Below are 113,211 nucleotides of genomic sequence, written 5' to 3'. Positions count from 1 at the left end.
ATCGACCAGATGGCTCTTGCCACCGTAAAAAGCGATCTGTGCGATTTTCTCTTTGGAGGTGGTCGCCGGCATGACCGCAATAAATGGCAGGCCCAGCAAACGGGCGAAGTACGCCTCGGAAATCGCCGTCGAACCGCTGGACGCTTCGATCACCGGCGCACCGGGTTTGAGCCAGCCGTTACACAGCGCATACAGGAACAACGAGCGGGCCAGGCGATGTTTCAGGCTGCCGGTGGGATGGCTCGACTCATCCTTGAAATACAACTCGATGCCCGGCAAACCCGGCAGGGGTAACGGGATGAGGTGGGTGTCGGCGCTGCGCTGGAAGTCGGCTTCGATGATGCGGATGGCTTCTCGAGCCCACTGTCGGTTGTCGCTCATGGTGGTTTTCTCGTTGAGTCGGCCTTGTCGCAAGGCTCAGCCCTGAAGCTTAGGAAAAATCCGACATCCCGCACAGATACAGCTGAGCTTCAATACGTCCGGCAACTGCTAGGCTCAGGTCCGTGTCGACCTTTCGGCTGTAACGGCATATAACAAAAAAGAATATAACTTTTGTTTTAACAACTAACGGTACGGGTTAGGGTGTGCCACCTTTTTGATAATTCGATGGAGAGCGACCTTGCCTCTGCGTAGCACTTTCACGCGTTTCTTTCAGTTGGAAGCTGCCAGCGGTCTGTTGTTGATCGCCGCTGCAGCCCTGGCTTTGATCATTAACAACTCATCGTTGTCATGGCTCTACAACGGTCTCCTGGACACCCCCGTGGTCGCCCAGATCGGCGCGCTTAAAATCGCCAAGCCGCTGCTGCTGTGGATCAACGACGGGCTGATGGCGCTGTTCTTCCTGCTGATCGGCCTGGAAGTGAAGCGCGAAGTCCTCGATGGTCAGCTGTCGAAACCTTCGCAGATCGTGCTGCCGGGCGCGGCCGCGATTGGCGGCATGGTCGTGCCGGCGCTGCTCTACTGGTTCCTGAACCGCGATAACCCGGCAGCCCTGGCTGGCTGGGCCATCCCGATGGCCACCGACATCGCCTTCGCCCTCGGCGTCCTCGCCCTGCTGGGCAAACGGGTGCCGGTGTCGCTGAAGCTGTTCCTGATGACCCTGGCGATCATCGATGACCTCGGCGCCATCATCGTCATCGCGATCTTCTATTCCGGCACTCTGTCGACCCTGTCCCTGGCGCTCGCAGCAGCCTGCATCGTGGCGCTGATTGCGATGAACCGGCTCGGCGTGGTCAAGCTCGGGCCGTACATGATCATCGGTTTGATCCTCTGGGTGTGCGTGCTCAAGAGCGGTGTCCATGCGACGCTGGCCGGCGTCACCCTGGCGTTCTGCATCCCGCTGCGCACAAAAAACGCCGAGCCTTCGCCGCTGCTGACCCTGGAACATGCCCTGCACCCGTGGGTGGCCTACGGCATCCTGCCGCTGTTCGCCTTCGCCAACGCCGGCCTGTCCCTGAGCGGCGTGACCGTCGAAAGCTTCACCCACCACGTGCCGATGGGCATCGCAGTCGGCCTGCTGTTGGGCAAGACCCTCGGCGTGTTCGGCCTGACCTGGCTGGCGGTGAAAATCGGCATCGCCGCCCTTCCCCAAGGCGCCAATTGGGGTCAGGTGTTGGGCGTGGCAATCCTCTGTGGGATTGGTTTCACCATGAGTTTGTTTGTCGGCTCCCTGGCGTTCATGCCGGGTGCCAGTGAGTACGCCGGGATGGACCGGATGGGGATTTTGACCGGTTCGATATTGGCGGCGTTGATTGGTTATGCGGTGACGGCGGCGGCGAGTCGCAAGAACGCCGCACTGCAATCCTGATCGACAGAGACAACTCCTAGCGTCATTCAAGACGCGTCCTACAGCCACGATCCGCCTCGTTCGTTAACGTCGCATAACCCCTTTTTAGAGGGTTGTCGACGGACGAACGCAAGGATGATCAGTGGCTGGCAACAAGGACATTCCCCGGGTTCAAAACCCACCCTCAGGTGACGGGCATCACGTTACCCATCGCTTCATGACAGCCACCGAGCTGGCTGCGCGAGACACCCGCCAAAACGCTTACGACGCCATGCTCGCGAGGCAACAGGCCTTTGAAGAAAGCCTTGAGATCCTTGCGAAAACGGACAACGCCGTACACGCGGGTTGCGTTTTCGCCAAGTCGTGCAAGCTACCCAATGCCATCATCGATTACTCCAACCCTTCCGGCGTTGTCCCGACCGGCAGCCTGAAAGATTACGGCGAGCTGATTCTGCTGGGTGCTCGCGAAGCGGATGAATCAGGCGCTGTGCCACTGAAGAAGATCAGCGGCACAGCGATTCCCGCCGGTCTGGGCAGCCTCGCCCTGGCCGGTTCGGCATTCGCCGCTATTCCTTTAGCCGCCGCAGCCACCGTCGCTGCAACAATGGTTGGCCTTGTCGCGCTGGTCACACCCTCGAGCCTTGGCGACAGCTCGCTCTACACCGAAGACCAGCTCCGAGCTCTGAAACAGGCACGCACTCGCGTGCGTCTGCGAGTTGAGCAACAGGCTGATGGCAGTCTCAAGGGCTACGGCTTCTACACCGGCAAGAATCGCGATTGGGAAATGGTGGATGTCGCGCAGTTCACATTGCGCGGCAGTCAGCAGGTTGCGGATCTGGGGGATGGCGTTGAGCTGATCTGGACACCGGCGGTGGATGGTTCAGACATCCTCGGCATTCCCGCACTGGAGGCTGCTCCGCAAGCACCGCACATCTGGGTTTATCCGCCGACTAAACAGGCTGACAGCATCATTGTCGATCCGGTTTATCCGCCTGATTACAAGGATTTCATTCTTGTTTTTCCCGCGGACTCCGGAGTAAAGCCGGTTTACATCGTGGTTAGTGTTCGCCGCAACGGTACTGCCGAAGCAGGCCACACCTACCACCCGGCTCCCGAAACCGCGGACATCACCGCATTTCCTGACCTAAGGAGAGTAAAAAAGAAAACCCCTTACAAGGGAGGCCTCCGGGATCGCTGGATGGACGCAAAAGGCAGAATAATCTACGAGTGGGACTTTCTGCATGGTGAGCTTGAGGCGTATCGCTCAAGTGATGGCAGTCACCTGGGTTCATTCGACTATAAAACGGGTGAACAACTAGATCCCCCCAAGAAGAATCGCAGCATCAAAAAATACTTGTGAGGATGTTATGGGATTAAAAATAAGACTTGAATGGTATGACAAACAAACCGAGATGGGCCAAGGGGAGGAATTATCGATTGATTTTGGTGATGATGGCTGCGTGATTGAAGCGTTGGGTCTGCCAATCGAAAACAACATTAACAATGGTGGATTTAACGTTACTCCCAACTGGGTCGGTACGCTTCAACCTCATTTCCAACATGTCATTCACTTGTCCTCCTACGACTACCAAGTAGCGTTTGTCTATCGTGACAATTGGTAACTTAAGGTATCGGATTCATCCTACCGTCACGGGTGAAAAGGGACTTGATGTACTGCATGAAGCTGCGTAGCAATGACTAACGAAGCTTGGGAATCATTAGAAATAACGTATGGATAACGCGTTCATTCAGGCAGCACGCGTAATCGTTAACGTCCATCGCTGGGAAGCCAGCTCCCACAGGGGAATGCGTACGATCAAAGAACCAGGCCGGCCGGTAGGCCGCCTCGCGGTGCTGTGGCGGTGGTCGCCCCCTCACGCCCTGAGCCTGTCCGTCAACCTGTGACTACCTCCATCGGCGCCTCTACCAACGTTGATCTGCGCCGCGTTAAAGCCTGCAAGTAAGCCATCTCGTCATAGACAGTGCTGGTTTTCCAGCACTGATAGACGATTCTGATCCACTTAAAAGCAAGTGCTCTCAGCGCCGCTTGGTATGAGCATCCTTTTGCCCGCTGCGGCCGATAGTAAGCCTCGGCCCACGTTGATTGAGTGATGCTGTGAGCGGCCCATTCGACAAAAGTCTGGCGCAAGAACGTTGAGCATTGGTAGCGCCAATGCACCACTTTTTTCTTCCCACTGCGCTGTGTAACCGGTGCGATCCCGGCATATCGCTGCATCGCATTGGCGTCGCTAAATCGATCACGTTGTTCACCAAAAGCCACCATCAGGCGCGGCGCAAGATGCTGGCCGGCGCCAGGGAGCGCCTTAAAGATCGGGTAATCGGCCAAGGTGTTGGCCGTTTCTTCGATCTCGCGATCAAAATCCTTGATGGTGGAAATGAGCCCTTTGAGTTGCGACGCCAAGGCTGTCGCGTACAGCTGCGAAGGACGTATCACCCCCGGATCCTGCGTCAAAGGCATCGCTTTGGTGATGATTTCCCAGCGCGTTTGATTGAGTTGAGCATGACGAGCGTTGTGCTCATTAAAGAACTTGAGAAAAGTACTCTGGCGAGAACGCTTGATGTGCTCAAGCGTGGGCCAGCGCATTAGAAAGTCACAGAACACCACGGTGTCATGATTGCCAAACAGCTCCAGGGCCAATGGATAATACTGTTTGAGCGTGCAGATCAAGCGGTTGCTGACCTTCACTCGCTCATCAACCAGTGCACGTCGATGTTCTGTCAGGCTGGCCAAAATACGCATGGCTGGACTTTGCGGCATCAACTGGGGAAATCGTAGGGGATGAGTGAGCAACAGCTCAAGCGCCCATTGAGCATCGCTCGGATCATCCTTGGCACCGCTGCCGACAAAGGTTTTACGGTGTCTGGCCAAGGTGCTCGGATTAATCGGAAACAGGCAGAAGAACTCGTATTTTTGCAGGGCTGCCACCAACGGACCCTTGTTGAGTTCAAGAGCAATCGCAATCGGAGCGCCGTAGCGCTCAAACATCGATTTTGCCCAACGATCAATCGATTGGGGCGTGTGATCGATGACAGAGAAGTGCCGCTGGGTTTCCCCACCGACCTGCAAACACACGTCGTGCTTGGTATCTGCCCAATCTATTCCGATATAAGCAGTAAATTTCTGAGACAGGAGCGTTTCCATCAACAACCTCCACAGGCGCTAAAGTACATGCAGGGACATGCATGCTTACGTCCAGCGAAAGCGATATAGAGAGCCGTGTCGGGCTTTCCCTGAGGATTCGTTAGAGGGCGCAAGCACACCTGTGGGCTCGAAGGTGAGGAGGTAATCATCGCGTGCTTGAGAGGCATATTCGTAGCCCACAGGTGCATGTTCCTTCCTTGATTAAAACTGACTTCCAGACACCGAAGGATGGAAGAGGAAAGGAACGGACAACCTATATCGAGAGGCCGAGTGGAGGTTCTGCGCAGTGGGCAACCCGGCATGGATGCCGGGTTAGCCGCCCCCGGCCATGGATGGCCGATGGCGGCGGGCCCACGGAGCAGGACCGGAAGGAGGGCATGCCGAGCATTAGCGAGGCACCGAACGAAAGGGGCAAAAGCGCTTGGTTACTTGGCGCTTCTCCAAGTAACCCGCTGTAAGAGCGGAACCGCCAGTGGCCGCAACCGCAGCAACGGATATGCACCCGATCAAATCGGCACTTCTGTATTCCCCCCCGAGAGTCCATGAAGAACCAAATAAAAACCCCGACCAGTCACCTGATCGGGGTTTTCTTTTACCTTCGTTCCCGCTTAGTGCGAAACGCGGCTAGTACCATCAACAGTAGCAATCCGCACCCGCTCACCGACACGGAACACTTCATTCTCCTGAACCTGCTGCACATAGGCACGCATGCTGCCATCGTCTTCGCGAACGGTGATTTCAACGCCCTGGGCGCGGGTCAGGCCTTCTTCAGTGGCCGAACCGATCAGGCCGCCCGCAACGGCGCCGATGACCGCCGCAACGATACTGCCGCGACCGCCGCCGATAGCGCTGCCACCAACACCACCCACTGCTGCACCGGCGAGGCCGCCGATCGGGGTCTTGGTGCCTTCGATTTTCACCGGACGCAAGGATTCGATGGTACCCATGCGAACGGTCTGCACACGACGCGCTTCGTCACGGGAATAGGAGTCACCGGTCAAGCTCGATTGGCAGCCAGTGAGCAACATCGCCATCGTGGAAAAGGAAGCAACCAGCAGAACAGACTTACGCATAGCATCAACTCCAAAGGACAGGTATTCATTAAACTCCGCAGCTTGACGCCTGTCACGACGTGGCCCGGATAAAATTGGTTTGATTCAGGCCAGGTACAGGCGCCTCCACGAACTCAGCAAACAGTAGCGGCAAATGGCGCAAGCTGCGCCGCTGAACCAGGGATTGTCATGGATTACTTCATCATTGTCGTCACCACTGTCGCCGGTCTGTACTTCCATGGGTGGTTGTACGTACGGATCAAACGCTGGATGGACCGCGACCTGGCGTTAGCCTTGGCTGGAGACGACGAGCATAAGAAAGTCTTCATGCTCCAGCAACTGGCGAACGCTCAAGCGCAGAAGATCAAGCGTCGGGACCTGCCTCAGTGGCTGGAGGCCGCTGCGGCAGGCTATCCCGGTCGGTAGACTGCTTAGGGTGCCAGACGTTCAAGAATCCAGTCGGCGCCCTGCGAGCGGTAGTTGAGGCGATCGTGCAGACGGCTCGAACGGCCCTGCCAGAATTCGATGCGCTCAGGCAGCAGGCGATAACCGCCCCAGTGCTCGGGGCAATGAGGCTGTGTATCGCTGAAACGTTGCTCGGTGTTCTTGAGCAGCGCTTCCAGTTCGGCGCGATCGGCGATCACGCGGCTTTGCGGTGAAGCCCAGGCGCCGAGACGGCTGCCCAGCGGCCGGACCTGAAAATAGGCATCGGACTCTTCAGGCGTGACCTTTACCACCCGACCTTCGATGCGCACCTGACGTTCCAGGGCCGGCCAGAAAAAGGTCATGGCCGCGAACGGATTCGCGGCCAGGTGCTGGCCCTTGGCGCTGTCGTAGTTGGTGAAGAACGTGAAGCCGTGTTCGTCCAGGCCCTTGAGCAGCAAAATGCGGCAATGCGGCCGACCGTCCTGGTCGACGGTGGCCAGGGTCATGGCGTTGGCTTCCACCGGCACCTGCTCGGTTTTCACCGCATCAGCAAACCACTGATGGAACAGCGCGAACGGCTCGGCCGGGGCTTGTGCCTCGGTCAGGCCATCTCGGGTGTAGTCGCGACGCATATCAGCCAGGCCCTGGGTCATGGCGCATTCCTTTTGGTTAACGAATCACTTTTTCACAGCATCGGCGGCAACGACTTTCTTGTCAGTTGCTGCGGCTTTGGCCGGCGCGGTCTTTTTAGCCGGCGTCGCAGTCTTGGCCGGTGCCTTCTTGGCGGCGGCTTTCTTGGCCGGGGCTTTTTTCGCAGCAGGCACTGCGGCTTTCTTCGCGGCAGGTGCAGGCGTGACGGGCTTGACCACTGGCTTGACGTCCTGGGCTGCGACCATTTTGACCGGCGCCGGGGCAGGCATGTTGTATTTGCTCAGCAGCGCGACCATGGTGTTTTGCGGAGTCACCAACAGTTCAACGCGACGGTTCAAGGCACGGCCTTCATTGCTGTCGTTCGCTGCACGCGGGGCTTCGCCGCCCATGCCACGCAGCATCAGACGATCACGTTGCAAGCCGCTGAGACGGAAGATTGCCGCCACGGCTTGTGCCCGTTCCTGGCTCAGTTTCACGTTGGCCGGTGCGGCACCCGAGGTATCGCTGTGACCGAGTACCAGCACGGCCGTCTTCGGATCGACTTCGAGGATTTTCGCCACGCGAGTGAACGGACCCAAGGTAACCGGCAGCAACATGGCCGGACGGTCAGGGTTGAACGAGCCTTCTACCGGCGCGATCACCACCAGCACGTTTTCACGACGCTCGAGTTGCAGGTTGCTGTCCTTGATCGCCTCGCGCAGGCGCGGTTCGTAGTCATCGAGCCAGGCCTGGGTCACTTTCGGATCAGGCAAAGGCACAACTTTGGCGGTGCTTTGCTCTTTGCCGCCGAACGGCCACCACCATTTGCCACCCGCGTCGGCCTCAGCCTTGGCCACTTCGACCGGCTTGGCTTCAGATTTTACCTCTGGTTTTTTATCGAGCACTTCATCGGAACCGAACGGCCAGTACCAATGGCTGGAGCTTTCAGCCTTGGCAACCGGGGCCGCAGCGACTGGTTTCACAGGTGCCGGGGCCGGAGCCGGCTCTTTTGCCGCGACTTTGTCCGAGGACCCGAACGGCCACCAGCTGCTGCCATCCGAATCATTTTGTGGAGTCTGCGCACAACCGGTAACAGCGACACACAGGGCCAAAGCGAGGGTGGTTTTATTGAGTGACATTGGATATCCACAAAAATGAAATCATAAAAAATCAGGCCGGCATGACCCGGATAAACAGACGCTTGGAAAACATAAAGGCCTTCGGGTTCCGGCCCTGGAACCCGTGAGCGCGTTTTACAGACAAGTGGCCAGTACCCGCGCAAGGTTTTGCGCGCGCGGATCCATCAAGACGTAAGGCCCCAGTGTATTTGTCACAAAACCGAAGGCGACATCGTGCTCAGGGTCAGCAAAACCGATGGAACCACCAGCGCCCGGATGGCCGAACGCTCGTGGGCCGAGGCAATAAGTGGCGTTGGGGACGTCCGGTTGATCGAGCATGCAACCCAGGCCGAAGCGGGTGCGGGTCAGTAAAGTCTTGTCTTCGCCGAGGCTGTGTTCGCGGGTCAGCTCGTCGAGCATCTCGCTTTCCAGCAGGCTGCCGTCGAGCAGACCGGCGTAGAACCCGGCCAGGCTGCGGGCATTGCCGTGGCCATTGGCCGCCGGTTGCTGCATGCGCCGCCACTCGGGCTTGTTGGTGCTGGTCAGGACCGACGGCGGGTTGGTGAAGGCCCGCGTGGTCATGGCCGTCGGTTCGCGCATCGTCACTTGCAGCAGGCGCTGCGCGGCAGCATCGCCGACGTTGCCCTTGCCGCGGGCGATGTGCGCCACGCGATGGAATTCTTCATCCGCCAGACCGACGTGGAAATCCAGCCCCAACGGTTTGGCGACGCGGGCCACGATCGACTCGCCCGGCCCACGTCCGTCGGCCCGACGCAGCAACTCGCCGACCAGCCAGCCATAGGTGATCGCGGCATAACCGTGAGCGGTGCCCGGCGTCCACCACGGCGATTCGGCCGCCAGGGCGTCGACCATGGTGTGCCAGTCGTAAAGCGCCTCTGGAGCCAGCAACTCGCGCAGCGCCGGCAGACCGGCCTGATGGCAGAGCAATTGACGCAGGGTGACGGATTCCTTGCCGGCGGCAGCGAATTCGGGCCAGTAGCGGGCAACCGGGGCGTCCAGTTGCAGCTTGCCTTCGGCCACCAGTTGCAGGGCCGTGACGGCGGTGAAGGTCTTGGTGCAGGAGAACAGGTTGGCAATGGTGTCGCTGTGCCAGGCCTCATGGCCATCCTTGTCGGCGGTGCCGGACCAGAGGTCGACGACAGTTTCGCCACCGACCTGGATGCACAGCGCTGCGCCACGTTCCTGGGGATCGTCGAACAACGCGGCGAACGCCTCACGCACCGCTTCGAACCTGAGTTCGTAATGACCCTGAATCTGCACCCGCTACTCCCTCGGACAAAGCTCTACAAAGTGGCCCGCATTGTTCCAGCCATTGATGGTTTTGGGAACAGGGGCGGGCTGGGCGGTGTATCCGTCCATAGAATTAAACAGAACCCTTATGTGGCGAGGAGCTTGCTCCCGCTGGGCTGCGAAGCGGCCCCAAAAAGGGCCTGCTGCGCAGTCCAGCGGGAGCAAGCTCCCTCGCCACAGGGATATCAGCGATTAATGGCCATTCCCGGAATGCCCACCCGCCTGCCCGGTGCCCTTCCCCGGGCCTTTGCCGGCTTCAGCTTTTCGCCCACCCACGGCATCGTGACTGGCTTTATCCGCTTCAGCCTTGGCCTTCTCGGCCTCTTTACCCAACTGATCAACGGCCGCCAGGTTGCTCTTGCGCACACTGTCGACAAAGCCCTGAAACGGCAGGTCGGTAATGCCCACCAGACCAAAGTGCCCGTTTTCACCGTCCAGCAGACGGCCGGTCACTGGTTGATCGAGGTACTGGAACCAGTGCACGCCAACAATCGACGGCTCACTGAGCGCCTGTTTCAGGAAGTTGGCGTACGCCGGGCCGCGGTCTTCTTCCTTGGCCAGTTGCGTCACGCCGCCCCAGAACGGGCCACGATCGGCCGAGCCGAAGTTGAATTCGGTAATCAGCACCGGCTTATCCAGGCTGCGCAATTTCGCGAAATCGTAACCGTCCTGCGGTTGCAGGGTGTACATGTTGAAGCTCAACACATCGCAATACTGCGCGCAGGAATCCACGGCTTCCGGGGTGCTGATGGCAAAGCGACCGCCCAGCAACAGCTGGTTCGGTGCGTGCCACTTGAGCGAGTCGGAAATGGTTTTGAAGTACGTGTCGGCAAAGACCTTCTGGAAGTATTTGAAGTCGGCCTCGATTTCCGGGTGCTCGGCGCTTGGCAGCGGTGGCACGAAGCCCGGATCTTCCATCAATTCCCAGGCCGGCAGGTCGATGCCCCAGGCTTTGGAAAGGCCCGCCTGATTGCGGTATTTGTCGCGTAATTGCTTGAGGAACGCGCGTTTGGCCGGCACGTCGGTGGTCATTTTCAAGGTGCCGTAGGCCAGCGCGTAGCGGGCTTTCGGGTCGTCACCGGGACCGGCCCAGGCCAGTTCGTTGTCGGCGAAATAACCGATCAGCCACGGGTCGTCACGATGATCACGGGCGGCGATGGCCACGGCACGCTCGGTGGCCATGGCGAAACGCGGGTCGAACGGGTCGGGCATGCCGCCCCACCAGTCGGTGCCCGTGCTGATGCTGGCGTAATCGCCGACGATCGACAGCGGCAAGGTGTAGGGCACGCGATCAGCGTTGGCCAGTGCCGGGGCGCTCCAGTTGCCGACGGTGTTGAAACCCCAGGCTTGCAGGCGATCCAGGGTGTGACTGGCCCAGCGTTGTTCATCAATCACCGCTGTGCAGGGCTCGGCGGGTTTCTGCTCAGCCGCTTTCGCGACCGTTGCTTCCTCTGCGCCGGCCTTGGCGGCTTCGGCAACACCGGATTCGGCCGTGGCAGGCAGGACGGGTTGCTCAGCGGCTTTTTCGACCGTCGCCTCAACCGCGTCGGCCTTGGCCGCTTCGGCGACACCGGCCTTGGTGTCGCTGCCCAGCGCGCAAGGAGCGCCATACAAACGCTGCAGGTTGGCGCCATAGAAGTCGTACCAGCGACCGGCGTTATAGGCACGGCCCTGATCGACGCCATTGCCGCCACGGTTGTCGCCTTCGCCAAAGTGACTGGCCAGCGGCTCGTCGGGTTTCGGCAGTGACTCAAACATCCATTCGCGGCCGGCGATGTAGGTCTGGTTGACGTCCGGGGTAATGGTGTTGACCCCGAGCGAATAAAACGGATGCCCTTCCGGCGTCACGAGGTACCAGCGACCGTCACGTTTCTCGGTGCGGAAAAAGCCACTGGCCTTGAACGACGGGCCTTTTATCCAGCCACCGAATTTGTCCAGCGACGACTTCTCGCGCTCGGCCAACCAGGTTTTGGTTTGTTGCTGTTCCTTGGCGGCGGCGCTTTTGAGTTGCTCGTCGCTGCTGACCTTTTCCGGCCATTTGGCTCGAGTCGATTGCCCGAAAGCGTCCACCAGCCCGCCATAAACGGCTTGGGTCACACCCTCGCCGTCCTGTACGCCAAAGCGCTCCAGCAGAATACTTTGGGCGACTTTCGGCTGATCCATCGACAAGGTCACCGACACCACCTGGCTGCGATCCAGTTCACCGGCGCTGCTGGCCAACAGGATGCGTTGTCCGTCGACTGTCATCGGCATCGGCGGCCCGGCCTTCATGCCCAGGCTCAGCGGCGAAGTGGCAACCAATGGCACCAGCAGGGTTTGTGCAGGACCCGCCGGCAGGTCAACGCGACTGATCAGCGTCTTGCCATCGTTGCTCTGGATTTTCACGTAGAGGGTCACGGCCCAGTTCATCGCGCTCTGGATCCGCAGGCTCATTACGCCGGACTGCGACCAGTCCCAGGCGCCGGTCTGCGGGGTCAAACGCAGGGCTGGCTGTGCCACCGGGTTGAACGTCACCCGACGCAGCACTTCGCCTTCGGCCGTTTGCTCCGCATTGGATTGCGGCAGGCTGGCGTCCTGAGTCGCCACCTGGACCACGTCGGCGGGGCGCACAAAGTTGAACAGCGTCTGCTGGCCTGCGGGAGCGGCCAACAAGGGCGTTGCGAACAACAGGGCAAATACGGCGGGCAAGGAACGGCGAATCATGAGAACGAAATTCTCCCTAACGACCTCAATGGGCCAGTGGAAAAGCGATGGCAGAGAGATAGACAACGCGGCGGGCAGATTTGCCCACCGCTGTATCAGGAAATTTCTCGACGAAATGGCGGCAACGCATTGAGGATCGCTTTGCCGTAACGCTGGGTGACCAGACGTCGATCGAGCAAGGTGATGGTGCCGCGGTCTTCTTCGGTACGCAGCAAGCGACCGCAGGCCTGGACCAGTTTCAGCGAAGCGTCCGGCACGGAGATTTCCATGAATGGATTGCCGCCACGGGCTTCGATCCATTCGGCCAGTGCCGCTTCGACCGGATCATCGGGCACCGAGAACGGAATCTTCGCGATGACCACGTGCTCGCAATAGGCGCCGGGCAAGTCGACTCCTTCAGCAAAACTCGCCAGGCCGAACAGCACGCTGGAATCACCGCCATCGACGCGCGCCTTGTGCTTGTTCAGGGTTTCCTGTTTCGACAGGTTGCCTTGAATGAACACTTGTTTGCGCCAGTCGCGGTCGAGACCGTCGAACACGTCCTGCATCTGTTTGCGCGAGGAGAACAGCACCAGCGTGCCGCGCGAACCTTCGACCAGTTGCGGCAGGTCTCGGATGATCGCTGCCGTGTGGGCCGGCGCATCACGCGGGTCGGCTTTCAGGTCCGGTACGCGCAGCACACCGGCGTCGGCGTGATGGAACGGGCTCGGGACCACGGCAGTCACGGCTTTTTTCGGCAGGCCGGCGCGCATGCGGAAGCGGTCGAAGGTGCCGAGCGCAGTCAGGGTCGCCGAGGTTACCAGTGCGCCATAAGCCACGTTCCACAGGTTGCGACGGAGCATTTCCGCCGCGAGGATCGGGCTGGCGTTGACCTCGATGTCGAACAGCGAACCGCTTTCGGCCAGAGTCAGCCAACGCGCCATGGGCGGGTTGTCTTCCGGGTCTTCGGCGGTGAATGCGACCCACAATTCCCAGTTGCCCGAAGAGCGCGACAACAGGCTGCCGAACAGCGGATACCACTCTTCGGCCTGGTTGCTGGCGATGCCGATGTTGACCTCGCCGTCCATGCCTTCCTTGAGCAATTCGGTGAGCCGGGTGAACAGATCGGTGAGACGGGCAAAGCCTTTCTTCAACTCGACGCCCATCTCACGCATGTGCTCGGGAATCACCCCGCCGACGAAGCGGTGACGCGGCCGTTCACGGCCCTCGACGTCTTCGCCGGGTTTGAAATCGGCGACCTGTTCGCAGGCAGTGAACATAAACTGTTGCTGGGTCTTGATCTCACGGGCCAGTTCCGGCACCTGCTCGATCAACTTGCCCAGATCGCCCGGCAGCGGGTGCTGGGCGAGCAATTTGGTGAGGTTCTTGGCGGTGGTTTCCAGCCAGTCGGCGGTGGAACGCAGGCGAGTGTAGTGAGCGAAGTGGCCGATGGCCTTGTCCGGCAGGTGGTGACCTTCGTCGAACACGTAGATGGTGTCGCGCGGGTCCGGCAGAACCGCACCGCCGCCCAATGCCAGGTCGGCCAGGACCATGTCGTGGTTGGTGACGATCACGTCGACCTTGCCCATGCCTTCGCGGGCCTTGTAGAAGGCGCACTGGCCGAAGTTAGGGCAATGGCGGTTGGTGCACTGGCTGTGATCGGTGGTCAGGCGCGCCCAGTCGGCGTCTTCCAGGGCCGTGGACCAACTGTCGCGGTCGCCGTCCCATTTATTGCCGGCGAGCTTCTCGATCATGCTAGTGAACAGCTTCTGGCTGGCCTCATCGACCTCGATCTTGAAGCCTTCTTCTTCGAACAGCTGCGCGGTGGCGGTTTGTGCGTGACCTTCCTGAAGCAGCATATCGAGCTTGGACAGGCACATGTAGCGCCCACGGCCCTTGGCCAGGGCGAAGCTGAAATTCAGCCCGCTGTTGCGCATCAGGTCGGGCAGATCCTTGTAGACGATCTGTTCTTGCAGCGCCACGGTGGCGGTGGCGATCACCAGGCGTTTGCCGGCGGCCTTCGCGGTCGGGATCGCCGCCAGGCTGTAGGCCACGGTCTTGCCGGTACCAGTGCCGGCTTCCACCGCGACAATCGCGGGGTCGCCACTGCGCCGGCCTTCGTCGTCGGTGTCGATGTCACCGAGGACCTTGGCAATTTCGGCGATCATCAGGCGTTGGCCGTAGCGCGGTTTGAGGCTCTTGGCTTCAAGAAAACGCGTGTAGGCGCCCTGGATCGTGGTTTTGAGTTCAGTGCTGATCATGGTTGTCGGGCGCAAAAAACGCTGGATAAATTTTCAGTGGTTCGGATCGGCGGCTATCATACCGCGCTAATTAATCCCGCGCAGAACGGAGTACCCCAATGACACCTTTTGGCATCGTTTACCCCCTGCATGTCCTGTCCGCCCTGGTGTGGGTCGGCGGCATGTTTTTCGCCTGGATGGTCTTGCGGCCCGCGGCGATGAAGGCGCTGGAGGGCCCTGCCCGCTTGAAGCTGTGGGTGGAAGTGTTTCAGGGTTTTTTCCGCTGGGTCTGGGTCGCGGTGGTGCTGTTGCCGATCAGCGGCGTGGGCATGATTCATCTGCAATACGAAAGTTTTGAAACCGCGCCGCGTTATGTGCAGGTGATGATGGGGTTGTACGTGGTGATGACGGCGCTATTTATCCGGATTCAGGCGTTGCTGTTGCCGGAATTGCGCACGGCGGTGGCGGCGCAGGACTGGCCGACGGGGGCTGCGGTGCTGGGGAGGATTCGCAAGTTGGTGGGGGTTAATTTGATCGTTGGGCTGGTGTTGGTGGCGATTGCCGCGGCCAGGCCGATGTTCTGAGTAATACACGGTCCTTGCTCCCGCTCGGCTGCGAAGCAGTCGTAAACCGGTTACCGCGTACATTCTGAATAAACGCGGTCACCGGTTTTGGGGCCGCTTCGCGACCCAGCGGGAGCAAGCTCCCTCGCCACAGGGGTTCTCGGTGGTTCTTACAAGCGCTGAACAGTCACAGAACCCGCCGCACCCGCAGGCCCCGGCTGGCCGTCAGTGCCAGGTTTGCCGCTCTTGCCGCCATCGGCCTTGTAAACCAGGCAACCCTTGGCCTTGCCGCCCGCCCCCGGCTTACCGCCAGGACCGGCCAGGCCACCCGTGCCGCCCGCCACTTGAACCTTGATCTGCTCCGCCGGGTAATCGCGCGGCACTTCCAGCCTGACCAGCGCACCCGGCGCACCCGGCTGACCATCGCTGCCATTGCTGCCATCGGCCCCGCGGCCAGCCTGGCCCCAGGTGCATCCCGGTGCCTGGCCGTTGGCGCCGTCGAGACCGACAAAACCCGGTGCCCCTGCGCCACCGCGTGCATCAACCAACAACTGCGGTGCGTTCAGTGCCTTTATCTGCACATTCAGATTGCGCCCCGAGCGGGCCGCCTTGAGGTAAGTGCCCGGCGCGCCGCGAGCGGTGATCTGGCTGCCTTCGGAAAGCTCGGCACGGTTGATCTTCAACTCCAGGGCATTTTCGCTCGGCACGATGGCGATCCGCGCTTCGCGCCCCAGGTGCAATTCGCCCACGGTGACTTCGGTCACGTTCGAGGGAATCAGCAACGTGCCGTAATCGGCCACTTCCAGGCGTTCCAGCTGCAAGGTGCTGGCGGTATTGGGCAGGCGCATCAGCGAGTTGGTTTCGACGCTGACCACTTGGGCGCAGGCGAGCGGGCTGATGAGAGCGGCGAGCAGACAGAGTTTACGCATGGGATGCCTTTGGTACGGCGGGAGCCGGAATGGTTTGCAGGTGGAAAACACCGAAAAAGACAATCTTCAAGCGATCACGCCAAGGGTGGGCGCGACCTCTGAGGCTGCGGAAACAGAACACCGCCTCAAGCAGATGAAGGCACGCCAACAGACCGCCGGCCAGATTGACCAACAGGTGCAGCGGATTGACAAACGGCGTCATCAGATTGACCAGCACCACCAGCCAGAACAGCAGGGTCAACAGCTTCCCCAGCCCCCAAAACACCTTCATACGCTCCCCCGTTGAGAATTATTCTTTGCGCGCACAGTAACGGCTTCCACGCGGGATAAGCCAGAGGGCAACGGAAAATTCTTCATGAAGGCCGCCGAATGGCCGTCGAAACCACCGCAATGGTTGCCCGACGGCTCTATCACACGGCTCAGCGATTGATGTGCAACTCCACGCGACGGTTTTTCGCGCGTCCTTCATCTGTTTCGTTATCAGCCACAGGCTGACTTTCGCCCCGGCCTTCGCTGGTGAGTTTGTTCGGCGCCAGGCCCATACCCAACAGATAAGCCGCCACGCTGCTGGCGCGTCGTTCCGAGAGCGCCTGGTTATAGGTGTCCGAGCCCACGCTGTCGGTATGGCCGATCACTTTGATGCTCACCACGTCGGCACTTTGCAGTGTGGGCATCAGTGCATCCAGGTGACTTTGCATCGAGGGCGTCAGGTCGGATTTATTGAAGGCAAACAACACGTCGCCCGTATCGCTCAGGGTGATGACTTCGGTTTGCACAGGTTTCACGCTGGCCGGGTACTGCGGCAGCGGACAACCATGGTGTTCGACCGGGGTATTGGCCGGTGTGTCAGGGCAGCGATCGCGTCGATCGAATACACCATCGCCGTCTTCATCGCCGTCCTGGGCGTAACAGATCAAGCCCCCAGTTAAGATACCCAGTGCCGCTCCGCCCGCCGCCCAACCGCTACTCTCCAGAGCGCCCAGGCCTCCACCGACCAGACCGCCGATGACGCTGCAGATCGGCCAGGTTCGTTGATTGAGGGGGGCAGTGCCATCGCTGTGAGTCGTGCAGCCGGTCAACAGGCTGCCAAGCAGCAGAACCGGCAAGAGGGTCCTTGGGAGTAGGCTCATGGTTGAAAGCTCCTGTGTTACCGGCAGATGCCGGTCACACAGGAGTAAAGACCCGCATCCGCGACTGCACAAGCCGCGGAGCGGAAGGGACTCAACGCTCGATTTTAATTTCGGTACGACGGTTCAACGAACGGCCGTCAGCGGTTTTGTTATCGGCAACAGGCTGGCTTTCACCGGCACCGGTCACAGACACGAAGCTGCTGCGTGGCACACCATCCTTGACGAGGTAATCAACGACCGAGTGCGCGCGACGATCAGACAGCTTCTGGTTGTAGGCATCGCTGCCCACGCTGTCGGTATGGCCAGTGACGGTCAGGCGTGCGGTGGACGATTCCTGTTTCAGGCGAGTGGCGACTTTGTCGAGTACCAGCTTGTCGGAAGGGGTAAGTGTGGCTTTGTCGAACTGGAAGTGAACATCGCGGATGACGATGGTTTCTTCCTTGACCACAACCGCCTCTTCAACCACTGGTGCAGGAACTGGTGGTGGGCAACCATCGGCATCGACCTGCACGCCTCTAGGCGTACCCGGGCACTTGTCGCGGCTGTCCGGTACGCCATCGCCGTCTTCGTCGCCATCACCGTGAACCCAGCAATAGGCTGCGGCCGTACCGCCGACCAGCAGCGCGCCGTACCCTGCCCATGCCGAGCTCTCGGTCGCGCCGAGACCCGCACCTACGACACCACCGACTGCCGCACAGGTCGGCCAGTCGGTTTTCTGCAAACCTGCGCAACCAGTCAACACACTGGTTAGCAGAACCAAGGGTAATGCTGTCCGAACTATGCTCATCTAGTTTTCTCCTGAGGGATCGGCTTAGAACCGATTCAGGGAGTAAAGACCCGAGTTTTAATCTCCGCCAGCAATAGGCCATGCCTGTTTTGTCCCGTGTTCACGGGTGATCGGCACTTTTGGCGCTAAGCCGCTCTATATCTGGGCGTTTGGGCAGGCTAGTCTTGGCGCTCTGATTGAGGATCTTCGATGATTGCAGGTATTTCTTCGCGCACGCCACAGCAGGCGCTGGCCGCTTTGCTGGATCGTTACGCCCCGCCGCGCCTGTTGCTGATCGGCGCCAGTGAATTCCCCGCGCTTGAGGCGTTCAAGCTCGCGCACCCTGACACCTGCGTCGCCCATGCGGCGCCCGGGCCGTTGCCGGCCGAGTTGGCGGCGCGCCGCTTTGATCTGGCGCTGGTGGTCGATTGCCTCGAACACTTGCCCAAACGCGATGGCCTGAATTTGCTCGGCGGGATTCGCAACCTCAATGCCAGTCGCATTGCGGTGCTCGCGGACTTGCCGGCCAGCGGCTGGCAGGAGACGGATTTTTTCTCCCTGGCCCTGCAAGCCAGCGAACGTTTCCAGCGCGACGATCAGGTACTGACCCTGTTCACCTATGATCTGCTTGACTACAAACAAGTCCCCGACTGGCTCAACTCACGGTTCTGGGCCAATCCGGAAAACTTCGGGAAATATTGGTGGTAACGCGATGAGTACATCCATTTGCCCTTGCGGCAGCGGCACCCTGCTCGACGCCTGCTGCGGTCATTACCATGCCGGTCACCCGGCCCCCTGCGCCGAGGCCTTGATGCGGTCCCGCTACAGCGCTTATGTGATGGGCCTGATCGATTATCTGGTGGCGACCACCCTGCCCGCGCAACAAGCGGGCCTGGATCGGCAGTCCATCAGCGACTGGAGCGCCCAAAGCACCTGGCTGGGTCTTGAGGTGGAAAGCGCCGAGGTGTTCGGCGGTCAGCCGGAACACGCGTTCGTGACGTTCACCGCACGCTGGCACGACGGCGGCGGCGAACACAGCCACCGCGAGCGCTCGTCGTTCGTGCAGAACGCCGGCCACTGGTACTTCATCGACCCCACCGTGCCACTCAAGGCCGGACGCAACGATGCCTGCCCTTGCGCCAGCGGGCAGAAATTCAAGAAGTGTTGCGCGGGGTATTTCGGCGCGTGAGATGACGCAAAAGATCGTCCGATCGCGGCCCGAGCCTTCGGCAGTTCCTACGGTGTGTACGCCATTCCAATGTAGGAGCTGCCGAACGCTCGGGCTGCGATCGGACGATCTTTTGGGGCTAGACTGGTGCTCAAGGGAGAAACATCACCATGACCACCCGACGGCGCGTCTTATATACATTCACCCTGCTCCTGTTTCTCGGGCTCGGCGGCTGCGCGTCCTGGTTCAGCGAGGATGAGCCCGAACCCGCCGTGCATCTGGTCAAGGTCGAAGTCGTCGAGGCCAAACTGATGCAGCAGCGTTTCATGCTGTACTTTCGTGTCGACAATCCCCGAGACAGTGACCTGACCGTGCGCGGCCTCGAGTACCGGATTCATCTGGGTGACATGCTGCTGACCGAGGGTGAGCACGAGCACTGGTTTACGATCAGCCCCAAACGCAGCGGGTATTTCAAGGTACCGGTCCGCACCAACCTGTGGCCGAAGGTGCGGGACCTGGTGAAGATGCTGAAAAAAGCCGATCAACCCGTCCCCTATCGGCTGGAAGGTGAGCTGGAAACCGGTGTGTTCATCGCGCACTACGTGCACCTGGCGCGCAAAGGCGTGATAATCCCCGCCGATTTAATTCCGGAGCACACCCGATGACCCAGCAACCCCACGTCCATGGCCCTGATTGCAACCACGACCATGACCATCACGACCACCATGATCACGACCATGGCCATGTTCACGGCCCGAACTGCGGTCACGCGCACCAGGAACCGGTACGCAACGCCCTGAAGGACGTCGGCCGCAACGATCCTTGCCCGTGCGGCAACGGCAAGAAATTCAAGAAGTGCCACGGCGCTTGATGCTTCGGGCGAAGAAATTCTTCGCCTGTTGAATCGCTATCGCGGGCAAGCCCGCTCCCACACTGGACCTGTGATCGACACAGTTCCCCTGTAGGAGCAAGGCTTGCCCGCGAAGAACGATTACGCGGTTTACCTGAATTAACGCGGTGCCTTCTTCGCGGGCAAGCCTTGCTCCTACAGGTTTACAGCTGTCATCAGGATCTGCGCACAGCGGACAACCGTCGCATACTCCCCCTGCAGATTCCCCAGCGACATGGCATGCACGTCCTCGGCAGAATGGGCATTACCAAAATAATCCGCCTTGTCGAACGTGAAACACGCATCCTCCGCCACCCACGTGTCAAACCCCAGATTACCGGCCGTTCGTGCCGTGGACTCCACCGAATTGTGGGTCGCAACGCCAACGATGACCAACTGATCGATCCCCGCCTCGCGCAACCTCGCCTCCAGGCCCGTCGCACAAAACGCATCCGGCACCTGTTTCTGAATCAGCTGCTCGCCGGCCAATGGCTGGAACCGCTCCTGAAACTCCACGCCCGATTGCTGCGGCCAGAACACCGACTCCGGTGAACGGGAAAGGTGCTGCACATGAATCACCGGTCGCCCGGTTCGACGCCAAAGATCCAGCAGTTCCAGAATCCGCGCCTCGGCCTGAGGATTATTTCGCCGGCCGAGCCGGGGCTCCAGGATGCCTTTTTGTTGATCGATGATGATCAGTGCCGCGTTGGTCTTGAGCTCCATGCCGACTTTTCTCACGCAAGGTCATTGAATTTCACGCACTTCAGCATCACCTCCTCCTACAGGCAAGCCTTCGATCGCAAACAGGACGACCTGATGCCCGCGGTTGCTGTCCATCCCTTACGACGTCTCTTGATGTGGAGTACTTCATGATCGACCTGTATTACTGGACCACCCCCAACGGCCACAAAATCTCGATTTTCCTGGAAGAAGCCGGCCTGCCTTACAACGTGCACCCGATCAACATCAGCCAGAACGAACAGTTCCAGCCGCACTTCCTGAAAATCTCTCCAAACAACAGAATCCCGGCCATCGTCGATCATGAGCCAGCCGATGGCGGAGAACCTTTGTCACTGTTCGAGTCCGGGGCGATTCTGCTGTACCTGGCGGAAAAGACCGGCAAGTTCCTGCCCAAAGACCTGCGCGGTCGTCAGCAGGCGCTGCAATGGTTGTTCTGGCAGATGGGCGGGCTGGGGCCGATGGCCGGGCAGAATCATCACTTCAGCCAGTTCGCGCCGGAGAAAATCCCTTACGCGATCAAGCGCTACATCGATGAGACGGCGCGCCTTTACGGCGTACTCGACAAGCAACTGGCGATCAACGAATTTGTCGCCGGCAACGAATACAGCATTGCCGACATGGCGATCTATCCGTGGATCGTTTCCCACAAGTGGCAGAGCCAGAATCTGGAAGACTTCCCGAATGTGCTGCGCTGGTTCAATCACATCCAGAATCGGCCGGCGACGGTGAAGGCGTATGCCCTCGCGGCCAAAATCAACCCACCAAAATCCTAAGAACGACCATGACCTGTGGCGAGGGAGCTTGCTCCCGCTGGAGTGCGCAGCACTCCCAATCCAGGCCCCGCTTTTCAACTGATGGAATGCGGTGTCTGGATTGCGACCGCTTCGCAGCCGAGCGGGAGCAAGCTCCCTCGCCACAGGGAGATCACTGACCTTCGCGTAGTGGTTTATCAGACAAATCCTGAAATAACCCCATACCCCGCTTGCGCGGCCTCCTCCTGCTCTCTAACGTAGCGCCTTTATTGCGCCTCTACCCCCGCAGGAGCTTTGCCATGGCCTCGCCAGCCCTTACACATTTTCTTCCCCGGTTCGGCGTTGCCGCAGCAGTGGCCGGTGTTTTGAGCCTGACCGGTTGTCAGACCTGGAACACCCAGGACACCCTCCCGCCGACCACCGGCGTGCAGCCGCTCAAGGGTCTGGCGCAGAACGTTTCGGTGCGCCGCAATGCCATGGGCATGCCGTTGATCGAAAGCAGCACGTTCCACGACGCACTGTTCACCCTCGGTTACGTGCACGCGAGCGACCGCATCACGCAAATGGTCACCCTGCGCCTGCTGGCCCAAGGCCGGTTGTCGGAGATGTCCGGCTCGGACCTGCTGGACGCCGACCGCTACATGCGCGCCGTCAACCTGAAGAAAAGCGCCGGCGAGCTGTACAAGGCCTCGTCGCCGCGCCTTAAACGCTTCTTCGAAGTCTATGCCCGCGGGGTCAACGCCTACCTGTTCCGTTACCGCGACAAGCTGCCGGCAGACCTCACGGCCACCGGCTACAAGCCCGAGTACTGGAAACCGGAAGATTCAGCGCTGATTTTCTGCCTGCTGAACTTCAGCCAATCGGCGAACCTGCCCGAGGAAATTTCCTCGCTGGTGCTGGCCCAAACGGTCACCACCGACAAACTCGCCTGGCTGACACCGTCCGCTCCCGACGAGAAACTGCCGGTAGCTGAAGCCGAAAAACTTCAGGGCCTCAAGCTGAACGGGGCGATTCCGGGGCTCGCCGAAATCAGCAAGGCCACCGGTCAACTGTCCGATCTGAATCTGCTGGGTGCCACGTCATCGAACAACTGGGCGATCGCCCCGCAACGCAGCCGCAGCGGCAAAAGCCTGCTGGCCAGCGACAGCCACGGCCCGCTGGGCGTGCCGTCGTTGTTCAGCTACGTGCAGATTCGTACGACGAAATATCAGGCATCCGGCGTGACCATCGCCGGTTTGCCGATGGTGCTGAGCGGCTTCAACGGCAAAGTGGCGTGGAGCATGACCTCAGTCATGGGCGACAACCAGGACCTGTTCCTGGAAAAGATCAAACGCCAGGGCAGCGGGCTTTCCTACGAAGTCGGCGGCAAATGGCAGCCGGCTATCGTTCGCAACGAAACCTATTTCGTCAAAGGCCAGCGGCCGATTCGCGAAGCGGTGTACGAAACCCGCCACGGACCGCTGCTCAACAGCGCCAAAGGCACAGCGTTGGATAACGGCCTGGGTTTGGCATTGCAGACGCCGAACTTCACCGATGACAAATCCCTGGACGCATTTTTTGACCTGTCCCGTGCGCAGAACGTCGAGAAAGCCTCGGACGCCAGCCGCGAAATCCGCGCGATCACGCTGAACCTGGTCTTCGCCGACGCCAGCAACATCGGCTGGCAAGTCACCGGCCGTTACCCGAACCGCCGCGAAGGCGAAGGCCTGCTGCCGTCGCCGGGCTGGGAGGGTCGTTACGACTGGGACGGTTACGCCGACCCGATGCTGCACCCGTACGATCAGGACCCGGCGCAAGGCTGGCTCGGCACCGCCAACCAGCGGGTCATTCCCCATGGCTACGGCATGCAGCTGTCCAATTCCTGGTCGGCACCGGAGCGTGGCGAACGCATGGCCGAACTGGCCGGTGTTGGCAAACACGACACGCGCAGTGCGATCGCGATGCAATACGATCAGACCACTACGTTCGCCGCCAAACTGAAAAAGATGTTTGAAGCACCGGGCATGGCCCAGCCGCTGAAGCAGGCTATCGAGGCACTGCCGGTCGCTGATCGCAGCAAGGCTCAAGAAGCGTTGACCCGCCTGAAGGCGTTCGACGGCAAACTCGCCCCGACCTCCGCCGATGCGGCGATTTACGAGTTGTTCCTGCAGGAAAGCACGAAGCAAATCTTCCTCGACGAACTGGGCCCGGAAAGCAGCCCGGCGTGGAAAGCCTTTATCGCCAACGGTAAGTTGTCCTACGCGGCCCAGGCCGATCACCTGCTGGGCCGTGAAGACAGCCCGTTCTGGGATGACACGCGCACGCCGCAGAAAGAAGACAAACCGGCGATTCTTGCCCGCAGCCTTGCAGCCGCCATTTCCGCCGGCGACAGCCAGTTGGGCGGCGATCACAAAGCCTGGCAGTGGGGCAAACTGCACCGTTATGAGTGGAAGAATGCCAGTGGCCAGACCGTGCGCGGCCCGCTCGCGGCCGGTGGCGATCACACCACGCTGAACACCGCAGCGTTCGCCTGGGGCCAGGACTTCAATACCACGCTGGCGCCGGCCATGCGTTTCATCGTCGACTTCGGCCAGGCCGAACCGCTGATGGGCCAGACCGGCACCGGTCAGTCCGGTAATCCGGCCAGCCCGAATTACCTCGACAGCGTGGAGCCGTGGCTCAAGGGGCAATATGTGAGTTTGCCGATGCAGCCGCAGAACTTTGACAAGGTGTACGGGACCAAGCGGTTGACGCTGACACCCGGAAAATAAAGGTCACCACGTCCAAATGTGGGAGCGGGCCTGTGTGGCGAGGGGATTTATCCCCGTTGGGTCGCGAAGCGGCCCTGAACCTGTGATTGCGGTATCTCATAAAAACCGCATTTATCAGGTTTGCGACTGCTTCGCAGCCGAACGGGGATAAATCCCCTCGCCACACAGGCCCGCTCCCACATTGGAATGTCATTTTCCTGTGAAATATCGATAGAACTTCTGGCCTCGCCCAAACCTCATAGCTAACAAGTCCCTCCATTTTGGTAACAACATGGATCTTGTTATCGCGCGTCCCGAAGGTTTGTACTGCCCCGCCGGCGATTTCTATATCGACCCGTGGCGGCCGGTAGAGCGTTCGGTCATCACCCACGCCCACGGCGACCATGCCCGAGGCGGCAACCAGCACTATCTCGCGGCCGCGCCCGGCGAAGGGATTTTGCGCGCGCGACTGGGTCAGGACATCAACCTGCAAACGCTGGCGTATGGCGAACGGCTGGTGCACCACGGCGTCACCTTGAGTTTTCACCCCGCCGGTCATGTGCTCGGTTCGGCACAGGTGCGCCTGGAATACGGCGGCGAAGTCTGGGTCGCCTCGGGGGATTACAAGATCGAGCCCGACGGCACCTGCGCGCCCTTTGAGCCGGTGCGCTGCCACACCTTCATCACCGAATCGACGTTTGGCCTGCCGATCTACCGCTGGCAGCCCCAGGCGCAGGTGTTTGCCGAGATCAATCAGTGGTGGCAAGCCAACGCCGCCGAAGACAAGGCCAGCGTGCTGTTTTGCTATTCCTTTGGCAAAGCGCAGCGAATTCTCCACGGCATCGACGCCGGCCTCGGCCCCATTCTGGTGCATGGCGCCATAGAACCACTGAACCGGGTGTATCGCGAGAGCGGCGTTTATTTGCCGCCGACGATCTACGCCGGCGACGTAAACAAGAGCGACACGATGATGCGCAAGGCGCTCATCCTGGCCCCGCCTTCCGCTGGCGGCAGCACCTGGATGCGCCGTTTCGGTGACTACAGCGACGGCTTTGCCAGCGGATGGATGCGTTTGCGCGGCACGCGGCGCCGTCGCGGTGTCGACCGTGGCTTCGTGTTATCCGACCACGCTGACTGGCCGGGCCTGCTTTGGGCCATCGAGCAGACCGGCGCCGAGCGCGTCATGGTCACCCACGGTTCGGTGGCGGTCCTGGTGCGCCATTTGCGCGAACAAGGTCTCGACGCCCAAGGGTTCAGCACCGAGTACGGCGACGATGAAGAAGACATCGCTACCCCCGAACCCGAGAGCGCCGAGGTGCTGCCATGAAGGCTTTCGCCGAGTTGTATGCGGAACTGGATGCCACGACCTCGAGCAACGCCAAACTCGCGGCGATGCAGCATTATTTCGCCCAGGCCGCGCCGGAAGACGCCGCATGGGCGGTGTACTTTCTGTCCGGCGGACGACCTCGCCAACTGGTGCCAGTGCGCATTCTGCGTGAACTCGCCGTGGCGTATTCCGGCCTGTCGCCGTGGCTGTTCGAGGAGAGTTATCAGGCGGTCGGCGATCTGGCGGAAACCATCTCGCTGGTACTGCCCGAAACGCCCCACAGCTCCACCGACGGATTGGCGGTGTGGATCGAAGAAAAACTGCTGCCGTTGCGCGGCGAATCTCCCGAAGTGCTCGCCGAACAGCTGCCCAGACTCTGGTCGCAACTGGACCGCCCCAGCCTGATGCTTTGCATCAAACTGATCACCGGCAGTTTCCGCGTCGGCGTTTCAAAGCTGTTGGTGACCCGCGCCCTGGCGGCCATGGCGCAGCTCGACAGCAAACGCGTGGCCCAGCGGCTGGTGGGTTACACCGACCTGTCCAATCGCCCGAACGCAGCCAGTTACCTGAAACTGATCGCCGCCGAATCGTCGGACGAACATGCTCAGCGCGGCGGCCAGCCGTATCCGTTTTTTCTGGCTCATGCACTGTCGCAACCGGTCGAACAGTTCGAAGGGTTGCTCGGCCCGGCCAACCACTGGCAAGTGGAATGGAAGTGGGATGGCATCCGCGCCCAAGTGGTCAAGCGCGACGGCCGACTGTGGATCTGGTCGCGCGGTGAAGAGCTGGTCACCGAACGCTTTCCCGAACTCGACAGCCTGGTCCACGGCCTGCCCGACGGCACGGTGATCGACGGTGAAATCGTGGCCTGGAAAACCGCGCCACCAACCGAAGATGCCTTCGATCCATTGGCGCCAACGCCGCCCGCGGTGCAACCGTTCGCCCTGCTGCAACAGCGGATCGGCCGTAAAACCCTGGGCAAGAAAATCCTCGATGAAGTGCCGGTGGTTGTCCTCGCCTATGACTTGCTGGAATGGGCGGGCGAAGACTGGCGCAACCAGCCTCAAGCCAGGCGGCGCACCCAACTGGAGCAGGTCATCGCTCACTGCAACAACCCGGTGCTACTACCCTCCCCCGTGCTCACCGGGGAAGACTGGTTCGACCTCGCCCGCCAACGCGAAGCCTCCCGCAGCCTCGGCGTCGAAGGCATGATGCTCAAGGCCCGCGACGCGTTGTATGGCGTCGGCCGCACCAAGGACATGGGCGTCTGGTGGAAATGGAAAGTCGACCCGTTCAGCGTCGACGCGGTGCTGATCTACGCGCAACGCGGGCATGGCCGCCGGGCCAGTCTCTACAGCGATTACACCTTCGCCGTGTGGGACGGCCCGCCCGATGCCAGCGAACGCACGTTGGTGCCGTTCGCCAAGGCGTACTCGGGGCTCACCGATGAAGAAATGCGCCAGGTCGACAGCATCGTGCGCAAGACCACGGTGGAGAAATTTGGACCGGTCAGCAGCGTGAAACCGAGCCTGGTGTTTGAATTGGGGTTTGAGGGGATTGCTCTGTCGAAGCGGCACAAGAGCGGTATCGCGGTGCGATTTCCTCGGATGCTGCGGTGGCGGCAGGATAAGTCGGTGGAAGAGGCTGACAATCTTGGAACCCTGCAGGATTTATTGGGCTGAAAGGGACCTTTGTGGCGAGGGAGCTTGCTCCCGCTGGACCGCGAAGCGGTCCCGCTTTAGAAATTTGCGACTGCTGCGCAGTCGAGCGGGAGCAAGCTCCCTCGCCACAGGATTGCGTTCGCTCGACCTCATTTGGTGCAGCCATTTACCGGCGCCCGTTTTCGTGCATAAATCCCGCCCAGCCATTTCCTGAATCACCTTTTAAAACGCTTGTTCGGCACTCTGGTTCGGAAATTGCTACTTTCATTAGGTCTTACGCTTTCCAGTAACAATAATTCTGCGCCACAAGCGCTCATATTGGTTCTTAGGGATTGAATAATGAAAAAAGCATTGCTGACCCTTTCTGCACTGGCGTTGTGCATGGCTGCCGGCTCCGCGCTGGCCAAGGAATACAAAGAACTGCGTTTTGGCGTTGACCCTTCCTATGCACCGTTCGAGTCGAAAGCGGCCGACGGTAGCCTGGTTGGCTTCGACATCGATCTGGGGAACGCAATCTGCGCCGAGCTGAAGGTCAAGTGCAAATGGGTCGAAAGCGATTTCGACGGCATGATTCCGGGCCTGAAGGCCAATAAATTCGACGGTGTGATCTCTTCGATGACCGTCACCCCGGCCCGCGAAAAAGTCATCGACTTCTCCAGCGAGCTGTTCTCCGGCCCAACCGCTTATGTATTCAAGAAGGGTTCTGGCGTCACCGCAGACGTCGCGTCCCTCAAGGGCAAAACCGTCGGCTACGAACAAGGCACCATCCAGGAAGCCTATGCCAAAGCCGTTCTGGACAAGGCGGGCGTGAAAACCCAGGCCTATCAGAACCAGGACCAGGTGTATTCCGACCTGACTTCCGGTCGTCTCGACGCCGGTATCCAGGACATGCTGCAGGCCGAATTGGGCTTCCTGAAGTCGCCCCAAGGTGCCGATTACGACGTCAGCAAGCCGGTTGACAGCGAATTGCTGCCGGCCAAAACGGCTGTCGGTATCTCGAAAGGTAACAAAGACCTCAAGGCACTTTTGGATAAAGGTATCAAAGCGTTACACGACGATGGCACCTACGCCACCATTCAGAAGAAACACTTTGGCGATCTGAATCTGTACAGCGGCAAATAATGCCCGGCGCCCATCTCGCGATGGGCGCTTTTTTCATCCGATCAGGTTGCTGATTTATGTTCGAAACTCTCTTACAAAATCTGGGGCTCTCAGCCTTCAGCCTCAAGGGCTTCGGTCCGTTGCTGATGGAAGGCACCTGGATGACCATCAAATTATCGGCGTTGTCGCTGCTGGTGGCCGTGTTGCTCGGCCTGCTCGGCGCCAGTGCCAAACTGTCTAAAGTCAAACTGGTGCGCGTTCCGGCGCAGGTCTACACCACGCTGATTCGCGGCGTGCCGGACCTGGTGCTGATGCTGCTGATCTTCTATAGCCTGCAGACCTGGTTGACGTCGTTCACCGATTTCATGGAATGGGAATACATCGAGATCAACCCGTTCAGCGCCGGGGTCATCACCCTGGGCTTCATTTATGGCGCGTACTTCACCGAAACCTTCCGCGGCGCGATTCTCGCGGTGCCGCGTGGCCAGGTCGAAGCCGCCACCGCGTATGGCCTCAAACGTGGCCAGCGCTTCTGGATCGTGGTGTTTCCGCAAATGATGCGCTTCGCCCTGCCGGGCATCGGCAATAACTGGATGGTGATGCTCAAGGCCACCGCGCTGGTGTCGATCATCGGCCTCGCCGACCTGGTCAAGGCGGCGCAGGACGCCGGCAAAAGCACCTATCAGCTGTTCTATTTCCTGGTGCTGGCGGCGGTGATTTACCTGCTGATCACCAGTGCTTCCAACTTCATCCTGCGCTGGCTTGAACGTCGCTACGCCGCCGGTTCCCGGGAGGCCGTACGATGATCGAACTCCTTCAGGAATACTGGAAACCCTTCCTTTATAGCGACGGCAACAACATCACCGGCCTGGCCATGACCCTGTGGCTGCTGACCGCCTCCATCGTCATCGGTTTTCTGGTGTCGATCCCGCTGTCCATCGCCCGGGTGTCGCCGCATTTCTACATTCGCTGGCCGGTGCAGTTCTACACTTACCTGTTCCGCGGGACGCCGCTGTATATCCAGCTGCTGATTTGCTACACCGGGATCTACAGCCTGGCCGCCGTGCGGGAGCAGCCGATACTCGATGCGTTCTTTCGCGACGCGATGAACTGCACCATCCTCGCCTTCGCTCTGAACACCTGCGCCTACACCACGGAGATTTTCGCCGGGGCGATTCGCAGCATGGCCCATGGTGAAGTCGAAGCGGCGAAGGCCTACGGTCTGACCGGCTGGAAGCTGTATGCCTACGTGATCATGCCGTCGGCGCTGCGTCGCTCATTGCCTTATTACAGCAACGAAGTGATTCTGATGCTGCACTCGACCACCGTGGCGTTCACCGCGACCATTCCGGACATCCTGAAAGTCGCGCGGGACGCCAACTCGGCGACCTTCCTGACCTTCCAGTCGTTCGGCATCGCCGCGCTGATCTACCTAACCGTTACCTTTGCGCTGGTCGGCCTGTTCCGCCTCGCCGAACGCCGATGGCTGGCGTTCCTCGGGCCGACCCACTAGGACTTCTTGCAAATGCGCCACCAGATACATGACCTGCTGGCCCCGCTGCCAGGGACCGCGCGACAGATCCACAGTTTCCACTTCGGCCCGACGGCGGCCCAAGGCAAGATCTATATCCAGGCGTCCCTGCACGCCGATGAAATGCCCGGCATGCTGGTCGCCTGGCACCTCAAGCAGCGCCTGGCGGAGCTCGAAGCCGCCGGCCGCCTGCGCAGCGAAATCGTGCTGGTGCCGGTGGCCAACCCGGTCGGCCTCGAACAAGTGCTGATGGATGTGCCGCTGGGCCGCTACGAGCTCGAAAGCGGCCAGAACTTTAACCGCTGGTTCGTCGACCTGAGCGAAGAAGTCGGCAATGAGATCGAAGGTCAGCTCGGCGACGATCCGCAGCGCAACCTCGACCTGATCCGCAGCAGCCTGCGTCAGGCACTGGCGCGACAGACCGCCAGCACCCAACTGCAGTCCCAGCGCCTGATCCTGCAACGACTGGCCTGTGATGCGGACATGGTGCTGGACCTGCATTGCGATTTCGAAGCCGTCGCGCACCTCTACACCACGCCGGAGGCCTGGCCGCAGGTCGAGCCGTTGGCCCGCTACATCGGTGCCGAAGCCAGTCTGCTGGCCACCGATTCCGGCGGCCAGTCGTTCGACGAATGCTTCACCCTGCTCTGGTGGCAGCTGAAAGAGCGCTTCGGCGAACACTTCGACATTCCGCCGGGCAGCTACTCGGTCACTGTCGAATTGCGCGGCCAGGGCGACGTCAATCATCCATTGGCCAGCCTCGATTGCCAGGCGCTGATCGACTACCTGATTCACTTCGGCGCGATTGCCGGCGAACCGGCGCCACTGCCGGAGCTGCCGTATCCCGCCACGCCGCTGGCCGCCGTCGAACCGGTGGCCACGCCCGTCGGCGGTTTGCTGGTGTTCACCGCGCTACCGGGGGAATACCTCGAAGCCGGGCAACTGGTCGCCGAAATCATCGACCCGGTCAATGATCGCGTCACCCCCATTCACTGCACCGTCGCCGGGCTGATGTACGCCCGCTCGCTGCGGCGCATGGCCACTGCCGGCATGGTGATCGCCCACGTCGCGGGCACCGAAGCCTATCGCAGCGGCTACCTACTTTCGCCTTGAGGATGCATGCCCCATGTACAAACTGACCATCGAAGGCCTGCATAAAAGCTATGGCGATCATCATGTGCTCAAAGGCGTTTCACTCAAGGCCAACACCGGCGACGTCATCAGCCTGATCGGCGCCAGCGGCTCGGGTAAAAGTACCTTTCTGCGCTGCATCAACTTTCTCGAACAACCCAACGATGGCGCCATGACCCTGGACGGTCAGGACATACGCATGATCAAGGATCGCCACGGCATGCACGTGGCCAACCCCGATGAACTGCAAAAGATCCGCACGCGCCTGGCCATGGTGTTCCAGCACTTCAACCTGTGGAGCCACATGACCGTGCTGGAAAACATCACCATGGCGCCGCGCCGGGTGCTGGGTTGCAGCAAGCAGGAAGCCGAAGACCGCGCCCGTCGTTATCTCGACAAGGTCGGCCTGGCCGCTCGCGTGGCGGACCAGTACCCGGCGTTTCTTTCGGGGGGGCAGCAACAACGGGTCGCCATTGCCCGCGCGCTGGCCATGGAACCGGAAGTCATGCTGTTCGACGAACCGACCTCGGCACTCGACCCCGAACTGGTGGGTGAAGTGCTCAGGGTGATCCAGGGCCTGGCCGAAGAAGGCCGGACCATGATCATGGTCACCCACGAAATGAGCTTCGCCCGCAAGGTGTCGAGCCAGGTGTTGTTTCTGCATCAGGGACTGGTCGAGGAAGAAGGCGCGCCGGAAGACGTGCTGGGTAATCCGAAGAGTGAGCGGTTGAAGCAGTTTCTCAGCGGTAATCTCAAGTAAGCCCCCGCCCCCTGTAGGAGCAGAGCTTGCTCGCGAAGGCGGTGTGTCAGAAAAGGATGATATGGACTGACACACCGCCTTCGCGAGCAAGCTCTGCTCCTACAGGGGGCGGTGTCGATCAAGCGCAAAATTAAACTTGTTCACTCGCGCCGCGGTCACTGAAAGAACACTTTCAGAGCACACACCGCCGGCATGGGAACCTCCCCCGACTTCACAAAACACTGGTTCACCGCCCGCGGCTGGAAACCGTTCGCCTTTCAGAAACAGGTGTGGGCCGCCGTCAAAAAAGGGCAATCCGGGTTGCTGCATGCGAGCACCGGTGCCGGTAAAACCTATGCGGTCTGGTTTGCCGCCCTCAACCGCTTCGCCTCTGCCGTCTCTCCCGCTGAAAAACCTGGCAAACGAAAACTGCTAGCCCAACCGCTGACAGTGCTGTGGATAACCCCAATGCGCGCCTTGGCCGCCGACACCGCTCGCGCACTCGAAGAGCCGCTGCGCGACTTGCAGATCCCGTGGAGCGTAGGCCTGCGCACTGGCGACACCAGCAGCAGCGAACGCGCGCGGCAAACTCGGCGGTTGCCCTCCGCGCTGATCACCACGCCGGAAAGTCTCACCCTGATGCTCGCCCGTGCCGACGCGCAAACCGCGCTGTCGACCTTGCGTATGGTGGTGGTGGACGAATGGCACGAATTACTCGGCAACAAACGCGGCGTGCAACTGCAACTCGCCCTCGCCCGCCTGCGTCGGTGGAATCCCGAGCTGATCGTGTGGGGCGTTTCCGCAACGTTGGGTAATCAGGCTCACGCCGAACAGGTATTAATCCCACAGGGTGGTGGCATCAGCGTTCAGGGCCAGACCCGCAAGGCGCTGCAAGTCGACACGCTGTTGCCGCCCGCCATCGAGCGTTTTCCATGGGCCGGGCATATCGGGTTGAAGATGTTGCCGCAAGTGGTTGCCGAAGTTGCGTCGAGCCCCAGCAGCCTGCTGTTCACCAACACCCGCGCCCAATCGGAGATCTGGTATCAGGCGTTGCTGGAAGCCCGCCCGGATTGGGCCGGGCTGATTGCGCTGCATCACAGCTCACTGTCACGCGACACCCGCGACTGGGTCGAACGCGCCCTCAAGGACGGCCAGCTCAAAGCGGTGGTCTGCACCTCCAGCCTGGACCTCGGCGTGGACTTCCTGCCAGTGGAGCGGGTGCTGCAGATCGGCTCGGCCAAAGGCGTGGCGCGACTGATGCAACGTGCCGGTCGTTCCGGTCACGCGCCGGGCCGCGTGTCGCGGGTGACGCTGGTGCCGACTCACAGCCTGGAGTTGATCGAAGCCGCCGCGGCACAGGACGCCGTGGCGCGGCACCGGATCGAACCCCGTGAATCGCCCCATAAACCCCTGGATGTGCTGGTTCAGCATCTGGTCAGCATGGCGTTGGGCGGTGGTTTTTTGCCCGATGAGTTGTATGAAGAAGTCCGCGGAGCGTGGGCCTACCGTGATCTCACGGTGGAAGACTGGACCTGGGCGCTGGCTTTCGTACGCCACGGTGGGCTTTCCCTGACGGCGTATCCGGATTATCGCCGCGTTGAACCGGATGAACAGGGTGTCTGGCGAGTGCCGGATGCGCGGTTGGCCCGCCGCCATCGCATGAGCATCGGCACGATTGTCAGCGACGCAAGCATCCAGCTGAAGTTCTGGAGCAAGGGCGGCGGAGGCAAACAGCTGGGCAGCGTCGAGGAGGGTTTCATCGCACGGCTCAAACCGGGCGACGGTTTTCTGTTTGCCGGCCGGCTGCTGGAGTTGGTGCGTGTGGAAAACATGACCGCTTACGTTAAACGCAGCACAGTGAAGAAAGCCGCGGTGCCGCGCTGGAATGGCGGGCGGATGCCACTTTCCAACGAGCTGGCCCAAGCGGTGGTTGCCCGCTTCAGCGCTGCGGCGCAGGGCGAGTTCGTCGGTCCGGAAATGGAAGCGCTGCGTCCGTTATTAGAGGTGCAACAGCGCTGGTCCGGATTGCCAACCGAGAACAGCCTGCTGGCTGAAACGCTGAAATCCCGCGAGGGTTGGCACCTTTTCCTCTTCCCCTTCGCCGGGCGTCAGGTGCATTTGGGGCTGGCGAGTCTGCTGGCATGGCGCGTCAGTCAGCAACAGGCGGTGACGTTTTCCATTGCGGTCAACGATTACGGACTGGAGTTGCTCAGCGCCACCAGTGTGGAGTGGTCCAGTGTCTTGAACCCCGGCCTGCTGAGTCCTGAGCAGTTATTGAACGATGTACTCGCCAGCCTGAACGCTGGCGAACTGGCGCTGCGGCGCTTTCGGGAAATCGCACGGATTGCCGGGCTGGTGTTCGCCGGCTACCCCGGCGCACCGAAAAGTACGCGCCAGGTTCAGGCCTCCAGCGGTTTGTTCTTCGAAGTGTTCAAGCAATACGACGCCGGGAATTTGTTGCTGGCCCAGGCCGGGGAAGAAGTCCTACGCAACGAGCTGGATATTCATCGCCTGGAACAGACGCTGGAGCGCATCAGTCGACTCAGGCTCGACGTGCATCCCGTCAAACGTCCTACGCCCCTCGGGTTTCCGCTGCTGGTGGAACGCATGCGCGAAAGCATGAGTTCGGAAAAACTCGCCGACCGTATCAGACGCATGGTCAGCGACCTTGAGAAAACTGCCGAAACCGGAAAAGCCTGATGAGTACGCCCTATCCCATACGCCTGGCCGGCGAAGAACTATGGCTACTGCCGGAAAAAGCCCTGTACTGGCCTGCGCAACACGCCCTGCTGATCGCGGACGTGCATTTCGGCAAGGCCGCCGCTTACCGAAGTCTCGGCCAGCCGGTGCCTCGGGGCACCACCTCCAACAATATCGCCGTGCTCGACGGATTGCTGGCGGCTCTGCCCTGCCGCCAGCTGATTTTCCTCGGCGACTTTCTTCACGGCCCCGGCTCCCATGCACCCACCACACTGAACGCATTGGCTGACTGGAGAGCGCGACACCGCGAGCTGCCCATGACCCTGATTCGCGGTAACCACGACAAACGTGCCGGGGATCCGCCGGCGTCGCTGAATATTCTTGTGGTGCCTGAGCCGTTGTTGTTGGGGCCGTTCGCGTTGCAGCACGAACCTCAACCGCATCCGAATCGGCATGTGCTTGCAGGGCATGTGCATCCGGTCTATCGGTTGAACGGTCGAGGCCGGCAAAGCCTGCGGCTGGCGTGCTTCAGATTTGGCGGGGAAGTCAGCCTGCTACCGGCCTTTGGTGCGTTTACCGGTGGGTATCAGGTCGAAAGAGACGACAACTGTAGGATTTTTGTCATCGGGGACAACGAAATATGGCCCGTGTAGGAGCAAAGCTTGCTCGCGAAGGCGGTGTGTCAGGCAAAGATGGTATCGACTGATACACCGCCTTCGCGAGCAAGCTTTGCTCCTACAAGGCGTTCAATCAGGCAACCGGCGCGGGAGGCGGCTCATCCGGCAGGGTCGGCTCACCGGGTTCGGTGGGTTGTTCGTTGGGGGTATCGGGATCAGGCTGGCCGGGGATGCCCCCCGCCATGCTGATTGGCGGATGTGCCAACAAGGACCAGGCCAAAACGCCAACCTGATTGGGCTCAAGCCTTGCCAGTTCGGCACTTATTCGCGGATCGATCTTCATAGAGCACTCCTGAGCGATGGCCCGATCCGCTGTGCGCGAACCGGGCAGTACACCCCAATAGAGTGTAAACCTGCTCAAGTGTTCCCATGACCTGCCGGATGAACTGATCAGGTGCGTGGCAAGGTGACGCCGCGCTGGCCCTGGTACTTGCCGCCACGGTCCTTGTAGGACACTTCGCACTCTTCGTCGGATTCAAGGAACAGCATCTGCGCCACGCCTTCGTTGGCGTAGATTTTCGCCGGCAGGTTAGTTGTGTTCGAGAACTCCAGGGTCACGTGACCCTCCCACTCAGGCTCAAGCGGGGTGACGTTGACGATGATGCCGCAGCGGGCGTAGGTGCTTTTGCCCAGGCAGATGGTCAGTACGTTGCGCGGAATACGGAAGTATTCGACGGTGCTGGCCAGGGCGAAAGAGTTCGGCGGGATGATGCAGACGTCGCTGTGGATGTCGACGAAGCTGCCTGCATCGAAATTTTTCGGGTCGACGATGGCCGAATTAATGTTGGTGAACACCTTGAAATGATTAGTGCAACGAACGTCGTAGCCGTAACTCGACACGCCGTAGGAGATCACACGGCTATCATCGCTGCCGCGCACCTGGCGCTCGACGAACGGTTCGATCATGCCGTGCTCTTGCGCCATGCGGCGAATCCACTTGTCCGATTTGATGCTCATGGCGGGTGTCCTGAATAGCGAGGTGGAAAAAATCTGTCCGGCATCTTACCGGGCGCGCGCTTCGGGTTCAAAGACCGTGGCGCAATTCTCGCCGATCCCCCGTAAATTCCGGAGCTTCGCCGCCATACGATGCACCGTCAGTCATGAAAACAGAGAAACCTTTGCAGGAAGCATTGGCACGTCCCGGAAAAAGGGTTAAGGTGGCGCCACTGTGCTGCTTGTGTCACTGAGAATCTCTACACGATATGTTGAATTTCGATCCAACCATCTACAAGAATTTTTCCTGCTCTTTGCACTCAGTCTCGGCCAGGGTTCTTCCTGCGTCGCAGTTATCTTTGTTCAAGGAGTTACACCATGTCTAATCGCCAAACTGGTACCGTTAAGTGGTTCAACGATGAAAAAGGCTTCGGCTTCATCACTCCACAATCCGGTGACGACCTGTTCGTTCACTTCAAAGCTATCCAATCCGACGGCTTCAAAAGCCTGAAAGAAGGCCAACAGGTTTCTTTCATCGCTACCCGCGGTCAGAAAGGCATGCAAGCTGAAGAAGTTCAAGTTATCTAACTTGTACTTGCTTTAGTAAAAAGCCCCGCCCTTAAAAGCGGGGCTTTTTTGTGCCTGAATGTTTTGCATCGCCCTAGCCCAGCTTCGCCTCTATATGATTCGCGCCCTGGAAAATCAAATGGAAGAAGCAGGATGCAATTCATCCCTTGGAAGACATTCAGTACCGCGCTTGTAATCCTCACGCAGGCACTCCCAGCCCACGCAGAAACGTCCACTGACCACCCAACAGTGATCGTCGACATGAACCCTCGAGCAACCTATTTGGCGAAGGGGGCCGAAGTAAATGGCCATGCACCTATTCAGCTAAGAGCAGCAGCGCTTTTGACGCTTTCAACTCCTCATGCTTGCGGGAGCAATGAGGTTTACATGACCCCCGAGTCTGCGGGCATCCCTATTGATTCCTTTCGCCGAGCCCTCGACGAAGTCCAGCAACTGATCGATCAGAAAATCCCTCTTCTGCTCACACATTCAGTCTGCGAACGCAAACGAGCGTTTCTTGAGAAGGTACGCCCCTGTACGCCTGAAGAATGCGGCGAACTCATGGCGACTCTTATAGATGGAAAACAGTACCTGGATCGCGACTTTTCACCCATAGGTCAAGGGCAAGCGTCTTACTACCTGAAGATGCCTATGGACTACGACAGTAAGCGCAAGGCATGGGCAGCGCAGATTTTCTATGTCGAAACCCAGACTCCGAGTCATGAATATTTCGTCGATGCCGAGGATTTTGTTTCAGGTAAACCAGTCGATGCCTACAGAAGCTATTACCGAAGCGGCAAGCTCCGCAGAAGCTATCAACACGATGCCAATGGCCTGCGCCAAGGGCAGGCGCTGACGTACTCAGAGAATCTCACAGTTATCAAGCGCGACAACTATCTAAACAACGAGCCGGAAGGCTGGCAGACCGTTTACCACGACAATGGCAAGATCTCGGAGTCGTACAACTGGCACCAAGGCAAGCGGGTAGATGGTGAATATCTGGAATACGACGAAGCCGGCGCGCTAATCGGCCGCATCAGTTATCAAAATGATGTATTGCATGGACCTATTTTGGGCTACTACCCCGATGGACGGATCAAGCATCGCGGACAATACGTCGAGGGTAAAATGGTTGGCCCAAACACGCACTATCATCCAGATGGCTCACTCGAACACAGCGGGGAGTACGTTGATAGCAAACCATTGGGCTGGCACACCCAGTATCACCCCAACGGAAAAGTACGACAGAAGGTCTTCAACGACGAACAAAACGTCCAGCGCAGCTACGCCACCTGGAATGACCAAGGCATTCAAACCGTGCAATGGCAGTGGGATGAGCAGGGACGCGAACAAGGCGATTTCAAGGAGTGGCACAAAAATGGCCAGCTGAAGGAACAAAAGACCTACAAGGACGGCAAACTTGAAGGAGCCCTTCGCACTTGGTACGACGACGGCCAGATGAACACCTCAGTGGAATATAAGGACAACCTTACGCAAGGTCCCGGTCGTTTCTGGGCACAGGACGGAAGCTTGACTCTTGAGTGCCAATACGAAGCAGGTGAACGTCGAGGCGAATGCGTGCGAATGAAATAACTCAGGACAGGGAACATGCTCTCAACGAACCCCGCAATCGAAGTAATTGCGGGGCTTCTCCGCCACCTTACCAGGCCACACCGAATCCTGCGGTGTAACGGGTCTTGTCCAGATCGGCATCGTCATCAGTACCGCTGATGATGTCTCGTTCGGCCTTCAGGTTAAGCGACGCCCACTCGGTCACTTTGTAGCGCAAGCCCACTTCCGCATCGAGCGCATAATCCGCCACGCCCGACAATGGCTTGCCCACTTCGCCATTGGTGAAGAACTCCACCTTCTTGCCGATCAGGTAGCGGTTGTAATCCCACTTCATCGCCAGGGAATAGAAGTTTTCCTTCCTGCCGTCGTCGAACTGGTAGTCCGTGCGGTTGATCAGCGAGCCCAGCGAGAATGCGCCCAGCTCGTCATCCCAGAACTGGTAACCCGGACCGGTACCGACGGTGCGCTGACGGGAGAGTTCTTCAACCTTGTCGCGCTTATAGACCGCGCGGCCCTGCCAGAACCATTTCTCGGTCAGGAAGCGGTCGAGGGAGTATTCGCCCCGCCAGTTGTCAGTGGTGACCACGTCATCCTGGAACTCACGGTTGTACTCGCCTTCCGCGATATGCCGCCATCTGCCATGACGCGCCGTGGTCTTGAAGTCGATGTCGTAATCGTCGGTGTCCTTTTCCGCCCGCTGGTAATCCAGCGCCGCATCGATATTGCCTTTCCAGACCAGATCTTCGACGACCGGCTTGGGCTTGAGAATCTGCTGGATACTCGCCAGCTCGACCGTCTTTGGTGCCTCGCCGTTTTCCAGCGTCACCTTGCCGTCGTCTGCCGCGTGCAGCGACTTGGCCTTCTCGCCTTTGTAGGTATCCTGCTTGACCAGCAGCTCCTGATCGCTTTCCAGGGTTTTGACCTGCTTCCAGTCGATAGGCACCGCGCCGGCGTACTCGGTCTGAATCACCAGTTTGCCGCCGTCGAACAGCGTGATCTTGCCGCTCAGTTTGTCACCGTTCTTCAACCAGACGGTATCGGCGAGCAAGGGCGTGGAAGCGCTCAAGACAGCGAGGCACAGCAGGGTTCTGGACACCATAAGCAAATACAGGCTCAAGTTTGCGAAAAAAGTCGGCATTATCCGAAGGAATAAGACCCTAGCATGGAGTGACACGACTATTTCCATTGAGTTCATTTCTCAGTGGGCGATCAAGGAATTACTCTACAGACGGTAATGCGAACCTCTTCAGGAAACCCGGACGTGACCGACCCAACCACCGAAACAGAGAGTGCCGCGCAAATCCGACGCACGGCGCTCTATCTGACCCTGGCGCAGGTGCCCGAGGGCAAAGTCGTGAGTTATGGTCAGCTTGCCGAGCTGGCGGGACTCGGCCGCGCGGCGCGCTGGGTCGGTCGTACCCTGAGCCAGTTGCCCGGCGACACCAAATTGCCCTGGCACCGCGTGCTCGGCGCCGGCGGCCGGATCAGCCTGCCCGTGGGCAGTCCTTCAGGTGATGAGCAGCGCGCGCGACTGCGCTCCGAAGGCATCAGTGTCCTGAACAATCGTGTTGATATTCGGCGCCATGGCTGGCGCCCGGTAGAGCACAGCGGTTAGAGTGCGCGCTTTGTTTCCGTAATCTTGAGGCAGACTTCAGCCCATGCCCCGTAAAACCTGGCGCGCCGCGCTCGCCGCCTATGCCAGCCCTTCAACACTTGTGCTGTTGTTGCTTGGTTTCGCCGCCGGCCTGCCCTACATGCTGGTGTTTTCGACACTGTCGGTCTGGTTGCGTGAAGCCGGTGTGGCTCGCGAAACCATCGGCTACGCAAGCCTGATCGGCCTGGCCTACGCCTTTAAATGGGTCTGGTCGCCGCTGCTCGACCAATGGCGCCTGCCATTTCTCGGCAAGCTCGGTCGCCGACGCTCGTGGCTGGTGCTTTCCCAGGCACTGGTAATCCTCGGCCTGATCGGGATGGGTTTCTGCGACCCGCAAAAACATCTGTCCTGGCTGATCGCCATCGCCGTGGTCGTTGCCTTCGCCTCGGCGACGCAAGACATCGCGGTCGACGCCTATCGCCTGGAAATCGCCGACGACACCCGTCAGGCCGCCCTCGCCGCCAGTTACATGTCCGGCTACCGGATCGCGGCGCTGCTGGCCACTGCCGGGGCCCTGTTCTTCGCCGAAGGCTTCGGCTCCACCGGTTTCAACTACAAGCATTCGGCATGGGCCGGCACTTACCTGCTGTTCGGCGTCTTGATGGTTCCGGCGTTGCTCACCTCGTTTTTCATGCGCGAACCGCCGGTACCGTTGCGCACGCAACTGCAGGCCGGGCGCTACAGTTTTGTGCATCAACTGGCCTCAGTGTTCGTGCTGATCGTGTTGCTGGTTTCCGTGCCGGCCATGTTCACCCAGCTCTACAACACCGACTTCGCCAGCGTGCTGTTCGAAGGCGAGAGCCTGCTCGACCTGCTGCTCGAAGACCGCGCGTTCCTGCGGGCGATTCTCTACACCACGCTCACCGCGTTGTGCCTTTCGGCCATAGGCCGCCGTGGCCTCGCGCCGGTGCTGACCCCGATCAACGACTTCATTCTGCGTTACCGCTGGCAGGCGCTATTGCTACTCGGACTGATCGCCACGTATCGGATGTCGGATACGGTGATGGGCGTGATGGCCAACGTGTTCTATATCGACCAGGGCTTCACCAAGGATCAGATTGCCAGCGTCAGCAAAATCTTCGGCCTGATCATGACCCTGGTCGGCGCCGGCATGGGCGGACTGCTGATCGTGCGTTTCGGCATCCTGCCGATCCTGTTCATCGGCGGCGTGGCGTCAGCGGGCACCAATTTGCTGTTCCTGATGCTCGCCGACATGGGCGCCAACCTGAACATGCTGATCCTGACCATTTCCCTGGACAATTTCAGCTCGGGCCTGGCGACCTCGGCGTTCGTCGCCTATCTGTCGAGCCTGACCAACCTCAAGTTCTCGGCCACCCAATACGCCCTGCTCAGTTCGATCATGCTCTTGCTTCCACGCCTGATCGGCGGCTATTCCGGGGTCATGGTGGAAAAGTTCGGCTATCACAACTTCTTCCTGATCACCGCGTTGCTGGGTGTTCCGACGCTGCTGTTGATCGCTTTGCACTGGTTCCAGGAGAACCGCCGCGAAGGCCCGACACCCACACCTGAGCCGGTCCCGAGCCAGGTCGCGGAAGAATCGTAGGCTCCCTTATCCAAATGCATGCAAAGGGCGTGGAGATTCCCGCCCTCCTGCCACACCACCGACCGCGCGCCTGTACGTCAGCAGATCTCGCCCGTACAATGCTCCGTCATTTCTCGTCATCAGCAACCGACAACGGCCAACCATGCGCACCAGTCAATTTTTGCTCGCCACACAGAAAGAAACGCCTTCCGACGCGGTCGTGATCAGCCACCAGCTGATGCTGCGCGCCGGCATGATCCGCAAACTCGCCTCGGGCCTGTACACCTGGCTGCCGATGGGCTTGCGAGTGATGCGCAAGGTCGAAGCCGTCGTTCGTGAAGAAATGAACGCCGCGGGCTCTCTCGAAGTGTTGATGCCGAGTACTCAACCGGCTGAGCTGTGGCAGGAATCCGGTCGCTGGGAAGAATACGGCCCTGAATTGCTGCGCTTCAAGGATCGCCACGGTCGCGACTTCTGCGCCGGCCCGACCCACGAAGAAGTGATCACCGACCTGATGCGCAACGAGCTGAGCAGCTACAAACAGCTGCCGATCAACCTGTATCAGATCCAGACCAAATTCCGTGACGAAATCCGCCCACGCTTCGGCTTGATGCGCGGCCGCGAATTCATCATGAAGGACGCCTATTCGTTCCACGCTGACCAGCCTTCGCTGCAGGTCACCTACGACCGCATGCACCAGGCGTACTGCAACGTGTTCACCCGTCTGGGCCTGAAATTCCGCCCTGTTGAAGCCGACAACGGCTCCATCGGCGGCGCTGGCTCCCACGAGTTCCACGTACTGGCCGAATCCGGCGAAGACGACATCGTCTTCAGCAACGGTTCCGACTACGCCGCGAACATCGAGAAGGCCGAAGCCGTGCCACGGGAAACCTCCCGTCCGGCACCGGCTGAAGAGCTGCGCCTGGTCGACACGCCAGAGACCAAAACCATCGCCGCGCTGGTGGAAAAATTCAATCTGCCGATTGAAAAGACCATCAAGACCCTCGTGGTTCACGCTGAAGAGAAAGGCAAGCTGATTGCCCTGATCATCCGTGGCGACCACGAACTGAACGAAATCAAGGCCGCCAACCAGCCAGGCGTTGCCAGCCCGCTGGTCATGGCTTCCGAAAGCGAATTGCGTGACGCGATTGGCGCCGGCGCCGGTTCCCTCGGCCCGTTGAACCTGCCGCTGCCAATCATCATCGACCGTTCCGTCGAGCTGATGAGCGACTTCGGCATCGGTGCGAACATCGACGACAAGCATTACTTCGGCGTGAACTGGGAGCGTGACCTGCCGGTTCCTACCGTGGCTGACCTGCGTAACGTCGTGGCGGGCGACCCTAGCCCGGACGGCAAAGGCACCCTGGAAATCAAGCGCGGCATCGAAGTCGGGCACATCTTCCAGCTGGGCAACAAGTACAGCAAAGCGATGAAGTGCGAAGTGCTGGGCGAGAACGGCAAGCCGGTCACCCTGGAAATGGGTTGCTACGGTATCGGCGTTTCCCGCGTGGTGGCTGCGGCCATCGAGCAGAACAACGACGCCAACGGGATCATCTGGAGCGACACACTGGCTCCATTCCAGATCGCGCTGGTGCCGCTGCGCTATGAAACCGAGCAGGTTCGCGAAGCCACCGACAAGCTGTATGCAGAACTGACTGCGGCCGGTTTCGAAGTGCTGCTGGACGATCGCGACAAGAAAACCAGCCCGGGCATCAAGTTCGCGGACATGGAGCTGATCGGCATTCCTCACCGGATCGTGGTCAGTGACCGCGGCCTCGCCGAAGGCAATCTGGAATACAAGAGCCGCACCGAGCCCGAGGCGCAAGCGCTGCCGGTCGCTGACGTGCTGTCCTTCCTCCAGGCCCGTATCCGCCGCTGACACCAGATAGAGAAGTCATGTTCAAGCGAAACACCTTAGGCCTCGGTGGTGCCGCCCTGTGCGGCACCCTGCTGGTCAGCGGCTGTGCCAATCACATGTCGCAACGCAGCGAGCACGAGGAACGTGTTGAGCGCAAATTGCTCGACCACAGCCTGCAGATCGATGTCGGTGAGCCCAAGGTGCTTGAGCTGCCGCAACGTCGGGTGAAAATCCACGAGCAGAAGACTTTCGAAGTCACCGAGTTCGAAGTCACGCGCCACTACGATCGCTACACGCCTTACCAACCCTGGCGGGAGATCTACGAGATCCCGCTGGGCGCGGTAGCCGTGGTGGCCGGTGTCGGCGCGAACGTGGTCAACGTGTTCACCCTCGGCAACTTGCCGGATAGCGTGACCAAGGACTGGTTCAGTTACGGTTTCGCCGGCCTCAACCCGTTCATGAACGCGCCGTCTCACGGTCGTGCGCAGCAGAACCTCGCGGGTATCGACGAAGTCCAGCTCGACAAACGTACGGAATACTCGAGCCTGCCGTGGAGCGAGCGCCCGGTGGAGGTCAAGGCCGGCAAGGAAACGTTCGAGCTGAGCACTGACAAAAACGGTGTGTTGCGCCTGAACCTGCTGGACAGCCCGTTCGCCGAACATGACATCAATCACCTCAGCCGGCTGCTGATCAAGGTCGAAGACGGTCAGGACGATGTGCACACCGACTCGTCCCTGGCGGTCAGCAGCTCATTGCGCGGCAAACTGCTCGAAGCCCACGGGCTGATTTACGACGACCTTGAAGACGACGAAGTGAGCCAGTGGGTACACCGGGTCAAACGTCTCTCGGAGCTGGGTCTGGAAGAAGAAGCCAGCGAGCTGGAACAGAGCCTGATCGAGCTGACTCGCAACGATCCAGAGCTGCAGACCGAATTCCTCAAGTCGTTGACCAAGGATGCCGGGCGACTGGTGGCGGATCCGGGACCGAATTGAAGTCAAAAGCTTCGCGGGCAAGCCTCGCTCCTAAAGACAGCGTGAACCTGTAGGAGCGAGGCTTGCCCGCGAAGGCGGCCCGACATTCACCGCCCCATCCAAAACTGCAACTACCGCTCAAACAACTCCATCTGCTCAAACCCGCCCCGCAAATCCTCCAGCCGCACCCCAATCCCCAACAACCGCACCGGCTTCCCGCCGCGATTGAACGCCTGGGTCAGCAACAGCTTATAACTCTGAAGATCCCGCCCTGCCCCGGCCTGTTCAAGCGTGGTCTGGGTGAAATCATGGAATTTCACTTTGACGAACGGCTTGCCCGGCCGATAGCTGCTGTCGATCCGCGCCATGCGGCCCGCCAAGGTTTCCAGCAATTCGGGTAATTTATCCAGGCAGCTCACCAGATCCGGCAGATCCACGTCATACGTGTTTTCGACACTGATCGACTGCCGCCGACTGTCGTTGTGCACCAGCCGCTCATCGATCCCACGGGCCAGACTCCACAGTCGTTCGCCAAAGCTGCCAAATTCACGCACCAGCGCCAACTTGTCCCATTCGCGCAAATGGGAGCAATCGACAATGCCGAGCCTGCCCAGTTTGTCGGCAGTCACTTTGCCCACGCCGTGCAGCTTGCTCACGGGCAAGCCACTGACAAAGTCCTCGACCTGATCCGGTGTAATGACAAACAAACCATTGGGCTTCTTCCAGTCGCTGGCAATCTTGGCCAGGAACTTGTTCGGCGCCACGCCGGCCGAGACCGTGATATGCAACTGATTGGACACCCGTCGGCGGATGTCCTGGGCAATGCGCGTGGCGCTGCCGCCGAAGTGCGCGCTGTCCGACACATCGAGGTAGGCCTCATCGAGGGAAAGCGGTTCGATCAAGTCGGTGTAATCGCGAAAGATCGTGTGAATTTCCTTCGACGCTTCTCGATAGGCGTCCATGCGCGGCTTGACGATGGTCAGGTCCGGACACAACTTCAAGGCATGCCCGGAAGACATCGCCGAACGCACGCCATAGGCCCGCGCTTCATAGTTGCAGGTGGCAATCACTCCGCGCCGATCCGCCGACCCGCCCACAGCCAGGGGTTTTCCGGCCAGGCGCGGGTCGTCACGCATCTCAATGGCAGCGTAGAAGCAGTCACAATCGACATGGATGATTTTTCGCTGGGTCATATGAAAGCGGTGTTCATGGCGAAGAAAAAGAGACTTGGCAGGCCGGATCGGCAGTATCTCACTGACACCTGTATATAGCACCAGTAGTCTGAATGTTCTTTCCCGCTCGTAGGAAAACTCGCGGATGAATTTATTTTCTCAATCGAAAGACCACCTACGATAGAGCTGAAAGCCTTGCCACGCCTGACTCGCAGCCGATTGCACCGTCTTGCTTTTAAGCTAAGCGATTGAACCAGAACAGGTTTTATCCGGATTGAAGGTTGACAGCCCGGCGATCCTCTGTAGAATGCCGACACACAGACGCGGGATGGAGCAGTCTGGTAGCTCGTCGGGCTCATAACCCGAAGGTCGTCGGTTCAAATCCGGCTCCCGCAACCAAACATCAAAAAAGGCTACTCGAAAGAGTGGCCTTTTTTGTGCGCGTCGAAAACACTCACTACTCACTGTAGGAGCGAGCTTGCTCGCGATGGTCGTGAACGAAAACGCGTAAAACCAGATGCCCCGTGGTGGCCTTGAGTTTTTCGCGAGCAAGCTCGCTCCTACAAGTGGCTGTTTTTGCCAGAAGCGAGAAATCGTTCTGATTCCGAAACTTAGGTCTCCCCTGCGACCGTTCGCCGCTTATTCACGCTTATTTGACCGGGTTCCGGATTAACGGTTGACACACAGGCGTATCTCTATAGAATGCCGCCACACAGACGCGGGATGGAGCAGTCTGGTAGCTCGTCGGGCTCATAACCCGAAGGTCGTCGGTTCAAATCCGGCTCCCGCAACCAAACATCAAAAAAGGCTACTCGAAAGAGTGGCCTTTTTTGTATCTGTTGAAAAAGTCCTTTCGCAACAATGACCTGTCACTCTGTGGGGAAGCGTTCGGAGTCACTGAAACTCTGAGATCAGACTATGCTGAATCGCAGACAGAACCCTCCACGACGGATGACCTGCCATCGCCGACAACCGGCGAGAGGCGTTAATATTTGTGATTATTTTTTTCTACAGGGATTGGTAACTTGGCTGGATACCCCCATCCTGTCGCGCACAATCCAAGAGGTGATTGATGCGCGCCAACTCGTCTGATCCACAAGAGACCGTCACAGCGACACAACCCATCAAGCCCGAGCGTTTGCGCTTGCTTGATCGGATCAGCAAGTACCGCCAACCCATTGGTCTGGCGGTCACTTTGCTGTTGTTCGCGATCGCGCTGATTGCCTGTCGCCATCTGCTGAGCGAACTCGATCTGTACGCTCTGCACGACTCGATTCTTGAAGTACCGAAACCGGCACTGTTGGGCGCACTGGCGGCGACCGTCCTCGGCTTCATTATCTTGCTCGGCTATGAATGGTCGGCCAGCCGCTATGCTGGCGTGACGCTGGCGCCGCGTATTCTTGCCCTGGGCGGGTTCACCGCTTTCGCCATCGGCAATGCCATCGGTCTGTCGATGCTCTCGGGGGGCTCGGTTCGCTATCGTTTATATGCACGTCATGGTCTGGGGGCTTCAGAAGTCGCTCACATGACGCTGTTCGCCAGCCTCTCGCTCGGCTGCGCCCTGCCCCCCCTGGCTGCCCTCGCAACGCTGAGCAACCTGCCGGCCGCTTCCACCGCCCTAGGTCTCTCCGAGATGTTGCTGGCTGCGATTGCCGCTGCGGTGTTGCTGTTGTTTACCGTATTGGCCGTCGGCATCTATCGCCGGCGCCTGCCGGAGCAGCCTTATCCGGACAACCTGCTGGTCAAGGTCGGTCGTCGCACCTTGCGCCTCCCGGGCCGTCGCCTGACGTTCCTGCAACTGATCATTACTGCCCTCGACGTGGCCGCCGCTGCAACCGTGCTTTATCTGTTGCTGCCGGAAGCACCGCCGTTCGGTGCGTTCCTGCTGGTGTACCTGCTGGCCCTGGCCGCCGGCGTGCTCAGTCATGTTCCCGGCGGTGTCGGGGTGTTCGAAGCGATTCTGCTGGCCGCCTTTGCCGACAAACTTGGCGCCGCGCCACTGGCTGCCGCGCTGTTGCTCTATCGCCTGATCTACGTGGTGCTGCCGCTACTCGTTGCTTGCGTGCTGTTGCTGATCAACGAAGGCCAGCGCCTGTTCCAGACCCGTCAGTCTTTGCGCGCCGCGTCCGGTCTGGCCGCGCCGATTCTGGCGGTGCTGGTGTTTCTGTCCGGCGTGGTGCTGCTGTTCTCCGGCGTAACCCCGGAAATCGATACGCGCCTGGAACACATCGGCTTTCTGATTCCCCATCGGCTGGTCGACGCTTCGCACTTCGGCGCCAGCCTGGTCGGCGTGCTCTGCCTGCTGCTGGCTCAAGGCCTGCGCCGTAGACTGTCGGCCGCCTGGATGCTGACCACCATTCTGTTGCTGGTTGGCGCGGTGCTCTCGCTGCTCAAAGGCTTCGACTGGGAAGAAGCCTGCCTGATGACTCTGACCGCCAGCCTGCTGGGGGTTTTCCGGCGTTCGTTCTATCGCCCGAGCCGTTTGACCGAACTGCCGTTCTCGCCGCTGTATCTGGTGTCGAGCCTGTGCGTGCTCGGTGCGTCGATCTGGCTGCTGCTGTTCGCTTATCAGGACGTTCCGTACAGCCATCAACTCTGGTGGCAGTTCACCCTCGACGCAGACGCCCCGCGTGGCTTGCGCTCGCTGCTCGGCGCCGCCGTGCTGCTGGTGGTGGTGTCCCTGACCTGGCTGCTGCGTACCGCGCGCCCGGTGATCCACGTGCCGACGCCGGATGAGCTGGACCGTGCAGTAAAAATCCTGATGGCCTCCGCGCAACCGGATGGCGGCCTGGCCCTGACCGGTGACAAGGCGCTGCTGTTCCATCCCAACGACGAGGCGTTTTTGATGTACGCCCGCCGTGGACGCAGCCTCGTGGCCTTGTACGACCCGATCGGTCCGACCCAGCAACGGGCCGAGATGATCTGGCAGTTCCGCGACCTCTGCGACATCCACCACGCCCGCCCCGTGTTCTATCAAGTCCGCGCGGAAAACCTGCCGTACTACATGGACATCGGCCTCACTGCGATCAAGCTCGGCGAAGAAGCCCGGGTCGATCTGCAGCGCTTTGATCTCGAAGCCAAGGGCAAAGAGATGAAAGACCTGCGCTACACCTGGAACCGTGGCACCCGCGATGGCCTGTCGCTGGAGATCCATGAGCCGGGACACGCGCCGATGGATGAGCTCAAGGTGATTTCCGATGCCTGGCTGACCGGCAAGAACGTGCGCGAGAAAGGCTTCTCGCTCGGCCGTTTCAGCGATGACTACCTCAAGCATTTCCGCGTCGCGGTGATTCGTTTCGAAGGACGCCCGGTGGCGTTTGCCAATTTGCTCGAGACTTACGGCCACGACCTGGCCAGCCTCGACCTGATGCGCGCACACCCGGAGGCCCCCAAGCTGACCATGGAATTCATGATGGTCGGCCTGATTCAACATTATAAAAATCATGGGTACGCGCGTTTCAGCCTGGGCATGGTGCCGTTGTCGGGGTTGCAACCCCGTCGTGGCGCACCACTGACCCAGCGCCTGGGCTCGATGGTATTCCGCCGTGGTGAGCAGCTGTACAACTTCCAAGGTTTGCGCCGCTTCAAAGACAAGTTCCAGCCTGACTGGGAACCCCGTTATATGGCCGTGCCCGCCGGACTTGATCCGCTGGTTGCCCTGGCCGACACTGCTGCCCTGATTGCGGGCGGCTTGACTGGATTGGTGAAACGCTGATGATTCAACGCTCCTTGCGGTACGTACTGGCCACACTGGTAGTGCTGGCCCTGATTCTTGGCGGCGGTTACTGGTACCTCAAACGTCCGGCGCCAGAACCGACCCTCGAACGGCTGACACCCGCCGACGGCGCCGCGATGACCCGCGTCATTCCCGGCAACACGCCACGCGCCCAGGTGCTGGTGGCGGTCAATGAAGACCAGAAGCTCAGCGACAAACAATTGATGACCCTCAGCCGCAGCGGCTCGGCGCAGATCGTTCAGGTGATCCTGCCCAAGGAATGCCTGCTGCAAAGCCGCGCCCTGCAAGCGGGCCTGAGAGAACTCAAAGGCCCGGCGACCCTGGTCAGCGGCATCGGCCCCGGCGCCGTGCTGGCGTGGCGCTGGTTGTCCGAGCAGAAGGACGACAAGTCCCAGGCTGTTTCGGTGGACCTGGCCCTGGAAAAACCCGGCTGCACCCACCTGCTGCCAAAAAGCGCCGCTCACGGTCACTGGCTGGTGGCGTGGAACGATAACCCGGACGACACCAGCGCCGGCTTCGTGCGCGACCAACCCAACGCCGAAACCAGCATCAGCGACTACGACATCAACCTGCCGCAAGTGCTGAACAACGAACTGCGCAAGCTCCTCGTCGGTGGCGACAAAGCCGCTGGCGGCCTGCAGATTCCAGTGGTTGAAGTGCCGGCCGGTCAGGCCAAGGACACCGTTACCCTGTTCCTCTCCGGTGACGGTGGCTGGCGCGACCTCGACCGCGATGTGGCGGGCGAAATGGCCAAGATCGGCTACCCGGTGGTCGGCATCGACACCCTGCGCTACTACTGGCAGCACAAGAGCCCGGAGCAAAGCGCCCTGGACCTCGCCGAGCTGATGCAGCACTACCGGCAGAAATGGGGCACCAAGCGCTTCATCCTGACCGGCTACTCGTTCGGCGCCGACGTGTTGCCGGCGATCTACAACCGCTTGGCAGAGTCGGAGCAGCAACGCGTCGACGCAATCATCCTGCTGGCCTTCGCCCGCACCGGCAGCTTCGAAATCGAAGTCGAAGGCTGGCTCGGCAACGCCGGCAAAGAAGCCGCCACCGGCCCGGAAATGGCCAAGCTGCCACCGGAAAAAGTGGTGTGCATCTTCGGTGAAGAAGAAATCGACGAAAGCGGCTGCACCGACAAGACCGCCGTGGGCGAAGCGATCAAATTGCCCGGCGGCCACCACTTCGACGAGAACTACCCGAAACTGGCCCAGCGGTTGGTGGATGTGATCGAGAAGCGTCAGGCGAAGGAGACGGCAGCTCAGGAGTGACCTGAACCCGCCCACAAAAAAGCCCTCGCTGCCTTACGGTAGCGGGGGCTTTTCTGCATGTACAAACCACTAGCCAAATTTTATGTCGATGGCCTGTCTTCAAAGACTAAAACTGAACATCAATCCACGTTACGTCATCTTCAACGGCGATAAAGTCGCTATCCGGTGCCGCCAGCAAGCTGCTTTGCTGCGACTCCGTTAACTCCGCCCAAAAGCCATCAGTTACGAACACCATTCGCTCACCCACAGCTAATGGGTGAAAAACAAAGTCAGGGTCTGGCGCACGGTTAACTTTCAAGCATCGGGTTATCCAGTTTCGAGCAGGATCTGGCGCCAGCTCACGGTGCGAACGGTCGCGCCGCCAATTGGCTTTGCAGTGGGGCGGTGTAATCCACTCAATCGTGCCTGCGGGTGTCACCACTCCGCACGAACAGTCACCCTCATAAGCAAGCGTCAGCTTTCCATGGGCAGCGACACCGATCAGGTAACACGTGCTCCCTGTCTGGTCCGCAAACAAAGTGGGGTGAAGTTCGGCCAGCACTGAACGAAGGGCCTGCTCGACTGCTCCGTATTCAGTGATATCGCCTCCCCGATCCATGTGTTTCGGGTACGCCGCTAAAACACCTTTTACGAAGTACTCGGCCAGTTGGCCACTGCCCGGCTTCGACGTACCGTCCGTGATGACGAACAGCCCTCGTTCGCCGTCGCAGAAAGCTCCAGCACAGTCATGATTGGCATTCCTGGCCCGCCCGATTACTGATCGGGTTTCGTATCTCATGCGTTGCCGAGGTCCTTCATGCGCGCGTGAATAATTCGACCTCTACCTGGATTGGCTTGCACCGAGCCCGAGCTTTCGATCACGTAGTCGATGCCATCGAGCTTCCTGAGTTCTCGAATTCCAGCCGTGATGAACTCCTTGAGCTCCGAGCCAGCCTGGCTAACTTCCTCCAGAAGCTCTGGACGACCATCAATCAATATGATGATGTCTTCGACATCCTTGTGGTAAGGATCGCCCTTACCGCGACCGCTAAAGGCCTCCAGTTTGGTGGCAAGAAAGTAGGTCGGTTTGAATATCCGAATAACGAGACCGCTGGGCAACGTAAAGTTATCCGCCTTCGCAAGCCCTTCAACGAACCAATGATTGGCATAACCGAGCACCGCTGGATCAGAAGGCATCACGTCGACCACGACATCGTTAAAGCGAAATCGGCAGTTGACCTCATCCTCGCCGGTAATCTTGAAGTTCTTGATCGCCAGGCGTTCTGTGAGGCGTTGCCATTCGCTGATGCCTGCCAGCTCAATCACCAAGTCGACATCTTCGGTGAAACGAATGTCGTCGAGCACGACAGCATCGGTGACCAGCATAGCCGTGGTGCAGCCACCGACAAAAGCAACCTCAGCGAGAAACGCCTCCCCCAGGCCGTCTGCAACAAATTCTATGAGCTCATAGTTGTGATCAGCGTTTGACGGCATGCTATTTCAGCCCCATCCCTGCCCGTAGAATGTCAATCGCCACGCCACACTCTCGCGGGCCGCCAAGACGGATCGCATCAGCAAGCGCTAGAAAGTGATAAAGGGTTCTATCTTTCTTCACGGCTTCCGGCACGGTCTTGTAGAGCGGCTCTATCGCCTGACCACGCTCAGTTCCCAACGCGTCCGGCCAAACCGGAATCAGCTCGCCAGCGCTACTGATGCTTTTGGACAACGCTGGCGCTGCAAAGCCCGTCGGAATACCGCGAACCATTGCACCCGGTTTCACCGGGAAGAAATATTTCAAAGCATGTTCGGTGATTTTCAGCAGCTCTCGCCGATTAACTTTCGGCAGCCCGGTGTCGTAATCGCTGATAAGCAGTCCAGATTCGCGACATCGGGATATGGCGTTTGAAATCTCACTTTTGCTTATTCCAAGAGATGCAGACAGCGCACGCAACGAATAGCCTTCACTCCAGCTCGCCAGCGGCGGAGAGGGTGCTGGGTCCGACCACCCTTCCCAACCATCCTCATCGCTCAGGGGCGAGTCGAACGCCTGGCGGCGGAAAACAGTTGCTTCACTATCATTTGGGTAGGTCGCTAGCGGCTCACTTACTCGCGCGCCTGCCGTCATTCGATTTACTTGCTGAGGCTTCAATAATCCCTCAACCGCGTTCGAATTCGACTCAGATTCCATCGCCCCGTAAAGATTTTCTTCCTGGGCGTGCAGACTGGCCAGCTTGAACAAAAGCAAAATGTCTTGACTCTTCACAATGCTAAAAACCCCAAGTGTCCACATTCCATAAAACGTGGACACTTGTCTCATTGAAAATATTGAGTCGTCAAGACCCAATCGATACATCAGATGCTGTTGAGAGACGCGCCATGCCCAGCTCCGTCGGCCTTTCCTGGCGTACCGAGCCCGCATATCGTCGTCGCTAATTGCGTCGACCTCATCAAAACCGGTCAGGCGTTCCAGAGCGGCTACTTCAATCAGAAGGTCATTCAGCTCGTCGAGCATTCCCTGGATATACATCAACATTGATAATTACCGCCGCCAGTTGATTGCGCTCGTGGCGTTTAGTTTTTGTTTGTTTCAGACGGCGCGATATCAGATGACGCCCGCAGACCTTGTAGGCAAACTCCGAATCGTGTTTTTTGGGCACTTTGATGCCTTGTTGCGCTTTTCTTCGACGGGATAGTCTCCGGACGTCGCTGACCATTCAGCGATCGGGTGTGGTAACCCGGTTAGGCAAAGTGCAACACCGCTCCCATCACGGTTCGTGCGTTTTTACGTCTGTAATCCCGTGTTAAGGCGGCTGTGCGTGGGAGACCTTCGGGTCTGCCGGTTCCTTTGCTCCACCGGTTTACCACCCTGCGTACAGCTGCCACCCATTCGTGTGGTAACGAATGCGGCAGCTCCTCGTTTTAAGGAGCGAAACAATGAGCAAAACAAATCCGTACCTTCAGAGCTGAAAACCATCGGCCTCACCCCCTTCATCTACTGCTCAAACCAGGCGCTGTTCCATTGTCAGTCGAGACGTTCCCCTCGGTGATGCGTTAGCCATGGCCTCTGACTTCCTGTTCCTCGCCAAGGAACTCACCCGAGATGCTGCCTTCAACCGCGATACCGACCGACACATCTGGGCCGCGCATTACCTGACGGCGATGAGCAAGGCCGTGGTTGATGATGCGGTGAAGGTGCTGGAGCGACCGGCTGCGACGAATACCGAATCTAAAATATGATGGCCTGAGCGCAATTCAGCAGGCGCCACAGATTCCTTGTGGGAGCGAGCCTGCTCGCGATGACAGCGGCACATCTACCATAGATGTGACTGACACAACGTCTTCGCGAGCAGGCTCGCTCCCACAGGAGTTCCCGCCAATTCAGTCGTAAGCGCCAGACAATAAAAAGCCCCCGCTGCCGGCAAGGCAACGGGGGCTTTTTGATGTCGCGGGCCTTACATCTCGACCTGCGTACCCAACTCAATCACCCGGTTCAGCGGCAAATTGAAGAACCGCAAATTGCCGTTGGCGTTCTTCAACATGAACGCAAACAACGCCTCGCGCCAGCGGGCCATGCCTTCAAGCTTGGAGGCGATGACCGTCTCGCGGCTGAGGAAGTAGGTGGTGCGCATCGGGCTGAAGTCCAGGTCATCGAGGTGACACAACTTCAGCGCTTGCGGAACATCCGGCTCGTCGATGAAGCCAAAGTGCAGGATCACCCGGAAGAACCCTTCGCCGTAGGAATCGACCTCGAAGCGTCGTTGTGGCGGCACCCGCGGGATGTCTTCGTACACCACTGTCAGCAGCACCACTTGCTCGTGCAGCACCTGGTTATGCAACAGGTTGTGCAACAACGCGTGGGGCACGGCGTCCGGACGGGCAGTGAGGAACACTGCGGTGCCCTGGACGCGATGCGGCGGTTGTACCGCAATACTGCTGATGAAAATCGGCAGTGGAAGCCCGCCTTCGTCCATACGCTCCACCAGCAACTGCTTGCCGCGTTTCCAGGTGGTCATCAGCACAAACAGCACAATACCGGCGATCACCGGGAATGCCCCGCCCTGAACAATTTTCGGCACGTTGGCAGCAAAGTACAGACCGTCCACCAACAGGAAACCGATCAACAGCGGAACCGCGAGGACCGGCGGCCATTTCCACAGCAGCAGTATCACCGCCGACACCAGGATGGTGGTCATCAGCATCGTGCCAGTCACCGCCACACCGTAGGCCGAGGCCAGAGCGCCCGAGGATTCGAAACCCAGCACCAACAGGATCACACCGACCATCAGCGCCCAGTTCACCGCGCCGATGTAGATCTGGCCTTGTTCGGCGCTGGAGGTGTGCTGGATGTGCATGCGCGGAATGTAACCAAGCTGGATCGCCTGCCGGGTCAGGGAGAACGCGCCGGAGATCACCGCTTGCGAGGCGATCACCGTGGCCAGGGTCGACAGGCCGACCAGCGGAATCAACGCCCAGCTTGGCGCCAACAGATAGAACGGGTTGCGCGCCGCTTCCGGATCACCGAGCAGCAAGGCGCCCTGGCCGAAGTAGTTCAGCACCAGTGCCGGCAGCACGAGGATGAACCAGGCGCGGGCAATCGGCTTGCGCCCGAAGTGGCCCATGTCGGCGTACAGCGCCTCGGCGCCAGTCAACGCCAGCACCACCGCACCGAGAATCGTCACGCCCATGCCCGGGTGATCCATGAAGAAGCGCACGCCCCACGCTGGGTTCATCGCTTGCAACACTTCCGGGTGCTGCAGGATGCCGTAGACACCCAGCGCGCCCAGCACCAGGAACCAGGTGACCATGATCGGCCCGAACAGAATGCCGATCCGCGCGGTGCCATGACTCTGAATCAGGAACAACGCCACCAGTACGATCAACGACAGCGGCACGACCCAATGGTCGATGCCCTCGAAGGCCAGCCCGAGGCCTTCAATCGCCGAGAGCACGGAAATCGCCGGGGTGATCATGCTGTCGCCATAGAACAGCGCCGCACCGATCAGCCCGCAGACCACCAGCAACCCCTCAACTTGGGATGCCCCCGCCGCCCGCCGGGCCAGCGCGGTCAAGGCCATGATCCCGCCTTCGCCCTGGTTGTCGGCACGCAGGACAAACATCATGTACTTGATCGACACGACCCAGATCAACGACCAGAAGATCAGCGCCAGAATCCCCAGCACCCCGTCATGGTTGACGGGCACGCCATAGGCACTGGAAAACACTTCTTTGAGGGTGTACAGCGGGCTCGTGCCGATATCGCCATAAACCACCCCGACCGCCGCGACCAGCATGCCGATCGGTTTTGCCGCCGAATGCTCCGCGCCCGCCGCCTGACTACTTGCCTGCCCCATCCAAAACTCCTACTACTCAGACCCGGACTTCTTATAAGAAGCACTATGCTTGTCGTGCAGCATGCGCTGTTTTACTTCACGTTACAGACGTTTTGTTGATTGTAAAAAATCGGTAAAGCGTAACGGCGCGAAGCATAGCGCAGCACTCGTCGTATTTCCCTCCATAAAGCTGGTCAAGTGAACGTCTCATCGCTAGAATTGCGCACTTTTTGATCAGAGGCACACCAAGTGCCCGTTTGTCGCCTTGCCGTCTTCGGCTGGAGGCGTCACAAATACCGAGGTTAGACATGTCCACCACTCCTGCGCCGGCCAATCCAAAGGTTGGCTTCGTATCCCTGGGTTGCCCCAAAGCACTGGTCGACTCCGAGCGCATCCTTACCCAGCTGCGCATGGAAGGTTATGACGTTGTGTCCACCTACCAGGACGCCGATGTCGTGGTGGTCAACACCTGCGGCTTCATCGACTCGGCCAAGGCTGAATCGCTGGAAGTGATCGGCGAAGCCATCAAGGAAAACGGCAAGGTCATCGTGACCGGCTGCATGGGCGTCGAAGAAGGCAACATCCGCAACGTGCACCCGAGCGTACTGGCCGTGACCGGTCCGCAGCAGTACGAGCAAGTGGTCAACGCCGTGCACGACGTCGTGCCACCGCGCAAGGATCACAACCCGCTGATCGACCTGGTACCGCCGCAAGGCATCAAGCTGACCCCGCGCCACTACGCGTACCTGAAGATTTCCGAAGGCTGCAACCACAGTTGCAGCTTCTGCATCATCCCGTCGATGCGCGGCAAGCTGGTCAGCCGCCCGGTCGGTGACGTGCTCGACGAGGCACAGCGCCTGGTCAAGGCCGGCGTCAAAGAGCTGCTGGTGATTTCGCAAGACACCAGCGCCTACGGCGTCGACGTGAAATATCGCACCGGTTTCTGGAACGGTATGCCGGTGAAAACCCGCATGACCGAACTCTGCGAAGCCCTGAGCACCCTCGGCGTCTGGGTTCGCTTGCACTACGTTTACCCGTACCCGCACGTCGACGAGCTGATCCCGCTGATGGCCGCCGGCAAGATCCTGCCGTACCTGGACATCCCGTTCCAGCACGCCAGCCCGAAAGTCCTGAAGTCGATGAAACGCCCGGCCTTCGAAGACAAGACCCTGGCGCGCATCAAGAACTGGCGCGAGATCTGCCCGGACCTGATCATTCGTTCGACCTTCATCGTCGGCTTCCCCGGCGAAACCGAAGAAGACTTCCAGTACCTGCTGAACTGGCTGACCGAAGCCCAGCTCGACCGCGTCGGCTGCTTCCAGTACTCGCCAGTCGAAGGCGCACCGGCCAACGACCTCGACCTGGACATCGTGCCGGACGACGTCAAGCAAGACCGTTGGGACCGCTTCATGGCGCACCAGCAAGCCATCAGCTCGGCGCGTCTGCAAATGCGCGTCGGCCGTGAAATCGAAGTGCTGGTCGATGAAGTCGACGAGCAAGGCGCAGTGGGTCGTTGCTTCTTCGACGCCCCGGAAATCGACGGCAACGTGTTCATCGACAACGGCAGCAACCTGAAGCCGGGCGACAAAGTCTGGTGCAAAGTGACCGACGCCGACGAATACGACTTGTGGGCTGAACAGATCTAAACGCAAAAAATACGAAAAGCCCTGCTCTCTTGACGAGATGCGGGGCTTTTTTACGGCTATCGTTTCAGGTGAGAAAGGACTCGCACATTCCATTGCAAAAGGGGCTGCCGGCCATGCGCCAACATTCGGTCATCCACACGCCGAAACAGAGCGACTATCAAGAACTGACGCAAGTCTGGGAAGCCTCGGTGCGCGCTACCCACGACTTTCTGCCCGAGAGCTACATCGAACTGCTGAAGAATCTGGTGCTGACGCGGTACCTCGACGCGGTGATGCTGATCTGCACCAAAGACTCGCGCCAGCGCATCACCGGGTTCGCCGGCGTCGCGGCGGGCAAGATTGAAATGCTCTTCATCGACCCCGCTCATCGCGGCCAGGGCCTTGGAAAGCAGTTGCTGCGTTATGCCCTGGAACACCTGAACGCCGATGAACTGGACGTCAACGAGCAAAACCCGCAGGCCTTGGGCTTCTACTTCAAACAGGGTTTCGAGGTGATCGGCCGCACCGAGCATGACGGCATGGGCCAGCCTTATCCGCTGCTGCACATGCGGCTGCGCCAAAACCAGCAGCGCTCAAAACATGCCTGACACACTATAGAACCCCTGTGGGGGCTGGCCTGCCAGCGATGCAGACGCTACGGTTTGTCAGGTACACCGAGGTGATGCAATCGCTGGAAGGCCAGCTCCCACAGGAAATGCAACTGCATTGAAATGGAGCCGGGATTAACCGGCGCCCAGCAGGTACAATGCCCACCCCTTTTTTGTTACGGCCCTGTCATGACTGACCCGATTCGTCTCTCCAAACGCCTCATCGAACTCGTCGGCTGTTCCCGTCGGGAGGCTGAGCTGTTCATCGAGGGCGGCTGGGTCACCGTGGACGGCGAAGTCATCGACGAGCCGCAGTTCAAGGTCGACATCCAGAAAGTCGAGCTCGACCCGCAGGCCCAGGCCACCGCGCCGGAGCCGGTAACCATCCTGTTCAACGTGGCGGCAGGCATGGACGCGGAAACGGCCATGGCGACCATCAGCGCTGAAACCCTGAGCGAAGAGCACCGTTTCAGCAAACGTCCGCTCAAGGGTCATTTCCTGCGCCTGACCGCCAGTACCGACCTGCAGGCCAACGCCAGCGGTCTGCTGGTGTTCACCCAGGACTGGAAGATTCTGCGCAAGCTCACCGCCGATTCCGCGAAAATCGAGCAAGAGTATGTGGTCGAGGTTGAAGGCGACATGGTGGCTCACGGCCTCAATCGCCTGAACCACGGTCTGACCTACAAGGGTAAGGAACTGCCGCCGGTCAAAGCCAGCTGGCAGAACGAAAACCGCCTGCGTTTTGCGATGAAGAACCCACAACCGGGCGTGATCGCCCTGTTCTGCCAGGCCGTCGGCCTGAAGGTCGTCGCCATCCGCCGCATCCGCATCGGCGGCGTGTCCATCGGCAAAGTGCCGTTGGGCCAATGGCGCTACCTGTCCGGCAAAGAGAAGTTCTAAGACTTTTCACGCCGCCACACATTTCGGCGCCGCTGTTTATGCGGCGCCCACTGCTGAATATCAGGATTGCACACCATGATTCATAACGACGTACTGCGCAGCGTGCGCTACATGCTCGACATCAGCGACAAGAAAGTCATCGAGATCATCAAGCTCGGCGGCATGGACGTGTCCCTGGAAGACCTGCTGACCTACCTCGACAAGAAAGAAGAAGACGAGGAAGGTTTCGTACGCTGCCCGGACGAAGTCATGGCGCATTTCCTCGACGGCCTGGTGATCTTCAAGCGTGGCAAGGACGAAAGCCGTCCGCCACAGCCGATCGAAGTGCCGGTCACCAACAACATCATCCTGAAAAAGCTGCGTGTGGCCTTCGAACTGAAGGAAGACGACATGCACGCGATCCTCAAGGCCGCGGAGTTCCCGGTGTCCAAGCCTGAGCTGAGCGCGCTGTTCCGCAAGTTCGGCCACACCAACTACCGTCCGTGCGGCGACCAGTTGCTGCGCAATTTCCTCAAGGGCCTGACCCTGCGCGTTCGCCCGCAATAATCCGCGCCGCGCACCCTGTAGGAGCACAGCTTGCTGGCGAAGGCGATCTTCAAAACGCCTTCGCCAGCAAGCTGTGCTCCTACAGAGGCCGCGGCAGGTCCGGCTGTATGAACGCTCATTCCGCGCAAAAATAGTGGCTCCGCTTCCGGCGGCTGACGACTAGGGTGTATTGACCCTCAGCTCTCAGGATTCGCCATGCACCCGTACTTTTCCCTGCAAGGCCGCACCGCTCTGGTGACCGGCGGCACCCGTGGTATCGGCAAAATGATCGCCAAGGCCTATGTCGAGGCCGGCGCTGCGGTGTACGTCTGCGCGCGGGATGCCGAAGCCTGTCAGCAAACCGCTGACGAGTTGAGCGCATTCGGTGTTTGTCACGGGGTGGCGGCCAATCTGGCCACCGAAGAAGGTGTGCTGCAACTGGCCTCGCGGCTGGGTGAACAGATCAGCCATCTGGATATTCTGGTGAACAACGCCGGCACCACCTGGGGCGCGCCGCTTGAGAGTTACCCGGTCAAGGGCTGGGAAAAGGTCATGCAGCTCAACGTGACGTCGGTGTTCAACTGCATCCAGCAGTTCTTGCCGCTGCTGCGCAAGGCCGGGTCCGAAGCGAGTCCGGCGCGGATCATCAACATCGGCTCGGTGGCGGGGATTTCTTCCTTCGGCGAACAGGCTTATGCCTATGGGCCGAGTAAAGCGGCTCTGCATCAACTGTCGCGGATTCTGGCGCGGGAACTGGTGAGCCAGCACATCAACGTTAACGTGATCGCGCCGGGGCGCTTTCCGAGCAAAATGACTCAGCACATCGGCAATGATGAGCAGGCGTTGGCGGAGGATACCGCGCTGATTCCGATGAAGCGCTGGGGCCGGGAAGAAGAGATGGCGGCGTTGGCGATCAGTCTGGCGAGTACGGCTGGGGCGTATATGACCGGGAATATTATTCCGCTGGATGGAGGGTTCAGTCTCTAGATCGGCGGTGCGGCCATCGCGGGCAAGCCTTGCTCCTACAGGGTTCTTTGGCGAACACAGAGTTTGTGTACGCCAAAGAACCCTGTAGGAGCAAGGCTTGCCCGCGAAGAGGCCGCCCCAGCCACCACCAGACTTGAGGCCCGCCGGGTTATCATGCCCGCCCAAATTCCTGCCTCGATCTCAAACCATGACCTACAGCGTTTCCCCCATCGGCTTCGTGCGCTCCTGCTTCAAGGAGAAGTTCGCCATCCCGCGCCAGCCGCAACTGGCGCCAGCCGCTCGCGGCGTGCTGGAACTGGTGGCGCCGTTCGATCAGGGCGATGCGGTGCAAGGTCTGGAGCAAGTGAGTCACGTCTGGCTTCTGTTTCTGTTTCACCAGGCCCTGGAAGAAAAACCACGCCTGAAAGTCCGCCCGCCTCGTCTTGGCGGCAACAAGTCCATGGGCGTGTTCGCCACCCGCGCGACGCACCGGCCCAATGGCATAGGTCAATCGGTGGTGAAGCTGGATAAAGTCGAAGCCAATCGCCTGTGGATATCCGGCATCGACCTACTCGACGGCACACCGATTCTCGACATCAAACCCTACGTGCCTTACGCCGACATCATCGATAAGGCCTCCAACAGCATCGCCAGCGCTGCACCACAGTTGATTCCCGTGCAGTGGGCGGATTCGGCGTTGCAGCAAGCGCACGGGCATGCTCAGCGCCTTGAAGAGCCACTGGTTGAGCTCATTGAGCAATGTCTGGCGCAGGATCCGCGCCCTGCATACCAAACTCCTGCGCCTGAGCGGGAGTATGGGGCGCAGTTTTGGGATGTGGATGTGCGGTGGCATTATCCGACACCGGAGCTGATCCGCGTTCTTGAAGTCATTCTTGCCCCTGATTTGTAGGAGCAGAGCTTGCTCGCGATGGCGATTTCAAGGACGCCATCGCCGGCAAGCCGTGCTCCTACAGGGATTGTGCCGGACATAAAAAAGCCCCCAATTGCCGGCACAGGCAATGGGGGCTTTTCAATGATGCGGTGTTCTTACTTCTCGACGAACGCACGCTCGATCAGGTAATCACCCGGCTCGCGCATCCGCGGCGAAACTTTCAGGCCAAAGCTGTTCAACACTTCGCTGGTTTCATCGAGCATGCTCGGGCTGCCGCACAGCATGGCGCGGTCGTCCTGCGGGTTGATCGGTGGCAGACCGATGTCGCTGAACAGCTTGCCGCTGCGCATCAGGTCGGTCAGGCGACCTTCGTTCTCGAACGGCTCACGGGTCACGGTCGGGTAGTAGATCAACTTGTCACGCAGCGCCTCGCCGAAGAACTCGTTCTGCGGCAGATGCTCGGTGATGAATTCGCGGTAAGCGACTTCGTTGACGTAACGTACGCCGTGGCACAGGATCACTTTTTCGAAACGCTCGTAGGTTTCCGGGTCCTGGATGACGCTCATGAACGGCGCCAGACCGGTACCGGTGCTGAGCAGGTACAAATGTTTGCCAGGCTTCAAGTCATCCAGTACCAGCGTGCCCGTAGGCTTTTTGCTGATGATGATCTCGTCGCCTTCCTTCAGATGCTGCAACTGGGAGGTCAGTGGGCCATCCGGCACCTTGATGCTGAAGAACTCGAGATGCTCTTCCCAGTTCGGGCTGGCAATCGAGTAAGCGCGCATAAGCGGGCGGCCGTTGGGCTGTTGCAGGCCGATCATCACGAACTGACCGTTCTCGAAGCGCAGGCCCGGATCGCGGGTGCACTTGAAGCTGAACAGAGTGTCGTTCCAGTGGTGAACACTGAGGACACGCTCGTGGTTCATGTTGCTCATGTACGTGGGACTCCTGGAGATTTTGCCTGCGCCGATGATGTGCGCAATTGCATCGCATTCTAATGGCAGCGACAATATCTGTTAAATGGATTATTAAGATAAGGGTTATCGGTTATATAGATATGCGATTTACTCTCCGTCAACTGCAAGTATTCGTCGCCGTCGCCCAGCAGGAAAGCGTATCCCGTGCTGCGGGTCTGCTCAACCTGTCGCAATCGGCGGCGAGCACCTCGATCACCGAGCTAGAGCGTCAGTGCAGCTGTCAGCTGTTCGACCGCGCCGGCAAACGGCTGAGCCTCAACGCCCTCGGCAAACAGCTGTTGCCGCAAGCGGTGGCGCTGCTCGACCAGGCCAAGGAAATCGAAGACTTGCTCAACGGCAAGTCCGGTTTCGGCTCTTTGGCCGTCGGCGCGACACTGACCATCGGCAACTACCTCGCCACCCTGCTGATCGGCAGCTTCATGCAGCGCCACCCGGAAAGCCAAGTGAAGCTGCACGTGCAGAACACTGCCAACATCGTGCAACAAGTCGCTCACTATGAAATTGATCTGGGTCTGATCGAAGGTGACTGCAGCCATCCGGACATTGAAGTGCAGAGCTGGGTCGAGGATGAGCTGGTGGTGTTTTGCGCGCCGCAGCATCCGCTGGCCATTCGCGGCACCGCGACCATGGAGGAGCTGAGCCACGAGGCGTGGATCCTGCGGGAACAAGGCTCTGGTACGCGGCTGACCTTCGATCAGGCCATGCGTCACCATCGCAGCGCGTTGAATATCCGGCTGGAGCTGGAGCACACCGAAGCCATCAAGCGCGCGGTGGAGTCAGGATTGGGGATTGGCTGCATTTCGCGGCTGGCCCTGCGCGATGCGTTCCGCCGCGGCAGCCTGGTGCCGGTAGAGACGCCGGACCTGGACCTGGCCCGGCAATTCTATTTCATCTGGCACAAACAGAAATATCAGACGTCAGCGATGCGCGAATTCCTCGACCTGTGCCGCGCCTTCACCGCCGGGGTTCAGCGCAGCGACGAGATCGTGTTGCCCACTATCGCTTAAAGCAGAATCACCGCCCACACCAGCCCGATCATGGTCAATGCCACGAGCTGTGCGGCGCTGCCCATGTCCTTGGCGTTCTTGGACAGCGGGTGCAGTTCAAGGGAGATGCGGTCAATGGCCGCTTCCACCGCCGAATTGAGCAACTCGACGATCAAGGCCAACAAACAGACGGCAATCAACAGCGCCTGCTCGACGCGGCTGACGTTCAAAAAGAACGAAATCGGGATCAGGATGACATTGAGCAACACCAGTTGCCGAAAAGCTGCTTCGCCAGTGAAGGCTGCGCGCAGGCCGTCCAGCGAATAACCGGAAGCGTTGAGGATGCGTTTCAGGCCGGTCTGGCCTTTGAAAGGGGACATAAAAGTGGCAACTGACCAAAAAGGAGTGGGAAAGCTAGATCAACCAAAGTCAAAAAAGCGTGAAGACGCCAATCCTTAGTGGCTTGAAATTGACTCAAGTTGTTGCAGGAGCAAAGCCGCCTGGGTCCGGGTCCGCACATTCAGCTTACGGAAAATCGCCGTGACGTGCGCCTTGATTGTTGCTTCGGACACGCTCAGTTCGTAGGCAATCTGCTTGTTCAGCAACCCTTCACAGACCATGGTCAACACCCGGAACTGCTGAGGTGTCAGGCTGGCAAGGCCTTCGCTGGCGGCCTTGGCTTCGTCGGAAACGCTGACCGCTTCAAACGCCTGGGGCGGCCAGAATACATCGCCATCCAGCACCGCACGTACGGCTTTCTGGATAACGCTCAGGTCACTCGATTTAGGAATGAAACCGCTGGCACCGAACTCACGGGACTTGACCATGATCGAGGCCTCTTCCTGGGCCGACACCATCACCACCGGAATTTGCGGGTACTGACCGCGCAACAGTACCAGCCCGGAAAAGCCGTAGGCACCGGGCATGTTCAGGTCCAGCAGCACCAGATCCCAGTCGGACTTTTCGTCCAGGCGGGTTTCCAGCTCGGCAATGCTCGCCACTTCCACCAGACGGACATCCGGGCCAAGGCCCAGGGTCAACGCCTGATGCAGGGCGCTACGAAAAAGAGGGTGGTCATCGGCAATCAGGATTTCGTATGTGGCCATTTTTCAAATGATCCTGTTCTTCTAACAACTCAAGGCACAGCCACGGAGCTGCACCAACAGGGCACGTTCAACGCCAATCACGTGGCAATCCACGTAGCTTTTCACGTAAAGAAGCGGCGAATCAAACTGCGGCCGCGCCCTAATCGGCGCCAAGCATGCCCAGCGAAGCCGGGGTGGTCAAGGTGCTTGGCCGGGACAGTTCTTTGCAGTATGGGCGACAATCAGGCCGTTACGGCGGCGGAGTTCTGCACGAAAGGCATCAGCTCGGCGTGTGCCGGTGTTTCAACATTCATTTCCAGTTGGTGTTTGGCATCGAGGTAATGCTGGCTGAACACGTCGAAATAAGCGTCCAGTGCCGATGCGGCCTCCACATCGCCCGCCAGATCGAGGCACAGCGCCGCTACTTCGGCCGTGCACAAATGCTCGCTGCGGGTCGACCGGCGCAGCCGATAGCGTGAAAGCTTTTCCGGCAGCAGGCTGAGGATCGGCAGCGCATCGAAATAAGGACTTTTGCGGAATATCTTCCGGGCTTCGGTCCAGGTCGCGTCCAGCAGAATGAACAGCGGTCGCTTGGTGCCATCGACTTCGACCGTGTTCGTTACTCGCTCCGGCTCGACGTACTCGCCGGGAAAGACCAGATACGGTTGCCATTGCGGGTCGGCGAGCAATGCCAGCAACTGCGGATCGGTTTCCGTACGCGACCAGATGAACGCATGGTTGTCGCGCACCACGTCAGCGATCAGCCACCCGGTGTTGCTCGGTTTGAACACTTCCTTGTTGGTCATGATCAGACACACGCCAGAGCGGGTCTCGACCTGCGGACGCCACGCGCACAGGCAGTGGCTCTCGATCACGCGGCAGGCACGGCAACGGGGTGCCCGCCAACCACGGGCCTGAATCGGCTTGATGCCCTCCTCTTCGCGCTGATCACGCAAGCGAGCTACGGCGTTGGGGGCGTGGTTCATCGTGGGCAACACCGGCAGACAGGAAAACTCGACACGAGTAGCACTCAGGGCAATAAAGGCCGGCAGTTTACCAGAGCGGCCGGCGCAAGCCTGTACCGTCCAGACGGGCTCCCCTATAATTCGTCACCACTGAACGCACAGTCATGTGACGGGTCGAACCACCAGTCACTGAACCAGGAGAGTTTCATGTTGCGCCTTATCGTTCCCACCGCTGCCATTCTGCTGGCGTCGTCCTTCAACGCTCAGGCTGCGTCCTTGAGTGAGCAGAATCTCAACAGAGAGCTGCGAAACGTCGCCGCACAAAGCAGCGTCGGCACGCCACGGGCGATCAACGAAGATATTCTCGATCAGGGCTACACCGCCGAAGGCAATGTTTTGATCAACCACTTGAGCGTGCAAAGCAGCCATGCCAACAAGATGCGGGCCGACCCGAAAGCCGTGTATTTCCAGCTTGGCGCCTCTGTGTGCAACAACCCATCGTTCCGCAAACTGATGGCCAAGGGCGCGGTCATGCGTTACGACTTCACTGAGGTGAAGACCAACCGCTCAGTCGGCTCCGCCAGCTATCAGGAATCGGATTGCCCGAAAGCCACACCGGCGAAGAAAAAGTAATTCAACGGGAATGGGAATTGGCGCGCCGCTGTTCATCCTCGGCGCGCAGTTCTGCCAACAGCGCCTGTAAATAGCGCGAGCGCCGGTCGGCTCCCTCCAGACGCCGGCAGCACTCCTCTTCAAGACTCAAATGATTGGTCTCGGCCGATGACTTCAATAATCGATACAGTTGCGTATCGATCTCCAGAATGACTCTGGCCATAGCATCCCGCCTCCTTGCACTTCGCCCTTGCTTGAGCGACAAAGTCCTTGAACCGCTTGTGCCGTGCGCCCTGCCATTGACGCAAAGTTGTCGTGTTACACCTGTCATTCAGTAAATCAGAGTGTCGGGCACTCGGCGCGCGTTCAGACGAGCGGTGAAATCACCTTGCAAATCGTCAATAAGCGGTTGCCAGGAAAGACTTTGCAGCGCAATGATCAAGTCAGCGAAAATCACTGTGAGGGTCTAGATTCATAGTGTTCCCGTTCACTTTTCAGGGCAGAAAAGGGGCTGCCTGGTTTGCGATTTTTGATGCGAATGTTTCCTTCATCCAAAGGAACAACAGAGCCTGTATGGAAGGAGAAGTTGATGCCTTACCAACCGAATGACCTCCTGAGCCGTCATTTCGAAGAAAGCGGCCACGACCTCATCAGCAAGGTCGAAGAACAACTCAACCTGGTTTCACCCAATAGCCCGAACATCCCGATCTACCGCGACATGATCCTGACCGTGCTGCGCATGGCCCAGGAAGACCACAACCGCTGGAATGCCAAGATCACCCTGCAAGCCCTGCGCGAACTGGAGCATGCCTTCCGTGTGCTCGAACAGTTCCGGGGACGGCGCAAAGTCACGGTGTTCGGTTCGGCCCGCACACCGATAGAACACCCGCTGTACGGCTTGGCCCGAGAACTCGGCGCCGCGTTGGCGCGCTCGGACCTGATGGTGATCACCGGTGCCGGCGGCGGCATCATGGCCGCCGCCCACGAAGGTGCTGGCCTGGAACACAGCCTGGGCTTCAACATCACCCTGCCCTTTGAGCAGCATGCCAATCCCACCGTGAACGGCACCACCAACTTGCTGCCGTTCCACTTCTTCTTTACCCGCAAGCTGTTCTTCGTCAAGGAAGCCGATGCGCTGGTCTTGTGCCCTGGTGGTTTCGGTACGCTGGACGAGGCGCTTGAAGTGCTGACGCTGATCCAGACCGGTAAAAGCCCGCTGGTGCCGGTGGTACTGCTGGACGCTCCGGGAGGCAAGTTCTGGCAAGGCGCCCTGGACTTCATCCGCAATCAACTGGAGGAAAATCGCTACATCCTGCCCACCGACATGAAGCTGGTGAGCCTGGTCTATAGCGCCGAAGAGGCGGTGGAGCAGATCAATCAGTTCTACAGCAACTTCCACTCCAGTCGCTGGCTCAAGCATCAGTTCGTGATCCGCATGAATCACCAGCTCAGCGACAATGCGCTGGAGCACATGCAACAAGCGTTCGCCGACCTGTGCCTGAGCGATCACTTCCATCAGCATGTCTACAGCGGTGAGGAGCACGACGAGCCGCAGTTCAGCCACCTTGCACGCCTGGCCTTCACCTTTAACGCCCGTGACCATGGACGCCTGCGGGAACTGGTGGACTACATCAACCTGCCGGAAAACTGGGCGCAGCCCAAGCCCCAGGCGCAACAACGCGCGCGGGAACCCTCGAAGGTTACGTGAGGCAAAAAAACGGCCCGCTATCAAAATAGCGAGCCGTTTCAGTCAATCGTCCATCCCTCGGCCGCTGAACAAGCGGCTGATCATTTCCATGGAATAGCCCCGATAACTCAGGAACCGCCCTTGTTTGGCGCGTTCCCGGGTGTCTATCGGTAAATGCCCGGAGAACTTGCGCCGCCAGGTGTCTTCCAGTTGTTCCTGCCAGTTGATACCGCTCTCGCGTAACGCGAGTTCGATGTCGTTGCGTTGCAGGCCACGCTGGCTCAACTCTTCACGAATACGCAAAGGGCCGTAACCGGATCGGGCACGGTAGGAAACGAAGCTTTCGAGGTAACGGGATTCGGACAGCAGGCCTTCTTCCGTCAAGCGGTCGAGGGCTGTGTCGATCATTTCAGGGAGGGCGCCGCGCTGACGCAGTTTACGCGTCAGCTCGACTCGACCGTGCTCGCGTCGTGCGAGCAGGTCCATTGCGGTTCGCCGCACTGCGACGAGTGTATCGAGTACGGCGGTCATCGGATCAATCAGATATCAGCGTCAGCCAGGTCATCTTCAGTCTCTTTGACTGGCGATGCTTTGACGTCCGGCGCTGGAGTCAGCAGTTTGTCGCGCAGCTGCTTCTCAAGTTTCGCGGCGATTTCCGGGTTGTCCGCCAGGAACTTGGCCGAGTTGGCCTTGCCCTGACCGATCTTGGTGCCTTCGTAGGCATACCAGGCACCGGACTTCTCGACGAAACCGTGCAGAACACCCAGGTCGATCATCTCACCATTGAGGTAGATGCCCTTGCCGTAGAGAATCTGGAACTCGGCCTGGCGGAACGGCGAAGCGACCTTGTTCTTCACAACCTTGACGCGGGTTTCGCTACCGACGACTTCATCACCTTCTTTCACCGCGCCGGTACGGCGGATGTCCAGACGAACCGACGCATAGAACTTCAGCGCGTTACCACCGGTGGTGGTTTCCGGGCTGCCGAACATCACGCCGATTTTCATACGGATCTGGTTGATGAAGATCACCAGGCAGTTGGCGTTCTTGATGTTACCGGTGATTTTACGCAGCGCCTGGGACATCAGACGGGCTTGCAGGCCCACGTGCATGTCACCCATTTCGCCTTCGATTTCAGCCTTTGGAACCAGTGCGGCCACGGAGTCGACGATGATCACGTCAACCGCGTTGGAACGCACCAGCATGTCGGTGATTTCCAGGGCTTGCTCGCCGGTGTCCGGCTGGGAAACCAGCAGGTCGTCGACGTTGACGCCGAGTTTGCCGGCGTACTCAGGGTCAAGAGCGTGTTCGGCGTCGACGAATGCGCAGGTCGCGCCGGCTTTCTGAGCCTGGGCGATCACCGACAGTGTCAGCGTGGTTTTACCGGAGGATTCAGGACCGTAGATTTCAACGATACGGCCTTTTGGCAGACCGCCAATGCCGAGCGCGATGTCCAGACCCAGAGAGCCAGTGGAGATAGCCGGGATCGCCTGACGGTCCTGATCGCCCATACGCATTACGGCACCCTTGCCGAATTGACGTTCGATCTGACCCAGGGCCGCAGCCAAGGCTTTCTTCTTGTTGTCGTCCATTAAAGTCCTCACGTAATCAATAAGGCCTGACGGCCAACACCTGTATAAGTAGCCAGTATTATTCCACAGCGATTCAGGATCGCCTACCCCTGATTTGAGATTTCTCCAGAGGCATGGCGCAGCAGCCCCTCTAGCGCGGCCTTCACCGTTTGTCGGCGGACCTCGTCGCGGTTACCGGTGAAGTGCTGCACCTCGCTGAACACCTTATCCCCCACGCCCCAGGCCAGCCAGACCGTGCCCACCGGCTTGCTCGGCGAACCGCCATCCGGCCCTGCTACACCGCTGACCGCCACGGCAAAAGACGCCCGGCTTTTTTCCTGCGCGCCTCGCACCATGGCCTCGACCACCTCGCGACTGACCGCCCCCACCGTCGTAAACAACTCGACCGGAACATTCAATTGCTCGGTTTTCTGACGGTTGGAGTACGTGACATAACCGGCCTCGAACCATGCCGAACTCCCCGGAATGCGGGTGATAGCCTCGGAAATTCCACCGCCGGTACAGGACTCGGCCGCCGTGACGTGAGCATTGAGAACCTGCAGGCGCCTGCCAAGTTCAGCGGCCAGTTGGGTGATTTCTTTCACGGTCATCTCCTGAGCGGGCGGAATGGGAACTACCGTACACGAGCGGATCGCGCTTGCAAGTTACAGGATCGATCAAAATGTTAGCGACCAAGCGCCCGGATGTAAGCCTGACAAGCCTGCAAGGCAATCAGCGCACGGTCGCCGGTGTCGGTGATGGCGATAATTCGTTGAGCATGCGCCGGGTCAAGTCGGGCTCGTAGGGTGCCATGAGCCACGCCGCTGGCACCGGGGGCGGTTGGCACTGCGCAGCCGGTGGAAGTGTCGCTGGCATCGAGGAGGACTGACAGCCGCACATCAGCAGTGGCAAGACGATCGCGCAAGCGACCTTGATCACGTTGGGCATCGCTAAGCGCTCGATAATGGGTTTGTTCGCTGACCGACAGCTGCTGCTCCAGCGCCAGCCGCTTGTCCTGCTCGGCCTGTTGTCGGGCGGCGGTCGCCAGGGTTAGCTGGTTGAGCGTCTCGGCGTGCGCCCTGTCCTGTTCCGCCAGTTGTCGCCCGTAACGCCCCTCCTGAAATCGCCAGGCCACCGCCGCCGAGCCACCGGCCAACACAGCCAGTAACACAACAACTCCAGCAACCCGCCACGATAAAGGGATCAAACCGAAGGCTGGCATAACACCGCCCTCGCCCGCGCCCAGAGCTGCAAACGATCCTGCAACCCGTTCAACCCCCCGTTGATCCGGCGGGTAATGCTGTTGAACTGATCGCGATCGGCCAGTTCGTTGAGGCCGTTTTGCGCCCAGAACCAGGCGGCGGATTCAGCAGCCCATTGGGGTTGCTCCAGTAGTTCCGGCAATTCCAGCAGACGCTCGTCGCCGAACAATCCGAGGCTGCACTGTTGATAGTTGTGGCGGCCGGTGATCTGAATCAAACCACGACCGCGGTACTTTTGACCGTCACCGTCGATTGCCAAGGTATTACCCAAACGAGCGGCCAACAGGCCCGTGTCGTATTTGCTCAGATACTGGTCACTGCCGAGTTCGCGCACGTAGTGCAACTGCCCGGATTCGTGCCCCACTTGCGCAAGGAAAGCGGCGATGCGTTTGGGCGTGTTTATAGAATGGACATCCATGGCGCCATTGAGGGCAGAAATGAAAACGCCCGCTTGGCTGCGGGCGTTGGGCATGATTTTTTGCAGTTGTGATTGTGTAATCGTCATCGTATCCCTTGAGCGAGGCAAACATCGGGCCCCGAGGTTTCGGATTGAATTCGGGCCGCAGGCTATGACCGGGCGTCCAGGCAAGTCGCGTCGATCGAGCAGCGGTAGCTGTTCTGGCGACTGCCGCTGGTCGTGACCTTGTCTATCGACCAGCGACCGCGCATAAAGTCAGGCCAGGTGGTATCCAGCAATACCAGTCCTTCTGCAGCCAACCCCGGATGACCAGGGCACTCGATCTTCACTTTCAACGCCTCACGCATCATCCGGCGCACCTCACCCTCACCGGCGGCCCGCGCTTCTTCTGCGCTGTGATAGCGCTGACGGACTGTCTTGAACGGTGCAATGCCGCTCTCCTCGACACGCACTTTACCGGCGGCCGCATCCCACCAACTGGTCTTGCACCCCTGATATTTGGCTCGGCTGCTTTCATCCAGAGTCGCGGAAATGAAGGCATGATCGCCGGGTCGATTATTGGTCGTCACCGACAACTGTATGTCTGGCAGCACCTTGCCCGACAACGATTTCGCCTGACCGCGCCGCGCCAGCACATACAGTTCGTTGATCGGTTTGGCGACGGCGTCGTGAAGGTAGGCCAGCCGCGTCAGAAACCCCATGTCGGTTTCGTTCGACTGATCTATGTGTTCAATCTTGATAAGGGCCAGATCGGGGGCAACGCGAGGGGAAAAACCGTGCCTGGACGTTAGCTGGCGAAACAGTGCGCCGAGGGTCGTCGGACCGTGGCTGACCGAGCGACGCTGTTTAAATCCGGTTTGATCCGCCGCACTGAATGGCGCCGCCGTCGCCACCAGCGTCAGACGCAAGGGAAACAACGTCGGCGTGCGCCGACTGATAACGAATTGGCCTTTGTCGATCAGACCCGACTCCAGGTATCCAATTCTCAGGCCGATTTTTCCGCCGAGGCTTGGTAGCCCGTCGAGCCCCTCCAGATCGATCGTGAGCGTCAATTGATCGGACTCGATCCCGGCCGCGTCGATGTGCTGCCACGAGATCAATCGCTCGTTGAGCAGTGCAGCGTTCGCGCCGTAGATTTCCACCGAGGGTGTGAAACCCAGTGACATGGTGCCTCCTTAATCCCAGGCCGAAACCGGTGTGGGTGCGATGGGTTTCGAGTCCAGTTCCGGCAGGGTCACCCACACCCCCACCGGCAACACCGCACCCTGTTCGGCCAGCAACGGGTTGAGACGCCACAGCGCTTCCTCGGCGACATCGTCACAACGCTCGAGCTCGCGGTACAACAACAGATTCACCGAATCACCGGCAACACTTCGAACTCTACGCATTGGCGAACTCCGTCAATTCGATCACCCAGCCGATCACCATCGCGGTGCCGTCATCAATGATGCTTTCCTGGTTTTCCGAGATCTTGTTGATCTGCCACAGCCCCCAGTTGCGCCCGATACCATCTACCAGCGGCACAGGGACGCGCTGCGCCTGCAAGGCACGCAGCTCATCGAGCCGATCCATGGCCGTCGCGTACATCGATCTCCCCGTAATCGTCAGCCCTTGCAGGCCTTGGCCGGTCTGGCTGGACTTGGGTTTACTGGTGAGGATGTCGATGTTCTTCCAGCCGCCGTCCGAGGTGCGCGCCAACGTGCTGTAGGCGAAGTTCCTGGACAGGCCGAAAATGAAATTGCCCAACGCCATTTGCTGACGCATTACATACCTCCATCGGTCAGGGCCGCGTCACTTCGTACGGCAAGCGGATTGGTCATCATCAACGGCACGAACTCGCCGTTAAAATGCAGGCGCAGATTCGCCATGATCTTTTCAATCAGGCGCTCGGAGTCCGTCGGATCGGCACCGCTGATCTGGATCACCGGCGAATAGTTGACCTGCCTGTTGTCTGTCGGAACGCCGGTCAGATCTTTGCTGACCTGGTCGGGTGACTGAAGTCGATCGGCTGCGGTGTAAAGGGTTTCACCTGCCTCTTCTCCCAGGCTACTGCCGAAGTAGCTGCCCACAAGGCCGCCGATGAGGCCGCCCACAGCAGTCCCCAGAACGGGGACAGGGATGAAACTGCCGATCATGGCACCGGTTGCAGCACCGGCATAACCACCGGCCAGTGCGCCAACGCCCGATCCGGCAGCACCGGCAGCCGCTTTGAAATCGCCGGCCATCAACGCTTTGATCCCGTCGTAAGCCACGGTGGCAATCGTCAGAGGAACACCCAGCCTGCCGGTGAAAGACTTGGCTCTGGCCGCAGAGGTGACCAGCCGATTGCGCATCGTTGGACGAGAGGTGCCGGTGTTATTCGAATGCAGTTGCGGCTGGATGGCAGCGTCCGGTTTCAGTAGTTCTGCGGTGGTGGAGGACGCAACGGCTACCAGTTTGTTCAAGATGGCTCCGCGTAACGGAGTCGAGAGTGCAGCACCGAGCAACGTCAATGCGGCAGTGACTTTAGGTAACGTTTCAACCACTGCACCAAAGCCGCTGACCGCTTTATCGGCTCCCAGCATTGCCAGGTCGGTAAGCGGAGACACCGCGCTGGCGATCGCCGTATCGAGACGGGTCAAACTCGCATCCAGCGCATTCCAGCGAGCTTGCGAGGTGTTACCTCGGGCTTCGGCGGTCTGCGCCATCGAGCCCTCGCCGGAGGCCACCGTGAACGCCGTTTTCAGATCCTGAGGCGCTCTCACCAACTTGCTGATGCCGGCATCGCCCTCAAACAGCGTCTTGATCAATGAGGCCTGTTGTTCAGCAGGTTGGTTCTTCAGCGCCGCCAGCACATCCTTGATCGCCCCCGACGCAACCATGCGCATTCTGCTGGCCAGTGCGCCCGGTTCTATATCAAGTTGAGCCCAGGCGGTTCGCTGCTCTGCCGTAGCATTGCTGCCCTTGCCAAAAGCAGCACCCAGGGTTTTCAACGAGGCGCCGGCTTCGTCCTTGCCCACCGATGCGCTCAACAGTGCCGCCGCGATCGCCGCCACGTGCTCAGGGGTCATGCCCGCCGCCAAACCCGCCTCGCCACCGCGCTGGACGACCGAGCCGATGTCTGCCGCGGAAGCATTCAAATTGATACTGGCGCCAAGGCGGGTGGCGGCGTTGCCCAAGTCGAGAGTTTTCGCTCGATCAAGGCCCAACGTAGTGCGCCAGCCGGTGATGATCGCGCCGGCCTCTTTGATGTCGATCTTGTACGCCGAGGCCATGACGGCACTGTCGCGGGCAAAATCGGTCAGCGCTTGCCGCAGGTCTTCCGGCTTGACGTCCTTGACCAGCCCCCCGTTGACCGCCGCCAATTGGGCCTGCGCCAGTTGCACTCCCGTCGCGCCGCTGGAGGCAGTTTGTTTGTCGCCGGCCAGCTTCAGATTGTCTTCGGACAGCGCTTGAAGTTGATCCGGGTCCAGCTTCAATTTCTGATTGAGATCGACCATCACTGTCTGCATCGCCATCGCCGACTTCAAGTCGTCGGGAGGCGAGCGCTGCGCAACCTCAGCCTTGAGCGCTGACTTTGCCTCGCTGCCCGATGCAGGCACCGAGGCGTTTGCCTTGAGCAGCGACTGCTGTGACGACAGTGCAACGTTCAACGACATCAGGGTTTCCCGGAGCTTTATCTGCTCCGCTACCAACAAACGGATGTCGAGACTGGCCGTGGCCAAGTCCAGACTCAGCTGGGAGAAAGGCTCCTTGAGACCACCCAACCCGACCACTTCATTCGTGCTGCCGGATTGCGGCAGCACGATGCTGTTCATCGCTGCTCCGGCCAGCGAATATTGACTGTCTGCCATCCCGCTCTACTCCTGTTTCACGCCAAGGCGAGTGATCGCGATGTCGTAGCGGCGCAAGGCCTTGCCGACGTCCCACTCCAGAATGTCCGCTTCACTTACCGGGTAAATGAGCGGCACCACATCGAGGATTACTTCGATGTCGCGCTCCGAAAGTAGGCCGCCGGTTTGTTTAAAAAATCGTCGATGCGTACCTGAAGCTGTGTCCAGTCGGGCACGGTCAGCAGGGCCAGATCGGGAATCATCAGACCGGTGCAATGGGCGGTGATGAACTCGGCGCGTTCCTTGGGCGTCTTGAGTTTTTTCATCGCCTTGGTCGCGCGCAGCACCGGCATTTCGAGGCTCAGTGATGTCAGGGTGCGACCTGCTACGTGGAGCGGTTGCAGCAGCTGAACCTGATCGGGCTCGCTCGGTTCTTCTTCGCTCTGCTCCAGAAAATACGAAGCCGGCCGCGTCGACATCTCGTGCACGTACTGCGCGATGCTCACGTAGTCCGGGCGTTTGAGTTGGTCGAGTTCCTTGACGGACAGCCCAGTGGCCAGCAGCGCCAGTTCGAAAAATTGATCGTCCTCATCATCGCCGGCACGGGCCAGGGCCTCTTTCTGTGCGGCGTAGTACAACGGTTTGAGCTGAATCTGCTCGATCTCCGACTGATCGTCGGCGGTGATCGGCGACAGCAAGGCGTGAACAGGAGGTGTCCAGGACATGAAATGAATTCCTTGGTGAATCATGGGAAGGTGTTGGGCAACGCACCTTGTGGGAGCGCGCCCGTGTGGCGAGGGATTCATCCCCGTTCGGCTGCGAAGCAGTCGTTAAACCATTGCGTGCGGGGAGCCTGATACACCACGGTTTTCAGTTTCGGGGCTGCTTCGCAGCCCAACGGGGATAAATCCCCTCGCCACAGGTTCAATCCCACAGGTTTATGGGATCAACACCGCGCGGCGGGCGTCGCCGAGAATGTCGACGCCGTTGAGTACGAACTTCTGGGTGCGCACGTCGATGTCGATCACCGGGATGCCGTTTTCCAGACGGTTGTAGGTGCGGCAGGACAGTTCAAGCGTGGTGGTCGGTTTGTCATTCATCTTCAGCGTGGTTTCCACGAGGGATTTCAACTTGCCGCCGACGGTGTGGTAGGTGAACCAGGTGTTGCCATCCTGGTCCTGACCAGCCTCGCGAACATTCAACAAGATGTCATCGCCCAGTTTCACGCCCAACGCCAACATGAGCTCCGGCCCCATGCCTTGCAGCTTCAGCTTGGCGGAGATGGCCTTGCTTCCCTTGGCCATTTCCTCGGCAATAAAGCGACCGCCACGCATTTCTTCCATTTCGAACTCGATCTTTGGCGGCTCGAATTCTTCCACGGTCGCCGACAACGGCAGGCCTTGCAGGGTGGCCGCGATGGCCTGTCTTACGCGGTTGGTAAACATTAGAGAACGTCCTCCAGGAACTGCTCGATGATTTCATCGCGGGCATTGAGTTGATAAACCATGTGTTCGTTCGGCGCGTAGCGGCCGTAGTCGATGACCACGTACCAGGTGCCGTTCTTGTACTTCTCGACGCTGTTCAATTCCGGGTGCAGGTACACGCTGCCGCCGGGAATGGTTTCGTCGGCGACCAGGGTTTGCAGCCAGTCGTTGATGCGCTTGACCTCCTGGTCCATGAACGACTTGGTCAGGTTCTTGGCCATGGCTTTCTGGCCGGCCTTGACCAGCTTGCGGCTGATCGCATCTTCGAGGCCGACGTAGCTGATGAACTTGCCGGTGATGGAGCGGTTACCCAGCAGCGAGAAACCGCCAAGGATGGTGCGGGCGTAGTAGCTGATGCCGTAGCGGTTGAGCAGATCGCCCTCGGTAGAGGTGTCGAGGATGTTGTATTCCACGACCCGCGAAACGTCCTCGGCGAAGGTCACCTGGTTGCCCGGGCTCTCCCATTGCTTGACCTTGGCCAGGGCTGCGATGGCCAGGCTCGACGGCGACAGGAACACGTTTTTCTTCGCCGCCTTGGAGTACACCGACGGCATGTTGTGCACCAGCAGGCAGCGGTCGAAACCCAGTTCCGCGCCGCCCAGTTCCTGGCTGTAGGTCACCTGATCGGCGACCGCGGCATCCTTGCCGTCGAGCACCACACGGGCCTTGATGCGCTTGCCGAACGAGGCGAACTCACCGGCCACGGCTTTGGTGCTGGTGAAGCCCGGCGCGCCGATGATGGTCAGGTCTTCAGGCACGCTGCCCAACGCCGCGAGGCCGAGCTTGCGGCCGGTCAGCGGATCGATGCCGCCGATCACATTGTTCAGGGTGTCGGCCGGGGTCGCGCCTTCTTCGACGATGACCACGTAGACCGGCACCTTGACCACTTTCAGGATCTGGAAGACCGCGTGGTACAGCGTGCCCGCCTCGGTGCCGGTCGGATCGAGCAGCGCCTGGGTGGTGAAACTGTTTATGCGGAACGGTGCATTGCGTGGAATCAACGGGTCCGCCTTCGGCGCGGTGCCGATCAGACCGATGACGTTGTCACCCAGGCCACCCATGGCCTCGGGGGATTCGGTGGCATTGACGGTAATGCCGTTGTGCTCGAAGTTCAAAACCTCAGCCATGGTTATTCAGCCTTCTTGGCAGCGGCTTTTTTTGCCGCGGTGGATGTAGAGGCTGTCTCGGCAGCCTCGGTTTTTTTCAGCTCCAGACGACCAGCGCTGCGCAACGCGTTGGCCTCCACATCGAGCAGGTGCAGCTCCTGGCCGATGCTCGACCAGTGACCACCCCCGGTAGGGAATGGGAGGAGCACGGTGTACGTTTGGCGTTCTGCCATTTCTGTTTCTCCTTGAACGAAAAAGCCCCTTGGGTAAGGGGCTGTCGGGTGTTGTGTGTGTTGTATTGCGGATAAGAAAACGCCCCGGCGGTGCGGGGCGTTTATTGGGTTTGTTCGGCGATCCAGGGCGGTGTGATCGGGCGATGTTGGCCGTCAGGGAAATCCGATGATTGAGGCCAGTCGCGCAGGACTTGTATGTACACGAGCAACTCACTGAACTGCTCACCGGTGAGCGTGGTAGACCCTCCGATTTCAAGCTGATCGCGATGACGCTCGCGCAACCACATCACCGAAATCAGCTTGGCGTCGCGCCACTTACGTTCATCGTCCGCTTTCGTGGTCGTAGGCGCTGTTGCGCTGTGGATGTACGCCTGAACCTCCGCCTCGGACAAAGGCACCAACCCGGCAGAGATAAAGTGCGCGGGAGCGTCATCTTCGTAAGCATTGACCTCATCGGTCTGTGGATTGTGGAAGTACTTCATGTGCGCAGCTCCGACCAGACGGCATTGACAGGGCTTGAGAGGGTTACGGAATAGGTTGCTCCGGCCGGGACAACAAAGGCCGTGTGAAAGCCCGTAGTCGCGAGGGTTACACCACCGCAGGTGGCTGTGATTGAGCCGGTCTGGATCGACACTTGAACCTGAATCGGTCGGCCGGTGGTGTTGGTGTAGATGGTGCCACTCACGCGACTGGCGGTGACGTTCTGCCAGGTCTGGCCATCCCCCACGCCGCGTGGCCTGGCTTCCAGAGCCCCGACTTGTGCCGCCAGGCCCGCCACGTCAATGGTTCCCTGATTGACCGGGGCGTTCCAGGCCTTGATGCACCACATCACGGCCAAGTTGCGTGGGCGGGTTTCGTCCGTGCCGGTATTGCCGGTTCGATAATCACTGGTCGTTCCAGTGACCCACGCTGCAACCGCACCGCCACCAGTAGGATTAACGCTGGCGTAATTACCACCCGACCACATGGCGTGATCGTGCTTTTGGATAGATTGGGCTTGAACGCTGCCAATTGCGCGGCCGACATCGATACCACGCCCATGATCCCAACCACGCAAGAACTCGCCGCGAGTCTCAGGCAGTCGAGTAGATCCGACGGGATCCCCTGCCACGTTATATTTTTTGTCCAGATACGCAGCCAGCTCGGGATAAACGGAATCCACAAAAAGGCTGTTATCCGCCTCAAGGTAGCCGGGAGGAACTGTGCCTGATGGGAACGGTACAAGTGCGCCCACTGGAACGGCTGCTTTCAGCTTTTGCACTTCCTTGACCAATTCAGCGACGTCAATCTGCCCCTGATTAATCGGCGCATTCCAGGCCTTGATGCACCACATCACCGCCAAGTTGCGCGGGCGGGTTTCGCTAGCGGTGCGCGGAGTTCCATTAACTCCGTCCGTCACCGCATCACGAATACGAGCGTAAGTAGGCCCACGAACATCCTTTTTGTTGGCCGGAACATCATATCCATCTTGAAACGTGGTGCCTGATCTCCCGCCGTCGGCATACCAATAGTCATGCCAGTGACCTTGGAAAGCGTCTAGCTGATAACTACCGACTGCTCGCCCCGTGTCCACTCCACGCCCATGATCCCAGCCACGCAGAAATTCGCCACGCGACTCAGGCAAACGGAAGTTACCGGCACCCTCGCCGCCCGTATTGAAGGTAGTGCCCAGATACGCGAACAAATCCGGGTAAGTCGCGATGCTCTGTACACTGCCATTAATTTCAAGGAAGCCCGGTGGCACCGCGGTCTTTGGAAAGGCGACCACAGCCCCGACCGGCAACGCCGAGGCCTGTGCAATCAGCGCCTCGATTTCGGGTTTCGTGTAAGTGTCCTTGATCCCAAAACCGGCCAGCGTTTCCGGATTGGCGCCAGCAGTGGCACGGCCATATTTATCGACGGTCAGACTTTTATAAGTCCCCGCCTGAACCCCCGTTCTGCCGGCAAGCATTTCGAAAGCCAACGCAGTCGTCCCCAGCGTGATCGGACCATTCGTAACCAGGTGCCAAAGCGAATCACCGTTCGCCGCGCCCTCCTCGATCATCACAGTCAGGCCCGGCGTCACCTTGGCGCTGGTGTTCGAATCAACCGAACGCACCCAGTCACCATTGGCGGCAACGTAAATGCCGTTATCTTTCGCCGTCGTTTGGCCCGCCACCAGCACCCGCTGACCAGACACCACCGCGACACCATCAATCTGCTGCGCACCACTTAATACGATGTTCCCAGTGGCAGCCACGCGCACCGACTGCTTGCCATCCAGCTTCGCCAACTCATCGGCGAGATAACCCATCACCCACGCCCGCGTCGCCTTGACCACGGTGTCGTCGATCAGCAGCGTGACGTTCGACGCATTGCTGGTCTCGAAAATCGAGCGAATGTAAAACTCTTTCCCCGAACCCGACGTCGCCAGAACCGGCTTGAACGACTCCGGGTATTTGACGATGGCGTACAAAATCCCGGTGTCAGTCCAGAGCCCCGCTTCGCGCACATACCAACCGCCCTCTTCCGGCGGGATGGTCACTTCGGCGAGCAGCCAGCTAGGGTTCTTCTCATCCTGGAACAGCGCATTCAGTGGCCCGCGCCACACTTCGCGTTTGAGCGCGGTGGCGGTCGCCGCCGGGTTGTAAACCGCGCCGCCGCCGTCACCGACCGAAATCTGCGACAACTTGATCGGCACGCCCGCCGCCTTGCAGGCGGTTTCGTAGGCAATCCCTGCATTCGTGAGCAGGGTGTAATAGTCAGCCATTCAGGCCCCCTGAGGATAAATAGTGGATGTTTCAACGGCGTAGAGCCCGGCAGCCATAAAGGCCTGACCCGAGGCTTCGAGCCCTTCGATGACAATCGGATAAACCGTGGTGAGTTCGCCGCACACCGTCGCCGCGCCGATGACGTGACTGCCAAACGCGCTCAAACCAACGGATACCGACAGGATGTCGCGTTCGCTTTTGGCATCCGCCAGGCGTCGATCGAGACGTGCGTCGATTTCTTCGCTGTAGGGCTGCTCGGTAAACGCCCTGACGGAAAAGCTGTAGGGCTGACCCGGTGGTGTCTGTTCGTACCAGGCCCGGATTTCGGGCATCAAGCGCAATCCCTTGGCTGCGTTTTCCAGCGCCTGTCGCGTCCCGGCCTGTCGCGCCGTGGGCCAGGCGAGCTCAACCGTTAAGCGTTTTTCCGCTTCGGCCGCCTCGGAGCTCCATTCGCTGACACCGCGATCGGCGGCGAGATACGGAAGAAACGCCAAGGGCGTCGCGGTCGGGTTCATCAGCTCGGGAAACGGCGGCGTGATGCGATCAAGCAACCTGCCGAAACCGAGATCCAAAGCCTTTTCCAGCGGTGAGCTGTTGGAAGGCAACAGGCTCGAATGAGGTTTCTGGTCACTCATAGCGTGAGCACCTCGACCTCGACACCGGTGCACCAAGGCGCTTCGAAGGCGGTCGTCACAATCGGCTCGACCGGTTCAAGGATTTCGAGCTGAACCGCGCCGGCGTTATGCAGCGTGAAGTCGATCCAGCTCGGGTCGACCCGCCCTTCCAGCCGATGACAACTCTGGGCATACGCTTGCAGTTGCTGTTGTGCGGCCACTTTGGTCAGCCCCGAATCAGGGCCGGCGTTGATCCTCGCGACGACGCGGATTTTGTAGTTTTTGATGTGGGCGCCCTGCACCGTGACCCGATCCGTTTCCGGTCGTACGTCAGGCCGGGCGAAGTGCTGGCGCACACCGTCGAGCAACTCTTCGGACGCGCTGCCATCGCCTTCCCTTGCAAGCACCGTGACCATCACCTCACCGGGCGCCGTGCGACGTCCGTTGCCATCCTTGACCTGTGCTGCATGGCCGTCCGGATCGAAGGTGTACGTGACCGTCACCTCGCCCGGCGCCGCTGTATCCACCTTTACCGCAGGACGCTCACCGAGGGTGAACACCTCGCGGCGATACTGCATGCGCGAACCGGCGGCCGGTGCATGCGGCGCCAGGTAGTAACGCAACCGGGCGTCATCGTCGCTTTCGTACACAGGCGCAATCGGCGGGAACGCTGCCGGATCGCCCGGATCGAGCAGCTGACGCTCAAGACCCATGTCGGCAAGACGGGCATCCAGATTGCTGCCGGTCGCCCACCAGGCCAGCATCTGCTTGATGCGGGCGTTGTATTTTCGTTCGTGAATTTGCAGGCGTACACAAAACGCCTCAAGCGCCAGCGTCAGCAACTCGCTTTCGTTTTCAAGACTGGCCTTGAGCTTCGCCGCCGTCTCGGGAGACCGGGCGCCGACGTACTCGACGACAAAGGTCTTGAACTCGGCGAGCAAATCCTCGAACGCTTCGACGGTGACGATCGACGGTTCGGCCAACTGGTTCTGGCCAGGGATCAACATGCTCATGTCACCACCTCGAAGGTCTGATTGCGGTTTTTCCAGGTGCCGGCAAATCGCAGTACAAGCCCGGCACCTTGCCGGCCGGCGACAATGACCTGCGGCTGGAAATCACTGATGCCGTTCTGTTCGTTGTAAAACGCCTGCGCCGCATGGCTCTGGGCAAGGATCAGCAGGTCGTCGCCGAGGTTGCGGCCTAGCAGGTCCGGGATCATCGAGCCGTACAAAGGACGCTTCTGACGGGTTCCCAACGGCGTGGTCAGCGCCCGGGTTGCGCGCTGCACGAATTGCGGCCAGTCGTCGACCGCCGCCCCGGTGTTTCTATCGATTCCGATCATGGGAAACTCTTTATGCGGTACTGATGACGCGTCCCTGGTGATCCACCAGCGGGCCGCTCAGGTGCACACCGGAAGCGTCGAGTCGCAAGCCGACCGCGCCCAGTTGCAGTTCGATGGCTTCAGGCGTGATCGCAAGGCTCGCCGGGCCGAGATTCAACTCGAGCGCTTCGCGAGAGCCGTTGAACGCCGCCGGGCCGTTCTTCCAGTGCAAGGCGTGACGGGCGTCGTCGTAGCCACTTTCCGTACCGTCCAGATAGAGGCGACGCGTCAGCGAAGCCTGTGTCGAGGCGGGTGGAAACTGATTGCCGTTAAGCCCGAACAACGCTACGGATTGAGCGCTGCCCTCGCCGCCGCCATGGTTGAGCAACAGGCATTGCTCGCCGACGGAGGGGATCCGCGACTCGCTTTGCGCCCCGGCGCTGGGGTTGAAAAAGCGGATGGCCGGGGTCAGTAATTCACCGTGTCTGACCCGGCACGTGTTACTGGCCGCATCGACTTCCTGGCACACGCCGATGCGACACAAGCTGTCGGTTCGTCGGTGCAGGTCTTCAAGTTCGGCCTCCATCTCGGCCAGGCGTTCGATGATCGGGCCGAGTTGCTGGCGTAACAGCGCATCGAACATGGCTCAGCCCTCCAGTTCGGTGTATTGGTCCGGGTCGTCGATGTTCGAGACTTCCCAGGTGCGGGCGAATTTCGGGATGCCCAGCGGGTCGTCCAGCAGCAATGCGCCGAGATAAATCGTCTGGGTGAAGGAAAGGGTCCAGGCGAGGTACTCCTGCGAACCGCTGATGAGCGTCGACGGCAAGGCATCGATGTTCATGGGCAGGTCGCATTGGCTACCCGACAAGCCCCATCGGTTATCCGTCACCCATCCCTTGAGTACGGCGGCCAGATCGCAAGCGGCCAACCCGGGGTTATCCAGCGTCGGCGACACAATGACTTGCAGCGAGAGCGTCAGGACATGGGCGATGCGCCCGTCATTGGCGCGCTCGCCGGGTGCATTGCGTTCGATGGCGATCAGAATCCACGCCTGATCGAACGTGCCGTCGAAGTCCTGACGACCTCCGACTTTCAAACCCAGGCCAGCCGAACGCAGCGCTTCGGCAATGGCAAACAACAGCCGCGACGGCTTATCGATGTCGAGGGACATAAGGGGCTTCCAGTTCAAATATTGAAGCGTTCGGCTGCGCGGGGTTGCAGCGTGTCGGCATTGCCAGAACGGCAAAGGAGTTGGCTTTATTGATCCGGGCGGGAATCACGCGGCGGTACTTCGCACACGCCGATCCGCTTGGCCGCCCAGCGTTCGTAAAGGCCGATGGCGACGTCGGCGCCGGCCATGGCCGTGAGGCAACCGAACGCGCCGGCCGCCCAGATCGACATGCCGGCGGCGTACAGCAGCATGATGGCCGAGACCCCGCAGATCATGCAGGCCCCGGAACGCAAGGCCAGACGCCGCAGCAATGACCAGCCGCGGGCTCCCTCCTTGTCGGCGCGCCACATTTCGCCAGACACCCCGCCCATCAAGGCGAGCACGATGACCAGCCAGATCGGCATGTCCAGCAACGCTTGTTGCTCGTTTGTCATGTCACGCCTCCTGCGGGGTGAATTGCGTAACGAAAAGGTCCCGCGAATACGAGGCCATAAATAGGGGCACGTGTCTTTCCACGCTGTCTGTCGAAGAACATCGTTCTGATTTTGCTTCGGATAGCAGGCCTGCCCATCGACAAGCCTGCCCTTCAACCGCATTACCGGGCGCAGAACTCAGGCAATGCCGATGAGTTGCCCCCATCGCATACCTGCGATCAAATGTTTTCGTTACGGCGCATAGCCTGCAGCAACGCATAACCCTTCCACGTCAGTTGATAAAGCTGCGTGCCCTTCGGGCCGATGCCTTCGTTGGAGAAATAACCTCCGTCCATCAGCAATTTGAATTGAAACATCTCCTCTGCCTGCGCTGGACGATTGAAGGCTTTCTTGACGAGATCCTCCATCTCCAAACCAGCAACGGGTGCGATCGCTTCGCACGCAGTCATGAACGATTGGGCTACACCAGTAAAACGTTGCATATGTTTCTCCTGAACGATTAACCCAACAGCTCTATGCCAATTGGGAAGTTGCGGCATGTGCCACTTCTTTGTCGCTCAACGGCGATCGCTCAAGGCTCGTGGCCTTCACGTGATTCAATGTTCCGCATCGGGAGCATTTGATCTGGAGCTCGGTGTACTCACCCACTCGGGCGAGAAGTCTTTTGCACTGCCCACATCTGCAATCTTTCAACATCGCGATGCCTCCTGGCTTCTGCCGAATCCTTGTCGTCGTTGAGGTTGATAGACCTCGGTCGAGGTAGGCATTCCAAAAAGCCCGGCGCTTGCCGGGCTTTTCAGTAATGCGATCCTTCGCGTTGACCTTTCGGCGCTACTGGCGCGGTACGGGTCCATTCATATTGTTTTTCCGACCGCGGTCCCTGCCCGCCGGATAACTGCTTCTGGTGCTTTACGCTGCACACCCGGGTCAGTTGCCAACCCTCTGAACCGTTGAGGCCGGTTCATCGCTGCCTTTGTGGTGGAACTAAAGAGCTTCGTTTCGAGCCGCTTTGTTGAGCGGCTTGAGACAAAGAATATGCATGGATGCATATACAGTCAATGCATTAATGCATTTATTTATGCATTACAAATGCACTGACGCATGAAAGCCCCACAGACAAAGGCGTTGGCGGTTTTCAGCAGGCGAAAAAAAACCCGCGCAGTGGCGGGTTTTATCTGACAGCGCCGAGGTTAACGGGCGTACATGCCCCACCAGAAGACGTGACCAAGGATGACGATCTGCTCTTCCTGGATCTCCTGGAAGGTGTAGTCCTCGTCCGGATGCTCATCGCGATTGAAGCTGCGCAGGCGAATCCCCGTCGGCAGGCGATAAAGCTGTTTAACCCGCAGCTGACCGTTGTGGTTAATGGCATACAGGTCGCCATCGACGATATCGCCAATCCCGCATTTGCCGGCATTGACCCCCACGGTCGCGCCGTCACGCAGGACCGGCAGCATGCTGTTACCACGCACCGTCACGCATTTGGCCTGGTCGAACTGCACACCGTTGTGGCGCAAGCTGCGCTTGCCGAAGCGCAGGCTAGAGCGCTCGCTTTCTTCGATGACGAATCTTCCTGATCCAGCAGCCAATTCAACCTCGCGAAGAAAGGGGACCGACACCTCGTCGTCATCGACAGGCGTATCGTCGTCCCACAGGCTTATGTCCTTGAGTTCGGAATGCAATTCATCGCGACCGGAATTGGCGGCGGGCGCGACATCCGCGCGGCCCCGCAACTGGTCGGTGCTCACGGCGAAGTACTCGGCGATCTTCGAGATGTGTTTGTCCGAAGGATCGACGATCTTCCCGCTGAGGATTCGCGAGAGAGTGGATTGAGGCACGCCGGTGCGACGGTGAAGCTCCGTGGGGGAGATCCCGTGCTGATCGAGCAGCGCTCTTAAGACGGTAGAAACATTGCGTTTTTGCATAACGCGCATAGTGCTTGATCTTTTTTCCGAAGACAAATGCTGATTCGCATATTGAGTGCATAGACAGCAGAAATGTATCCCGCGGCTTTCATGCCTGCGTCGGGTGGACCGCCCATGTTAACCTTGCGCCCATCGCGGAAAAGCCGGGCCGATGTCCCTCCTTTGCCCTACACCTTTCAACGAATTTGCCTGATTATCCGATGAATAAAGCACTCTCCGATCTGTCCTCTCACACGCCGATGATGCAGCAATACTGGCGCCTGAAGAACCAGCACCCCGACCAGCTGATGTTCTACCGCATGGGTGACTTCTACGAGATCTTCTATGAAGACGCGAAGAAGGCCGCCAAGTTGCTGGACATCACCCTGACCGCCCGTGGGCAGTCGGCCGGTCAGGCGATTCCGATGTGCGGGATTCCTTACCACGCCGCGGAAGGTTACCTGGCGAAATTGGTCAAGCTCGGCGAATCGGTGGTGATCTGTGAGCAGGTCGGCGATCCGGCGACCAGCAAGGGGCCGGTGGATCGTCAGGTGGTGCGGATCATCACACCGGGCACGGTCAGTGATGAAGCGCTGCTGGATGAGCGTCGGGATAACCTGATCGCAGCGGTGCTGGGTGACGAGCGTCTGTTCGGGTTGGCGGTGCTGGACATCACCAGCGGTAACTTCACCGTGCTGGAGATCAAGGGCTGGGAAAACCTGCTGGCGGAACTGGAGCGGGTCAATCCGGTGGAGCTGATGATCCCGGATGACTGGCCGAAGGATTTGCCGGCGGAGAAACGCCGTGGGGTACGTCGTCGTGCGCCGTGGGATTTCGAGCGCGACTCAGCGCTGAAAAGTCTCTGCCAGCAATTCTCGACCCAGGACCTGAAAGGGTTCGGTTGCGAGAACCTGACCCTGGCCATCGGCGCTGCCGGCTGCCTGCTCAGCTACGCCAAGGAAACCCAGCGCACCGCCCTGCCCCATTTGCGCAGCCTGCGCCATGAGCGTCTGGACGACACCGTGGTGCTGGACGGCGCGAGCCGGCGCAACCTGGAACTGGACACCAACCTGGCCGGCGGTCGCGACAACACGTTGCAATCGGTGGTCGATCGCTGCCAGACCGCGATGGGCAGTCGTCTGCTGACCCGCTGGTTGAACCGGCCGTTGCGGGATCTGAAGGTTTTGCTGTCACGCCAAACCTCGATCACTTGCCTGCTCGACGGCTACCGTTTCGAAAAGCTGCAACCGCAGCTCAAGGAAATCGGTGACATCGAGCGGATTCTGGCGCGGATCGGTTTGCGTAATGCCCGTCCTCGTGACCTGGCGCGCCTGCGCGATGCCCTCGGTGCACTGCCTGAGCTGCAAGTGGCGATGACCGAACTGGAAGCGCCGCACATTATTCAACTGGCGAAAACCACCAGCACCTACCCGGAACTGGCGGCACTGCTGGAAAAAGCCATCATCGACAACCCGCCTGCGGTGATCCGCGATGGCGGCGTGTTGAAAACCGGTTACGACAGCGAACTCGATGATCTGCAATCGCTGAGCGAAAACGCCGGGCAGTTCCTGATCGATCTGGAAGCACGCGAGAAGGCCCGCACCGGGCTGTCGCACTTGAAAGTCGGGTACAACCGAATTCACGGTTACTTCATCGAGCTGCCGAGCAAGCAGGCCGAATCGGCGCCGGCCGACTACATTCGTCGCCAGACGCTGAAAGGCGCCGAGCGTTTCATCACGCCGGAACTCAAGGCATTCGAGGACAAGGCACTGTCGGCCAAGAGCCGCGCCCTGGCTCGCGAAAAGATGCTTTACGAAGCGCTGCTCGAAGACCTGATCGCTCAGTTGCCACCCCTACAAGACACCGCCGCAGCCCTGGCCGAACTGGACGTGCTGAGCAACCTCGCCGAACGCGCATTGAATCTCGACCTGAATTGCCCGCGCTTCGTCGACGAGCCATGCATGCGCATCAGCCAAGGCCGCCACCCGGTGGTCGAGCAAGTGCTGACCACGCCGTTCGTGGCCAATGACCTGAGCCTCGACGACAGTACCCGCATGCTGGTGATCACCGGTCCGAACATGGGCGGTAAATCCACCTACATGCGTCAGACCGCATTGATCGTGTTGCTGGCGCACATCGGCAGTTTCGTGCCGGCGACCAGTTGCGAATTGTCGCTGGTGGACCGGATCTTCACCCGGATAGGTTCCAGCGATGACCTGGCCGGTGGACGCTCGACCTTCATGGTCGAAATGAGCGAAACCGCCAACATTTTGCACAACGCCACCGAGCGCAGCCTGGTGCTGATGGACGAAGTCGGTCGAGGCACCAGCACCTTCGACGGCCTGTCCCTGGCGTGGGCCGCAGCCGAACGCCTGGCGCACTTGCGGGCTTACACGCTGTTCGCCACCCACTACTTCGAGCTGACGGTGCTACCGGAAGCGCAACCGCTGGTGGCCAACGTGCACCTCAATGCCACCGAGCACAACGAGCGCATCGTGTTCCTGCACCACGTGCTGCCCGGGCCGGCCAGCCAGAGCTATGGCCTGGCCGTTGCGCAGCTGGCCGGCGTGCCGAGCGAAGTGATCGTGCGCGCTCGCGAGCACCTGGGTCGACTGGAAGCCACCGCACTGCCCCATGAAGTGCCCAAGACTGCCAAAGGCAAACCGGCCGCGCCGCAGCAGAGCGACATGTTCGCCAGCCTGCCGCATCCGGTGCTCGATGAACTGGCCAAACTGGATCTGGATGACCTGACGCCGCGTCGCGCGCTAGAAATGCTCTATACACTAAAGACACGGATCTAACGCACTTGCCTGCAAGCTGTTAGAATCTCGCGCGGTTTGGGATGCTGCAGGCTAATAGCCTGGTCTGCAGACTATCGCTCCCAAACCTGGCGACCCCAACGTGAAGGGGCTCCGCTGCCGCCGCCTGAGGAGAAAATTAGAAATGACCTTCGTCGTCACCGACAACTGCATCAAGTGCAAGTACACCGACTGCGTAGAAGTCTGTCCGGTGGACTGCTTTTACGAAGGCCCGAACTTCCTGGTGATTCACCCGGATGAGTGCATCGACTGCGCCCTGTGCGAACCAGAATGCCCTGCCGTGGCCATCTTCTCTGAAGATGAAGTCCCGGAAGAGATGCAGGAATTCATTCAACTGAACGTTGAGTTGGCCGAAATCTGGCCCAACATCACCGAGAAGAAAGAATCGATGCCTGATGCCGAAGAGTGGGATGGCGTCAAAGGCAAGATCAAAGACCTCGAACGCTGATTTCCCCCGCGTTCCCGAAAAGGCCCCTTGCGGGCCTTTTTGCTTTTCTGCAGGCAAAAAAAGGGGCGGTTTGACCCGCCCACATTTTTTCCCTATTCCCTGTGTTCCTTTTCATCGTCCTGATGAATCGCGTCCTGCAATGTCCTTTCCCCTCATCCTTGAAGGGCGTGTCTGTCCGTCGACACAACCTGAATACTAGAGAGTTCCCGGGCTAGCGCAATCGGTGTCAAAGACAAAAACACGCAGTCATATGCCGTTAACTTTTATAAATATCCATACTATTCAATCAGATAGAACTAGCGCAAAGCGGCAATAGACGTCTGCCAGGGTGTAAAAATAACGAACACTTACGAGAGAGTAAGCAAAGACTTACAACGCAAGACTACAAACCTGAGGTGATATACGACGCTTCTGGCAGACAACAAAAAGCCCCGAACCAGTCGGAGCTTTTTGCTTGCTGCTCAAGCGATTTGCTTACTGAAACAGCGACTCGCTGGACAGACCATTCTTCTCCAGAATCTCCCGCAGACGCTTCAGGCCTTCAACCTGGATCTGTCTGACACGTTCACGGGTCAGGCCAATTTCCAGGCCTACATCTTCCAGCGTGCTGCTCTCATGACCGCGCAGACCGAAGCGGCGTATCACCACCTCGCGCTGCTTGTCGGTCAGTTCCGAGAGCCATTGATCGATGCTCTGAGACAGGTCGTCATCCTGCAGCAGTTCACACGGATCGGTTGGGCGGTCATCGGTAAGGGTGTCCAGCAGGGTTTTATCCGAATCCGGACCCAGCGAGACGTCGACCGAAGAAACCCGCTCGTTCAAACCAAGCATGCGCTTGACCTCTCCCACCGGTTTTTCCAGCAGGTTGGCGATTTCTTCGGGTGAGGGTTCGTGATCGAGTTTTTGCGTCAGCTCCCGTGCGGCCCTCAGGTACACGTTGAGCTCTTTGACCACATGGATCGGCAACCGGATGGTCCGGGTCTGATTCATGATCGCGCGCTCGATGGTCTGACGAATCCACCAGGTTGCGTAAGTCGAAAAGCGGAAGCCACGTTCGGGGTCGAACTTCTCTACCGCCCGGATCAGCCCGAGGTTGCCCTCTTCGATCAGGTCCAGCAGCGACAAGCCACGATTGACATAGCGTCGGGCGATTTTCACCACCAGCCGCAGGTTGCTTTCAATCATGCGTTTGCGCCCGGCCGGATCGCCACTTTGCGACAAGCGTGCAAAGTGAACTTCTTCTTCGGGGGACAGCAGAGGGGAAAAACCAATCTCATTGAGGTACAACTGCGTCGCATCGAGTGCACGCGTGTAGTCAATGTACTTGTGTTGCTTTAACGAAGCGGAGTGTTTGGATTTGGCACGAACGGAAGGTGGAGCAGCCCCTTCATCATTCGACATCGAATCCGTACCGATGCCGGTCTCCATCAGGAGAACCTCATCGTCGATGTCAAACTCCGGCACTTCTTTACTGAGAGCCATTGTTATAGTCCTTTGGTGAGTTCGACCTCAGGCTCAAGCGGCGCCTTTATCCTTGGCAACGCTGGAGCCTGTTCCCTCTACGTGACGGAACAGGCTGGTAACAAATCAACGACGCGGCAGGAACTGCAGCGGATCTACAGGTTTACCTTGTCGGCGAATCTCAAAATGCAGTTTCACCCGGTCTGTACCCGTTGACCCCATTTCGGCAATTGTCTGTCCGACCTTGACCTGCTGCCCCTCCCGAACCAACAGCCTGCGGTTGTGACCGTAGGCACTGACGTAGGTATCGCTGTGTTTGATGATGACTAATTCGCCGTAGCCCCTTAAGCCACTCCCGGCGTATACCACCGTCCCATCAGACGCAGCTAAAACAGGCTGTCCCAAATCCCCGGCGATATCAATTCCTTTATTCAAACTACCGTTTGAAGAGAATTTTCCAATAAGAATGCCATTAGAAGGCCACCCCCAGCCGGTCGGGGCCGGGCCTGCAGGAGGCATCGGAGCGGGTGCTGGCTTGTTGGCGACGGACGGTGCAACCACCGTTGTCGTCGTAGTTGCGCCATTTGGCTGGCGCCGGATTACAGTGGTTTTACTCGACGATGAAGGCGCCGAATCGGCCGGGCTGACCACCGCCGTCGGCGTTGAACCGGTACGACCGTCAAAGCGAATCGTCTGACCCGGATGAATCGTGTATGGCGTAGGAATGTTGTTGCGCGCCGCGAGGGCTTTGTAGTCCCAGCCGTAGCGAAAGGCGATCGAGAACAGCGTGTCTTTAGGTCGAACCACGTACTGACCCGTGGTCACTGCCGGACGCTGGGCGACGGCGTTGTTGCGATCGACGACGCGCACATCGCTCGATTTGGTGCTGGAACAACCGACCAGCAAGGTACTCAAGACAAGGCCAGTCACCAGGCGCTGAAAGCTCGTTATACCCATTCGCTGCGCAATGACTGTGAGACTCACCCGCCGCTCCCTTTGTGGTGGCTGAAATGTTGAATTGCCGTGCTCCCGGCATGAAGTGTCACCAGTATAACGGGCGGTGCAGGCTTTACCTTTAATGAAGCGAAGCACACGTTTGCTACCTGACGATGAATCCCGTTTAACTGATCGACGCCGCTGTAAGACAGGGGCAATCGAAGAGAATTCACCGGGACGAAACAAATGCTCAGGCCAGTGGCCCGTTGAGCAATGGAACGAAACGCACCGCCCCCAGAACACGCCTGGAAAACCCGTGTTCTTCGCGGATAATCAGCATCAACTGTTGAACCTCACCCGACCCGACCGGTATCACCAGTCGCCCTCCGGGCGCCAACTGGTCGAGCAATGCCTGGGGCACATCGGTCGCCACCGCCGTCACGATGATGCCGTTGTACGGTGCCAGCGCCGGCCAGCCTTCCCAACCATCGCCCCAGCGGAAGACCACGTTGCGCAGGTTGAGGTCGACCAGACGTTCCTTGGCCCGGTCCTGCAAAACCTTGATGCGCTCGACGGAAAATACCCGCTCGACCAGTTGCGACAGGATCGCGGTCTGATAACCCGACCCCGTGCCGATTTCCATCACCTTGTCCAGAGGACCCGCTTCCAGCAGCAGCTCGCTCATGCGGGCCACCATGTAAGGCTGGGAGATCGTCTGGTTGTTGCCGATCGGCAACGCCGTGTCTTCGTAGGCACGGTGCGCCAGCGCCTCGTCGACGAACAGGTGACGCGGCGTACGGCGGATCACTTCCAGCACCTTGGCGTTGGAAATGCCCTCCTCATACAACCGTTGAATCAGACGCTCGCGGGTGCGTTGCGAGGTCATCCCGATGCCGCGATGCATGGGGTCTTGTTCACGAGCCATTAGCGCAATCCCTCCAGCCAGCCATCGAGGCTTCGGAAGGCATCATTGAAGGTGCGATCCAGTTGCAGTGGCGTGATGGACACATAGCCTTGCATCACCGCATGGAAATCGGTGCCCGGACCGCCGTCTTCGGCATCGCCCGCCGCAGCGATCCAGTAACCGGACTTGCCACGCGGGTCGACCACTTTCATCGGCGCCGCCGCGCGAGCGCGATGACCGAGGCGAGTCAGCTGGATTCCGCGAATGTGGTCCAGCGGCAAATTGGGAATGTTCACGTTCAGTACCGTGCGCGGTGGCAGCTCAAGGTCGGCGTGGGCTTCCACCAGTTTGCGCGCGTAGTAAGCGGCTGTGGGAAGGTTCTCGACCTGCCGTGAGACCAACGAAAAGGCAAATGAAGGACGCTCCAGGAAACGCCCTTCAAGGGCCGCGGCCACGGTGCCGGAATACAACACATCGTCCCCCAGGTTGGCACCCAAGTTGATGCCGGAAACCACCATGTCCGGTTCGCGTTCCAGCAAGCCGTTGAGGCCCAGGTGCACGCAATCGGTCGGTGTGCCATTGAGGCTGATAAAGCCGTTGGCCAAGGTCTGCGGGTGCAACGGACGGTCGAGCGTCAGCGAACTGCTGGCGCCGCTTTTGTCCTGGTCCGGGGCGATAACCACGCATTCGGTGTAATCCGCCAGCGCAGCATAAAGCGCGGCGAGACCGGGTGCGGTTACCCCATCGTCGTTAGAAATCAGAATACGCATGGGCTGTCCGTCTGCCCCACCGGCACCAGATCGACGAGTTCACGCACCAATACGGTGGCGAAGCATCCGGCCGGCAGGACGAATTCCAGTTGCAGAATGTCAGGCTCGGGATAATGCCACGTCAACCCACCAATGGGCAGTCGCAGGATGCGACGTTCGTGGCTCATACCGGCGTTAATCAACCAATCGCGCAGATCCGCTTCGCGCGCGGCGATTGCCTGCTCCAGTTCATGGACAGCGCCCGTCGCCGGCGAGTCACCTTCGCCCCACTGCGGGCCGGTCGGGTGCAGGTCGAGAATCGCCAGTCGCGGGTCGCTGCACTCGGCCTCACCGGCCGGAAAGAAGCTTCGGCTGTCGGTGAACGCCAGCAGATCACCGACCTGCGCCTGCTGCCAGGTGCCATCCGCCACACGCGCCGCCAACACCTGGTTGAACAGAAAACTGCGCGCGGTGGAGAGCAACCGCGAACGAACGTTGCGCTGTTCCGGCAAGGCCTTGCGCGCGGCCCAGCCACGAGCATCGACCACGTTGCCGCCGTCAAAGCCGAACCGTTGGGCGCCGAAATAATTGGGAATACCTTGTTTGGCGATCAGTTGCAGGCGCGCTTCGATAGCCGCTTTGTCGCCCGCGAATTGGGTCAGGCGCAAGGTGAAACCGTTGGCCGAATGGGCACCGCGTTGCAGCTTGCGCTTGTGCCGACCGGTCTTGAGGATTTTCAGCGTATCGTTTTCCGCCGCCGACAAATCAGGATCAGCCTTGCCCGGCAGTTGCACGCTGAACCATTGGCGCGTCAGCGCCTGACGATCCTTGAGGCCGGCGTAACTGACGGTGCGCAATGGCACGCCCGCTGCCTTGGCAATCCGGCGTGCCGCTTCTTCGGTATTCAGGCCGCGCTTTTCCACCCAGATCCACAGGTGTTCGCCATCGCCACTGAGCGGGATGTTGAGCACTTCGTCGACCTGGAAGTCTTCCGCCGTCGCTTTCAACACTGCGGTGCCGAGGGCTTCACCGTAGGCACGCGGGCCGAGCAATTGCAGTTCGTTCATGCGCGCAGCAACAAGGCAACGGAATGCACGGCGATACCTTCTTCGCGACCGACAAAGCCGAGCTTTTCGGTGGTGGTAGCTTTCACGTTCACTTGATCCAACTCAACTTGAAGATCCGCGGCAATCAGCGCGCGCATCGATTCGATATGCGGGGCCATTTTCGGCGCCTGGGCGACGATGGTGTTATCGACGTTGCCGACTTTCCAGCCCTTGGCGTGGACCAGTGCGACGACGTGACGCAACAGCACACGGCTGTCGGCGCCCTTGAATTTTGGGTCGGTGTCCGGGAAGTGCTTGCCGATATCACCCAGCGCAGCGGCGCCGAGCAAGGCATCGCTCAAGGCGTGCAGCAGGACGTCACCGTCGGAGTGAGCGAGCAGCCCGAAGCCGTGTGCAATGCGCACGCCGCCCAGAGTAATGAAATCGCCTTCAGCGAAACGGTGCACATCATAGCCGTGGCCAATACGCATAAAAAAACGCCCCGATTTTTGTCAGGGCGTGATTCTACCTGCATTAGAGGCCTAGGGCGCGTCCGTGATGTTGCAAGTGGTCGTCGATGAAGCTGGCGATGAAGAAATAGCTGTGGTCGTAGCCCGGTTGCAGGCGCAACGTCAGCGGATGACCGGCCAGTTTGGCTGCCTGTCGCAAGGATTCAGGCTTGAGCTGGGTGGCGAGGAAATCATCACGATCACCTTGGTCGATCAGCAGCGGCAGCTTCTCGTCAGCCTCGGCAATCAATGCGCAGGCATCCCATTCGCGCCATTTCGAACGATCTTCTCCCAGGTAACGGGAAAAGGCTTTCTGACCCCAAGGGCAGTCCATCGGATTGTTGATTGGCGAAAACGCCGACACCGACTGATACCGCCCCGGATTGCGCAATGCGCAGACCAGCGCGCCGTGGCCGCCCATGGAATGACCGCTGATGCCGCGCTTGTCCGACGCCGGAAAATGAGCCTCGACCAATGCAGGCAATTCCTGCACGACATAGTCATGCATCCGATAGTGGCGCGACCACGGTTCCTGCGTGGCATTCAGATAAAACCCGGCGCCGAGACCGAAGTCCCAGGCACCGTCCGGGTCACCCGGCACATCAGGGCCGCGAGGGCTGGTGTCCGGTGCAACGATGATCAGCCCCAGCTCCGCGGCCATGCGCAGGACGCCGGCCTTTTGCATGAAGTTTTCGTCGGTGCAGGTCAGGCCGGACAACCAGTACAGAACCGGCAGTTTGCCGCCCTGCTCCGCTTGCGGCGGCAGGTACACGGCAAACACCATGTCGCAGCCCAGTACATCGGAGCGGTGCCGGTAGCGTTTGTGCCAGCCGCCGAAGCTTTTCTGACAGGAGATATTTTCCAGGCTCATGGCGGACCTCAGAAATGGATGACGGAACGGATGCTTTTTCCTTCATGCATCAGGTCGAAAGCCTTGTTGATATCTTCCAGGCCCATGGTGTGGGTGATGAACGTGTCCAATGGGATTTCGCCGGTTTCAGCCATTTCGACATAGCTTGGCAATTCGGTGCGACCACGCACACCGCCGAACGCCGAACCGCGCCAGACGCGACCGGTCACCAACTGGAATGGACGGGTAGCGATTTCCTGTCCGGCACCGGCCACGCCGATGATCACCGACTCGCCCCAGCCCTTGTGACAGCACTCGAGTGCGGCGCGCATCAATTGGACGTTGCCGATGCACTCGAAGGAAAAGTCGACGCCGCCATCGGTCATGTCGACGATGACTTCCTGAATCGGACGGTCGAAATCTTTCGGGTTTACGCAGTCGGTTGCACCGAGCTGCTTGGCGATCTCGAATTTGGCCGGGTTGATGTCGATGGCAATGATCCGCGCAGCCTTAGCTTTTACTGCGCCGATCACCGCCGACAGACCGATGCCGCCGAGGCCGAAAATGGCCACGGTATCACCGGGTTTTACCTTGGCGGTATTGAGCACCGCGCCGATACCGGTGGTGACACCGCAACCCAGCAGACAGACTTTTTCCAGTGGTGCTTCTTTAGGAATTTTGGCGACGGAGATTTCCGGCAACACGGTGTACTCGGAGAATGTCGAGGTGCCCATGTAGTGGAAAATCGGCTGGCCCTTGTAGGAAAAACGCGTAGTGCCATCTGGCATCAGGCCTTTTCCCTGAGTTGCGCGAATGGCCTGGCAGAGGTTGGTTTTGCCTGAGAGGCAGAATTTGCACTGACGGCATTCCGGGGTGTACAGCGGGATGACGTGATCGCCGACCGCCACGGAGGTCACGCCCTCCCCGATGGCTTCAACCACCGCGCCACCTTCGTGACCGAGGATCGACGGGAAGATGCCTTCCGGATCAGCGCCCGACAACGTGTACGCATCGGTATGGCAGACACCGGAGGCAACCACACGCAGCAGAACTTCACCGGCCTTGGGCATGGCGACATCGACTTCAACGATCTCGAGGGGTTTCTTGGCCTCGAAGGCAACGGCGGCGCGCGACTTGATCATGTGGATTCTCCAGTGAATAAAAACGAGACAGGAAGTGTAATACAGCGCCTGACGATGAATAATCAGGACAAAAGCAAAACATTATTGCTACACAGGGATAATCCTCGATGTCCGAGAACCGCTGGGAAGGGATCGACGAGTTCGTCGCCGTGGCCGAGTGCAACCAATTCACGGCGGCGGCGGAACGTCTTGGGGTGTCTTCCTCCCACATCAGTCGCCAAATAGTACGCCTCGAAGAGCGGCTTCAGACGCGACTGCTTTATCGCAGCACCCGTCGCGTCACGCTGACCGAAGCCGGGCAGACTTTTTTGCAGCACTGCCAGCGGTTGCAGGACGGTCGTGAAGAAGCGCTAAGAGCGGTCGGCGACCTGACCAGCGAGCCCAAAGGCATGTTGCGCATGACCTGCGCGGTGGCGTACGGCGAACGTTTTATCGTGCCGCTGGTAACCCGACTCATGGGGCTTTATCCGCAACTTCGAATTGATATCGAACTGAGCAACCGCCAACTCGACCTGGTGCATGAAGGCCTGGATCTGGCGATCCGCCTCGGTCGCCTTCAGGATTCACGATTGGTGGCAACGCGACTGGCGCCGCGGCGCATGTACTTATGCGCGTCGCCGTCTTATCTGGAACGATACGGACGCCCACACAGCCTGTCGGAACTGAGCCGCCACAACTGCCTCATCGGCAGCTCGGACTTGTGGCAACTGGAACAGAACGGGCGGGAATTTTCCCAGCGAGTACAGGGAAACTGGCGTTGCAACAGTGGGCAAGCGGTGCTGGATGCGGCTTTACAGGGCGTCGGGTTGTGTCAGTTGCCGGACTATTACGTGCTGGAACATTTGAAAGTCGGCTCTTTGATTTCATTGCTGGAGGCGCATCAGCCGCCCAACACGGCGGTGTGGGCGCTTTATCCACAGCAACGACACTTGTCGCCCAAGGTGCGCAAGTTGGTGGATTATCTGAAGGAAGGTTTGGCCGAGCGGCCGGAGTATCAGACTTGAGTTTTGCGTCGACTGCGAATCCGCCATCGCTAGCAGGCTAGCTCCCACAGGGAATCTTTAGCGGATGCAGAATTTTTGTTCAACGCAGATCAAGGGTGGGAGCCAGCCTGCTGGCGATGGCGATGCGGCAGACCACCAAATTACTCAGCGGCGGTTAGCCCAACGCTGACGCAACCATTCGAGGTCTTCGGGCCGAGTAACTTTGAGGTTGTCCGCGCGCCCCTCGATCAGGCGTGGCGCCAGCCCTGCCCACTCCATAGCCGAAGCTTCATCGGTGATGACCGCGTCAGCCACCAGGCTGTCGGCCAACGCCCGATGCAAGGCGCCAAGTCGAAACATCTGCGGCGTATACGCTTGCCAGATCACACTGCGATCCACGGTTTCAACTACACGACCGAGCTTGTCGACCCGCTTCAGGGTATCGCGAGCCGGAACCGCCAGCAGTCCGCCGACCGGGTCGTCAGCCAGTTCAACCAGCAACTTGTCCAGATCATCACGGCTCAGATTGGGCCGTGCAGCATCGTGCACCAACACCCAATCCTCATCGCCAGCCCCCAATGCATGCAAATGCAGCAAGGCATTGAGCACCGACCCTGAACGCTCGGCGCCGCCGTCAACGCGTTGAATACGCGAATCGCCAGCGCACGTCAGACTCGGCCAATAAGGATCATCCACAGCAAGACTGACCACCAACCCCTTCAGGGAAGGATGATCAAGGAAACAGCCGAGGCTGTGTTCGAGAATAGTGCGCCCACCCAGTTGCAAGTATTGCTTGGGACGGTCCGCGGCCATACGGGCACCGACGCCCGCGGCAGGAATCACGGCCCAGAAGGCCGGTAACGAGGAATTCATTGAGCCAACTGGTAAAGGGTTTCACCATCCTTGACCATGCCCAACTCATGGCGAGCCCGTTCTTCAACGGTCTCCATGCCTTTTTTCAATTCACTGACTTCGGCGTCCATCACCCGATTGCGTTCCAGCAACCCTTCGTTCTCAGCGTGTTGATCCGCGATCTGCTGAGTCAGCTCGGCCACTTGCGCCAGACTGCCATTACCCACCCACAGGCGGTACTGCAGGCCAGCCAGCAACAAGAGCAAGACGAGGAACAACCAATTGGGACTGCGCATCGAATATCAGGTATCCAGTGAAAAAAGACAGCCATGCCAAAACTTTGAAGCGTCTGATAGCACGAAGCCTGGAATATCCAGGCTTGTGCTCTTAAGGCATCAGATTAGTGGCAAATCCGCCGCTGTCGCGACATTTCCGACACAATCCGCTGACTTTTTACCATCTACAGCTTAACCGCGGAACTCGCTGCGGCCGTTGTACTTGGCTTTGCCATTCAACTGCTCTTCGATACGCAGCAGTTGGTTGTACTTGGAAACGCGATCGGAACGGCACAGGGAGCCGGTCTTGATCTGGCCAGCCGAAGTGCCCACGGCCAGGTCGGCAATGGTCGAATCTTCGGTTTCGCCGGAGCGGTGCGAGATCACCGCGGTGTAACCGGCAGCCTTGGCCATCTGGATGGCTTCCAGGGTTTCGGTCAGGGTGCCGATCTGGTTGAACTTGATCAGGATCGAGTTGGCGATCTTTTTATCGATACCTTCTTTCAGGATCTTGGTGTTGGTGACGAACAGGTCGTCGCCTACCAGTTGGACCTTCTCGCCGATCTTGTCGGTGAGGATTTTCCAGCCAGCCCAGTCAGACTCGTCCAGGCCATCTTCGATCGAGATGATCGGGTAACGCTCGGTCAGGCCTTTCAGGTAGTCGGCGAAACCTTCAGCGGTGAACACCTGGCCTTCGCCGGACAGGTTGTACTTGCCGTCTTCGTAGAATTCGCTGGCCGCGCAGTCCAGTGCCAGGGTCACATCGGTGCCCAGTTTGTAACCGGCGTTGGCAACGGCTTCGGAGATCACTTTCAAAGCGTCTTCGTTGGACGCCAGGTTCGGCGCGAAACCACCTTCGTCACCGACCGCAGTGCTCAGGCCACGGGCCTTCAGAACGGCTTTGAGGTGATGGAAAATCTCGGTGCCCATGCGCAGACCTTCCGAGAAAGACTTGGCGCCAACCGGCTGAACCATGAATTCCTGGATGTCGACGTTGTTATCGGCGTGCTCGCCACCGTTGATGATGTTCATCATCGGAACCGGCATCGAGTAGACACCCGGGGTGCCGTTCAGATTGGCGATGTGTGCGTACAGCGGCAGGTCCTGGTCCTGTGCTGCTGCCTTGGCCGCGGCCAGGGAAACGGCGAGGATCGCGTTGGCGCCCAGGGAACCTTTGTTTTCAGTGCCGTCGAGCTTGATCATCGCGTGATCGAGGGCTTTCTGGTCGCTTGGGTCTGTACCTTTCAACAGGTCGCGGATCGGACCGTTGATGTTGGCGACGGCTTTCAGAACGCCCTTGCCCAGGTAACGGCTCTTGTCGCCATCACGCAGCTCGAGCGCTTCACGCGAGCCAGTGGAAGCACCGGACGGCGCGCAAGCGCTGCCGATGATGCCGTTATCGAGAAGCACGTCCGCTTCCACGGTGGGGTTGCCACGGGAGTCGAGAACTTCACGACCTTTGATGTCGACGATTTTTGCCATTGTTGTAAACACTCCAAAGTTGACGAAAACGACGCAGCTGAAGGAAATCTTTTATCGCCGGCAAGTGATGTGCAACGGGCAGACTTGCGGACGATAAGCATCAGGCCCAAGGGCCTGAGCAACAAATCGTGCGGTACTTTACCGGAGAAATGAGGATTACGCGGTTTCTACCGTCGGAAAACTCTTCACCAGTTCGTCCAAAGCTTTGAGCTGGGCCAGGAATGGCTCCAGTTTGTCCAGACGCAAGGCGCAAGGGCCGTCGCATTTGGCGTTGTCCGGGTCCGGGTGGGCTTCGAGGAACAGACCGGCCAGTGACTGGCTGATCCCGGCTTTCGCCAGATCGAGGACTTGAGCGCGACGACCGCCCGCGGAATCGGAGCGACCGCCGGGCATTTGCAGCGCGTGGGTCACGTCGAAGAACACCGGGTATTCGAACTGCTTCATGATGCCGAAGCCGAGCATGTCGACGACCAGGTTGTTGTAGCCGAAGCTCGAACCGCGCTCGCAAAGGATCAACTGATCGTTACCCGCTTCCACGCATTTGTTCAGGATGTGTTTCATTTCCTGAGGCGCGAGGAACTGGGCTTTCTTGATGTTGATCACCGCACCGGTCTTGGCCATCGCGACCACGAGGTCGGTCTGGCGCGACAGGAAGGCCGGCAGCTGGATGATGTCGCAGACTTCAGCGACGACCGCGGCCTGGTCAGGCTCGTGGACGTCGGTGATGATCGGCACGCCGAAGGCTTGCTTGATGTCCTGGAAAATCCGCATGCCCTCTTCCAGGCCGGGGCCACGGTAAGAGGTCACGGAGGAACGGTTGGCCTTGTCGAAGCTGGCCTTGAACACGTAAGGGATACCGAGTTTCTCGGTAACCTTCACGTACTCTTCGCAGACCTGCATCGCCATGTCGCGGCTTTCCAGCACGTTCATGCCACCGAACAGCACCATTGGCTTGTCGTTGGCAATCTCGATATCGCCTACACGGATGATCTTCTGCGCCATAAGGTTCAAGCCTTCTTCTGGTGTTGAGCCAAAGCTGCTTTGACGAAACCGCTGAACAACGGGTGACCGTCGCGTGGTGTCGAGGTGAACTCAGGGTGGAACTGGCAAGCGACGAACCATGGATGATCCGGCGCCTCGACCACTTCAACCAGCGCGCCATCACCGGAGCGACCGGAGATTTTCAGACCCGCTTCCATGATTTGCGGTAGCAGGTTGTTGTTCACTTCGTAGCGATGACGGTGACGCTCGACGATCACGTCCTTGCCGTAGCAATCGTGAACCAGCGAACCCGGCTCCAGCAGGCAATCCTGCGCGCCGAGGCGCATGGTGCCGCCCAGGTCGGAGGTTTCGGTACGGGTTTCGACTGCGCCGGTGGCATCTTCCCACTCAGTGATCAGACCCACGACCGGGTGACCGCTTGCACGATCGAACTCGGTGGAGTTGGCGTCTTTCCAGCCCATGACGTTACGAGCGAACTCGATCACGGCCACTTGCATGCCCAGGCAGATGCCGAGGTACGGAACCTTGTTTTCGCGAGCGTACTGGACGGCGGTGATCTTGCCTTCCACGCCACGCAGACCGAAGCCGCCTGGAACCAGGATCGCGTCAACGCCTTCCAGCAGCGCGGTGCCCTGGTTTTCGATGTCTTCGGAATCGATGTAGCGCAGGTTGACCTTGGTGCGGTTGCTGATGCCGGCGTGACTCATCGCTTCGATCAGCGATTTGTAGGCGTCCAGCAGTTCCATGTACTTGCCGACCATGGCGATGGTGACTTCGTGCTCAGGGTTGAGCTTGGCGTCGACCACGGCTTCCCACTCGGACAGATCGGCGCCGCCACATTGCAGGCCGAAACGCTCGACGACGAAATCATCCAGGCCCTGGGAATGCAGGATGCCCGGGATCTTGTAGATGGTGTCGGCGTCTTCCAGCGCGATCACCGCACGTTCTTCAACGTTGGTGAACTGCGCGATCTTGCGACGCGAGGAGATGTCGATCGGGTGATCGGAGCGGCAAACCAGTACATCAGGTTGCAGGCCGATGGAACGTAATTCCTTGACCGAGTGCTGGGTTGGCTTGGTTTTGGTTTCGCCGGCAGTGGCGATGTACGGCACCAGCGTCAGGTGCATCAGCATCGCGCGCTTGGCGCCGACTTCGAAACGCAATTGACGGATGGCTTCGAGGAACGGTTGCGATTCGATGTCACCCACGGTGCCACCGATCTCGACCATCGCGACGTCGGCATCGCCAGCGCCCTTGATGATCCGGCGCTTGATTTCGTCGGTGATGTGCGGGATCACCTGGATGGTGGCGCCCAGGTAGTCACCACGGCGCTCTTTGCGCAGGACGTGTTCGTAGACACGGCCGGTGGTGAAGTTGTTGTTCTGGGTCATGGTCGTGCGGATGAACCGCTCGTAGTGGCCCAGGTCCAGGTCGGTCTCGGCGCCGTCGTGGGTGACGAACACTTCACCGTGCTGGAACGGGCTCATGGTGCCCGGGTCGACGTTGATGTACGGATCCAGCTTCAGCATGGTGACCTTAAGTCCCCGCGCCTCCAGGATGGCCGCCAATGAAGCCGATGCAATGCCTTTCCCCAATGAAGAAACAACACCGCCCGTGACGAATATGTAGCGCGTCATGAAAAACCCTAGAAGTCTGCGTTAAAGCGGTCCGAGCCGCCGGGGAAAGCGAAGGAAGGCCGAAGCCCCCGATCACCTGCATTAATCACAGTGCACCTTTCAAAAAAACCGCCGCGTTGGGACAGACCGGGAGATGAAACACCGGTACGTTGCTCGCTACACATTTTTTGGAATCGCCCAGCAAAGACTGCTTGGTAATCGGCAACTCCTGCAATTCAGGCGAATCCACAGAAGTTGTATCAAGAAGGGAGCGTAGTCTACCGGAAAGCCCCTTTCAGCTCAAACCTTGATCTTCGCTCGGTGGCTGCCAATGTAAATTCCAGCCGTCCTGCTCGTTGCCATTCAAGCCCCGCAGGTTGGCCACCGCCAGCAATTGCTCGCCCCGGTACAGCAGCGGCAATCTGCCACGGACGAACCCTGGAACCCCGCGCTCATTGAGCAAACGCTTCAGGTCCCGATGGCCGCGATCGGGCAGGTTCATGGCCTCGCCTCCCTCACGATAGCGGATATGCAGCGGGCCTTCAGGGGGTTGCCCGGTGAATTCGAGTTCGCCGTTGCCAGGCAAAACCAACGCTTGCGAGGGATCGGCCCACCTCCCGACGTCGAGTGCAGGTCGTAGCCAATGACTGGATAACCACCAGATCCGCCCGCCCGCCCGATGCAATTCGCCATCGGCCAAACGCCAGACTGGACGGGCATCGCCGGTGGCATCGCGCAAGTCCTCCCAACCCGACCAATGGTCACTGTCCGGCAGACGCGTCAGCGCGGCGAGCCAATGACTCACTGCATTTCGCTGGCGAGCGGCGGACCGCTTTGCAATCGGCGACAGCTCAAGGGACGGCACACCCAGCCAATCGAATTCGCTGTCAGTGCGGGCATGCGCCAGATCGATTTGCGCCAGCTCATCAAGCAATCCCCGGGCTTCACTCAGGTGCGCAGCGCTGCGGGCCATGCTCGCCACCGCTTGCGGCCAACGCGTGGTCATGACCGGCAATACCTGATGCCGCAGGTAATTGCGCGAGAATTGATGATCCTGGTTCGAAGGGTCTTCGATCCACCTTAACTGATGCTCGGTCGCGTAAGCCTCAAGCTCTGCGCGCGAGACATCGAGCAGCGGTCGCAGCAGATGCCCTCGACCCAAAGGGCGCTGGCTCGGCACCCCCGACAAGCCTCTTACCCCTGCCCCACGCAACAATCGGAACAACAGGGTTTCGGCCTGATCATCGCGGTGTTGGGCGGTCAGCAACACTTCATTGATTTGAGTAGCCTCGATGAACGCGCCATATCGCGCATCACGGGCTGCACGCTCAAGGCTGGCGCCGGGTTGAACCTGAACGTGAACGACCTGCAAAGGCACACCCAGCCCATCACAGACAGACTGGCAGTGTTCCGGCCACGTATCAGCCACAGCCTGAAGGCCGTGATGGACATGGATGGCGCTGAGCGCCGGCAAGGATTCGGTTTTTGCGAGGTTTGCGAGAAGGTGCAGCAGGACGGTGGAGTCGAGACCACCGGAGAAAGCGATGCGCCAGGTTTTGGCGTTGCGCCAAGGCTTGAGATTCAGCAAGAGCCTGACAGGCAGATCAATCATGGGCTGGCTCATATCGATCCCTTTGCACAAAACAAATGTGGGAGCGGCCTTGCTCGCGAAGGCAGCTCAACATTCAACACATCAGTTGACTGTTATACCGCTTTCGCGAGCAAGCCCGCTCCCACATTGAAGCCAAGGTCAGATCAGAGACCGTAGCTCATCAGACGCTCGTAACGACGGGCCAGCAGCGCTTCGTTATCAAACTTCTTCAACATCGCCAGTTGCGAGGTCAGTTCGGCACGGATCGATGCAGCAGCCGCAGCCGGGTCACGATGAGCGCCACCCAAAGGCTCGCCGATCACTTTATCCACGATGCCCAGGCCTTTCAGGCGCTCGGCAGTGATGCCCATGGCTTCAGCGGCATCCGGTGCTTTTTCCGCGGTTTTCCACAGAATCGAAGCGCAACCTTCCGGCGAGATCACCGCATAAGTCGAGTACTGCAGCATGTTCAGCTGATCGCACACACCGATTGCCAGTGCACCACCGGAACCACCCTCACCGATCACGGTGGCGATGATTGGGGTTTTCAGGCGGGCCATGACGCGCAGGTTCCAGGCAATCGCTTCGCTCTGGTTGCGCTCTTCAGCGTCGATACCAGGGTAGGCGCCCGGCGTATCGATGAAGGTCAGGATCGGCATTTTGAAGCGTTCGGCCATTTCCATCAGGCGGCAAGCCTTGCGGTAGCCTTCCGGACGCGGCATGCCGAAGTTGCGGCGAACCTTCTCGCGCACTTCGCGGCCTTTCTGGTGACCGATGATCATCACCGGCTCATCGTTCAGACGGGCAACGCCGCCAACGATGGCAGCGTCGTCGGAGAAGTGACGGTCGCCGTGCAGTTCGTCGAACTCGGTGAAGATGTGTTCGATGTAGTCCAGGGTGTACGGACGTTTCGGGTGACGCGCCAGACGCGCGATCTGCCAACTGGTCAGCTTGCCGAAGATATCCTCGGTCAGCGTGCTGCTTTTGTCCTGCAGGCGGGAGATCTCATCGCCGATATTCAGCGAATTGTCGTTACCGACCAAGCGCAACTCTTCGATCTTGGCTTGCAGGTCGGCGATCGGCTGTTCGAAATCTAGAAAATTCGGGTTCATAGGCGTCCGTCTAGGGTCGACGTCCAAGAGAGCTTGGGCCGGCCGGTTGTCTATTCGCGCCCTACCTTAAGGGACAGGCGCGTTCAGGTCGAGATTAAAAATTCAGGTCGAGATCAGGCGAGCGAATGAAGCCTGACCGTCAACGGTATTGGAGGAAGACGTTGTCTCGCCCGAACTGGTCACGCAGGGCTTGAATCAACGCATCCGCCGGGTCGATTCGCCAGGTCTCGCCGAACTGCAGCAAGGCCTTCGCATCGGGGCTCGTGTATTCCATGGTGATCGGGCACGCACCGCGGTGACGCTTGAACAACTCACCCAGCCAGCGTAGCTGATCACCTTTCAAATCCTTGGTCTGCAGCTTCAATCGCAGGCTCTCGGCCAGGTTGGTGCGCGCATCTTCCATGCTCATCACCCGCTTGACCCGCAGGCGCAAACCGCCGGAGAAGTCGTCGTTGCTCACCTCGCCTTCGACCACCACCATGGCGTCCGTCTGCAACAGCGACTGCGCCGAATGGAACGCATCAGCGAACAACGAAGCTTCGATCCGGCCAGAACGGTCGTCAAGGGTGATGAAGCCCATCTTGTCGCCCTTTTTGTTCTTCATAACCCGCAAGGCGATGATCATGCCTGCGACGGTCTGTGTATCACGAGCCGGCTTCAGGTCGATGATCCGCTGACGGGCAAAACGGCGGATTTCACCTTCGTATTCGTCGATCGGGTGACCGGTCAGGTACAGGCCCAGGGTGTCTTTCTCCCCTTTCAGGCGTTCCTTCAGGGTCAGCTCTTTCGCTTTGCGGTGATTGGCGTAGACGTCGGCGTCTTCTTCTACAAACAGACCGCCGAACAGGTCGGCGTGGCCACTGTCGTGCGTACGAGCGGTTTGTTCGGCGGCCTTGATCGCCCCTTCCATCGCATTCAGCAAGACCGCGCGGTTCTGGTCGATGCTCGCTTGATAGGCTTTCGGTTCGTCATGGAAATACGGCCCCAGACGATCCAGCGCACCGCTACGGATCAAACCGTCCAGCGTGCGCTTGTTGATCCGTTTGAGATCGACCCGGGCGCAGAAATCGAACAGGTCCTTGAACGGCCCATCCTGACGCGCCTCGGTGATCGCTTCCACCGGTCCTTCGCCCACACCCTTGATCGCGCCAAGGCCGTAGATGATGCGGCCTTCGTCGTTCACCGTGAACTTGAACTCCGAGGTATTCACATCCGGCGCGTCGAGACGCAGCTTCATGGTGCGAATTTCTTCGATCAAGGTCACGACCTTGTCGGTGTTGTGCATATCCGCGGACAGTACCGCGGCCATGAATGGCGCCGGGTAGTGCGTTTTCAGCCACGCGGTCTGGTACGACACCAGGCCGTAAGCGGCGGAGTGGGATTTGTTGAAGCCGTAACCGGCGAATTTTTCCACCAGGTCGAAAATGTTACCGGCCAGGTCGGCATCGATGTTGTTGGAGGCGCAACCTTCAATGAAACCACCGCGCTGCTTGGCCATTTCCTCGGGCTTTTTCTTACCCATGGCTCGACGCAGCATGTCCGCGCCGCCAAGGGTGTAGCCGGCCATGACCTGGGCAATCTGCATCACCTGTTCCTGATACAGGATGATGCCGTAAGTCGGTGCCAGTACCGGTTTCAGACCTTCGTACTGGTAGTCCGAGTGCGGGTACGCGAGTTCGGCGCGACCGTGCTTACGGTTGATAAAGTCGTCAACCATGCCGGATTGCAAAGGGCCCGGACGGAACAGGGCCACCAGTGCGATCAAGTCTTCCAGGCAGTCGGGCTTGAGCTTTTTGATCAGCTCTTTCATGCCGCGCGACTCGAGCTGGAACACCGCGGTGGTTTCAGCTTTTTGCAGCAGCGTGTAGGTGGGCTTGTCGTCCAGCGGGATGAACGCAATGTCCAGCGGTGGCTCGTTGACCTTTGCGCGATCGCGGTTGATGGTTTTCAACGCCCAGTCGATGACCGTCAGGGTCCGCAGCCCCAGGAAGTCGAACTTCACCAGGCCGGCGGCTTCAACGTCGTCCTTGTCGAACTGGGTTACCAGGCCATCACCGGCCTCGTCGCAATAGATCGGCGAAAAGTCAGTCAGCTTGGTCGGCGCGATCACCACACCACCGGCGTGCTTGCCGACGTTACGCACAACGCCTTCCAGCTTGCGCGCCATTTCCCAGATTTCGGCGGCTTCTTCATCGACCTTGATGAAGTCACGGAGGATTTCTTCCTGCTCGTAGGCTTTTTCCAGGGTCATGCCGACTTCGAACGGAATCATCTTCGACAGACGATCCGCCAACCCGTAGGACTTGCCCTGCACCCGCGCCACGTCACGGACCACAGCCTTGGCGGCCATGGAACCGAAGGTGATGATCTGGCTGACCGCGTTGCGGCCGTACTTTTCGGCCACGTAGTCGATGACCCGGTCACGACCGTCCATGCAGAAGTCGACGTCGAAGTCGGGCATCGATACCCGTTCCGGGTTAAGGAAACGTTCGAACAGCAGGTCATATTCCAGCGGGTCGAGGTCGGTGATCTTCTGCACATAGGCCACCAGCGAGCCGGCACCCGAACCACGGCCAGGGCCTACCGGCACGCCGTTGCTCTTGGCCCACTGGATAAAGTCCATAACGATCAGGAAGTAACCCGGGAAGCCCATCTGGATAATGATATCCAGCTCGAAATTCAGCCGGTCGACGTAGACCTGACGCTTGGTTTCATAGTCTTCGGTGGTGTCCTTGGGCAGCAGAACGCTGAGGCGCTCTTCCAGACCATCGAAGGACACCTTGCGGAAATATTCGTCGATGGTCATGCCATCGGGAATCGGGAAGTTGGGCAGGAAGTGCGTGCCCAGCTTCACTTCAATGTTGCAGCGCTTGGCGATCTCGACGGTGTTTTCCAGCGCCTCGGGAATGTCGCTGAACAGCTCGGCCATTTCATCGGCGCTTTTGAGGTATTGCTGATCGCTGTAATTCTTCGAACGCCGCGGATCGTCGAGGGCGCGGCCCTCACCGATGCAGACGCGGGTCTCGTGAGCGGCGAAATCTTCCTGCTTGATGAAGCGCACATCGTTGGTCGCGACCAGTGGCGCGCCGATTTTCTCGGCCAGGGCCACGGCGCCGTGCAATTGTTCTTCATCGTTGGGGCGATTGGTGCGCTGGATCTCCAGATAGAAACGATCCGGGAACACCGCCATCCATTCACGCGCCAGCTTTTCCGCTTCAGCCGGATTGCCGCTGAGCATGGCCAGGCCAATCTCGCCTTCTTTCGCCGCCGACAGCATGATCAAGCCTTCGCTGGCTTCGGCCACCCACTCGCGCTCGATGATGACCGAACCATTGCGCTGGCCGTCGATGAAGCCGCGGGAGATCAGCTCAGTAAGGTTGCGATAGCCGACAGCGTTCATTGCCAGCAGGCTGATCCGGCTCAGGGCGTTGTCCGGATCCTTGTTCGACAGCCACAGGTCGGCGCCGCAGATCGGCTTGATGCCTGCGCCCATGGCGGCTTTATAGAATTTGACCAGGGAACACATGTTGTTCTGGTCGGTGACCGCTACGGCAGGCATGTTCATGCCGACCAGGGTCTTGACCAGCGGCTTGATCCGCACCAGACCGTCGACCAGGGAATATTCAGTGTGCAGGCGTAGATGAACGAATGAAGCCGGCATAGTGATCCTGCGTTATGTCATGAAAACAACAAGGCCCGGATTGTACCGGGCCTTGGCGAAAACATCAGCCTCACGACTAACTCTCAATGAGGCTTTCGCGCGCTTCATACGCCAACCGCACAGGCGCAAACGAGCGGCGATGAATCGGGGTTGGCCCCAAGCGTGCCAGCGCTTCCAGATGAACGGGCGTCGGGTAACCCTTGTGACCACCGATGCCGTAACCCGGGTAAATCAATTCGAAGGCCGCCATCTCGCGGTCGCGACTGACCTTGGCCAGAATCGAGGCGGCGGCGATTGCCGGGACCTTGCTGTCACCCTTGACCACCGCTTCGGCGCGCATGGACAGTTTCGGGCAGCGGTTACCGTCGATCATCGCCAGTTTTGGCTGAATGTGCAGGCCTTCAATCGCGCGCTGCATGGCCAGCATGGTGGCATGGAGGATGTTCAGCTCGTCGATTTCTTCGACTTCCGCGCGCGCGATGCACCAGCTCAGGGCCTTCTCGCAGATTTCGTCGTAGAGCTTTTCGCGGCGGGCTTCGGTGAGTTTCTTCGAATCGTTCAAGCCCAGGATCGGACGGTTCGGATCGAGGATCACAGCCGCGGTTACCACGGCACCGCAGAGCGGGCCGCGACCGACTTCGTCAACACCGGCAACCAGATCTTCGACTTCAGCGACCAAGGTGAAATCCAGCCCCATTTGCATGCTTGTTTTACTCATTGTACTTGGCCGATCAGCTTCAGCACTGCATCCGCAGCCTGGTTGGAGGCATCCAGACGAAGGGTCCGGTGAATTTCATCAAAGCCGCGTGTCTGCTCTTCGCCACCTTCGATCAATGGCGACAGCGTCTGGGCCAGCGCTTCAACGGTCGCATCGTCCTGCAGCAACTCGGGCACCAACAGGCGCTGAGCCAACAGGTTCGGCAACGAGACGTAGGGGCTCTTGACCATGCGCTTGAGAATCCAGAACGTCAGTGGCGCCAGACGATAGGCAACGACCATCGGCCGCTTGTACAACAGCGCCTCGAGGGTCGCCGTTCCGGAAGCGATCAACACCGCGTCGCAAGCTGCCAGCGCCAGATGGGACTTGCCGTCGAGCAGGGTCAGCGGCAGATCGCGACCGACGAGCAGCTCTTCAAGCTGCGCGCGGCGCTGAGGACTGGCGCACGGCATGACGAACCGCACGCCAGGACGCAGGGCGCGCAGACGCTTGGCGGTATCGAGGAACAACGCCCCCAGTCGACCCACTTCGCCACCGCGACTGCCGGGCATCAGCGCGACCAACGGCCCGTCCGGCAAACCGAGCTCGGCCCGTGCGGCAGCGCGATCAGCTTCAAGCGGGATCGCATCGGCCAGGGAGTGCCCGACAAACCGTACCGGCACGCCCTTCTCTTCATAGAATTTTGCTTCGAACGGAAACAGCGTGAGCATCAGGTCGCAGCCTTCGCGAATCTTCAGCACCCGCTTCTGCCGCCACGCCCACACCGACGGGCTGACGTAATGCACGGTCTTGATCCCGGCCTGACGCAGCTTGAGTTCGATATTCAGGTTGAAGTCCGGGGCATCGATACCGATGAACACATCGGGCTTCTCGGCGATCAGGTCGGCAATCAGCTTCTTGCGACGCTTGAGCAACTCGCGCAGCCGACCCAGCACTTCCACCAGACCCATGACCGAGAGACGTTCCATCGGGAAATACGAGGTCAGGCCTTCGGCCTGCATCAGCGGACCACCGACACCGATGAACTCGACTGCCGGATGCTGTGCCTTGAGCGCACGCATGAGACCGGCACCCAGAATGTCACCGGAAGCCTCACCCGCCACCAGCGCAATACGCAGATTAGCCATGATTAACGCGTGATGCCGCGGGTCGAAGACTGGATGGAATCACGGAACACCGCGACTTCCGGAAACTGCGCCGAAGGTTCGGCCAGCTCGGCAAGCGCTTGCTCGACGGTCAGGCCCTGGCGGTAAACCACCTTGTAGGCACGACGCAAGGCGTGGATCGCGTCTTCGCTGAAACCACGGCGACGCATGCCTTCGAAGTTCATGCTGCGTGCTTCGGCCGGGTTGCCGAACACGGTGACGTAGGCTGGAACGTCCTTGCCGATGGCGGTGCCCATACCGGAAAAGCTGTGGGCGCCAATATGGCAATACTGGTGGACCAGGGTGAAACCGGACAGGATCGCCCAGTCCTCAACGTGCACATGGCCCGCCAGCGCGGTGTTGTTGACCAGGATGCAGTGGTTGCCGATGACACTGTCGTGGCCGATGTGGGCATAGGCCATGATCAGGTTGTGATCGCCCAGGGTGGTTTCCGAACGGTCCTGCACGGTGCCACGGTGAATCGTCACGCCTTCACGGATGACGTTGTGGTCACCGATGACCAGGCGGGTTTCTTCACCTTTGTATTTCAGATCGGGCGTGTCCTCGCCTACCGAAGAAAACTGGTAGATGCGATTGTGCTTACCGATTCGGGTCGGGCCCTTGAGAATCACATGCGGCCCGATCACTGTCCCCTCGCCGATTTCCACACCTGCGCCGACGATCGACCATGGGCCGACCTCGACGCCGTCGGCCAGGATGGCTGACGGATCGATGATTGCGCGAGGGTCAATCAAACTCATACTTTTTGTTCCGCACAGATGATCTCGGCCGAGCAGACTGGCTTGCCATCCACCGATGCCTGGCATTCAAACTTCCAGATCTTGCGCTTGCAGCTGATGAAGGTGGCTTCCAGGATCAACTGGTCGCCCGGCTTGACCGGCTGACGGAAACGCAGCTTGTCGGAGCCGACGAAGTAATACAGGGTGCCATCGGCCGGTTTCACGTCCAGCATCTTGAAACCAAGGATCCCGGCAGCCTGGGCCATCGCTTCGATGATCAATACGCCTGGCATGATGGGATGCGCAGGGAAGTGACCATTGAAGAACGGCTCATTGATGCTGACATTCTTGTAGGCGCGAATGCGCTTGCCTTCCACGTCCAGTTCCACGACCCGGTCCACCAGCAGGAACGGGTAACGGTGAGGCAGGTATTCGCGAATCTCGTTGATGTCCATCATTTCGGGGGGAAGCCTATGTAAAGATTGGGAGCGCGCGACTGACGCGCGCCCCTCCAGCAAATCAAGGAGGCAGTCTAGCGGCTGTGCACACTTGATATGAAAATGGTATCAGCCATCTGATGAAGCATTACCGTCAGGGGTCACTTCCCCTACACGCTTTTCCAGCTGTCGCAGACGTCGCGCGATGTCATCGAGCTGACGGATGCGTGCCGCGCTTTTGCGCCACTCGGCAGCCGGTTGCATGGCTGTACCGGAAGAATAGGAACCCGGCTCGGTAATCGAGTGGGTCACCATGGTCATCCCGGTAATGAAAACCTTGTCGCAAATTTCGATATGTCCCACCAGCCCTACGCCACCGGCGAGCATGCAGTGCTTGCCGATTTTGGTGCTGCCGGAAATCCCCACGCACGCGGCCATGGCGGTGTGATCACCGACCTGGACGTTGTGGGCGATCTGAATCTGATTGTCGAGCTTGACGCCATTACCGATGACGGTATCGGCCAGCGCACCGCGGTCGATGGCGGTATTCACGCCGATCTCCACATCGTCACCGACCAGAACACCACCGATCTGGGCGATTTTCTGCCAAATGCCCTTCTCGTTGGCAAAGCCGAAGCCTTCTCCACCCAGTACCGCACCGGATTGAATCACCACCCGCTTGCCGATGCGCACGTCGTGATACAGCGTGACGCGCGGTGCGAGCCAGCCACCTTCGCCAATGACGCTACGGGCGCCGATGAAGCAGTGCGCGCCAATGGTCGTCCCAGCATCAACTCGCGCCCCGCTTTCGATGACCGCAAATGCACCGATACTCGCCGCCGGATCGACCACCGCGTCCTCCGCCACTACTGCTGTCGGATGAATACCGGCAGCCGCCTTTGGCTTGGGATCGAACAGGTGGGAAACGCGTGCATAAGCGAGATACGGGTCGGGCACGACCAGCGCATCCCCGGCAAAACCTTCGGCGTCAGCGGCTTTCAGCAACAAGGCTGCAGCCCGGCTGTCGGCCAGGTACTTACGGTATTGGGGATTTGCCAGAAAGCTCAACTGAGCTGGGCCAGCCTCTTGCAAAGTGGCTAGCCCAGTAATTTCCTTCTCCGGGTCGCCACGCAGGGTGGCGCCGAGGAACTCGGCCAACTGGCCGAGTTTTATGATCGCTGTCATGGATTACTTCAGCTGATTCATGCGCTCGATAACCTGGCGAGTGATGTCGTACTGAGGCTTGACATCAATCACTGCGCCACGCTCGAAGACCAGGTCAAAAGCACCTTTC

112 protein-coding genes, 2 tRNA genes and 1 pseudogene (2 of these 115 only partly in view) are annotated in these 113,211 nt (G+C 59.5%); 43 read left to right on the top strand and 72 right to left on the bottom strand.

From position 1 onward, the window contains the following. Positions 1-381: the 5' end (the start) of a PLP-dependent cysteine synthase family protein gene (locus KJF94_RS03175; RefSeq protein WP_214381109.1), read on the bottom strand. Its footprint begins 714 nt before the window's first position; the window shows 381 of its 1,095 coding nt (coding positions 1-381); its start codon is at positions 379-381; its stop codon lies off the left edge, out of view. A 238-nt stretch (positions 382-619) separates the two neighbouring features. Between KJF94_RS03175 and nhaA the strand changes: the two genes are divergently transcribed. From nhaA to KJF94_RS03160, 3 genes are all read left to right on the top strand, one after another. Next, a complete protein-coding gene (nhaA, locus tag KJF94_RS03170) occupies positions 620-1,807 on the top strand; it encodes a Na+/H+ antiporter NhaA (RefSeq protein WP_214381107.1) in 1,188 nt (395 codons plus the stop codon). Positions 1,808-1,928: 121 nt separating this feature from the next. Then, a complete protein-coding gene (locus KJF94_RS03165; RefSeq protein ID WP_214381105.1) occupies positions 1,929-3,146 on the top strand; it encodes an S-type pyocin domain-containing protein in 1,218 nt (405 codons plus the stop codon). A gap of 7 nt (positions 3,147-3,153) precedes the next feature. Further along, a complete protein-coding gene (locus KJF94_RS03160) occupies positions 3,154-3,408 on the top strand; it encodes a colicin E3-like toxin immunity protein (RefSeq protein WP_214381104.1) in 255 nt (84 codons plus the stop codon). Positions 3,409-3,680: 272 nt separating this feature from the next. On the opposite strand, the gene KJF94_RS03155 is transcribed toward KJF94_RS03160, so the two are convergent. Both KJF94_RS03155 and KJF94_RS03150 read right to left on the bottom strand, forming a co-directional pair. Then, positions 3,681-4,949, bottom strand: coding sequence for an IS110 family RNA-guided transposase (locus KJF94_RS03155; RefSeq protein WP_214381103.1), 1,269 nt, complete (start codon positions 4,947-4,949; stop codon positions 3,681-3,683). Positions 4,950-5,557: 608 nt separating this feature from the next. Next, complete coding sequence (locus KJF94_RS03150; RefSeq protein WP_017336812.1) at positions 5,558-6,022, bottom strand: outer membrane lipoprotein; 465 nt, start codon at positions 6,020-6,022, stop codon at positions 5,558-5,560. A 168-nt stretch (positions 6,023-6,190) separates the two neighbouring features. Between KJF94_RS03150 and KJF94_RS03145 the strand changes: the two genes are divergently transcribed. Beyond that, a complete protein-coding gene (locus tag KJF94_RS03145; RefSeq protein ID WP_017336811.1) occupies positions 6,191-6,427 on the top strand; it encodes a hypothetical protein in 237 nt (78 codons plus the stop codon). A 5-nt stretch (positions 6,428-6,432) separates the two neighbouring features. Here the strand turns inward: KJF94_RS03145 and pdxH are convergent, their stop codons facing one another. The 5 genes from pdxH to dinG all read right to left on the bottom strand — a co-directional run bounded on the left by pdxH (position 6,433) and on the right by dinG (position 14,429). Further along, complete coding sequence (gene pdxH, locus KJF94_RS03140) at positions 6,433-7,080, bottom strand: pyridoxamine 5'-phosphate oxidase (protein ID WP_214381102.1); 648 nt, start codon at positions 7,078-7,080, stop codon at positions 6,433-6,435. Between the two features lie 24 nt (positions 7,081-7,104). Next, positions 7,105-8,196: an OmpA family protein gene (locus tag KJF94_RS03135; RefSeq protein WP_214381101.1), complete on the bottom strand. Its 1,092-nt coding sequence runs from the start codon at positions 8,194-8,196 to the stop codon at positions 7,105-7,107. 114 nt (positions 8,197-8,310) lie between these two features. Beyond that, complete coding sequence (locus KJF94_RS03130; protein WP_214381100.1) at positions 8,311-9,456, bottom strand: serine hydrolase domain-containing protein; 1,146 nt, start codon at positions 9,454-9,456, stop codon at positions 8,311-8,313. Between the two features lie 222 nt (positions 9,457-9,678). After that, on the bottom strand, positions 9,679-12,189 hold the full coding sequence (locus KJF94_RS03125) for a beta-galactosidase (protein WP_214381099.1): 2,511 nt from the start codon (positions 12,187-12,189) through the stop codon (positions 9,679-9,681). Positions 12,190-12,284: 95 nt separating this feature from the next. Next, complete coding sequence (gene dinG, locus KJF94_RS03120) at positions 12,285-14,429, bottom strand: ATP-dependent DNA helicase DinG (protein WP_214381097.1); 2,145 nt, start codon at positions 14,427-14,429, stop codon at positions 12,285-12,287. 98 nt (positions 14,430-14,527) lie between these two features. On the opposite strand from dinG, the gene KJF94_RS03115 reads away from it, so the two are divergent. Continuing rightward, entirely contained in the window at positions 14,528-14,992 is a 465-nt protein-coding gene (locus tag KJF94_RS03115; protein ID WP_214381095.1) for a CopD family protein, read from the top strand. Between the two features lie 149 nt (positions 14,993-15,141). Here KJF94_RS03115 and KJF94_RS03110 read toward each other — a convergent pair whose 3' ends face one another. The 4 genes from KJF94_RS03110 to KJF94_RS03095 all read right to left on the bottom strand — a co-directional run bounded on the left by KJF94_RS03110 (position 15,142) and on the right by KJF94_RS03095 (position 17,817). Then, positions 15,142-15,900, bottom strand: coding sequence for a collagen-like triple helix repeat-containing protein (locus tag KJF94_RS03110; RefSeq protein WP_214381093.1), 759 nt, complete (start codon positions 15,898-15,900; stop codon positions 15,142-15,144). Beyond that, on the bottom strand, positions 15,893-16,171 hold the full coding sequence (locus KJF94_RS03105) for a DUF1145 domain-containing protein (RefSeq protein WP_214381091.1): 279 nt from the start codon (positions 16,169-16,171) through the stop codon (positions 15,893-15,895). The genes KJF94_RS03110 and KJF94_RS03105 overlap by 8 nt, the downstream gene beginning before the upstream one ends. A gap of 148 nt (positions 16,172-16,319) precedes the next feature. Next, positions 16,320-17,030, bottom strand: coding sequence for a PA1041 family peptidoglycan-binding anchor lipoprotein (locus KJF94_RS03100; RefSeq protein ID WP_214381089.1), 711 nt, complete (start codon positions 17,028-17,030; stop codon positions 16,320-16,322). A gap of 91 nt (positions 17,031-17,121) precedes the next feature. After that, positions 17,122-17,817: a PA1041 family peptidoglycan-binding anchor lipoprotein gene (locus KJF94_RS03095; RefSeq protein ID WP_214381087.1), complete on the bottom strand. Its 696-nt coding sequence runs from the start codon at positions 17,815-17,817 to the stop codon at positions 17,122-17,124. A gap of 189 nt (positions 17,818-18,006) precedes the next feature. On the opposite strand from KJF94_RS03095, the gene KJF94_RS03090 reads away from it, so the two are divergent. From KJF94_RS03090 to KJF94_RS03075, 4 genes are all read left to right on the top strand, one after another. Beyond that, positions 18,007-18,504 carry a DUF6231 family protein gene (locus KJF94_RS03090; protein ID WP_214381085.1) on the top strand — a complete coding sequence of 166 codons (498 nt, stop codon included), beginning with the start codon at positions 18,007-18,009 and terminating at the stop codon, positions 18,502-18,504. A 4-nt stretch (positions 18,505-18,508) separates the two neighbouring features. After that, positions 18,509-18,985: a YchJ family protein gene (locus tag KJF94_RS03085; protein ID WP_214381083.1), complete on the top strand. Its 477-nt coding sequence runs from the start codon at positions 18,509-18,511 to the stop codon at positions 18,983-18,985. 149 nt (positions 18,986-19,134) lie between these two features. Next, a complete protein-coding gene (locus KJF94_RS03080) occupies positions 19,135-19,629 on the top strand; it encodes an LEA/WHy family protein (protein WP_214381081.1) in 495 nt (164 codons plus the stop codon). Next, positions 19,626-19,835, top strand: coding sequence for an SEC-C metal-binding domain-containing protein (locus tag KJF94_RS03075; RefSeq protein ID WP_007906737.1), 210 nt, complete (start codon positions 19,626-19,628; stop codon positions 19,833-19,835). The genes KJF94_RS03080 and KJF94_RS03075 overlap by 4 nt, the downstream gene beginning before the upstream one ends. A gap of 174 nt (positions 19,836-20,009) precedes the next feature. On the opposite strand, the gene KJF94_RS03070 is transcribed toward KJF94_RS03075, so the two are convergent. Continuing rightward, the gene (locus tag KJF94_RS03070) at positions 20,010-20,576 is read right to left on the bottom strand and encodes a cysteine hydrolase family protein (protein ID WP_214381079.1); all 567 of its coding nucleotides are present in this window, start codon (positions 20,574-20,576) and stop codon (positions 20,010-20,012) included. A gap of 146 nt (positions 20,577-20,722) precedes the next feature. Between KJF94_RS03070 and KJF94_RS03065 the strand changes: the two genes are divergently transcribed. The 11 genes from KJF94_RS03065 to pdeM all read left to right on the top strand — a co-directional run bounded on the left by KJF94_RS03065 (position 20,723) and on the right by pdeM (position 34,918). Further along, positions 20,723-21,367 (top strand): glutathione binding-like protein, encoded by a 645-nt coding sequence (locus KJF94_RS03065; RefSeq protein WP_214381077.1) that lies wholly within the window; start codon positions 20,723-20,725, stop codon positions 21,365-21,367. A gap of 278 nt (positions 21,368-21,645) precedes the next feature. After that, entirely contained in the window at positions 21,646-24,096 is a 2,451-nt protein-coding gene (locus tag KJF94_RS03060; RefSeq protein ID WP_214381075.1) for a penicillin acylase family protein, read from the top strand. 271 nt (positions 24,097-24,367) lie between these two features. Then, positions 24,368-25,402, top strand: a complete 1,035-nt coding sequence (locus tag KJF94_RS03055; RefSeq protein ID WP_214381073.1) for a ligase-associated DNA damage response exonuclease — start codon at positions 24,368-24,370, stop codon at positions 25,400-25,402. Further along, positions 25,399-27,084, top strand: a complete 1,686-nt coding sequence (locus KJF94_RS03050; protein ID WP_214381070.1) for an ATP-dependent DNA ligase — start codon at positions 25,399-25,401, stop codon at positions 27,082-27,084. The genes KJF94_RS03055 and KJF94_RS03050 overlap by 4 nt, the downstream gene beginning before the upstream one ends. 318 nt (positions 27,085-27,402) lie before the next feature. Beyond that, positions 27,403-28,185, top strand: a complete 783-nt coding sequence (locus KJF94_RS03045; RefSeq protein ID WP_214381068.1) for a transporter substrate-binding domain-containing protein — start codon at positions 27,403-27,405, stop codon at positions 28,183-28,185. Positions 28,186-28,241: 56 nt separating this feature from the next. Next, a complete protein-coding gene (locus tag KJF94_RS03040; protein ID WP_214381066.1) occupies positions 28,242-28,970 on the top strand; it encodes an ABC transporter permease in 729 nt (242 codons plus the stop codon). Then, entirely contained in the window at positions 28,967-29,677 is a 711-nt protein-coding gene (locus KJF94_RS03035) for an ABC transporter permease (RefSeq protein WP_214381064.1), read from the top strand. The genes KJF94_RS03040 and KJF94_RS03035 overlap by 4 nt, the downstream gene beginning before the upstream one ends. Positions 29,678-29,689: 12 nt before the next feature. After that, positions 29,690-30,808, top strand: a complete 1,119-nt coding sequence (locus KJF94_RS03030; RefSeq protein WP_214381062.1) for a succinylglutamate desuccinylase/aspartoacylase family protein — start codon at positions 29,690-29,692, stop codon at positions 30,806-30,808. Positions 30,809-30,821: 13 nt separating this feature from the next. Further along, positions 30,822-31,586 carry an ABC transporter ATP-binding protein gene (locus KJF94_RS03025; protein WP_214381061.1) on the top strand — a complete coding sequence of 255 codons (765 nt, stop codon included), beginning with the start codon at positions 30,822-30,824 and terminating at the stop codon, positions 31,584-31,586. Between the two features lie 192 nt (positions 31,587-31,778). Continuing rightward, positions 31,779-34,265, top strand: a complete 2,487-nt coding sequence (locus tag KJF94_RS03020; protein WP_214381060.1) for a ligase-associated DNA damage response DEXH box helicase — start codon at positions 31,779-31,781, stop codon at positions 34,263-34,265. Next, on the top strand, positions 34,265-34,918 hold the full coding sequence (gene pdeM, locus KJF94_RS03015) for a ligase-associated DNA damage response endonuclease PdeM (protein WP_214381059.1): 654 nt from the start codon (positions 34,265-34,267) through the stop codon (positions 34,916-34,918). Before KJF94_RS03020 ends, pdeM begins: the two co-directional genes overlap by 1 nt. Positions 34,919-35,015: 97 nt before the next feature. Here the strand turns inward: pdeM and KJF94_RS03010 are convergent, their stop codons facing one another. Beyond that, a complete protein-coding gene (locus KJF94_RS03010) occupies positions 35,016-35,225 on the bottom strand; it encodes a hypothetical protein (protein WP_017336784.1) in 210 nt (69 codons plus the stop codon). 107 nt (positions 35,226-35,332) lie between these two features. Further along, positions 35,333-35,899, bottom strand: a complete 567-nt coding sequence (gene dcd, locus KJF94_RS03005) for a dCTP deaminase (RefSeq protein WP_007904652.1) — start codon at positions 35,897-35,899, stop codon at positions 35,333-35,335. 354 nt (positions 35,900-36,253) lie between these two features. On the opposite strand from dcd, the gene KJF94_RS03000 reads away from it, so the two are divergent. Both KJF94_RS03000 and KJF94_RS02995 read left to right on the top strand, forming a co-directional pair. Next, positions 36,254-36,463 (top strand): cold-shock protein, encoded by a 210-nt coding sequence (locus KJF94_RS03000; protein ID WP_002554837.1) that lies wholly within the window; start codon positions 36,254-36,256, stop codon positions 36,461-36,463. 132 nt (positions 36,464-36,595) lie between these two features. Beyond that, positions 36,596-38,035: a toxin-antitoxin system YwqK family antitoxin gene (locus KJF94_RS02995; RefSeq protein WP_214381058.1), complete on the top strand. Its 1,440-nt coding sequence runs from the start codon at positions 36,596-36,598 to the stop codon at positions 38,033-38,035. Between the two features lie 67 nt (positions 38,036-38,102). Here the strand turns inward: KJF94_RS02995 and KJF94_RS02990 are convergent, their stop codons facing one another. Beyond that, the gene (locus KJF94_RS02990; protein WP_214381057.1) at positions 38,103-39,113 is read right to left on the bottom strand and encodes a DUF481 domain-containing protein; all 1,011 of its coding nucleotides are present in this window, start codon (positions 39,111-39,113) and stop codon (positions 38,103-38,105) included. Positions 39,114-39,248: 135 nt separating this feature from the next. Here KJF94_RS02990 and KJF94_RS02985 point away from each other — a divergent pair, with 135 nt between their 5' ends. The 4 genes from KJF94_RS02985 to KJF94_RS02970 all read left to right on the top strand — a co-directional run bounded on the left by KJF94_RS02985 (position 39,249) and on the right by KJF94_RS02970 (position 44,061). Further along, positions 39,249-39,629, top strand: a complete 381-nt coding sequence (locus KJF94_RS02985) for an MGMT family protein (RefSeq protein WP_250548215.1) — start codon at positions 39,249-39,251, stop codon at positions 39,627-39,629. Positions 39,630-39,672: 43 nt separating this feature from the next. After that, positions 39,673-41,232, top strand: a complete 1,560-nt coding sequence (locus tag KJF94_RS02980) for an AmpG family muropeptide MFS transporter (protein WP_214381056.1) — start codon at positions 39,673-39,675, stop codon at positions 41,230-41,232. A 142-nt stretch (positions 41,233-41,374) separates the two neighbouring features. Then, positions 41,375-43,090 carry a proline--tRNA ligase gene (locus KJF94_RS02975; protein ID WP_214381054.1) on the top strand — a complete coding sequence of 572 codons (1,716 nt, stop codon included), beginning with the start codon at positions 41,375-41,377 and terminating at the stop codon, positions 43,088-43,090. A gap of 17 nt (positions 43,091-43,107) precedes the next feature. Then, the gene (locus KJF94_RS02970; protein WP_214381052.1) at positions 43,108-44,061 is read left to right on the top strand and encodes a hypothetical protein; all 954 of its coding nucleotides are present in this window, start codon (positions 43,108-43,110) and stop codon (positions 44,059-44,061) included. Positions 44,062-44,171: 110 nt separating this feature from the next. Here the strand turns inward: KJF94_RS02970 and dinB are convergent, their stop codons facing one another. Continuing rightward, the gene (gene dinB / locus KJF94_RS02965; RefSeq protein ID WP_214381050.1) at positions 44,172-45,233 is read right to left on the bottom strand and encodes a DNA polymerase IV; all 1,062 of its coding nucleotides are present in this window, start codon (positions 45,231-45,233) and stop codon (positions 44,172-44,174) included. A 301-nt stretch (positions 45,234-45,534) separates the two neighbouring features. On the opposite strand from dinB, the gene KJF94_RS02960 reads away from it, so the two are divergent. From KJF94_RS02960 to KJF94_RS02945, 4 genes are all read left to right on the top strand, one after another. After that, a tRNA-Met gene (locus tag KJF94_RS02960) sits at positions 45,535-45,611 on the top strand. A gap of 318 nt (positions 45,612-45,929) precedes the next feature. After that, positions 45,930-46,006: transfer RNA gene (locus KJF94_RS02955), tRNA-Met, on the top strand. A gap of 278 nt (positions 46,007-46,284) precedes the next feature. Next, positions 46,285-48,927: a bifunctional lysylphosphatidylglycerol flippase/synthetase MprF gene (mprF, locus tag KJF94_RS02950; RefSeq protein WP_214381048.1), complete on the top strand. Its 2,643-nt coding sequence runs from the start codon at positions 46,285-46,287 to the stop codon at positions 48,925-48,927. Next, positions 48,927-50,222 (top strand): virulence factor family protein, encoded by a 1,296-nt coding sequence (locus KJF94_RS02945; protein WP_214381046.1) that lies wholly within the window; start codon positions 48,927-48,929, stop codon positions 50,220-50,222. The genes mprF and KJF94_RS02945 overlap by 1 nt, the downstream gene beginning before the upstream one ends. A 106-nt stretch (positions 50,223-50,328) precedes the next feature. On the opposite strand, the gene KJF94_RS02940 is transcribed toward KJF94_RS02945, so the two are convergent. From KJF94_RS02940 to KJF94_RS02930, 3 genes are read right to left on the bottom strand one after another with little or no spacing between them, the layout of a single operon-like run. Then, on the bottom strand, positions 50,329-51,000 hold the full coding sequence (locus KJF94_RS02940; RefSeq protein ID WP_214381044.1) for a PP2C family protein-serine/threonine phosphatase: 672 nt from the start codon (positions 50,998-51,000) through the stop codon (positions 50,329-50,331). Then, complete coding sequence (locus KJF94_RS02935) at positions 50,997-51,695, bottom strand: nucleotidyl transferase AbiEii/AbiGii toxin family protein (RefSeq protein WP_214381042.1); 699 nt, start codon at positions 51,693-51,695, stop codon at positions 50,997-50,999. The genes KJF94_RS02940 and KJF94_RS02935 overlap by 4 nt, the downstream gene beginning before the upstream one ends. Position 51,696: 1 nt before the next feature. Then, entirely contained in the window at positions 51,697-52,491 is a 795-nt protein-coding gene (locus KJF94_RS02930) for a MarR family transcriptional regulator (protein ID WP_214384706.1), read from the bottom strand. 673 nt (positions 52,492-53,164) lie between these two features. On the opposite strand from KJF94_RS02930, the pseudogene KJF94_RS02925 reads away from it, so the two are divergent. Then, a pseudogene (locus KJF94_RS02925) lies at positions 53,165-53,438 on the top strand (DUF3077 domain-containing protein). A 215-nt stretch (positions 53,439-53,653) separates the two neighbouring features. Here the strand turns inward: KJF94_RS02925 and KJF94_RS02920 are convergent. Continuing rightward, on the bottom strand, positions 53,654-55,552 hold the full coding sequence (locus KJF94_RS02920) for a potassium transporter Kup (RefSeq protein ID WP_214381040.1): 1,899 nt from the start codon (positions 55,550-55,552) through the stop codon (positions 53,654-53,656). Positions 55,553-55,839: 287 nt separating this feature from the next. Between KJF94_RS02920 and rimO the strand changes: the two genes are divergently transcribed. The 6 genes from rimO to tsaA all read left to right on the top strand — a co-directional run bounded on the left by rimO (position 55,840) and on the right by tsaA (position 61,065). After that, entirely contained in the window at positions 55,840-57,177 is a 1,338-nt protein-coding gene (gene rimO, locus KJF94_RS02915) for a 30S ribosomal protein S12 methylthiotransferase RimO (protein ID WP_214381039.1), read from the top strand. A gap of 113 nt (positions 57,178-57,290) precedes the next feature. After that, the gene (locus tag KJF94_RS02910) at positions 57,291-57,764 is read left to right on the top strand and encodes a GNAT family N-acetyltransferase (RefSeq protein ID WP_214381037.1); all 474 of its coding nucleotides are present in this window, start codon (positions 57,291-57,293) and stop codon (positions 57,762-57,764) included. Positions 57,765-57,953: 189 nt separating this feature from the next. Beyond that, positions 57,954-58,664, top strand: coding sequence for an rRNA pseudouridine synthase (locus KJF94_RS02905; RefSeq protein WP_214381035.1), 711 nt, complete (start codon positions 57,954-57,956; stop codon positions 58,662-58,664). A 75-nt stretch (positions 58,665-58,739) separates the two neighbouring features. Further along, entirely contained in the window at positions 58,740-59,210 is a 471-nt protein-coding gene (locus KJF94_RS02900; protein WP_017336769.1) for a YehS family protein, read from the top strand. Between the two features lie 195 nt (positions 59,211-59,405). Next, the gene (locus KJF94_RS02895; protein WP_214381033.1) at positions 59,406-60,176 is read left to right on the top strand and encodes an SDR family oxidoreductase; all 771 of its coding nucleotides are present in this window, start codon (positions 59,406-59,408) and stop codon (positions 60,174-60,176) included. Between the two features lie 187 nt (positions 60,177-60,363). After that, positions 60,364-61,065 (top strand): tRNA (N6-threonylcarbamoyladenosine(37)-N6)-methyltransferase TrmO, encoded by a 702-nt coding sequence (gene tsaA, locus KJF94_RS02890; protein ID WP_214381031.1) that lies wholly within the window; start codon positions 60,364-60,366, stop codon positions 61,063-61,065. Between the two features lie 137 nt (positions 61,066-61,202). On the opposite strand, the gene fpr is transcribed toward tsaA, so the two are convergent. Continuing rightward, the gene (gene fpr, locus KJF94_RS02885) at positions 61,203-61,982 is read right to left on the bottom strand and encodes a ferredoxin-NADP reductase (RefSeq protein ID WP_003443014.1); all 780 of its coding nucleotides are present in this window, start codon (positions 61,980-61,982) and stop codon (positions 61,203-61,205) included. A gap of 122 nt (positions 61,983-62,104) precedes the next feature. On the opposite strand from fpr, the gene KJF94_RS02880 reads away from it, so the two are divergent. Continuing rightward, the gene (locus KJF94_RS02880; RefSeq protein ID WP_214381029.1) at positions 62,105-63,031 is read left to right on the top strand and encodes a LysR family transcriptional regulator; all 927 of its coding nucleotides are present in this window, start codon (positions 62,105-62,107) and stop codon (positions 63,029-63,031) included. On the opposite strand, the gene KJF94_RS02875 is transcribed toward KJF94_RS02880, so the two are convergent. The 3 genes from KJF94_RS02875 to KJF94_RS02865 all read right to left on the bottom strand — a co-directional run bounded on the left by KJF94_RS02875 (position 63,028) and on the right by KJF94_RS02865 (position 65,081). Beyond that, on the bottom strand, positions 63,028-63,390 hold the full coding sequence (locus tag KJF94_RS02875; protein WP_150630766.1) for a diacylglycerol kinase: 363 nt from the start codon (positions 63,388-63,390) through the stop codon (positions 63,028-63,030). The genes KJF94_RS02880 and KJF94_RS02875 overlap by 4 nt on opposite strands. 75 nt (positions 63,391-63,465) lie before the next feature. Further along, positions 63,466-64,116 carry a response regulator transcription factor ErdR gene (gene erdR / locus KJF94_RS02870; RefSeq protein WP_017336764.1) on the bottom strand — a complete coding sequence of 217 codons (651 nt, stop codon included), beginning with the start codon at positions 64,114-64,116 and terminating at the stop codon, positions 63,466-63,468. A 221-nt stretch (positions 64,117-64,337) separates the two neighbouring features. Then, positions 64,338-65,081, bottom strand: a complete 744-nt coding sequence (locus KJF94_RS02865) for a tRNA-uridine aminocarboxypropyltransferase (RefSeq protein ID WP_214381028.1) — start codon at positions 65,079-65,081, stop codon at positions 64,338-64,340. 186 nt (positions 65,082-65,267) lie between these two features. Between KJF94_RS02865 and KJF94_RS02860 the strand changes: the two genes are divergently transcribed. Continuing rightward, positions 65,268-65,693 (top strand): PA3611 family quorum-sensing-regulated virulence factor, encoded by a 426-nt coding sequence (locus KJF94_RS02860; RefSeq protein WP_017336762.1) that lies wholly within the window; start codon positions 65,268-65,270, stop codon positions 65,691-65,693. Position 65,694: 1 nt separating this feature from the next. On the opposite strand, the gene KJF94_RS02855 is transcribed toward KJF94_RS02860, so the two are convergent. Further along, the gene (locus KJF94_RS02855) at positions 65,695-65,895 is read right to left on the bottom strand and encodes a hypothetical protein (protein WP_150630769.1); all 201 of its coding nucleotides are present in this window, start codon (positions 65,893-65,895) and stop codon (positions 65,695-65,697) included. Between the two features lie 366 nt (positions 65,896-66,261). Between KJF94_RS02855 and KJF94_RS02850 the strand changes: the two genes are divergently transcribed. Continuing rightward, the gene (locus tag KJF94_RS02850) at positions 66,262-67,380 is read left to right on the top strand and encodes an LOG family protein (RefSeq protein WP_214381027.1); all 1,119 of its coding nucleotides are present in this window, start codon (positions 66,262-66,264) and stop codon (positions 67,378-67,380) included. Between the two features lie 42 nt (positions 67,381-67,422). Here the strand turns inward: KJF94_RS02850 and recX are convergent, their stop codons facing one another. The 24 genes from recX to KJF94_RS02730 all read right to left on the bottom strand — a co-directional run bounded on the left by recX (position 67,423) and on the right by KJF94_RS02730 (position 85,460). Then, positions 67,423-67,890, bottom strand: a complete 468-nt coding sequence (recX, locus tag KJF94_RS02845) for a recombination regulator RecX (RefSeq protein ID WP_214381026.1) — start codon at positions 67,888-67,890, stop codon at positions 67,423-67,425. 8 nt (positions 67,891-67,898) lie between these two features. After that, positions 67,899-68,951, bottom strand: a complete 1,053-nt coding sequence (gene recA / locus KJF94_RS02840) for a recombinase RecA (protein ID WP_017336758.1) — start codon at positions 68,949-68,951, stop codon at positions 67,899-67,901. Positions 68,952-69,034: 83 nt separating this feature from the next. Next, the gene (locus KJF94_RS02835) at positions 69,035-69,535 is read right to left on the bottom strand and encodes a CinA family protein (protein ID WP_214381025.1); all 501 of its coding nucleotides are present in this window, start codon (positions 69,533-69,535) and stop codon (positions 69,035-69,037) included. An 80-nt stretch (positions 69,536-69,615) separates the two neighbouring features. Further along, a complete protein-coding gene (locus tag KJF94_RS02830; protein ID WP_214381024.1) occupies positions 69,616-70,152 on the bottom strand; it encodes a lysis system spanin subunit in 537 nt (178 codons plus the stop codon). Then, the gene (locus KJF94_RS02825; protein WP_214381023.1) at positions 70,134-70,697 is read right to left on the bottom strand and encodes a glycoside hydrolase family 19 protein; all 564 of its coding nucleotides are present in this window, start codon (positions 70,695-70,697) and stop codon (positions 70,134-70,136) included. Before KJF94_RS02825 ends, KJF94_RS02830 begins: the two co-directional genes overlap by 19 nt. A 62-nt stretch (positions 70,698-70,759) precedes the next feature. Then, entirely contained in the window at positions 70,760-71,776 is a 1,017-nt protein-coding gene (locus KJF94_RS02820; RefSeq protein WP_214381022.1) for a contractile injection system protein, VgrG/Pvc8 family, read from the bottom strand. A 9-nt stretch (positions 71,777-71,785) separates the two neighbouring features. Continuing rightward, on the bottom strand, positions 71,786-71,998 hold the full coding sequence (locus KJF94_RS02815) for a tail protein X (protein WP_214381020.1): 213 nt from the start codon (positions 71,996-71,998) through the stop codon (positions 71,786-71,788). Then, on the bottom strand, positions 71,991-72,374 hold the full coding sequence (locus KJF94_RS02810; RefSeq protein ID WP_214381018.1) for a phage tail protein: 384 nt from the start codon (positions 72,372-72,374) through the stop codon (positions 71,991-71,993). Before KJF94_RS02810 ends, KJF94_RS02815 begins: the two co-directional genes overlap by 8 nt. Next, positions 72,374-74,443, bottom strand: coding sequence for a phage tail tape measure protein (locus tag KJF94_RS02805; protein WP_214381016.1), 2,070 nt, complete (start codon positions 74,441-74,443; stop codon positions 72,374-72,376). Before KJF94_RS02805 ends, KJF94_RS02810 begins: the two co-directional genes overlap by 1 nt. Before the next feature lie 128 nt (positions 74,444-74,571). Next, positions 74,572-75,147 (bottom strand): phage tail assembly protein, encoded by a 576-nt coding sequence (locus tag KJF94_RS02800; protein WP_214381014.1) that lies wholly within the window; start codon positions 75,145-75,147, stop codon positions 74,572-74,574. 213 nt (positions 75,148-75,360) lie between these two features. Next, positions 75,361-75,867 (bottom strand): phage major tail tube protein, encoded by a 507-nt coding sequence (locus KJF94_RS02795; RefSeq protein WP_214381013.1) that lies wholly within the window; start codon positions 75,865-75,867, stop codon positions 75,361-75,363. Then, positions 75,867-77,033 carry a phage tail sheath protein gene (locus KJF94_RS02790; RefSeq protein ID WP_017336747.1) on the bottom strand — a complete coding sequence of 389 codons (1,167 nt, stop codon included), beginning with the start codon at positions 77,031-77,033 and terminating at the stop codon, positions 75,867-75,869. Before KJF94_RS02790 ends, KJF94_RS02795 begins: the two co-directional genes overlap by 1 nt. A 2-nt stretch (positions 77,034-77,035) precedes the next feature. Next, on the bottom strand, positions 77,036-77,245 hold the full coding sequence (locus KJF94_RS02785) for a hypothetical protein (protein ID WP_214381012.1): 210 nt from the start codon (positions 77,243-77,245) through the stop codon (positions 77,036-77,038). A gap of 101 nt (positions 77,246-77,346) precedes the next feature. Continuing rightward, a complete protein-coding gene (locus KJF94_RS02780; protein ID WP_214381011.1) occupies positions 77,347-77,727 on the bottom strand; it encodes a phage tail assembly chaperone in 381 nt (126 codons plus the stop codon). Then, the gene (locus KJF94_RS02775) at positions 77,724-79,994 is read right to left on the bottom strand and encodes a phage tail protein (RefSeq protein WP_214381010.1); all 2,271 of its coding nucleotides are present in this window, start codon (positions 79,992-79,994) and stop codon (positions 77,724-77,726) included. Before KJF94_RS02775 ends, KJF94_RS02780 begins: the two co-directional genes overlap by 4 nt. After that, entirely contained in the window at positions 79,995-80,630 is a 636-nt protein-coding gene (locus KJF94_RS02770) for a phage tail protein I (RefSeq protein ID WP_214381009.1), read from the bottom strand. It lies immediately after the preceding gene. Then, positions 80,627-81,622: a baseplate J/gp47 family protein gene (locus tag KJF94_RS02765; RefSeq protein WP_214381008.1), complete on the bottom strand. Its 996-nt coding sequence runs from the start codon at positions 81,620-81,622 to the stop codon at positions 80,627-80,629. The genes KJF94_RS02770 and KJF94_RS02765 overlap by 4 nt, the downstream gene beginning before the upstream one ends. After that, positions 81,619-81,951 carry a phage baseplate protein gene (locus KJF94_RS02760; protein WP_214381006.1) on the bottom strand — a complete coding sequence of 111 codons (333 nt, stop codon included), beginning with the start codon at positions 81,949-81,951 and terminating at the stop codon, positions 81,619-81,621. Before KJF94_RS02760 ends, KJF94_RS02765 begins: the two co-directional genes overlap by 4 nt. Before the next feature lie 10 nt (positions 81,952-81,961). Next, positions 81,962-82,573 (bottom strand): phage baseplate assembly protein V, encoded by a 612-nt coding sequence (locus KJF94_RS02755; protein WP_214381004.1) that lies wholly within the window; start codon positions 82,571-82,573, stop codon positions 81,962-81,964. 3 nt (positions 82,574-82,576) lie between these two features. After that, a complete protein-coding gene (locus KJF94_RS02750) occupies positions 82,577-83,101 on the bottom strand; it encodes a hypothetical protein (protein WP_214381002.1) in 525 nt (174 codons plus the stop codon). 86 nt (positions 83,102-83,187) lie between these two features. Next, entirely contained in the window at positions 83,188-83,535 is a 348-nt protein-coding gene (locus KJF94_RS02745) for a phage holin family protein (protein ID WP_084322300.1), read from the bottom strand. 218 nt (positions 83,536-83,753) lie between these two features. Then, positions 83,754-84,017 (bottom strand): hypothetical protein, encoded by a 264-nt coding sequence (locus KJF94_RS02740; RefSeq protein ID WP_214381000.1) that lies wholly within the window; start codon positions 84,015-84,017, stop codon positions 83,754-83,756. Positions 84,018-84,048: 31 nt separating this feature from the next. Then, the gene (locus tag KJF94_RS02735; protein ID WP_214380998.1) at positions 84,049-84,231 is read right to left on the bottom strand and encodes a Com family DNA-binding transcriptional regulator; all 183 of its coding nucleotides are present in this window, start codon (positions 84,229-84,231) and stop codon (positions 84,049-84,051) included. 494 nt (positions 84,232-84,725) lie between these two features. Then, positions 84,726-85,460, bottom strand: coding sequence for an XRE family transcriptional regulator (locus KJF94_RS02730; protein ID WP_214384704.1), 735 nt, complete (start codon positions 85,458-85,460; stop codon positions 84,726-84,728). 200 nt (positions 85,461-85,660) lie between these two features. Here KJF94_RS02730 and mutS point away from each other — a divergent pair, with 200 nt between their 5' ends. Together mutS and fdxA are read left to right on the top strand one after the other, a co-directional pair. Next, positions 85,661-88,240: a DNA mismatch repair protein MutS gene (gene mutS / locus KJF94_RS02725; protein ID WP_214380996.1), complete on the top strand. Its 2,580-nt coding sequence runs from the start codon at positions 85,661-85,663 to the stop codon at positions 88,238-88,240. Between the two features lie 142 nt (positions 88,241-88,382). Then, positions 88,383-88,706 carry a ferredoxin FdxA gene (fdxA, locus tag KJF94_RS02720; protein WP_054047139.1) on the top strand — a complete coding sequence of 108 codons (324 nt, stop codon included), beginning with the start codon at positions 88,383-88,385 and terminating at the stop codon, positions 88,704-88,706. 474 nt (positions 88,707-89,180) lie between these two features. On the opposite strand, the gene rpoS is transcribed toward fdxA, so the two are convergent. The 8 genes from rpoS to KJF94_RS02680 all read right to left on the bottom strand — a co-directional run bounded on the left by rpoS (position 89,181) and on the right by KJF94_RS02680 (position 96,303). Next, on the bottom strand, positions 89,181-90,188 hold the full coding sequence (gene rpoS / locus KJF94_RS02715) for an RNA polymerase sigma factor RpoS (protein WP_008154012.1): 1,008 nt from the start codon (positions 90,186-90,188) through the stop codon (positions 89,181-89,183). Between the two features lie 105 nt (positions 90,189-90,293). After that, a complete protein-coding gene (locus KJF94_RS02710) occupies positions 90,294-91,151 on the bottom strand; it encodes a peptidoglycan DD-metalloendopeptidase family protein (RefSeq protein WP_214380994.1) in 858 nt (285 codons plus the stop codon). 202 nt (positions 91,152-91,353) lie between these two features. Beyond that, entirely contained in the window at positions 91,354-91,989 is a 636-nt protein-coding gene (locus KJF94_RS02705; protein ID WP_174602683.1) for a protein-L-isoaspartate(D-aspartate) O-methyltransferase, read from the bottom strand. A 38-nt stretch (positions 91,990-92,027) separates the two neighbouring features. Further along, on the bottom strand, positions 92,028-92,777 hold the full coding sequence (surE, locus tag KJF94_RS02700; RefSeq protein WP_214380992.1) for a 5'/3'-nucleotidase SurE: 750 nt from the start codon (positions 92,775-92,777) through the stop codon (positions 92,028-92,030). Then, positions 92,765-93,823, bottom strand: a complete 1,059-nt coding sequence (gene truD, locus KJF94_RS02695; protein WP_214380990.1) for a tRNA pseudouridine(13) synthase TruD — start codon at positions 93,821-93,823, stop codon at positions 92,765-92,767. Before truD ends, surE begins: the two co-directional genes overlap by 13 nt. After that, entirely contained in the window at positions 93,820-94,293 is a 474-nt protein-coding gene (gene ispF / locus KJF94_RS02690) for a 2-C-methyl-D-erythritol 2,4-cyclodiphosphate synthase (RefSeq protein ID WP_084322292.1), read from the bottom strand. The genes truD and ispF overlap by 4 nt, the downstream gene beginning before the upstream one ends. A 43-nt stretch (positions 94,294-94,336) precedes the next feature. Next, entirely contained in the window at positions 94,337-95,182 is an 846-nt protein-coding gene (gene fghA, locus KJF94_RS02685) for an S-formylglutathione hydrolase (protein WP_214380988.1), read from the bottom strand. An 8-nt stretch (positions 95,183-95,190) separates the two neighbouring features. Continuing rightward, entirely contained in the window at positions 95,191-96,303 is a 1,113-nt protein-coding gene (locus KJF94_RS02680; RefSeq protein WP_214380986.1) for an S-(hydroxymethyl)glutathione dehydrogenase/class III alcohol dehydrogenase, read from the bottom strand. A 107-nt stretch (positions 96,304-96,410) separates the two neighbouring features. On the opposite strand from KJF94_RS02680, the gene KJF94_RS02675 reads away from it, so the two are divergent. After that, positions 96,411-97,307, top strand: coding sequence for a LysR substrate-binding domain-containing protein (locus KJF94_RS02675; protein ID WP_214380984.1), 897 nt, complete (start codon positions 96,411-96,413; stop codon positions 97,305-97,307). Positions 97,308-97,451: 144 nt separating this feature from the next. Here KJF94_RS02675 and ispD read toward each other — a convergent pair whose 3' ends face one another. From ispD to KJF94_RS02605, 14 genes are all read right to left on the bottom strand, one after another. Then, positions 97,452-98,159 (bottom strand): 2-C-methyl-D-erythritol 4-phosphate cytidylyltransferase, encoded by a 708-nt coding sequence (ispD, locus tag KJF94_RS02670; protein WP_214380982.1) that lies wholly within the window; start codon positions 98,157-98,159, stop codon positions 97,452-97,454. Beyond that, positions 98,156-98,434: a cell division protein FtsB gene (gene ftsB / locus KJF94_RS02665; protein ID WP_008028992.1), complete on the bottom strand. Its 279-nt coding sequence runs from the start codon at positions 98,432-98,434 to the stop codon at positions 98,156-98,158. The genes ispD and ftsB overlap by 4 nt, the downstream gene beginning before the upstream one ends. A gap of 171 nt (positions 98,435-98,605) precedes the next feature. Then, positions 98,606-99,895: a phosphopyruvate hydratase gene (gene eno, locus KJF94_RS02660; RefSeq protein ID WP_138964488.1), complete on the bottom strand. Its 1,290-nt coding sequence runs from the start codon at positions 99,893-99,895 to the stop codon at positions 98,606-98,608. Positions 99,896-100,051: 156 nt separating this feature from the next. Beyond that, on the bottom strand, positions 100,052-100,897 hold the full coding sequence (kdsA, locus tag KJF94_RS02655) for a 3-deoxy-8-phosphooctulonate synthase (protein WP_150630801.1): 846 nt from the start codon (positions 100,895-100,897) through the stop codon (positions 100,052-100,054). Between the two features lie 5 nt (positions 100,898-100,902). Continuing rightward, a complete protein-coding gene (gene pyrG, locus KJF94_RS02650; RefSeq protein WP_214380980.1) occupies positions 100,903-102,534 on the bottom strand; it encodes a CTP synthase in 1,632 nt (543 codons plus the stop codon). Between the two features lie 274 nt (positions 102,535-102,808). Continuing rightward, entirely contained in the window at positions 102,809-104,137 is a 1,329-nt protein-coding gene (gene tilS, locus KJF94_RS02645) for a tRNA lysidine(34) synthetase TilS (RefSeq protein ID WP_214380978.1), read from the bottom strand. 131 nt (positions 104,138-104,268) lie between these two features. Continuing rightward, positions 104,269-105,216 (bottom strand): acetyl-CoA carboxylase carboxyltransferase subunit alpha, encoded by a 948-nt coding sequence (locus KJF94_RS02640; protein WP_214380976.1) that lies wholly within the window; start codon positions 105,214-105,216, stop codon positions 104,269-104,271. A gap of 139 nt (positions 105,217-105,355) precedes the next feature. Next, the gene (gene dnaE, locus KJF94_RS02635; protein ID WP_214380973.1) at positions 105,356-108,877 is read right to left on the bottom strand and encodes a DNA polymerase III subunit alpha; all 3,522 of its coding nucleotides are present in this window, start codon (positions 108,875-108,877) and stop codon (positions 105,356-105,358) included. 76 nt (positions 108,878-108,953) lie between these two features. Beyond that, the gene (gene rnhB / locus KJF94_RS02630; protein ID WP_214384702.1) at positions 108,954-109,580 is read right to left on the bottom strand and encodes a ribonuclease HII; all 627 of its coding nucleotides are present in this window, start codon (positions 109,578-109,580) and stop codon (positions 108,954-108,956) included. Positions 109,581-109,591: 11 nt separating this feature from the next. Continuing rightward, on the bottom strand, positions 109,592-110,722 hold the full coding sequence (gene lpxB / locus KJF94_RS02625) for a lipid-A-disaccharide synthase (RefSeq protein WP_214380971.1): 1,131 nt from the start codon (positions 110,720-110,722) through the stop codon (positions 109,592-109,594). Between the two features lie 2 nt (positions 110,723-110,724). Next, positions 110,725-111,501, bottom strand: coding sequence for an acyl-ACP--UDP-N-acetylglucosamine O-acyltransferase (gene lpxA / locus KJF94_RS02620; RefSeq protein ID WP_214380969.1), 777 nt, complete (start codon positions 111,499-111,501; stop codon positions 110,725-110,727). Next, positions 111,498-111,938 (bottom strand): 3-hydroxyacyl-ACP dehydratase FabZ, encoded by a 441-nt coding sequence (gene fabZ, locus KJF94_RS02615; protein WP_214380967.1) that lies wholly within the window; start codon positions 111,936-111,938, stop codon positions 111,498-111,500. Before fabZ ends, lpxA begins: the two co-directional genes overlap by 4 nt. A 108-nt stretch (positions 111,939-112,046) precedes the next feature. Beyond that, positions 112,047-113,102 carry a UDP-3-O-(3-hydroxymyristoyl)glucosamine N-acyltransferase gene (gene lpxD / locus KJF94_RS02610; RefSeq protein WP_214380966.1) on the bottom strand — a complete coding sequence of 352 codons (1,056 nt, stop codon included), beginning with the start codon at positions 113,100-113,102 and terminating at the stop codon, positions 112,047-112,049. A 3-nt stretch (positions 113,103-113,105) separates the two neighbouring features. Further along, a protein-coding gene (locus tag KJF94_RS02605; RefSeq protein WP_008028980.1) for an OmpH/Skp family outer membrane protein crosses the window boundary here: on the bottom strand, positions 113,106-113,211 show its 3' end. 398 nt of this gene lie beyond the right edge of the window; the window shows 106 of its 504 coding nt (coding positions 399-504); its start codon lies beyond the right edge, outside the window — the gene reads right to left on this strand; its stop codon occupies positions 113,106-113,108.

Origin of the sequence: Pseudomonas hormoni (assembly GCF_018502625.1) — a bacterium.
Taxonomy (GTDB): Bacteria; Pseudomonadota; Gammaproteobacteria; order Pseudomonadales; family Pseudomonadaceae; genus Aquipseudomonas; species Aquipseudomonas hormoni.
The sequence above is the reverse complement of the archived record's forward strand: the minus strand, read 5'-3'. Positions and strand labels throughout refer to the sequence as shown.

Bases quoted from the DNA above. Each gene is read 5' to 3' on its own strand.
- pdxH (WP_214381102.1), bottom strand. From the start codon at position 7,080: ATGACCCAGGGCCTGGCTGATATGCGTCGCGACTACACCCGAGATGGC.
- KJF94_RS02880 (WP_214381029.1), top strand. From the start codon at position 62,105: ATGCGATTTACTCTCCGTCAACTGCAAGTATTCGTCGCCGTCGCCCAG.
- KJF94_RS03025 (WP_214381061.1), top strand. From the start codon at position 30,822: ATGTACAAACTGACCATCGAAGGCCTGCATAAAAGCTATGGCGATCAT.
- recX (WP_214381026.1), bottom strand. From the start codon at position 67,890: ATGACCGCCGTACTCGATACACTCGTCGCAGTGCGGCGAACCGCAATG.
- KJF94_RS02740 (WP_214381000.1), bottom strand. From the start codon at position 84,017: ATGCAACGTTTTACTGGTGTAGCCCAATCGTTCATGACTGCGTGCGAA.
- ispD (WP_214380982.1), bottom strand. From the start codon at position 98,159: ATGAATTCCTCGTTACCGGCCTTCTGGGCCGTGATTCCTGCCGCGGGC.
- KJF94_RS02995 (WP_214381058.1), top strand. From the start codon at position 36,596: ATGCAATTCATCCCTTGGAAGACATTCAGTACCGCGCTTGTAATCCTC.
- KJF94_RS03035 (WP_214381064.1), top strand. From the start codon at position 28,967: ATGATCGAACTCCTTCAGGAATACTGGAAACCCTTCCTTTATAGCGAC.
- KJF94_RS02970 (WP_214381052.1), top strand. From the start codon at position 43,108: ATGTTCAAGCGAAACACCTTAGGCCTCGGTGGTGCCGCCCTGTGCGGC.
- KJF94_RS02980 (WP_214381056.1), top strand. From the start codon at position 39,673: ATGCCCCGTAAAACCTGGCGCGCCGCGCTCGCCGCCTATGCCAGCCCT.
- KJF94_RS03050 (WP_214381070.1), top strand. From the start codon at position 25,399: ATGAAGGCTTTCGCCGAGTTGTATGCGGAACTGGATGCCACGACCTCG.
- KJF94_RS02820 (WP_214381022.1), bottom strand. From the start codon at position 71,776: ATGTCACTGGGTTTCACACCCTCGGTGGAAATCTACGGCGCGAACGCT.
- KJF94_RS03065 (WP_214381077.1), top strand. From the start codon at position 20,723: ATGATCGACCTGTATTACTGGACCACCCCCAACGGCCACAAAATCTCG.
- pdeM (WP_214381059.1), top strand. From the start codon at position 34,265: ATGAGTACGCCCTATCCCATACGCCTGGCCGGCGAAGAACTATGGCTA.
- KJF94_RS02935 (WP_214381042.1), bottom strand. From the start codon at position 51,695: ATGCCGTCAAACGCTGATCACAACTATGAGCTCATAGAATTTGTTGCA.
- KJF94_RS02985 (WP_250548215.1), top strand. From the start codon at position 39,249: ATGCGAACCTCTTCAGGAAACCCGGACGTGACCGACCCAACCACCGAA.
- KJF94_RS02675 (WP_214380984.1), top strand. From the start codon at position 96,411: ATGTCCGAGAACCGCTGGGAAGGGATCGACGAGTTCGTCGCCGTGGCC.
- KJF94_RS02780 (WP_214381011.1), bottom strand. From the start codon at position 77,727: ATGAAGTACTTCCACAATCCACAGACCGATGAGGTCAATGCTTACGAA.
- KJF94_RS02905 (WP_214381035.1), top strand. From the start codon at position 57,954: ATGACTGACCCGATTCGTCTCTCCAAACGCCTCATCGAACTCGTCGGC.
- KJF94_RS03100 (WP_214381089.1), bottom strand. From the start codon at position 17,030: ATGAGCCTACTCCCAAGGACCCTCTTGCCGGTTCTGCTGCTTGGCAGC.
- KJF94_RS02765 (WP_214381008.1), bottom strand. From the start codon at position 81,622: ATGAGCATGTTGATCCCTGGCCAGAACCAGTTGGCCGAACCGTCGATC.
- KJF94_RS03155 (WP_214381103.1), bottom strand. From the start codon at position 4,949: ATGGAAACGCTCCTGTCTCAGAAATTTACTGCTTATATCGGAATAGAT.
- ftsB (WP_008028992.1), bottom strand. From the start codon at position 98,434: ATGCGCAGTCCCAATTGGTTGTTCCTCGTCTTGCTCTTGTTGCTGGCT.
- KJF94_RS03010 (WP_017336784.1), bottom strand. From the start codon at position 35,225: ATGAAGATCGATCCGCGAATAAGTGCCGAACTGGCAAGGCTTGAGCCC.
- KJF94_RS02705 (WP_174602683.1), bottom strand. From the start codon at position 91,989: ATGACCTCGCAACGCACCCGCGAGCGTCTGATTCAACGGTTGTATGAG.
- KJF94_RS02900 (WP_017336769.1), top strand. From the start codon at position 58,740: ATGATTCATAACGACGTACTGCGCAGCGTGCGCTACATGCTCGACATC.
- KJF94_RS02865 (WP_214381028.1), bottom strand. From the start codon at position 65,081: ATGAACCACGCCCCCAACGCCGTAGCTCGCTTGCGTGATCAGCGCGAA.
- dinB (WP_214381050.1), bottom strand. From the start codon at position 45,233: ATGACCCAGCGAAAAATCATCCATGTCGATTGTGACTGCTTCTACGCT.
- eno (WP_138964488.1), bottom strand. From the start codon at position 99,895: ATGGCAAAAATCGTCGACATCAAAGGTCGTGAAGTTCTCGACTCCCGT.
- tsaA (WP_214381031.1), top strand. From the start codon at position 60,364: ATGACCTACAGCGTTTCCCCCATCGGCTTCGTGCGCTCCTGCTTCAAG.
- KJF94_RS02770 (WP_214381009.1), bottom strand. From the start codon at position 80,630: ATGAGTGACCAGAAACCTCATTCGAGCCTGTTGCCTTCCAACAGCTCA.
- KJF94_RS02810 (WP_214381018.1), bottom strand. From the start codon at position 72,374: ATGCGTCAGCAAATGGCGTTGGGCAATTTCATTTTCGGCCTGTCCAGG.
- pyrG (WP_214380980.1), bottom strand. From the start codon at position 102,534: ATGACGCGCTACATATTCGTCACGGGCGGTGTTGTTTCTTCATTGGGG.
- KJF94_RS02910 (WP_214381037.1), top strand. From the start codon at position 57,291: ATGCGCCAACATTCGGTCATCCACACGCCGAAACAGAGCGACTATCAA.
- dnaE (WP_214380973.1), bottom strand. From the start codon at position 108,877: ATGCCGGCTTCATTCGTTCATCTACGCCTGCACACTGAATATTCCCTG.
- ispF (WP_084322292.1), bottom strand. From the start codon at position 94,293: ATGCGTATTGGCCACGGCTATGATGTGCACCGTTTCGCTGAAGGCGAT.
- mprF (WP_214381048.1), top strand. From the start codon at position 46,285: ATGCGCGCCAACTCGTCTGATCCACAAGAGACCGTCACAGCGACACAA.
- kdsA (WP_150630801.1), bottom strand. From the start codon at position 100,897: ATGGCGCAGAAGATCATCCGTGTAGGCGATATCGAGATTGCCAACGAC.
- recA (WP_017336758.1), bottom strand. From the start codon at position 68,951: ATGGACGACAACAAGAAGAAAGCCTTGGCTGCGGCCCTGGGTCAGATC.
- KJF94_RS03150 (WP_017336812.1), bottom strand. From the start codon at position 6,022: ATGCGTAAGTCTGTTCTGCTGGTTGCTTCCTTTTCCACGATGGCGATG.
- KJF94_RS03030 (WP_214381062.1), top strand. From the start codon at position 29,690: ATGCGCCACCAGATACATGACCTGCTGGCCCCGCTGCCAGGGACCGCG.
- KJF94_RS03075 (WP_007906737.1), top strand. From the start codon at position 19,626: ATGACCCAGCAACCCCACGTCCATGGCCCTGATTGCAACCACGACCAT.
- KJF94_RS02805 (WP_214381016.1), bottom strand. From the start codon at position 74,443: ATGGCAGACAGTCAATATTCGCTGGCCGGAGCAGCGATGAACAGCATC.
- KJF94_RS03095 (WP_214381087.1), bottom strand. From the start codon at position 17,817: ATGAGCATAGTTCGGACAGCATTACCCTTGGTTCTGCTAACCAGTGTG.
- KJF94_RS02930 (WP_214384706.1), bottom strand. From the start codon at position 52,491: ATGTGGACACTTGGGGTTTTTAGCATTGTGAAGAGTCAAGACATTTTG.
- KJF94_RS03040 (WP_214381066.1), top strand. From the start codon at position 28,242: ATGTTCGAAACTCTCTTACAAAATCTGGGGCTCTCAGCCTTCAGCCTC.
- KJF94_RS03105 (WP_214381091.1), bottom strand. From the start codon at position 16,171: ATGAAGGTGTTTTGGGGGCTGGGGAAGCTGTTGACCCTGCTGTTCTGG.
- fabZ (WP_214380967.1), bottom strand. From the start codon at position 111,938: ATGATGGACATCAACGAGATTCGCGAATACCTGCCTCACCGTTACCCG.
- truD (WP_214380990.1), bottom strand. From the start codon at position 93,823: ATGAACGAACTGCAATTGCTCGGCCCGCGTGCCTACGGTGAAGCCCTC.
- mutS (WP_214380996.1), top strand. From the start codon at position 85,661: ATGAATAAAGCACTCTCCGATCTGTCCTCTCACACGCCGATGATGCAG.
- dinG (WP_214381097.1), bottom strand. From the start codon at position 14,429: ATGATCAGCACTGAACTCAAAACCACGATCCAGGGCGCCTACACGCGT.
- lpxA (WP_214380969.1), bottom strand. From the start codon at position 111,501: ATGAGTTTGATTGACCCTCGCGCAATCATCGATCCGTCAGCCATCCTG.
- KJF94_RS03110 (WP_214381093.1), bottom strand. From the start codon at position 15,900: ATGCGTAAACTCTGTCTGCTCGCCGCTCTCATCAGCCCGCTCGCCTGC.
- KJF94_RS03060 (WP_214381075.1), top strand. From the start codon at position 21,646: ATGGCCTCGCCAGCCCTTACACATTTTCTTCCCCGGTTCGGCGTTGCC.
- KJF94_RS03085 (WP_214381083.1), top strand. From the start codon at position 18,509: ATGAGTACATCCATTTGCCCTTGCGGCAGCGGCACCCTGCTCGACGCC.
- rimO (WP_214381039.1), top strand. From the start codon at position 55,840: ATGTCCACCACTCCTGCGCCGGCCAATCCAAAGGTTGGCTTCGTATCC.
- KJF94_RS02875 (WP_150630766.1), bottom strand. From the start codon at position 63,390: ATGTCCCCTTTCAAAGGCCAGACCGGCCTGAAACGCATCCTCAACGCT.
- KJF94_RS02860 (WP_017336762.1), top strand. From the start codon at position 65,268: ATGTTGCGCCTTATCGTTCCCACCGCTGCCATTCTGCTGGCGTCGTCC.
- KJF94_RS02790 (WP_017336747.1), bottom strand. From the start codon at position 77,033: ATGGCTGAGGTTTTGAACTTCGAGCACAACGGCATTACCGTCAATGCC.
- KJF94_RS03090 (WP_214381085.1), top strand. From the start codon at position 18,007: ATGATTGCAGGTATTTCTTCGCGCACGCCACAGCAGGCGCTGGCCGCT.
- KJF94_RS02830 (WP_214381024.1), bottom strand. From the start codon at position 70,152: ATGCCAGCCTTCGGTTTGATCCCTTTATCGTGGCGGGTTGCTGGAGTT.
- tilS (WP_214380978.1), bottom strand. From the start codon at position 104,137: ATGAGCCAGCCCATGATTGATCTGCCTGTCAGGCTCTTGCTGAATCTC.
- fpr (WP_003443014.1), bottom strand. From the start codon at position 61,982: ATGAGCAACATGAACCACGAGCGTGTCCTCAGTGTTCACCACTGGAAC.
- erdR (WP_017336764.1), bottom strand. From the start codon at position 64,116: ATGGCCACATACGAAATCCTGATTGCCGATGACCACCCTCTTTTTCGT.
- KJF94_RS03145 (WP_017336811.1), top strand. From the start codon at position 6,191: ATGGATTACTTCATCATTGTCGTCACCACTGTCGCCGGTCTGTACTTC.
- KJF94_RS03000 (WP_002554837.1), top strand. From the start codon at position 36,254: ATGTCTAATCGCCAAACTGGTACCGTTAAGTGGTTCAACGATGAAAAA.
- surE (WP_214380992.1), bottom strand. From the start codon at position 92,777: ATGCGTATTCTGATTTCTAACGACGATGGGGTAACCGCACCCGGTCTC.
- fdxA (WP_054047139.1), top strand. From the start codon at position 88,383: ATGACCTTCGTCGTCACCGACAACTGCATCAAGTGCAAGTACACCGAC.
- KJF94_RS02945 (WP_214381046.1), top strand. From the start codon at position 48,927: ATGATTCAACGCTCCTTGCGGTACGTACTGGCCACACTGGTAGTGCTG.
- KJF94_RS02755 (WP_214381004.1), bottom strand. From the start codon at position 82,573: ATGTTCGATGCGCTGTTACGCCAGCAACTCGGCCCGATCATCGAACGC.
- dcd (WP_007904652.1), bottom strand. From the start codon at position 35,899: ATGAGCATCAAATCGGACAAGTGGATTCGCCGCATGGCGCAAGAGCAC.
- KJF94_RS02920 (WP_214381040.1), bottom strand. From the start codon at position 55,552: ATGGGGCAGGCAAGTAGTCAGGCGGCGGGCGCGGAGCATTCGGCGGCA.
- lpxD (WP_214380966.1), bottom strand. From the start codon at position 113,102: ATGACAGCGATCATAAAACTCGGCCAGTTGGCCGAGTTCCTCGGCGCC.
- KJF94_RS02745 (WP_084322300.1), bottom strand. From the start codon at position 83,535: ATGACAAACGAGCAACAAGCGTTGCTGGACATGCCGATCTGGCTGGTC.
- KJF94_RS02855 (WP_150630769.1), bottom strand. From the start codon at position 65,895: ATGGCCAGAGTCATTCTGGAGATCGATACGCAACTGTATCGATTATTG.
- rpoS (WP_008154012.1), bottom strand. From the start codon at position 90,188: ATGGCTCTCAGTAAAGAAGTGCCGGAGTTTGACATCGACGATGAGGTT.
- KJF94_RS02730 (WP_214384704.1), bottom strand. From the start codon at position 85,460: ATGCAAAAACGCAATGTTTCTACCGTCTTAAGAGCGCTGCTCGATCAG.
- KJF94_RS02750 (WP_214381002.1), bottom strand. From the start codon at position 83,101: ATGTCCCTCGACATCGATAAGCCGTCGCGGCTGTTGTTTGCCATTGCC.
- KJF94_RS02850 (WP_214381027.1), top strand. From the start codon at position 66,262: ATGCCTTACCAACCGAATGACCTCCTGAGCCGTCATTTCGAAGAAAGC.
- KJF94_RS03080 (WP_214381081.1), top strand. From the start codon at position 19,135: ATGACCACCCGACGGCGCGTCTTATATACATTCACCCTGCTCCTGTTT.
- KJF94_RS03135 (WP_214381101.1), bottom strand. From the start codon at position 8,196: ATGTCACTCAATAAAACCACCCTCGCTTTGGCCCTGTGTGTCGCTGTT.
- KJF94_RS02735 (WP_214380998.1), bottom strand. From the start codon at position 84,231: ATGTTGAAAGATTGCAGATGTGGGCAGTGCAAAAGACTTCTCGCCCGA.
- KJF94_RS03045 (WP_214381068.1), top strand. From the start codon at position 27,403: ATGAAAAAAGCATTGCTGACCCTTTCTGCACTGGCGTTGTGCATGGCT.
- KJF94_RS03055 (WP_214381073.1), top strand. From the start codon at position 24,368: ATGGATCTTGTTATCGCGCGTCCCGAAGGTTTGTACTGCCCCGCCGGC.
- fghA (WP_214380988.1), bottom strand. From the start codon at position 95,182: ATGAGCCTGGAAAATATCTCCTGTCAGAAAAGCTTCGGCGGCTGGCAC.
- KJF94_RS02800 (WP_214381014.1), bottom strand. From the start codon at position 75,147: ATGTCCTGGACACCTCCTGTTCACGCCTTGCTGTCGCCGATCACCGCC.
- KJF94_RS02785 (WP_214381012.1), bottom strand. From the start codon at position 77,245: ATGGCAGAACGCCAAACGTACACCGTGCTCCTCCCATTCCCTACCGGG.
- KJF94_RS03125 (WP_214381099.1), bottom strand. From the start codon at position 12,189: ATGATTCGCCGTTCCTTGCCCGCCGTATTTGCCCTGTTGTTCGCAACG.
- KJF94_RS03070 (WP_214381079.1), bottom strand. From the start codon at position 20,576: ATGGAGCTCAAGACCAACGCGGCACTGATCATCATCGATCAACAAAAA.
- KJF94_RS02680 (WP_214380986.1), bottom strand. From the start codon at position 96,303: ATGATCAAGTCGCGCGCCGCCGTTGCCTTCGAGGCCAAGAAACCCCTC.
- rnhB (WP_214384702.1), bottom strand. From the start codon at position 109,580: ATGCAAATGGGGCTGGATTTCACCTTGGTCGCTGAAGTCGAAGATCTG.
- KJF94_RS03020 (WP_214381060.1), top strand. From the start codon at position 31,779: ATGGGAACCTCCCCCGACTTCACAAAACACTGGTTCACCGCCCGCGGC.
- KJF94_RS02895 (WP_214381033.1), top strand. From the start codon at position 59,406: ATGCACCCGTACTTTTCCCTGCAAGGCCGCACCGCTCTGGTGACCGGC.
- KJF94_RS02795 (WP_214381013.1), bottom strand. From the start codon at position 75,867: ATGTTTACCAACCGCGTAAGACAGGCCATCGCGGCCACCCTGCAAGGC.
- KJF94_RS02760 (WP_214381006.1), bottom strand. From the start codon at position 81,951: ATGATCGGAATCGATAGAAACACCGGGGCGGCGGTCGACGACTGGCCG.
- KJF94_RS02775 (WP_214381010.1), bottom strand. From the start codon at position 79,994: ATGGCTGACTATTACACCCTGCTCACGAATGCAGGGATTGCCTACGAA.
- KJF94_RS02975 (WP_214381054.1), top strand. From the start codon at position 41,375: ATGCGCACCAGTCAATTTTTGCTCGCCACACAGAAAGAAACGCCTTCC.
- lpxB (WP_214380971.1), bottom strand. From the start codon at position 110,722: ATGGCTAATCTGCGTATTGCGCTGGTGGCGGGTGAGGCTTCCGGTGAC.
- KJF94_RS02940 (WP_214381044.1), bottom strand. From the start codon at position 51,000: ATGAGATACGAAACCCGATCAGTAATCGGGCGGGCCAGGAATGCCAAT.
- KJF94_RS02815 (WP_214381020.1), bottom strand. From the start codon at position 71,998: ATGCGTAGAGTTCGAAGTGTTGCCGGTGATTCGGTGAATCTGTTGTTG.
- KJF94_RS02640 (WP_214380976.1), bottom strand. From the start codon at position 105,216: ATGAACCCGAATTTTCTAGATTTCGAACAGCCGATCGCCGACCTGCAA.
- KJF94_RS02990 (WP_214381057.1), bottom strand. From the start codon at position 39,113: ATGGTGTCCAGAACCCTGCTGTGCCTCGCTGTCTTGAGCGCTTCCACG.
- KJF94_RS03160 (WP_214381104.1), top strand. From the start codon at position 3,154: ATGGGATTAAAAATAAGACTTGAATGGTATGACAAACAAACCGAGATG.
- KJF94_RS03115 (WP_214381095.1), top strand. From the start codon at position 14,528: ATGACACCTTTTGGCATCGTTTACCCCCTGCATGTCCTGTCCGCCCTG.
- KJF94_RS02825 (WP_214381023.1), bottom strand. From the start codon at position 70,697: ATGACGATTACACAATCACAACTGCAAAAAATCATGCCCAACGCCCGC.